Source organism: Porphyrobacter sp. SLTP, from assembly GCF_009905735.1.
Lineage (GTDB): Bacteria > Pseudomonadota > Alphaproteobacteria > Sphingomonadales > Sphingomonadaceae > Erythrobacter.
In genome coordinates this window covers 1-111,901 of record NZ_JAAALE010000004.1, presented here as the reverse complement: position 1 = coordinate 111,901, position 111,901 = coordinate 1, and the positions used below count along the sequence as shown (strand labels likewise).

105 protein-coding genes, 2 tRNA genes and 1 other RNA gene (1 of these 108 cut by a window edge) are annotated in these 111,901 nt (G+C 64.7%); 56 read left to right on the top strand and 52 right to left on the bottom strand.

The annotated features are described in order from the left end of the window. Together GVM20_RS04765 and GVM20_RS04760 are read right to left on the bottom strand one after the other, a co-directional pair. A protein-coding gene (locus GVM20_RS04765) for a chemotaxis protein CheA (RefSeq protein WP_166546158.1) crosses the window boundary here: on the bottom strand, positions 1-1,868 show its 5' portion. The gene continues 571 nt to the left of window position 1, outside the view; 1,868 of the gene's 2,439 nt are visible here — the first part of the coding sequence; its start codon is at positions 1,866-1,868; the stop codon falls past the left edge of the window. A 62-nt stretch (positions 1,869-1,930) separates the two neighbouring features. Continuing rightward, positions 1,931-3,298: an MATE family efflux transporter gene (locus tag GVM20_RS04760; RefSeq protein WP_166546157.1), complete on the bottom strand. Its 1,368-nt coding sequence runs from the start codon at positions 3,296-3,298 to the stop codon at positions 1,931-1,933. A 93-nt stretch (positions 3,299-3,391) separates the two neighbouring features. Here GVM20_RS04760 and GVM20_RS04755 point away from each other — a divergent pair, with 93 nt between their 5' ends. After that, entirely contained in the window at positions 3,392-4,156 is a 765-nt protein-coding gene (locus tag GVM20_RS04755) for a class II aldolase/adducin family protein (RefSeq protein ID WP_166546156.1), read from the top strand. Between the two features lie 20 nt (positions 4,157-4,176). After that, positions 4,177-4,725 carry a (2Fe-2S)-binding protein gene (locus GVM20_RS04750; RefSeq protein WP_166546155.1) on the top strand — a complete coding sequence of 183 codons (549 nt, stop codon included), beginning with the start codon at positions 4,177-4,179 and terminating at the stop codon, positions 4,723-4,725. A gap of 4 nt (positions 4,726-4,729) precedes the next feature. Here the strand turns inward: GVM20_RS04750 and GVM20_RS04745 are convergent, their stop codons facing one another. Then, entirely contained in the window at positions 4,730-6,898 is a 2,169-nt protein-coding gene (locus GVM20_RS04745; protein ID WP_166546154.1) for a TonB-dependent receptor, read from the bottom strand. Between the two features lie 154 nt (positions 6,899-7,052). Here GVM20_RS04745 and GVM20_RS04740 point away from each other — a divergent pair, with 154 nt between their 5' ends. Further along, positions 7,053-7,397: an arsenate reductase family protein gene (locus GVM20_RS04740; RefSeq protein ID WP_166546153.1), complete on the top strand. Its 345-nt coding sequence runs from the start codon at positions 7,053-7,055 to the stop codon at positions 7,395-7,397. A 75-nt stretch (positions 7,398-7,472) separates the two neighbouring features. Here the strand turns inward: GVM20_RS04740 and GVM20_RS04735 are convergent, their stop codons facing one another. Both GVM20_RS04735 and GVM20_RS04730 read right to left on the bottom strand, forming a co-directional pair. Continuing rightward, complete coding sequence (locus GVM20_RS04735; protein WP_166546152.1) at positions 7,473-8,819, bottom strand: MFS transporter; 1,347 nt, start codon at positions 8,817-8,819, stop codon at positions 7,473-7,475. Positions 8,820-8,837: 18 nt separating this feature from the next. After that, a complete protein-coding gene (locus GVM20_RS04730; protein ID WP_166546151.1) occupies positions 8,838-9,692 on the bottom strand; it encodes a DUF7847 domain-containing protein in 855 nt (284 codons plus the stop codon). 89 nt (positions 9,693-9,781) lie between these two features. Between GVM20_RS04730 and lipB the strand changes: the two genes are divergently transcribed. Together lipB and GVM20_RS04720 are read left to right on the top strand one after the other, a co-directional pair. Beyond that, complete coding sequence (gene lipB / locus GVM20_RS04725) at positions 9,782-10,471, top strand: lipoyl(octanoyl) transferase LipB (protein WP_166546150.1); 690 nt, start codon at positions 9,782-9,784, stop codon at positions 10,469-10,471. Further along, the gene (locus GVM20_RS04720) at positions 10,468-10,776 is read left to right on the top strand and encodes a hypothetical protein (RefSeq protein ID WP_166546149.1); all 309 of its coding nucleotides are present in this window, start codon (positions 10,468-10,470) and stop codon (positions 10,774-10,776) included. Before lipB ends, GVM20_RS04720 begins: the two co-directional genes overlap by 4 nt. 218 nt (positions 10,777-10,994) lie before the next feature. Here the strand turns inward: GVM20_RS04720 and GVM20_RS04715 are convergent, their stop codons facing one another. Further along, positions 10,995-12,107 carry an alkene reductase gene (locus GVM20_RS04715; protein ID WP_166546148.1) on the bottom strand — a complete coding sequence of 371 codons (1,113 nt, stop codon included), beginning with the start codon at positions 12,105-12,107 and terminating at the stop codon, positions 10,995-10,997. 70 nt (positions 12,108-12,177) lie between these two features. Here GVM20_RS04715 and GVM20_RS04710 point away from each other — a divergent pair, with 70 nt between their 5' ends. Continuing rightward, on the top strand, positions 12,178-13,080 hold the full coding sequence (locus GVM20_RS04710) for a DMT family transporter (RefSeq protein ID WP_234031854.1): 903 nt from the start codon (positions 12,178-12,180) through the stop codon (positions 13,078-13,080). Positions 13,081-13,120: 40 nt separating this feature from the next. On the opposite strand, the gene GVM20_RS04705 is transcribed toward GVM20_RS04710, so the two are convergent. The 4 genes from GVM20_RS04705 to GVM20_RS04690 all read right to left on the bottom strand — a co-directional run bounded on the left by GVM20_RS04705 (position 13,121) and on the right by GVM20_RS04690 (position 16,507). Then, positions 13,121-13,414: a GIY-YIG nuclease family protein gene (locus GVM20_RS04705; protein WP_166546147.1), complete on the bottom strand. Its 294-nt coding sequence runs from the start codon at positions 13,412-13,414 to the stop codon at positions 13,121-13,123. A 294-nt stretch (positions 13,415-13,708) separates the two neighbouring features. After that, on the bottom strand, positions 13,709-14,710 hold the full coding sequence (gene nadA, locus GVM20_RS04700) for a quinolinate synthase NadA (RefSeq protein ID WP_166546146.1): 1,002 nt from the start codon (positions 14,708-14,710) through the stop codon (positions 13,709-13,711). A gap of 81 nt (positions 14,711-14,791) precedes the next feature. Continuing rightward, positions 14,792-15,562, bottom strand: a complete 771-nt coding sequence (locus GVM20_RS04695) for a hypothetical protein (protein ID WP_234031852.1) — start codon at positions 15,560-15,562, stop codon at positions 14,792-14,794. A gap of 66 nt (positions 15,563-15,628) precedes the next feature. Next, a complete protein-coding gene (locus GVM20_RS04690) occupies positions 15,629-16,507 on the bottom strand; it encodes an MBL fold metallo-hydrolase (protein ID WP_166546145.1) in 879 nt (292 codons plus the stop codon). A 56-nt stretch (positions 16,508-16,563) separates the two neighbouring features. Between GVM20_RS04690 and glpK the strand changes: the two genes are divergently transcribed. Continuing rightward, the gene (gene glpK / locus GVM20_RS04685) at positions 16,564-18,036 is read left to right on the top strand and encodes a glycerol kinase GlpK (RefSeq protein ID WP_166546144.1); all 1,473 of its coding nucleotides are present in this window, start codon (positions 16,564-16,566) and stop codon (positions 18,034-18,036) included. 151 nt (positions 18,037-18,187) lie between these two features. On the opposite strand, the gene GVM20_RS04680 is transcribed toward glpK, so the two are convergent. Next, positions 18,188-18,649: a DUF1465 family protein gene (locus GVM20_RS04680; RefSeq protein WP_166546143.1), complete on the bottom strand. Its 462-nt coding sequence runs from the start codon at positions 18,647-18,649 to the stop codon at positions 18,188-18,190. Between the two features lie 173 nt (positions 18,650-18,822). After that, entirely contained in the window at positions 18,823-19,032 is a 210-nt protein-coding gene (locus GVM20_RS04675) for a DUF465 domain-containing protein (RefSeq protein WP_160759234.1), read from the bottom strand. A 294-nt stretch (positions 19,033-19,326) separates the two neighbouring features. Here GVM20_RS04675 and GVM20_RS04670 point away from each other — a divergent pair, with 294 nt between their 5' ends. From GVM20_RS04670 to tilS, 5 genes are all read left to right on the top strand, one after another. After that, positions 19,327-19,494 carry a YdcH family protein gene (locus GVM20_RS04670; protein WP_160759233.1) on the top strand — a complete coding sequence of 56 codons (168 nt, stop codon included), beginning with the start codon at positions 19,327-19,329 and terminating at the stop codon, positions 19,492-19,494. 95 nt (positions 19,495-19,589) lie between these two features. Continuing rightward, a complete protein-coding gene (gene ptsP / locus GVM20_RS04665; protein WP_166546142.1) occupies positions 19,590-21,860 on the top strand; it encodes a phosphoenolpyruvate--protein phosphotransferase in 2,271 nt (756 codons plus the stop codon). A gap of 150 nt (positions 21,861-22,010) precedes the next feature. Next, on the top strand, positions 22,011-22,997 hold the full coding sequence (locus GVM20_RS04660) for a helix-turn-helix domain-containing protein (protein WP_166546141.1): 987 nt from the start codon (positions 22,011-22,013) through the stop codon (positions 22,995-22,997). 126 nt (positions 22,998-23,123) lie between these two features. Further along, the gene (locus GVM20_RS04655; RefSeq protein WP_166546140.1) at positions 23,124-24,137 is read left to right on the top strand and encodes a tetratricopeptide repeat protein; all 1,014 of its coding nucleotides are present in this window, start codon (positions 23,124-23,126) and stop codon (positions 24,135-24,137) included. Further along, complete coding sequence (tilS, locus tag GVM20_RS04650; RefSeq protein ID WP_166546139.1) at positions 24,128-25,132, top strand: tRNA lysidine(34) synthetase TilS; 1,005 nt, start codon at positions 24,128-24,130, stop codon at positions 25,130-25,132. Before GVM20_RS04655 ends, tilS begins: the two co-directional genes overlap by 10 nt. Positions 25,133-25,280: 148 nt before the next feature. Here tilS and GVM20_RS04645 read toward each other — a convergent pair whose 3' ends face one another. Together GVM20_RS04645 and rimO are read right to left on the bottom strand one after the other, a co-directional pair. Next, complete coding sequence (locus GVM20_RS04645; protein WP_166546138.1) at positions 25,281-26,114, bottom strand: L,D-transpeptidase family protein; 834 nt, start codon at positions 26,112-26,114, stop codon at positions 25,281-25,283. An 86-nt stretch (positions 26,115-26,200) separates the two neighbouring features. Further along, positions 26,201-27,589 carry a 30S ribosomal protein S12 methylthiotransferase RimO gene (rimO, locus tag GVM20_RS04640; RefSeq protein ID WP_166546137.1) on the bottom strand — a complete coding sequence of 463 codons (1,389 nt, stop codon included), beginning with the start codon at positions 27,587-27,589 and terminating at the stop codon, positions 26,201-26,203. 78 nt (positions 27,590-27,667) lie between these two features. Between rimO and GVM20_RS04635 the strand changes: the two genes are divergently transcribed. The 3 genes from GVM20_RS04635 to GVM20_RS04625 are packed head-to-tail and all read left to right on the top strand — an operon-like array spanning position 27,668 to position 28,875. Beyond that, on the top strand, positions 27,668-27,907 hold the full coding sequence (locus GVM20_RS04635) for a DUF6356 family protein (RefSeq protein WP_166546136.1): 240 nt from the start codon (positions 27,668-27,670) through the stop codon (positions 27,905-27,907). A 48-nt stretch (positions 27,908-27,955) separates the two neighbouring features. Then, positions 27,956-28,477: a hypothetical protein gene (locus tag GVM20_RS04630; protein WP_166546135.1), complete on the top strand. Its 522-nt coding sequence runs from the start codon at positions 27,956-27,958 to the stop codon at positions 28,475-28,477. Next, positions 28,474-28,875 carry a DUF1761 domain-containing protein gene (locus tag GVM20_RS04625; protein ID WP_166546134.1) on the top strand — a complete coding sequence of 134 codons (402 nt, stop codon included), beginning with the start codon at positions 28,474-28,476 and terminating at the stop codon, positions 28,873-28,875. The genes GVM20_RS04630 and GVM20_RS04625 overlap by 4 nt, the downstream gene beginning before the upstream one ends. A gap of 83 nt (positions 28,876-28,958) precedes the next feature. On the opposite strand, the gene GVM20_RS04620 is transcribed toward GVM20_RS04625, so the two are convergent. Next, positions 28,959-29,708 (bottom strand): hypothetical protein, encoded by a 750-nt coding sequence (locus GVM20_RS04620; RefSeq protein ID WP_166546133.1) that lies wholly within the window; start codon positions 29,706-29,708, stop codon positions 28,959-28,961. Positions 29,709-29,778: 70 nt separating this feature from the next. Here GVM20_RS04620 and GVM20_RS04615 point away from each other — a divergent pair, with 70 nt between their 5' ends. Further along, a complete protein-coding gene (locus GVM20_RS04615) occupies positions 29,779-30,507 on the top strand; it encodes a hypothetical protein (protein WP_166546132.1) in 729 nt (242 codons plus the stop codon). A gap of 93 nt (positions 30,508-30,600) precedes the next feature. Here GVM20_RS04615 and GVM20_RS04610 read toward each other — a convergent pair whose 3' ends face one another. From GVM20_RS04610 to serS, 3 genes are read right to left on the bottom strand one after another with little or no spacing between them, the layout of a single operon-like run. Then, positions 30,601-31,671 (bottom strand): potassium channel family protein, encoded by a 1,071-nt coding sequence (locus tag GVM20_RS04610; RefSeq protein WP_166546131.1) that lies wholly within the window; start codon positions 31,669-31,671, stop codon positions 30,601-30,603. After that, entirely contained in the window at positions 31,671-32,435 is a 765-nt protein-coding gene (gene surE / locus GVM20_RS04605) for a 5'/3'-nucleotidase SurE (protein ID WP_166546130.1), read from the bottom strand. Before surE ends, GVM20_RS04610 begins: the two co-directional genes overlap by 1 nt. Then, positions 32,435-33,715: a serine--tRNA ligase gene (serS, locus tag GVM20_RS04600; RefSeq protein WP_166546129.1), complete on the bottom strand. Its 1,281-nt coding sequence runs from the start codon at positions 33,713-33,715 to the stop codon at positions 32,435-32,437. The genes surE and serS overlap by 1 nt, the downstream gene beginning before the upstream one ends. Before the next feature lie 100 nt (positions 33,716-33,815). On the opposite strand from serS, the gene GVM20_RS04595 reads away from it, so the two are divergent. Further along, entirely contained in the window at positions 33,816-34,055 is a 240-nt protein-coding gene (locus tag GVM20_RS04595; RefSeq protein ID WP_166546128.1) for a hypothetical protein, read from the top strand. Positions 34,056-34,120: 65 nt separating this feature from the next. Here GVM20_RS04595 and GVM20_RS04590 read toward each other — a convergent pair whose 3' ends face one another. Beyond that, positions 34,121-36,451 (bottom strand): TonB-dependent receptor, encoded by a 2,331-nt coding sequence (locus tag GVM20_RS04590; RefSeq protein ID WP_166546127.1) that lies wholly within the window; start codon positions 36,449-36,451, stop codon positions 34,121-34,123. 122 nt (positions 36,452-36,573) lie between these two features. Between GVM20_RS04590 and GVM20_RS04585 the strand changes: the two genes are divergently transcribed. The 4 genes from GVM20_RS04585 to GVM20_RS04570 all read left to right on the top strand — a co-directional run bounded on the left by GVM20_RS04585 (position 36,574) and on the right by GVM20_RS04570 (position 41,413). Next, a complete protein-coding gene (locus tag GVM20_RS04585) occupies positions 36,574-37,227 on the top strand; it encodes a TetR/AcrR family transcriptional regulator (protein WP_166546126.1) in 654 nt (217 codons plus the stop codon). Between the two features lie 135 nt (positions 37,228-37,362). Then, positions 37,363-39,615 carry a TonB-dependent hemoglobin/transferrin/lactoferrin family receptor gene (locus tag GVM20_RS04580; RefSeq protein ID WP_166546125.1) on the top strand — a complete coding sequence of 751 codons (2,253 nt, stop codon included), beginning with the start codon at positions 37,363-37,365 and terminating at the stop codon, positions 39,613-39,615. 18 nt (positions 39,616-39,633) lie between these two features. Continuing rightward, the gene (locus tag GVM20_RS04575) at positions 39,634-40,635 is read left to right on the top strand and encodes a DUF6607 family protein (RefSeq protein ID WP_166546124.1); all 1,002 of its coding nucleotides are present in this window, start codon (positions 39,634-39,636) and stop codon (positions 40,633-40,635) included. A gap of 100 nt (positions 40,636-40,735) precedes the next feature. Then, positions 40,736-41,413, top strand: coding sequence for a Fe2+-dependent dioxygenase (locus GVM20_RS04570; RefSeq protein WP_166546123.1), 678 nt, complete (start codon positions 40,736-40,738; stop codon positions 41,411-41,413). On the opposite strand, the gene GVM20_RS04565 is transcribed toward GVM20_RS04570, so the two are convergent. Together GVM20_RS04565 and GVM20_RS04560 are read right to left on the bottom strand one after the other, a co-directional pair. Then, positions 41,387-42,121 carry a hypothetical protein gene (locus tag GVM20_RS04565; RefSeq protein ID WP_166546122.1) on the bottom strand — a complete coding sequence of 245 codons (735 nt, stop codon included), beginning with the start codon at positions 42,119-42,121 and terminating at the stop codon, positions 41,387-41,389. The two genes, GVM20_RS04570 and GVM20_RS04565, sit on opposite strands and share 27 nt — an antisense overlap. A gap of 46 nt (positions 42,122-42,167) precedes the next feature. Next, a complete protein-coding gene (locus GVM20_RS04560; RefSeq protein ID WP_234031851.1) occupies positions 42,168-44,756 on the bottom strand; it encodes a M14 family metallopeptidase in 2,589 nt (862 codons plus the stop codon). A 368-nt stretch (positions 44,757-45,124) separates the two neighbouring features. On the opposite strand from GVM20_RS04560, the gene GVM20_RS04555 reads away from it, so the two are divergent. Further along, positions 45,125-46,297, top strand: a complete 1,173-nt coding sequence (locus tag GVM20_RS04555) for a tyrosine-type recombinase/integrase (protein ID WP_166546120.1) — start codon at positions 45,125-45,127, stop codon at positions 46,295-46,297. A gap of 42 nt (positions 46,298-46,339) precedes the next feature. Here the strand turns inward: GVM20_RS04555 and GVM20_RS04550 are convergent, their stop codons facing one another. The 5 genes from GVM20_RS04550 to GVM20_RS04530 all read right to left on the bottom strand — a co-directional run bounded on the left by GVM20_RS04550 (position 46,340) and on the right by GVM20_RS04530 (position 51,938). Next, positions 46,340-46,762: a hypothetical protein gene (locus GVM20_RS04550; RefSeq protein WP_166546119.1), complete on the bottom strand. Its 423-nt coding sequence runs from the start codon at positions 46,760-46,762 to the stop codon at positions 46,340-46,342. Continuing rightward, positions 46,728-47,390, bottom strand: coding sequence for an HD domain-containing protein (locus GVM20_RS04545; RefSeq protein ID WP_199799463.1), 663 nt, complete (start codon positions 47,388-47,390; stop codon positions 46,728-46,730). Before GVM20_RS04545 ends, GVM20_RS04550 begins: the two co-directional genes overlap by 35 nt. Before the next feature lie 759 nt (positions 47,391-48,149). Further along, positions 48,150-49,601, bottom strand: a complete 1,452-nt coding sequence (locus tag GVM20_RS04540) for an amidohydrolase family protein (RefSeq protein ID WP_166546118.1) — start codon at positions 49,599-49,601, stop codon at positions 48,150-48,152. A gap of 316 nt (positions 49,602-49,917) precedes the next feature. Next, positions 49,918-50,562: an imm11 family protein gene (locus GVM20_RS04535; RefSeq protein ID WP_166546117.1), complete on the bottom strand. Its 645-nt coding sequence runs from the start codon at positions 50,560-50,562 to the stop codon at positions 49,918-49,920. Positions 50,563-50,930: 368 nt separating this feature from the next. Then, complete coding sequence (locus tag GVM20_RS04530) at positions 50,931-51,938, bottom strand: alpha/beta fold hydrolase (protein ID WP_166546116.1); 1,008 nt, start codon at positions 51,936-51,938, stop codon at positions 50,931-50,933. Positions 51,939-51,988: 50 nt separating this feature from the next. On the opposite strand from GVM20_RS04530, the gene GVM20_RS04525 reads away from it, so the two are divergent. Genes GVM20_RS04525 through GVM20_RS04515 form a run of 3 tightly spaced genes read left to right on the top strand, consistent with a single transcriptional unit; the run spans position 51,989 to position 55,591 of the window. Beyond that, the gene (locus GVM20_RS04525; protein WP_166546115.1) at positions 51,989-53,815 is read left to right on the top strand and encodes an outer membrane protein assembly factor BamB family protein; all 1,827 of its coding nucleotides are present in this window, start codon (positions 51,989-51,991) and stop codon (positions 53,813-53,815) included. Beyond that, on the top strand, positions 53,812-54,903 hold the full coding sequence (locus tag GVM20_RS04520; protein WP_166546114.1) for a VOC family protein: 1,092 nt from the start codon (positions 53,812-53,814) through the stop codon (positions 54,901-54,903). Before GVM20_RS04525 ends, GVM20_RS04520 begins: the two co-directional genes overlap by 4 nt. 43 nt (positions 54,904-54,946) lie before the next feature. Continuing rightward, positions 54,947-55,591, top strand: coding sequence for a TetR/AcrR family transcriptional regulator (locus GVM20_RS04515; RefSeq protein ID WP_166546113.1), 645 nt, complete (start codon positions 54,947-54,949; stop codon positions 55,589-55,591). Positions 55,592-55,604: 13 nt separating this feature from the next. On the opposite strand, the gene GVM20_RS04510 is transcribed toward GVM20_RS04515, so the two are convergent. The 3 genes from GVM20_RS04510 to GVM20_RS04500 all read right to left on the bottom strand — a co-directional run bounded on the left by GVM20_RS04510 (position 55,605) and on the right by GVM20_RS04500 (position 59,791). Beyond that, complete coding sequence (locus GVM20_RS04510) at positions 55,605-56,402, bottom strand: SDR family NAD(P)-dependent oxidoreductase (RefSeq protein WP_199799462.1); 798 nt, start codon at positions 56,400-56,402, stop codon at positions 55,605-55,607. After that, complete coding sequence (locus GVM20_RS04505) at positions 56,402-58,717, bottom strand: TonB-dependent receptor (protein ID WP_166546112.1); 2,316 nt, start codon at positions 58,715-58,717, stop codon at positions 56,402-56,404. Before GVM20_RS04505 ends, GVM20_RS04510 begins: the two co-directional genes overlap by 1 nt. Before the next feature lie 189 nt (positions 58,718-58,906). Then, positions 58,907-59,791, bottom strand: a complete 885-nt coding sequence (locus tag GVM20_RS04500) for a LysR family transcriptional regulator (protein WP_166546111.1) — start codon at positions 59,789-59,791, stop codon at positions 58,907-58,909. Between the two features lie 217 nt (positions 59,792-60,008). Here GVM20_RS04500 and GVM20_RS04495 point away from each other — a divergent pair, with 217 nt between their 5' ends. The 5 genes from GVM20_RS04495 (at position 60,009) to GVM20_RS04475 (ending at position 64,035) form a co-directional block, all read left to right on the top strand. Continuing rightward, the gene (locus GVM20_RS04495; protein ID WP_166546110.1) at positions 60,009-60,704 is read left to right on the top strand and encodes a type 1 glutamine amidotransferase domain-containing protein; all 696 of its coding nucleotides are present in this window, start codon (positions 60,009-60,011) and stop codon (positions 60,702-60,704) included. Between the two features lie 2 nt (positions 60,705-60,706). Continuing rightward, complete coding sequence (locus GVM20_RS04490) at positions 60,707-61,162, top strand: VOC family protein (protein WP_199799461.1); 456 nt, start codon at positions 60,707-60,709, stop codon at positions 61,160-61,162. Next, positions 61,156-62,268: an NADH:flavin oxidoreductase/NADH oxidase gene (locus tag GVM20_RS04485; protein WP_502706185.1), complete on the top strand. Its 1,113-nt coding sequence runs from the start codon at positions 61,156-61,158 to the stop codon at positions 62,266-62,268. The genes GVM20_RS04490 and GVM20_RS04485 overlap by 7 nt, the downstream gene beginning before the upstream one ends. Continuing rightward, complete coding sequence (locus GVM20_RS04480; protein ID WP_166546108.1) at positions 62,265-63,416, top strand: L-dopachrome tautomerase-related protein; 1,152 nt, start codon at positions 62,265-62,267, stop codon at positions 63,414-63,416. The genes GVM20_RS04485 and GVM20_RS04480 overlap by 4 nt, the downstream gene beginning before the upstream one ends. A 61-nt stretch (positions 63,417-63,477) precedes the next feature. Continuing rightward, the gene (locus GVM20_RS04475; RefSeq protein WP_166546107.1) at positions 63,478-64,035 is read left to right on the top strand and encodes a phosphohydrolase; all 558 of its coding nucleotides are present in this window, start codon (positions 63,478-63,480) and stop codon (positions 64,033-64,035) included. A gap of 407 nt (positions 64,036-64,442) precedes the next feature. Here GVM20_RS04475 and GVM20_RS04470 read toward each other — a convergent pair whose 3' ends face one another. Further along, positions 64,443-65,627 carry a winged helix-turn-helix domain-containing protein gene (locus GVM20_RS04470; protein WP_166546106.1) on the bottom strand — a complete coding sequence of 395 codons (1,185 nt, stop codon included), beginning with the start codon at positions 65,625-65,627 and terminating at the stop codon, positions 64,443-64,445. 47 nt (positions 65,628-65,674) lie between these two features. On the opposite strand from GVM20_RS04470, the gene GVM20_RS04465 reads away from it, so the two are divergent. The 3 genes from GVM20_RS04465 to GVM20_RS04455 are packed head-to-tail and all read left to right on the top strand — an operon-like array spanning position 65,675 to position 68,533. Continuing rightward, positions 65,675-67,114, top strand: coding sequence for a serine hydrolase domain-containing protein (locus GVM20_RS04465; RefSeq protein ID WP_166546105.1), 1,440 nt, complete (start codon positions 65,675-65,677; stop codon positions 67,112-67,114). A 27-nt stretch (positions 67,115-67,141) separates the two neighbouring features. Beyond that, positions 67,142-67,969 (top strand): hypothetical protein, encoded by an 828-nt coding sequence (locus tag GVM20_RS04460; RefSeq protein ID WP_166546104.1) that lies wholly within the window; start codon positions 67,142-67,144, stop codon positions 67,967-67,969. Between the two features lie 48 nt (positions 67,970-68,017). Next, the gene (locus GVM20_RS04455) at positions 68,018-68,533 is read left to right on the top strand and encodes a Cif family virulence factor (protein WP_166546103.1); all 516 of its coding nucleotides are present in this window, start codon (positions 68,018-68,020) and stop codon (positions 68,531-68,533) included. A 4-nt stretch (positions 68,534-68,537) separates the two neighbouring features. Here GVM20_RS04455 and GVM20_RS16510 read toward each other — a convergent pair whose 3' ends face one another. The 3 genes from GVM20_RS16510 to sppA form a co-directional block, all read right to left on the bottom strand. Beyond that, positions 68,538-68,681: a CPBP family glutamic-type intramembrane protease gene (locus GVM20_RS16510; RefSeq protein WP_166546102.1), complete on the bottom strand. Its 144-nt coding sequence runs from the start codon at positions 68,679-68,681 to the stop codon at positions 68,538-68,540. 22 nt (positions 68,682-68,703) lie between these two features. Then, positions 68,704-68,778 (bottom strand) — tRNA-Val (locus GVM20_RS04445). Between the two features lie 100 nt (positions 68,779-68,878). Next, positions 68,879-70,771: a signal peptide peptidase SppA gene (gene sppA / locus GVM20_RS04440; RefSeq protein ID WP_166546101.1), complete on the bottom strand. Its 1,893-nt coding sequence runs from the start codon at positions 70,769-70,771 to the stop codon at positions 68,879-68,881. 116 nt (positions 70,772-70,887) lie between these two features. Here sppA and GVM20_RS04435 point away from each other — a divergent pair, with 116 nt between their 5' ends. Both GVM20_RS04435 and GVM20_RS04430 read left to right on the top strand, forming a co-directional pair. Beyond that, positions 70,888-71,907 carry an aspartate carbamoyltransferase catalytic subunit gene (locus GVM20_RS04435; protein ID WP_166546248.1) on the top strand — a complete coding sequence of 340 codons (1,020 nt, stop codon included), beginning with the start codon at positions 70,888-70,890 and terminating at the stop codon, positions 71,905-71,907. Continuing rightward, complete coding sequence (locus GVM20_RS04430) at positions 71,904-73,139, top strand: dihydroorotase (RefSeq protein WP_166546100.1); 1,236 nt, start codon at positions 71,904-71,906, stop codon at positions 73,137-73,139. The genes GVM20_RS04435 and GVM20_RS04430 overlap by 4 nt, the downstream gene beginning before the upstream one ends. Positions 73,140-73,208: 69 nt before the next feature. Here the strand turns inward: GVM20_RS04430 and GVM20_RS04425 are convergent, their stop codons facing one another. The 3 genes from GVM20_RS04425 to GVM20_RS04415 are packed head-to-tail and all read right to left on the bottom strand — an operon-like array spanning position 73,209 to position 76,078. Further along, on the bottom strand, positions 73,209-74,576 hold the full coding sequence (locus tag GVM20_RS04425) for an SPOR domain-containing protein (RefSeq protein WP_166546099.1): 1,368 nt from the start codon (positions 74,574-74,576) through the stop codon (positions 73,209-73,211). A gap of 53 nt (positions 74,577-74,629) precedes the next feature. Then, positions 74,630-75,334, bottom strand: a complete 705-nt coding sequence (locus GVM20_RS16265; RefSeq protein WP_234031850.1) for a type II toxin-antitoxin system HicB family antitoxin — start codon at positions 75,332-75,334, stop codon at positions 74,630-74,632. A gap of 21 nt (positions 75,335-75,355) precedes the next feature. Next, positions 75,356-76,078: an AAA family ATPase gene (locus tag GVM20_RS04415; RefSeq protein ID WP_166546098.1), complete on the bottom strand. Its 723-nt coding sequence runs from the start codon at positions 76,076-76,078 to the stop codon at positions 75,356-75,358. A gap of 267 nt (positions 76,079-76,345) precedes the next feature. Here GVM20_RS04415 and GVM20_RS04410 point away from each other — a divergent pair, with 267 nt between their 5' ends. The 4 genes from GVM20_RS04410 to bfr all read left to right on the top strand — a co-directional run bounded on the left by GVM20_RS04410 (position 76,346) and on the right by bfr (position 79,720). Next, positions 76,346-77,356, top strand: coding sequence for an SPOR domain-containing protein (locus tag GVM20_RS04410; RefSeq protein WP_234031849.1), 1,011 nt, complete (start codon positions 76,346-76,348; stop codon positions 77,354-77,356). Between the two features lie 97 nt (positions 77,357-77,453). Next, positions 77,454-78,752 (top strand): DUF418 domain-containing protein, encoded by a 1,299-nt coding sequence (locus GVM20_RS04405; protein WP_166546097.1) that lies wholly within the window; start codon positions 77,454-77,456, stop codon positions 78,750-78,752. Positions 78,753-78,899: 147 nt separating this feature from the next. Continuing rightward, entirely contained in the window at positions 78,900-79,100 is a 201-nt protein-coding gene (locus GVM20_RS16260; RefSeq protein ID WP_234031848.1) for a (2Fe-2S)-binding protein, read from the top strand. 137 nt (positions 79,101-79,237) lie between these two features. Further along, positions 79,238-79,720 carry a bacterioferritin gene (gene bfr / locus GVM20_RS04400; protein WP_160759206.1) on the top strand — a complete coding sequence of 161 codons (483 nt, stop codon included), beginning with the start codon at positions 79,238-79,240 and terminating at the stop codon, positions 79,718-79,720. 67 nt (positions 79,721-79,787) lie between these two features. Here bfr and GVM20_RS04395 read toward each other — a convergent pair whose 3' ends face one another. From GVM20_RS04395 to GVM20_RS04385, 3 genes are all read right to left on the bottom strand, one after another. Beyond that, a complete protein-coding gene (locus GVM20_RS04395) occupies positions 79,788-80,291 on the bottom strand; it encodes a DUF2721 domain-containing protein (protein ID WP_166546096.1) in 504 nt (167 codons plus the stop codon). Positions 80,292-80,296: 5 nt separating this feature from the next. Beyond that, entirely contained in the window at positions 80,297-81,709 is a 1,413-nt protein-coding gene (gene der / locus GVM20_RS04390) for a ribosome biogenesis GTPase Der (protein WP_166546095.1), read from the bottom strand. Positions 81,710-81,773: 64 nt separating this feature from the next. Then, complete coding sequence (locus tag GVM20_RS04385) at positions 81,774-82,085, bottom strand: DUF3297 family protein (protein WP_166546094.1); 312 nt, start codon at positions 82,083-82,085, stop codon at positions 81,774-81,776. A 136-nt stretch (positions 82,086-82,221) separates the two neighbouring features. Between GVM20_RS04385 and GVM20_RS04380 the strand changes: the two genes are divergently transcribed. Both GVM20_RS04380 and tig read left to right on the top strand, forming a co-directional pair. Then, positions 82,222-82,306, top strand: a tRNA-Leu gene (locus tag GVM20_RS04380). 61 nt (positions 82,307-82,367) lie between these two features. Continuing rightward, positions 82,368-83,978 carry a trigger factor gene (gene tig, locus GVM20_RS04375; RefSeq protein WP_166546246.1) on the top strand — a complete coding sequence of 537 codons (1,611 nt, stop codon included), beginning with the start codon at positions 82,368-82,370 and terminating at the stop codon, positions 83,976-83,978. An 86-nt stretch (positions 83,979-84,064) separates the two neighbouring features. Here tig and GVM20_RS04370 read toward each other — a convergent pair whose 3' ends face one another. Beyond that, the gene (locus GVM20_RS04370) at positions 84,065-85,603 is read right to left on the bottom strand and encodes an amidase (protein WP_166546093.1); all 1,539 of its coding nucleotides are present in this window, start codon (positions 85,601-85,603) and stop codon (positions 84,065-84,067) included. 174 nt (positions 85,604-85,777) lie between these two features. Here GVM20_RS04370 and clpP point away from each other — a divergent pair, with 174 nt between their 5' ends. Together clpP and clpX are read left to right on the top strand one after the other, a co-directional pair. After that, positions 85,778-86,482, top strand: coding sequence for an ATP-dependent Clp endopeptidase proteolytic subunit ClpP (clpP, locus tag GVM20_RS04365; protein WP_166546245.1), 705 nt, complete (start codon positions 85,778-85,780; stop codon positions 86,480-86,482). Between the two features lie 209 nt (positions 86,483-86,691). Then, a complete protein-coding gene (clpX, locus tag GVM20_RS04360) occupies positions 86,692-87,957 on the top strand; it encodes an ATP-dependent Clp protease ATP-binding subunit ClpX (protein ID WP_166546092.1) in 1,266 nt (421 codons plus the stop codon). 163 nt (positions 87,958-88,120) lie between these two features. On the opposite strand, the gene GVM20_RS04355 is transcribed toward clpX, so the two are convergent. The 6 genes from GVM20_RS04355 to mtgA all read right to left on the bottom strand — a co-directional run bounded on the left by GVM20_RS04355 (position 88,121) and on the right by mtgA (position 92,441). Continuing rightward, entirely contained in the window at positions 88,121-88,486 is a 366-nt protein-coding gene (locus tag GVM20_RS04355; RefSeq protein WP_166546091.1) for an endonuclease domain-containing protein, read from the bottom strand. Between the two features lie 282 nt (positions 88,487-88,768). Then, positions 88,769-89,326 (bottom strand): fasciclin domain-containing protein, encoded by a 558-nt coding sequence (locus GVM20_RS04350; RefSeq protein ID WP_166546090.1) that lies wholly within the window; start codon positions 89,324-89,326, stop codon positions 88,769-88,771. 141 nt (positions 89,327-89,467) lie between these two features. After that, positions 89,468-90,247, bottom strand: a complete 780-nt coding sequence (locus tag GVM20_RS04345; protein ID WP_166546089.1) for an anti-sigma factor — start codon at positions 90,245-90,247, stop codon at positions 89,468-89,470. Beyond that, on the bottom strand, positions 90,244-90,831 hold the full coding sequence (locus GVM20_RS04340; RefSeq protein ID WP_160759197.1) for a sigma-70 family RNA polymerase sigma factor: 588 nt from the start codon (positions 90,829-90,831) through the stop codon (positions 90,244-90,246). The genes GVM20_RS04345 and GVM20_RS04340 overlap by 4 nt, the downstream gene beginning before the upstream one ends. Continuing rightward, positions 90,831-91,775 (bottom strand): cation diffusion facilitator family transporter, encoded by a 945-nt coding sequence (locus tag GVM20_RS04335; protein WP_166546088.1) that lies wholly within the window; start codon positions 91,773-91,775, stop codon positions 90,831-90,833. The genes GVM20_RS04340 and GVM20_RS04335 overlap by 1 nt, the downstream gene beginning before the upstream one ends. A 6-nt stretch (positions 91,776-91,781) precedes the next feature. Beyond that, the gene (gene mtgA, locus GVM20_RS04330; protein WP_166546244.1) at positions 91,782-92,441 is read right to left on the bottom strand and encodes a monofunctional biosynthetic peptidoglycan transglycosylase; all 660 of its coding nucleotides are present in this window, start codon (positions 92,439-92,441) and stop codon (positions 91,782-91,784) included. 109 nt (positions 92,442-92,550) lie between these two features. Between mtgA and GVM20_RS04325 the strand changes: the two genes are divergently transcribed. Beyond that, complete coding sequence (locus tag GVM20_RS04325; protein WP_166546087.1) at positions 92,551-93,882, top strand: amidohydrolase; 1,332 nt, start codon at positions 92,551-92,553, stop codon at positions 93,880-93,882. A gap of 150 nt (positions 93,883-94,032) precedes the next feature. Here GVM20_RS04325 and rpoH read toward each other — a convergent pair whose 3' ends face one another. Both rpoH and GVM20_RS04315 read right to left on the bottom strand, forming a co-directional pair. Next, entirely contained in the window at positions 94,033-94,953 is a 921-nt protein-coding gene (rpoH, locus tag GVM20_RS04320; RefSeq protein WP_166546086.1) for an RNA polymerase sigma factor RpoH, read from the bottom strand. 114 nt (positions 94,954-95,067) lie between these two features. Then, positions 95,068-96,021 carry an RluA family pseudouridine synthase gene (locus GVM20_RS04315; protein WP_166546085.1) on the bottom strand — a complete coding sequence of 318 codons (954 nt, stop codon included), beginning with the start codon at positions 96,019-96,021 and terminating at the stop codon, positions 95,068-95,070. A gap of 16 nt (positions 96,022-96,037) precedes the next feature. Between GVM20_RS04315 and GVM20_RS04310 the strand changes: the two genes are divergently transcribed. From GVM20_RS04310 to GVM20_RS04285, 6 genes are all read left to right on the top strand, one after another. Next, positions 96,038-96,436 (top strand): M67 family metallopeptidase, encoded by a 399-nt coding sequence (locus GVM20_RS04310; RefSeq protein WP_166546243.1) that lies wholly within the window; start codon positions 96,038-96,040, stop codon positions 96,434-96,436. A gap of 9 nt (positions 96,437-96,445) precedes the next feature. After that, entirely contained in the window at positions 96,446-97,099 is a 654-nt protein-coding gene (locus tag GVM20_RS04305) for a histidine phosphotransferase family protein (RefSeq protein ID WP_166546084.1), read from the top strand. Between the two features lie 10 nt (positions 97,100-97,109). Then, positions 97,110-97,823, top strand: coding sequence for an N-acetylmuramoyl-L-alanine amidase (locus tag GVM20_RS04300; RefSeq protein ID WP_166546083.1), 714 nt, complete (start codon positions 97,110-97,112; stop codon positions 97,821-97,823). A 61-nt stretch (positions 97,824-97,884) separates the two neighbouring features. Further along, positions 97,885-98,616 (top strand): aquaporin Z, encoded by a 732-nt coding sequence (gene aqpZ, locus GVM20_RS04295; RefSeq protein WP_166546082.1) that lies wholly within the window; start codon positions 97,885-97,887, stop codon positions 98,614-98,616. A gap of 63 nt (positions 98,617-98,679) precedes the next feature. Then, an RNA gene (gene rnpB, locus GVM20_RS04290) (RNase P RNA component class A) lies at positions 98,680-99,102 on the top strand. A 273-nt stretch (positions 99,103-99,375) separates the two neighbouring features. After that, positions 99,376-100,902, top strand: coding sequence for a pentapeptide repeat-containing protein (locus tag GVM20_RS04285; protein WP_166546081.1), 1,527 nt, complete (start codon positions 99,376-99,378; stop codon positions 100,900-100,902). 125 nt (positions 100,903-101,027) lie between these two features. On the opposite strand, the gene GVM20_RS04280 is transcribed toward GVM20_RS04285, so the two are convergent. The 3 genes from GVM20_RS04280 to GVM20_RS04270 all read right to left on the bottom strand — a co-directional run bounded on the left by GVM20_RS04280 (position 101,028) and on the right by GVM20_RS04270 (position 104,079). Continuing rightward, positions 101,028-102,338, bottom strand: a complete 1,311-nt coding sequence (locus tag GVM20_RS04280) for a UDP-glucose dehydrogenase family protein (protein ID WP_166546080.1) — start codon at positions 102,336-102,338, stop codon at positions 101,028-101,030. Between the two features lie 40 nt (positions 102,339-102,378). Then, a complete protein-coding gene (locus tag GVM20_RS04275) occupies positions 102,379-103,173 on the bottom strand; it encodes a metallophosphoesterase (RefSeq protein WP_353653100.1) in 795 nt (264 codons plus the stop codon). Positions 103,174-103,371: 198 nt separating this feature from the next. Continuing rightward, the gene (locus tag GVM20_RS04270; RefSeq protein ID WP_234031861.1) at positions 103,372-104,079 is read right to left on the bottom strand and encodes an SIMPL domain-containing protein; all 708 of its coding nucleotides are present in this window, start codon (positions 104,077-104,079) and stop codon (positions 103,372-103,374) included. A 122-nt stretch (positions 104,080-104,201) separates the two neighbouring features. Between GVM20_RS04270 and GVM20_RS04265 the strand changes: the two genes are divergently transcribed. The 6 genes from GVM20_RS04265 (at position 104,202) to GVM20_RS04240 (ending at position 110,905) form a co-directional block, all read left to right on the top strand. Continuing rightward, positions 104,202-104,639 (top strand): VOC family protein, encoded by a 438-nt coding sequence (locus GVM20_RS04265; RefSeq protein ID WP_166546077.1) that lies wholly within the window; start codon positions 104,202-104,204, stop codon positions 104,637-104,639. 154 nt (positions 104,640-104,793) lie between these two features. Next, positions 104,794-106,191: a glycosyl transferase family protein gene (locus tag GVM20_RS04260; RefSeq protein ID WP_166546076.1), complete on the top strand. Its 1,398-nt coding sequence runs from the start codon at positions 104,794-104,796 to the stop codon at positions 106,189-106,191. Between the two features lie 17 nt (positions 106,192-106,208). Continuing rightward, the gene (locus tag GVM20_RS04255; RefSeq protein WP_166546075.1) at positions 106,209-107,306 is read left to right on the top strand and encodes a hypothetical protein; all 1,098 of its coding nucleotides are present in this window, start codon (positions 106,209-106,211) and stop codon (positions 107,304-107,306) included. A gap of 109 nt (positions 107,307-107,415) precedes the next feature. After that, positions 107,416-108,333, top strand: coding sequence for a sulfite exporter TauE/SafE family protein (locus GVM20_RS04250; protein ID WP_166546074.1), 918 nt, complete (start codon positions 107,416-107,418; stop codon positions 108,331-108,333). Between the two features lie 10 nt (positions 108,334-108,343). After that, positions 108,344-109,108, top strand: coding sequence for a TIGR02186 family protein (locus tag GVM20_RS04245; RefSeq protein WP_166546073.1), 765 nt, complete (start codon positions 108,344-108,346; stop codon positions 109,106-109,108). 102 nt (positions 109,109-109,210) lie between these two features. After that, a complete protein-coding gene (locus GVM20_RS04240; protein ID WP_166546072.1) occupies positions 109,211-110,905 on the top strand; it encodes an ATP-binding protein in 1,695 nt (564 codons plus the stop codon). A 117-nt stretch (positions 110,906-111,022) separates the two neighbouring features. On the opposite strand, the gene GVM20_RS04235 is transcribed toward GVM20_RS04240, so the two are convergent. Then, positions 111,023-111,757, bottom strand: coding sequence for a 7-carboxy-7-deazaguanine synthase QueE (locus GVM20_RS04235; RefSeq protein ID WP_166546071.1), 735 nt, complete (start codon positions 111,755-111,757; stop codon positions 111,023-111,025). Between the last annotated feature and the right edge of the window lie 144 nt (positions 111,758-111,901).

The following is a 111,901-nucleotide window of genomic DNA, read 5'->3' as shown; positions in this document are numbered from 1 at the left end:
CCGTCGATCACCACCCGCGGACGGGCGGCGGACCGATCGATGGCAGAGGCTGGCGCCGTCTCGATCCGCTGCACCAGTTCAAGGCGAACGGCGGAGCGGCGGCCGGCAAAATCGGTGAACAGCATCGCGCGCGGCGCGTCGGCGGTGACAGCCGCCTCGCCCTCCAGCGACCCAATCGCCCGCACCCGGGTGTCAGACATCAGGTTGTGCTGGCTGGCGATGTTGGCGACATCGAGCAGCAGCACCGGCTGGCCATCATCGAGCAGGGTCGATCCGGCGTAGAGGCCCGAGCGCATCACCGCAGGTGCGAGCGGCTTGACCACCAGATCGCCGTGATTGTGGATGCCTTCCACCGCCAGCGCGAACAGATCGCCGCTGGCGAGCCGCAGCATCACCAGCGTCGGCTCCCGCGCCGCAATCTCGCAGGTGTCGAGGCCCAGCACCTCGCCCAGCATCAGGCAGGGCACCCGGTTGCCCCGGAAGGTGACCAACGCGGTCTCGCCCATCCGGGTGAAATCGAGCGCACGGGCCGAGGCCTGGACGATCTCCTCGACATAGCTTTGCGGGATGGCGAAGCGATGCCCGCCGACGTCGACCGTCAATCCGGCGATGATGCTGAGGGTGAGGGGGATTTGCAGGCTGAACAACGTGCCCTGGCCTGGAACGCTCGTGACCTTGATGCTGCCGCCGACCTTTTCGAGGTTCTGGCGCACCACATCGAGGCCCACGCCGCGGCCTGAGACATTGCTGACCGTCTCGGCGGTGGAGAAGCCGGGTTCAAAGATCAGGTTGAGGATCTTGTCCCGGCTCATCGTCTGCCGCTCTGACGCGGTGATGAGGCCGGTGGCGATCGCCTTGGCGGCGATGCGGTCCTCGTCCAGCCCGCGCCCGTCGTCGGAGATCGCGATGCTGATGGTGTTGCCCGATTGCCGCGCGGCAATGGCGAGCAGGCCGATCTCGCGCTTGCCATGGGCGAGGCGGGCAGACGGCTGCTCGATCCCGTGGTCGACCGCGTTACGGATCAGGTGGGTGAGCGGATCGCGGATGGTCTCGATCATCTCACGGTCGAGTTCGACATCCCCGCCGTCGAGATCGACCATGACCTGCTTGCCGAGTTCGGCGCTGAGATCGCGCACCAGCCGGGGCAGAGCGCCGAACAGCGTCTCGATCCGCTGCATCCGCATCCGGGTGATCGCATCGCGCACATCGGAGAGGATGGTGGTGAGACGCTCGAACGGGCCATCAATCGTCGGCTGGTTGCCCGCCTGCCGCAGCCGGTGGGCCAGATCATTGCGCGCCAGCACCATGTCGGACACACCGCTCATCACCCGGTCGAGCAGTTCGACGGGCAAGCGGATGGTGCGCTGGGCGGCGGCATCTGCGCGGCGATAGGGTGCGGCGTGCTCCTCACCAGTGCCGAGCAGCGCGTCAGCCGGTGCGTGCAGCGGTGGGTTGGCCCCTTCCTTGTCCTCTGTCAGGCTCGCGCTGGGAGCGGTTTCATGGGACGCATCGACCGCAGCGATCAGGCTTTCATCGCCGCCTTCGGGAAATTCGTCGCCCGCTTCGATCGCGTCGATCATCAGGGCAATCCGGTCGATGATGGCGAGGACAGCGGTGACCAGTTGCTGATCCGGCTCACGCCGTCCGGCGCGGCAATCGGCCAGCGCATCTTCGGCGGCATGGCTGAGGCTGGCGAGGCGCGGGAAGTCGAAGAAGCCGCAATTGCCCTTCACGGTATGGACGAAGCGGAAGATGGTATCGAGCCGCGCGCGGTCAGCCGGATCCGCCTCCCACGCGACGAGTTCGCCGCCGGAAGCCTCCAACATTTCGCGAGTCTCGGCGATGAAATCCGCCAGCAGATCGTCCATCAGTTGCGCAACCTCTTAGCCCTTACGGGCAGGGCTATGCGGCAAGGTTGGTTAACAAGCGCCTAGCGCCGCACCCAAGCTGCGGAATGTCTGACAAAGATATGCCGCACCAGCACCACGGCGGACACCGCGCCGAACAGATTGGCGGCGAGCTCTGCGGTGTAGATCGCTGCGCTGCCCATCGCAGGCTGCAAGACCAGCGCCACTGGCAGCATCACCAGAAACACCCGCGCGACCGACTGCGCCAGCGCATAGCCCGCCTTGTCGACCGCGTTCATGATCCCGTTGCCGACGATCAGCAGCCCGAACCCGGCATAGCCCCAGGCGGCGATTTTGAGGTAGAGCGCGAATTCGGCGATCACGGCGGGATCATCGGTGAAGACCTTGGCGAAGCTTTCGCCTGCGGCCACCATCCCCACCGCGATCAGCAGCCCCCACACGACGCAGAAGCCTGCGGCATAGAGCGCCGCCTCGCGCGCCCGGTCATGGCGGCCCGCGCCCCAGTTCTGTCCGACAATCGCGCCAATCGCGCCCGACAGGCCGAGCAGCGGGACGATCACAAAGCTCTGCAAGCGCCCGGCCGCGCCGAAGCCCGCCACCGCCGCTTCGCTTTCCAGCGCCACCAGCGATGTCAGAATGGCAAGGCCCAGCGGGTTGATCGCATTGGAGAATGCCGCTGGCAGCCCGACGCGGATGATCGCTTTGGCCGGGTCGATCAGGCTGCAATCGCGCAGCAAGGCGAGATTCAAAGGCAAGGGCGTTCCGCGCAGCAGCACGAGCGCGGTCAACACACCGATGCCCCAGCCGATCACCGTCGCATAGGCCGAGCCGGCAATGCCGAACCCCTCAAAGCCAAACCCGCCCATGATCAGGATCGGGTTGAGCACCCAGTTGGCGGCGGCATAGGTGATACTGACGGTGCTCGTCCGCTTGGCCTCTCCCTGTCCGCGCAGGACGCCGTTGAAGCCCATGATCGCCAGGCTCAGCGGGAAGCCGCAGGCATAGGGGGTCATATAGGCGCGGATCAGCGGCATTAGCGCGGGCGGCGCGTTCATCGCGGTGAAGATCGGATCGATCAGCAGCCACAGGGCGAGGCCCATCACCAGCCCGCACAGGACGGCGAACACGATCCCGAAATTGGCCCGCCGCGCCGCACGCTCGAAATCGCCTTCGCCCAGCGCACGGGCGACGACCGAATTGATCCCGACCATCACGCCGACGCCCAGCGAGGTGCTGGCTACGGCCACCGGGAAGATGAAGCTGATCGCGGCCAGCGGCGCGCTGCCCAATTGGCCGATGAAATAGGCATCGACGATCCCGATCGACATGATCGCGGCCACGCCGATGACGGCGGGCAATGTCTGACTGACCAGATGTCCGGGAATGCTGCCGCTGACCAGTTTCGCAGAAGATAGAGCGGGCGCATTCATCGTCGCCAAGGCCTAGCGGCAGCCCTCGCAGCTTGCAAAGCATTCCCTCAGCGTGCGATAGCTTGTGCCAAGGACAGACGGAGAGGATCAGCCATGGCAACCCAGCTCAAACCGACAATTGAATGCAGCAAGGAAGAGTGGCAGGCGCGGCTTGACCTCGCGGCGTGCTACCGCATCTTCGATCACCTCGGCTGGTCGGAATCGATCTACAATCACATTTCGCTGAAGGTTCCGGGAGAGGCCGATACCTTCCTCATCAACCCCTTCGGCCTGCTGTATTCGGAAGTCACCGCCAGCAACCTCGTCAAGATTGATGTCGAGGGCAACAATGTCGGCGGTTCGCCCTATATGGTGAACAAGGCGGGCTTCACCCAGCACGGCTATTTCCACAAGCATCTGGGCGCGCGCGCCGATGCGATCTGCCACGTCCATACGACGGCGACGATGGCGGTGGCGAGCCACAAGGACGGGCTGCTGCCGACCAATTTCTATGCCTGCAATTTCCAGGGCCAGATCGGCTATCACGATTTCGAGGGTATCACCGTGCGCGCCGAAGAAGGCGAGCGGCTGGTGCAGAACCTCGGCAATCATTCGATCCTGATGCTGCGCAACCACGGCCCGGTAGTGATGGACCGCACGATCCAGGGGATGTTCGTGAAGATGTGGGCGCTGCAGCGCGCTTGTGAGATTCAGGTGGCGACGCTCAGCATGGGCAACCCCGTGCTCGTCCCGCAAGAGGTGGTCGATGTTCACCAACGCGATCTGTCCGTGATGAGCGGGCAGGGCGGTGCGGGCCTGTTCGATTTCGAGGCCTGGAAGCGCCGGGTCGACAAGATCGACGATAGCTGGCGGCAGTAAGCCCGCTTTAGGCCCACCCCATGTCCCGCATGACCGTCAACGAGCGGCCGGTCGAGTTTGACCTCGATCCCCGCATGCCGCTGCTCTACGCGCTACGGGAGGCGATGAACCTCACCGGCACCAAGGCGTGTGGCGGCGGGCCGGAATGTTCCGGCGCGTGCATGGTGCTGGTCGATGGGGTGGCGCTGCGGTCTTGCGCGATCACGCTCGCCGAGGCTGAGGGGCGTTTGATCACGACCATCGAGGGGTTGTCGCGCGATCGTGCGCACCCCGTACAGCAGGCGTTGGCGGCGCAGCAGGCGATCCAGTGCGGGTATTGCACCCCCGGCATCGTCATCGCGATTGCCGCGCTGCTCCAGCGCAACCCGGCGCCGACCCGCGAGGATATTGACGCCGCGGTCCCCAATATCTGCCGCTGCGGGGTCTATCCGCGGCTGATCAAGGCGGTCGAGCAGGCGGGCCGCGTGGCGCAGCGGCAGGAGCGGATCAGCGCCGCGCCTGCCCCCGGCATAAGCCCCGAAGACGCCGCCAAGGCTGTCCCGGCGCTGCGGGTGCCCGCACCGGAATAGCCCTTCAGAACCGTGCCGACACCGTCAGCCGCGCGTTGATCGGCGGGGCGACGGTCAACTCGTCAGCCGAGTGGGCTGTGGGGAAATAGAGCTCGTCCAGCAGGTTCTCGACGTTGAGCTGCACCCGCAGGTTCGGGTTCACATCATAGAACACCGCCATATCGACCCGCGCATAGGCGGGCAGGGTGGCGGTGTTGCCATTGTCCGCGAACGTCTCGTCCTGCGCGGTCAGGCCCAACCCGAAGCCGAGCTGGTCGGTCGCCTGCACATTGTTCCAGATCGAGAACATATGCTCAGGCAATTCGCGCACTCGCCGCCCGGTCGGGCCCGTGCGGCTTTGCTGTTCGCCATCGAGATAGGAATAGCCCGCGGTCAGGAACCAGCCAGGGGTGACCTGCCCCTGGAACTGCGCCTCGAACCCGCGAATTTTGCTGTCGATCACGTCGAGCGTATCGGGATTGCTGTCCGCCACCTGCGGCGAGGATTGCTCGATCTGGAACACCGCCGCCGTCAGCGACAGGCCCGCGCGGATGTCCCACTTCACCCCCGCTTCAAGGTTCGAGAAGGTATCGGGGTCAAGCGCATCATTGGGCGGATTGATATCGGCAAACTGATCCCCCGAGCGCGGCAGGAAGGTCTCCGAATAGCTCCCGTAAAGCGAGAGGTTGTCCTGCGGCTTGAGGATCACCCCGACCCGCGGGGTCACTTCCTCGTCCTTGCGGGTGCGCACTGCGCCGGTGCGGTTGTCGAGCACGGTGATCTCGAAGCTGTCGAACCGCGCGCCCAGCACGACCCGCAGCCAATCGGCAATCTTCACCTCGTCCTGAATATAGGCCGAGAAGACGGTCAGATCCGCTTCGGTATCATCATTGAGTGCGGTGAACCCGACCCGCGTCGTGCGTCCGCTTGCCAGCGTGCCGACTCCGCCGCGCAGGGGGAAGGGACGGATCGCCGAGAAGAACTCGACATCAGCGCGGCGGCCATCGGCGACCGCTGTGTCGAACACCGCGTTGAAGCGATCGTTGTTGTTGCTGGTATCGATATATTCGCCGCCGACGATCAGCGTGTGGCCGATCCCGCCCGTGGCAAACTCGCCGATCAGGTTGCCCGACAGCACCAGATTCTGGCGCTGGTTGGTGTCGATATAGCCGTCCATCGCGACGATGTTGGTCGCAGGCGTGTAGCCGATGGGGAAGTAGTTGGCGTAGACCTTGGAATAGTCACCCCACGAAGCGGAGAAGTTGCCCTTCAGATTGTCCGAGAAGCTGTGCTGCACCGCGCCGCGCAGCACGTGCGCCTTGAAGGTCGCGTAGTTGTTGTCGGCATCGCCGAAGGTGATGCGCTTCAGTGCGAGCACCGGATCGCCATTGTCGTCCGTCGGGATGCCGCGATCGATGAAGCGTTCGTGATCGAGATATTCGTAGCTGAGGTCGATCGTCGTCGCGCTGCCGAGTTCGGCGCGGAAGGTCGGATTGAAGCTGATCTGCTCGCCGTCATACAGGTCGCGGTGATTATCGAGATGCTCATAGGCGGCGTTGATCCGCAGCGCCGAGGTGTCGCTGGTGGCTAGGTTGAGATCAGCCCAGATGTCATAGGCGCCGAAGGTATCGACCGAGGCGCGCACACCGCCGAACGTCTCCCCCACCGCGCCTTTCTTGGTCACGCGGTTGAGGATGCCGCCGGTTCCGCCACGGCCGAACAGCAGCGCATTGGGGCCGCGCAGGATTTCGACCTGTTCGAGATTGTAGAGCCCGCGGAAGTATTCGACATCGTCACGCACCCCGTCGACAAAGAAGTCGGCGGTGGAGCGGACGCCGCGGAACACCACGGAATCGCGGTGCCCTTCGCCCTGCGAATTGGTGACCCCGGGGGTGTAGTTGACGATGTCGCCGATGCTGTCGAAACCCTGGCGCACGATCTGATCGGCGGTCGTGATCGAAAGCGATTGCGGCACGTCGATGATCGGGGTGGGGGTGCGCAGTGCGTTGATCTGGTCGGCATAGAGCACATTGCCGGTGACGATGATATTGGGGCCGCGCTCTCCCGCGTCGTCGGCCTCGGCACTGTCCGCCGCAGCGGCTTCGCTGACGCCCGGAGCCGTATCGGCCAGTGCCGGGAAGGCGATGCTGGCGCAGCCGAGGAACAGGACACAGCGCGCGGCGCGGAGAATCATGGGGTACCTTTCAGACGATCTGGCAGGCCAGCTATTGCAACTTACTCGCATCTGCAAGGCCTCGCAGTTTGCGAGAGTGATTATCAACAAGCTGTGGCATTCGTGTCGCGGCTCGCTTAGGAATGCGGGCGGTTCAATCGCAGGGATAGCGGCAATGAAGGCGACGATCTGGCACAATCCGGCTTGCGGCACGTCGAGGAAGACCTTGGCGATCCTCGAAAACCTCAGCCGGGTCGATGTGACGGTGGTGGAATATCTGAAGACCCCGCCCTCAGTCGAAAAGCTCGCTCAGCTCTATCGCGATGCCGGGATTACGCCGCAGCAAGGCCTGCGCCTGCGCGGCACCGATGCGGTGGAGCGCGGGTTGCCCGAGGCCGATGACGCCACGGTTCTGGCGGCGATGGTTGCCGACCCGATCCTGATCGAACGGCCCTTGGTCGAGACCGAGAAGGGCGTAAGGCTCTGTCGGCCGCAGGATGTGGTGCTGGAGATTCTCTAAACGCCGTTCGTGTCGAGCGTAGTGGAGATACCGCGCTCAGGGCCTCTCGACTGCGCTCGAGGCGAACGGAGGGAGTTAGGTTCGGTCCCTGGTCAATTCCCGGTCCGCCTGAAGAGCGAACCAGCCGTGCACCAGCACAATGGCGCATAGGGCGACGATGAGCCCGAAGCCCAGCCAGTCGGAATGGCCATAGAGCCACACGCCCAAGGCCGGCGCGTAGATATAGCTCGCCCCCGCCAATGACGCGACGATGCCGCTCGCCTGCCCCTGCTCCGCGCGGGTGACGGCGAGCGAGGTTCCCGCTGTGGTGCCGGGGCGGAACAGGCCAAAGCCGAGCGAGGCGATGGCATAGCCCAGCGCGATCAGGTGCAAGTCCCCCGCAATCGCCAGAATGACCGTGCCCAACGCCGCCGTCGCAATCCCCCACAAAGTCGCTGCGCGCGGGCCGAGGTCGAAGCGCGGAATCAGCCCCCATTGCGCGAGCAGCGTGGCAATTGCGCCGCTCATCAGCACCAGCCCCACCGGCCCCGCGCCATCGGCTGGCGTATCGCGCAGGCCCAGCCGGTCGAGCACCAGAAAGCCCGAAATCCCCAGCACCATCGCCTGTGCGTGCCCGCCAATCAGCCCAGCGAAGACCCACGGCCTAAGGCGCGGATCGCGCCAGCTGAGGCGCGGCGGCTCTGCGGCGGCGTCTTCCTGCTCGGTCGTCTCCTGCGGATCGACCGGCGCGCCCGATCCGCTCGAATAGGCGACCGCCTGCCCGCGCGCGGCATATTGCGGCTCGTCATTGGGCAGGCGCAGCCGCAGCAGCACCAGCGCGACAACGCCGATCGCGGCAAAGGCGAGGAACGGCCCGGTCAGCCCGAGACCGAGGAACGGCACCACCATCAGCGGCGCCAGCGCCGGGCCGATCACCGTGCCAAGGCCAAAGCTCGATGCGATAAGCGACAGCGCCTGCGTGCGCTCCGCGCGCGGGGTGCGTGAGGCGACATAGGCCTGCACCGCGGGCGGCGCAGCGCTGCCGAACCCGCCATACAGGCTCCGCGCCGCCGCAAAGGCGATCAGGGTCCAGACCGCCGACAACACGCCCGAAAGCCCGGCCCACAAGGCCGCGCCGCACAGCACGAAGGACACGATAAAGCCGGTCAGTCCCAGCGCCATCATCGCCTTGCGCCCGCGCTGATCCGACCGCCGCGCCCAGAACGGCGCACACACCACCCACAGCAGCGCCGACCAGCTATAGGCAAGGCTGATCCACACGTCGTCGACCTGCAACGCCGTGCCGATCGAGGGCATCACCGATTGCATCGCGGTGTTGCCGGCCGCAGTCACCAGCATCACCATGAACAGCAGCGCCATGCGCGATGGCGGGATCGCGCCCGTGGGGGCGGCTGAGGTCAGCTTGGGGTCAGTGTCGGCCATCGGCTTGGCAGAGCGGCGCTATTCGAAGACATCGGCGGCGCGCTGGGGCAAATCGTCGCTCAGCTGGCGGTAGATCGCCACCGTCACCACCACGAACAGCGCAGTCAGCAGCGCATTGACCAGCGCGTTGAGCGCGGCCCCGCCGATTGTGGCCACTCCGCCACCCACCGCCGCCAGGATCAGAGTGATGATCCCGGAAACAAGCGTCGAAATGATCCCGATCACCACCACCAGCAGCGCAATGAAGACGGCAATCCGCACGCTGTTGCCCTTGGTCAGCTGCCACGACCGGACCAGCGCGGTGAAGGGATTGCGCTGGCCTTCGATGGCGATCACCGGGGCCGCGAGCGAAACCTTCACCATGAGATAGATGATCGCCACCAGCGCGGCCAACACCGCGAGCACCGCCACCGCCTCACCGCCCAGCGCCGACACCAGGCCGAGCGGCAGGCCAATAGCCAGCGAGGCGCCGATCACCGTGATCAATTGCGCCGCGATATAGCTAGGAAGGCCCTTGATCCCGGTCGCCAGCGCTTCGCCCACGGTCGGATTGCCGCGGTCGGTCAGCAGGGCAAACAGGCTCATCGAACCGATGAACTGCATGGCGAAGACAGCGAGCAGGATCGGCCAGTTATCGGCGTAGAGTGCCGTCATCTGATCGACCGCGGCTTGCATCACCACTGCCGGGTCCTCGCCGCCCGATCCTGCCGCAGGACCGGGAGTGATCGCGGTGACAGGCACGAACAGCGCGCTGGCCATCGAGGGCAGGAAGAAAAACAGCCCCGCAATCGCGCCGATGGTGTCACGGTTGAGGCCCATGAGCGCTGTCGCCTGCGTCCAGGCCCTCCCCATATCGAGTTTGCCGTGTGCCATCTGCGCTGTTCCGATCCCAAGAAGTGCCAAGGCCCGCGCATGCGCAATCGCCTCTTGATCTCGCCGCTCAATGCCCCCACCGATGCGCCATGGCAAGCACTGCTCCTGTCCCCGGCGTTGCATATCCGATTGAATGGCGCCGTGAGAGCGCGCCGGTCGCCTACGCGGCTGCGCTGGCGGCGATGGAGGCGCGCAATGCGGCTGTGTTCGCCGGCGAGGCAGCGGAGCTGGTGTGGCTGCTCGAACACCCCCCGGTCTACACCGCCGGCACCAGCGCCGATCCGGCCGAGCTGGTCGATCCGCGTTTCGAAGTGGTCGCGGCCGGGCGGGGCGGGCGCTATACCTACCATGGGCCGGGTCAACGGGTGGGCTATCTGGTGCTGGACCTCGCCAAGCGCGGCAAGGACGTGCGCTGCTTCGTCCATGCGATCGAAGGTTGGGTCATCGCAACCTTGGGCGGCTTCGGCGTGGACAGCTGGCGGGCCGAAGGCCGGGTCGGCATCTGGACCAAGGATATCGACGGGCGCGAGGCCAAGATCGGCGCAATTGGCGTCCGCGTGCGACGTTGGGTGACGATGCACGGGTTCTCGGTCAATCTCGACCCTGACCTGTCGCACTTCGGCGGGATCGTGCCTTGCGGGATCGCCGAATATGGCGTGACCAGTCTGGCGAAGCTGGGTTTGCAGGTGTCGGCGCAGGAATGGGATGCAGCCCTGATCGCCAGCAGCGATGATTTCCTTGACGCATTGGACGCCGCGGCGAAAAGAACGTGCCGATGACCCGCGCCGCGATCCTTGTCCTTGCTCTCCTCGCTTCGGCCTGCACCGAGGATGCAACCACGTCTGCCCAGCAGCGCGGCGAGGCTTCGGGCGAGGTGCTCGCCGGGTCGATCAGCGATGCGATGATCCCCTTGGAACAGCTCGAATCGCAGGCGCCTCTCGCACCGCAACAGGCCATCCCGACCGGCGATATTGACGCCGAACAACCCGACGTGACCCCGGTGCCGGGGATCGACGGTGCTCCGCCAAGCGAAGGGGCCGAAGCAGCCCCTGCTGCTCCGGCGCCGGATCAGCCGCAAGAATAGCGCGACCATTCGGCAATCCGATCAGCCGTCATCCCAGCGAAAGCTGGGACCTAGAGCCGCAAGTGCTGCACCATGTAGCCCTAGGCCCCAGCTTCCGCTGGGGTGACGGTAAGGGTTGTCGCGGGGCGTCTGGAATCCGCCGATGTCCGCAATCGAGGGCTTCCGGCACCACAGCCTTGCTCCCGGCAGCGCCCAAGCGGACGCTGCCGGGCATCGTGTCATTCCGCCGCTTCGGCCTGTTCCTCGGCCAGCGTCGGATAGTCGACGTAGCCTTCGGGAATCGGGAAGTACCAGCTCTTGGGCACATCCTTGTTCGGGTTCCAGTGCGCGCCGACCGCGATCCGCTTTTCGAGATCGGGATTGGAGATGTAAGGGCGGCCGAAGCTCACCGCATCGCACTTGCCGCTGGTCACGTCGGCTTCCGCTTCCTCGGCGGTGTAGTCGCTGTTGAGGATCAGCTTGCCGGTGTAGATCTGGCGGATCAGCGGGCTTTGCTTGGGCACATCGGTCTGGCCGAAGGTGCCGTCCGGCCCGGGCTCACGCAGTTCGACGAAGGCGAGGCCGAGTTCCTCGCAGACCTTGGCTGCCGCGCCGAAGGTGGCTGCCGGGTTGCTGTCATCGGTCCCTTGCGAATCGCCATTGGGCGAGAGTCGGATGCCGACACGATCCGCGCCCCACACGTCGATCAGGGCTTCCAGCACTTCGCGCATGAAGCGGGTGCGGTTTTCCGGGCTGCCGCCATATTCGTCGGTGCGCAGGTTGGTCTTGTCGCGCAGGAACTGGTCGACAAGGTAGCCATTGGCGCTGTGGAGCTGCACCCCATCAAAGCCCGCCTTTTTGGCGTTCTCCGCAGCGCGGCGGTAATCGCCAATCGTGCGCTTGATGTCCTCATGCGTCATTTCGCGCGCCTGCGCATAGGGCTGCTTGCCGGTCGGCGTGTGCGCCTCCCCCGGCGCGGTGGTGGCGCTGGCCGAGAAGGGCGGCTGGCCATCGAGGAACACCGGGTGGACGATCCGGCCCATATGCCAAAGCTGCATGACGATCAGGCCGCCTTCTTCGTGCACGGCCTTGGTGGTCGCCTTCCACGCTTCGGTCTGCTCGTCGCTCCAGATGCCAGGTGCCGACGGCCAGCCTAGGCCTTCACGGCTGATACCGGTCGCTTCGGTCAGGATCATGCCCGCGCCCGCACGCTGGCGGTAATAGGTCGCCATCAATTCGTTCGGCGTGAACATCGGATCGGCGGCGCGCCCGCGGGTGAGGGGGGCCATGTGGATGCGGTTCTTGGCATGGAGTGCGCCCATCTGGAGCGGCTGGAACAGTGCGTCGTGCATATGTGGGTAATCCTTGTGAGCCAGTTTTGATTGGCTATCCAATTGGGGGGCGCAGGGCTAGGGCGCAAGCATGGAAAATGAGGAGCGCCCCCAAGTAGAACTTGTCGGTGAACCGACGCGGCCGGCGGCATGGCTGCTGCTGCTGGCGCTGTTCGGCGGGAATGTCGCGCTGGCGATCGGGCCGTGGTTCGTGCGCCTGGCGGATACCGGGCCGGTGGCCGCGGGGTTCTGGCGGCTGTTTCTGGCGCTGCCGTTTCTGGTGCTGCTGGCCCGGGCAAACGGCCAGCGGCTGACGGGGATGCCTGCGACAACGCTGGCGCTGGTGGCGCTGGGAGCGGTGACCTTCGCGCTCGATCTCGCCAGCTGGCACATCGGGATCGGCATGACACGGCTGGGCAATGCGACGCTGTTCGGCAATGCCGGGTCGATTGTCCTGCTGTTCTGGGGCTTCCTCGTCGCGCGCACGCTGCCGGGGCGGCTGGAGTGGCTGGCGATCATCTTTGCGCTGGCAGGCGCGGCGATCCTCATGGGGCGCAGTCTCGAGATTTCGAACGAAACCCTGATCGGCGACCTGTTCAGCGTCGCCGCCGGACTGCTGTACGCGGTGTACCTGCTGACCCTGCAAGGCGCGCGCGGGCAGTTCGGATCGTGGAGCCTGCTGGTGTGGGTGAGCCTGTTCGGCTGCCCGGTGCTGCTGGCCATAGCCGTGGCGCTGGGCGAGCCGGTGTGGCCGCAGGCGTGGGGGCCGATTGTGGGCCTGTTCGTCCTCAGCCAGCTGGTCGGGCAGGGGCTGATGGTGTTCGCGTTGAAATACTTCCCGCCGCTGGTGGTGGGCCTCGCCCTGCTGACTCAGCCCGCGGTCGCCTCGATCTACGGCTGGCTGGCGTTCGGCGAGGTGCTGTCGCCGCTGGATATTGTCGGGATGGTGCTGGTGGGGGCGGCGCTGGCGGTGAGCCGGGCGAGGGCTACCTAGCCTCCCGCGTCACCCCAGCGGAAGCTGGGGCCTAGGGCAATCAAGCGTTGAGCGTGAGGAAGAGGTCATCCCACGATGGGTTCTGCTTCTCGATCGCCTCGATCTTCCACATCCGCTTCCAAGACTTGATCGCCTTTTCGCGGGCGATGGCGTCTTCGATGGTCGGGTAGTGTTCCACATAGACGAGCCGCGTGCATTTGTAGCGGGATGTGAACGCGCCGCCCTTGCCTTCGCGGTGTTGCGTGATGCGGGCGGGTAGGTCGCTGGTTACGCCGGTGTAGAGCACGCCATATCGCCTGTTCGTCATTATATAGACGTAGCCAACGCGTTCCATTTCAGAGACTTAGCATAATTCCGCCCTAGGCCCCAGCTTTCGCTGGGGTGACGAAGTTAGGTGAGCAAGCGCCACACCCATCCCCCGTCATGCCAGCGAAAGCTGGCACCAAGGGCGGCCACAGAGAAGAGGCCGATGACGGATCTCCATGGCAGCTTCACGATCAAGGCGAAGAGTATCGTCAGCCATGGGTGGTTTGTTCTGACGAGAGCGAGTCCGATTGAGGCTTCGTGCTTGTTCATTCCGCCACTTTACGGCCTGTCAACAGTCCGCGCTATTTGGCGTCCCTAAGCGTCAGTCGCCTGAAAACGTAACCTTGCCCAAATCCCCCATTCCCACAGTCCCGCTCGCCATGTCCAGCATCCGGTCGAGGCTCCGTTTCGCCTTCAACCGAATACCTTCCTCGATCTCGATCTGCGGCGAGAGGTCGCGCAGGGCCACGTACAGCTTCTCCATCGTGTTCAGCGCCATGTAGGGGCAGATGTTGCACGAGCAGTTCCCGTCCGCGCCGGGCGCGCCGATGAAGTGCTTGTTCGGCAGCGCTTTTTCCATCTGGTGGATGATGTGCGGCTCGGTCGCGACGATCAGGGTGTCGCCGGGGAAGGTCTTGGCGAAGCTCAGGATGCCGCTGGTCGAGCCGACATAGTCCGCATGGTCGATGATCGTCGGCGGGCATTCGGGGTGCGCGGCGATGGGCGCGCCCGGGTATTGCTCTTTCAGCTTGAGCAATTCCGTCTCGCTGAACGCCTCGTGGACGATGCAGACGCCGGGCCACAGCAGCATCTCGCGGTTGAATTTGCGGCTGAGATAGCCGCCAAGGTGCCGGTCCGGGCCGAAGATGATTTTCTGCTCGGGCGGGATCTGGGCAAGGATCGTCTCGGCGCTGGACGAGGTCACGATCACATCCGACAGCGCTTTCACCTCGGTCGAACAATTGATGTAGGTCAGCGCGATGTGATCGGGGTGAGCTTCGCGGAACGCGCGGAATTTCTCCGGCGGGCACGAGTCCTCAAGGCTGCATCCGGCGTCCATGTCGGGCAGGATTACGGTCTTTTGAGGCGAGAGGATCTTGGCGGTGTCGGCCATGAACTTGACCCCGCAGAAGGCGATCACATCCGCATCGGTTGCCGCCGCCTTGCGCGACAATTCGAGGCTATCGCCCACGAAGTCGGCAATGTCCTGAATGTCCGGCGTCTGGTAATAATGCGCTAGGATCACCGCGTTCTTCTCCTTGCGGAGGCGGTCGATCTCGGCCAACAGGTCGGTGCCGGTGGGGTTGCGGGTTAGCAGGCTCATCACTCGTATCCCCGTTATCTCAGGAACCGCCGATATAGGGGCTCGCCCCCGATTTTCGAGCGAAAAGCTTGGGCACCCGCCCTACATCGTGAAGCCCGGCGGCAGGAAGGGGCCCATGGGTCGCTCGGCCCCCGGCGTGCCGGCAATCACCGCTTCGGTGATCGCATAGCCGATCGGCGAATAGGCCAGCGCCATCGAGGTGAGGAAGCCGCCGACATTGATCCCCATGCCCCACCAATAGGCCGGATGCACCCGGCCATTGGTCCGCCAATCGACCAGCATCGCGACCGCGCCGAATACAAAGCTCGCCGAAACCGCGATCGGCCAGGCATAGGGGATCAGCAACGGCATCGGCAGCAACCGGCCGAGTCCCGGCCCGGTCAGCGCGCTCATCGCCACCAGCATCAGCCGCCGGTGCCAGCCGGTGTGCCGCCGCACCCGCAGCGCCCACCACGCAAGGCCGCCGAACACCAGCAGCCCCGCCAGATTGCTGATGAAAAACTCGTTCTGCGCAAAGAAGAACGGCCCGCCCGTCCCGCGGATCGAAACGACGATGATCATTGCCCCTGCCGCCACCATCGCCGGGATGAAGACATAGGCGAGCTTGCCCAGCTGCCGGTGCAAGGCGCGGTTGCCGCTTGCGATGGTCACTACCTGCGCGAGATAGAGCCCGAGCCAGCCCATGAAGATCACGCCGTGGACATGGAACGCGGCTGGCAGCGCAAAGCTCGACCGCCCCATCGCCAGATTGAGCGAGAAGCCCGCCACGATCACCAGCGCCATGACGAATGCCATGATGGTATAAAAGCGCGTGCCTTCTGCCGCCGCGCCGCGTTGTGCCAAAGTGGCCATCCCGCCCCCCAATTGTCGCGCCCCGGCTTAGAGGAACACCAAAATCGCCGAGGGTGCAAGCGCGCTTTATGCGAGCCGCCAGACCTCGCTGTCGCGCCGCGCCGCGCCGCGCTTTTCGAGATCGATCAGATGCGCGGTCACGCTCATCTCGGCGGCTCCGATCAGGCGCGGGTCGAGGCCCTTGTACATGTCCGGAATAAAGCCGCTGACCGGCCGCGCGGCCTCGCCCAGCAGGCGGAGGATCTGGTTCTCACGCTGGCGGCGGTGGCCGATCATGCCGCGCACCAGCTGCTTCGGCTTCTCGATCGCCGCGCCGTGGGCCGAGTGATAGCGCACGTCATCGCGCGCCATCAGCTTTTCGAGGCTCGCCATGTAATCGCCCATGTCGCCATCGGGCGGGATGACGACGCTGGTTGACCAGCCCATCACGTGATCGCCCGTGAACAGCGCGCCGCTCTCCTCCAGCGCGAAGCACTGGTGGTTCGAGGTATGGCCGGGCGTCGCGACGGCGGTGAGCGTCCAGCCGGTGCCGCGCATCCCTTCGCCGTCCACCAGCACGCGGTCGGGCGCATAGGTCGGATCGAAGGCTTCGTCCGAGCGCGGGCCGTCCACTTGGAGCACCAGCGGTGCGCAGCCGACAATCGGCGCGCCGGTCAGCTCAGCCAGCGGCGCGGCGGCGGGCGAGTGGTCGCGGTGGGTGTGGGTGCACATGATCGCGACGATAGTTCGCCCCGCGACAGCCGCGATGATCGCGGCGATGTGGTCAGGCTCGTTCGGGCCGGGATCGATCACCGCGCAATCCGGCCCCCGCGGGTCGCCGACGACATAGGTCTGCGTTCCGGTGAAGGTGTAGGGCGAGGGATTGGGCGCCAGCACGCGCAGCACCAGCGGCTCGACAGCTTCGGCAAGCCCGGTGGGCCAGGGCTGGGGAGGGATCGTGACCATGGCCTTGCATATGGCGAGCGCCGTGGCAGATGTCACGCCGGAGAGAGGAATACCCCATGGCAGATTACATCCTCGTCCTTGACGAAGGCACCACGTCCACCCGCGCGATCCTGTTTGCGAGCGACGGCGTGCTGGTCGCCTCGGCGCAGGCGCCGCTGGAGCAGCATTACCCGCAATCGGGCTGGGTCGAGCATGATCCGCGCGAGATCTGGGACAAGACGCTGGCCTGCGCGCTGGAAGTCATCCCCAAGGCGGGCGGCGCGGCGAGTATTGCCGCCATCGGCATCACCAACCAGCGCGAAACCGTGGTGGCGTGGGACCGCAGCACCGGAGAGCCGCTCACCAACGCCATCGTCTGGCAGGACCGCCGTACCGAGCCCTTCTGCGCTGAGCTGCGCGCGGCGGGCCATGAAGCGGGCGTGCAGGAGCGCACCGGCCTGCTGCTCGATCCCTATTTCTCCGGCACCAAGATGCGCTGGATGCTCGACAATGTGCCGGACGTGCGCGCGGCGGCGGACACAGGCACGCTGGCCTTCGGCACGGTCGAAAGCTGGTTGGTGTTCAAGCTGACCCGCGGGGCGGCGCATATCACCGATGCCTCCAACGCGAGCCGCACGCTGCTCATGGGGCTTGAAGATGCGCAGTTCGATGACAGTCTTTGCGATCTCATCGGCGTGCCGTTGTCGGCGCTTCCCGGGGTGGTTGACTGCTCCGGGCCGCTGGCGATGACGGCGCCTGACCTGTTTGGGCGGAGCATTCCGATCACGGGCCTCGCGGGCGATCAGCAGGCGGCGACCATCGGGCAGGCCTGCCTTACACCCGGACAGACCAAGGCGACCTATGGCACCGGCGCTTTCGTGCTGACCTGTCAGGGGCGCAAAATTCCGCGCTCGACCAACCGGCTGCTCGGAACCGTGCTGACCCAGCTTGAAGGGCAGCGCACCTATGCCATCGAAGGCTCGGTGTTCGTGGCGGGGAGTCTGGTGCAATGGCTGCGGGATTCGCTCGGCATTGTGCAGGTGGCGGAGGAGACCGAGGCGCTCGCCCGCTCGATCCCGGATAGCGGCGGGGTGGTGATTGTGCCTGCGCTGTCAGGCCTTGGCGCGCCGCACTGGCAGGCTGACGCACGCGGGGTGATCGCGGGGCTCAGTTTCTCCAGCGGCAAGGCCGAGCTGGCGCGCGCCGCGCTGGAGGCGATGGCGCATCAGACGCATGATCTGTGCGCGGCCTTCACCAAGGATGGCGCCCCGTGGCATACGCTGCGGATCGATGGCGGCATGGCGGCAAATGACTGGATGGCGCAGGACTTGGCCGACATGCTCGGCATCACGGTCGAGCGGCCCGGCTTTGTCGAAACGACCGCCTTGGGGGCAGCGATGCTGGCGGCGTGCGGCGTGGGGATGTACCCCGATCTGGGCGCAGCGGCGCAGGCGATGCGCGGGCGACTGGTGACGTTCGAGCCGCAGATGGACGCCGAGGTGCGCGATGCGCGGCTGGGGAGGTGGCGGAAGGCGCTGGCGGCGGCGTGATCGCTTGCCAAACTCCTCCCTGTTGCGCAGCAATGGGGAGGTGGGCGAGGCCGTCGGGCCTCGGTCGGAGGGGTAGGTTGGTGCGAGGTGACCCCTCCGTCACCGTGTCGCGGTGCCACCTCCCCATTCCTGCGGAACGGGGAGGAACCCTCTAGCCGAACCTTCCCAGTTCCCGCCCGATCCGGTCCTGAAAGGCCCGCACCGGCGAGGCCATTTCGAAATGCTGGCGCCACGCCTCGTCCAGCCGCGCGATGCGCTGGTGCAGCTTTTCGGTGTCGGCGATCAGCTCGCGCGTTTGCGGTTCGAGAAGCGCCAACTGCTTTTCGTCCGAGCCGCGATCCGGCGGCAGCGCACCGTGCAGGCGCACCTGATTTTCGCTGAGCTCCCCCTGAAACAGCGCGCGCTGGTTCAGCAGCCACGCGAGAACATGCATCATCCGGGTGGTGGTCTTCAGGCCTTCGGTCGAAAGCGCGAGCCGCACAAAGGCGTCCTCGCCTGCCACCGGTTCACGCGTGCCAGCGGCAAACACCGCCCGCACGTCATCCGCCAGCACGAGCGCCTCGGTGTAGAGCGCCTCGACAATCGGGCGCGAAAGATTGGTGGTACGAGCCATATTGCGCCGCAAGCTACGTCGCCGCGCGCTTCACCGCCATATCGCTATGGTTACTTTCCAAGCAATTTTTGGCTCCGTCCCGGCCAGGCACAGAATTGATGTCTTGGTAACCATGATCGGGGCGGAAGCGGCTCTCCCCATTCGTTCCTAACGGGGCGGGACTTGTTGTCACATCACGCGATAATATCCGGCAGCAGCGTGTCTTCGATGATGGCGATCTGGTCCCTCAGCCGCAGCTTGCGCTTCTTGAGGCGGGCGATCTGGAGCATGTCGGCCGATGCGCTGACCCGTGCCGCCTCGGTCAAGGCGGCAATCGCGGCGTCGAGGTCGCGATGCTCGGTCTTGAGCAACTCAAGATTTTTCCTGAGCTCCTGCTCGGTCATATTCGCCCCTGATCCTTCCACTTCGCCGCCAGCCTGTTGGCCTGCGACCAATGCACGGCGTGCGCTACGCGTTCCTGCGGCGATTTGGTAGATGGCAGGTGCAGATTTCACCCCGCTTTGGCGCGATCCGCCTGCGCGGTTCATCGCGCGCAGGGGCAGTTGCGCCGATTTACGATGTGTGGGGGCTTTGCAAGCTAGGCTGCCTGTGGTTTCAATGAAACCTGCGGCTCGGCCGCTTCGTTTGCCGAGTCGCCTTTCCGGGGGCATCCCCCCGCTTGGATAGGAGAACGCATAATGGCATCGACCGCAGTGTTGTCACACCTCCACGCCCTTCAGAGCAAGCATGCCGGCCTTGAAGCCCGGTTGCGCGACGAAATGGCCCGGCCCGTGCCCGACACCGCGATGATCCAGGCCCTCAAGAAGCAGAAACTGCGACTGAAGGAAGAGATCGCCGCCTGCTGAGCGGCACGGATTATCCACCTGACGCCCCTGACGGGCAGTGTGCTGCGATCAGGCCTTTTGCAATTGTCGTGCGGAATGAATAGACCTGCACGGTGATGACCGCCGCAGCCGCCGCTCGCCAGATTCTGACCCGCCTGACCGAGGTGATGGCCTCGCGCATGCACGCGCAGGCCAAGCTTGATCAGGTGGTCGAGATCATCGGCGAATGCCTGTCGAGCGAGGTTTGCTCGATTTACCTCTTGCGCGAAGGCATGCTGGAACTGTTCGCGACCCGCGGCCTCAACCAGAGCGCGGTCCATGTTACCCGCATGGCGATTGGCGAAGGGCTGACCGGCGCGATTGCGCAGAAGGTCGAGACGCTCAACCTCGCCGAGGCCAAGGCCCATCCCGACTTCCAGTACCGGCCCGAAACGGGCGAGGAAAAGTTCCACTCCTTTGCCGGTGTCCCCATCGTCTACCGCGCCCGCGCGGTGGGCGTCTTGTGCGTCCAGCATGTCGAACCGCGCCGCTACGAAGAGGTCGAGATCGAAGCGCTCCAGACCACCGCGATGGTCTTAAGCGAGCTGATCGCAAATGCCGAACTGGTCGACGAGGAAGAAGCGCGCGGGCTGACACAGGAGCAGACCGGGCCGCAGACCCTGACGGGCCTCACGCTGGTGAAAGGCTTGGGCGCAGGCCATGCGGTCTATCACCAGCCGCGCGTCGAAATCACGCAGGTCATGGCCGAAGACACCGAGGCCGAGCGCCAGCGGGTATACCGCGCCTTCGACAAGATGCGCGAGCAGATCGACACGCTCGCCAGCCAGGCCGAATTCGGCGCGGGCGGCGAGCATGAGGAGGTGCTCGAAACCTACAAGATGTTCGCCTACGACGAAGGCTGGTCGCGGCGTATCAACGAGGCGATTGATAGCGGCCTCACCGCCGAAGCCGCGATCGAGCGTGTCCAGCAGCACACCAGGATGCGGATGCGCGAGATTGACGATCCGCTGCTCGCCGACCGGATGCACGATCTGGAGGATCTGGCGAACCGGCTGGTGCGGATTGTCGCCGGGCAGGTCGGCACCGCCGCCTCGCAAGGACTACGGCGCGACACCATCCTGATCGCGCGTAATCTCGGCCCGGCTGAACTGCTTGAATATGACAAGCGGCGGCTGAAGGGTGTGATCCTTGAGGAAGGCTCGCTCACCGCGCACGTGGTAATTGTGGCGCGAGCGATGAACGTGCCGGTGATCGGACGGGCCAAGGGCGTGCGCACCACGATCCGTGAGGGCGACGAAATCCTGCTCGACGCGACGGCGGGCAACGCCATTGTTCGCCCGCTGCCACAGGTTGCCGACGCGTTTCAGGCGCGGTTCGCCAAGAGCCGCGAAAAGCAGGCGGCCTATGCCTCGCTGCGGGATGTCGAGCCCTTCACCCGCTGCGGCACCCGCATACAGGTGATGATGAACGCCGGTCTGCGCGATGATATGAGCGCGCTGGCAATGACCGGCGCGGACGGCGTCGGCCTGTTCCGCACCGAATTCCAGTTCCTCGTCTCCGCCACCCTGCCGCAGCGCGAGCGCCAGTTGCGGCTCTACCGCGATGTGCTGGATGCGGCGGGCGACAAGCCGGTGATCTTCCGCACCGTCGATATCGGCGGTGACAAGTCGGTGCCCTATCTCGCATCCGAGATTGCTGCGCAGGATGAAAACCCCGCGATGGGCTGGCGCGCGCTGCGCCTTGCGCTCGAACGCGAAGGCCTGATGAAGATCCAGGCGCGCGCGCTGCTCGAAGCGGCGGGCGGACGCTCGCTCTATGTGATGTTCCCGATGGTGAGCGAACCGTGGGAGTTCGATGCGGCCAAGGCCGTATTCGATGAACAGCTGAACTACCTGCGCGCCCAGAAGAAGCTGCTGCCCGAGCGGATCCTGTTCGGCGCGATGCTCGAAGTGCCCGCGCTTGCCGAAGTGCTCGATCTGCTGCTGCCCAAACTGAGCTTCCTGTCGATCGGCACCAACGACCTCACCCAGTTCCTGTTCGCCGCCGACCGGGCCAATCCCAAGTTGGCCGAGCGATATGACTGGCTCAGCACCTCTATCCTCCGGTTCCTGCGGCGGGTGATGCAGAACGCTGTCGGCAGCGGGGTTGATATCGGCGTGTGCGGGGAAATGGGCGGGCGCAGGCTGGAGGCGCTGGCCTTGATGGGCATCGGCTATCGCCGCCTCTCGATTACCCCTGCGGCCGTCGGCCCGATCAAGGAATTGGTGCGCAAGGTTGATCTCGCTGAACTGACAGCGGCGATGACCGGATGGCTGGCCGATCCGGCGCTGAACCTGCGCGAAGAATTGTCGGCCTGGGCAGATGCGCGCGACATTGAGTACGATTGACACCCGCCTTGCGGAGAAGCGTGCGCCATGCGCGCTGGCGTGTTATGGCGATGCTTGACAGAACTGCCCTGAGCGGGTGAGTCCCGTTCAAGGACAATTCACCAACACTCTTACACTCAACGCCTCGAGAAGAAGGCGCGGACCCGGGTCATGGACAGCGAAAACCACACCAGCGCCGGTAATGCGCCGGAATTGCCCCTTCACGGGCCGGGCGCGACCTTGCGCGCGGCGCGGGAGGCCTTGCGGCTCGACCTTTCGCAGGTCGCTGCCGAAACCCGCATCCCGCTGCGCCACCTCGAAGCGATCGAAGACGAAAACTTCGAAGGCCTGCCCAGCCGCGCCTATGCCATCGGCTTTTCGCGCACGTTCGCCAAGGCGGTCGGGCTGGACCCTGCGGTCATCACCGATGCCGTGCGCGCAGAGCTCGCCGATGGATCGATGCGGCGCTCGGTGCCTTCGTCCGACATGGAACCGGGCGATCCGGCGCGCTTGCCCTCGGCCGGGCTCGCATGGGCTGCGGCGGCTGCGGTGCTGATGCTGGCCATTGGCGCTTTCGCTTTCTTCAACACCTATTTCGCCGCCGGGACCGAGCCGGGCTCGCTGCTGTCGCCCGAACCGGCGGCCAGCGGCGCGGCGGTTGCCGCCAAGCCTGCCGCATCCCCAACCCCCGCGGCCAGCGGCCCGGTCGTGCTGACCGCGCTGGAGGATGGCGTCTGGGTGCGACTGTATGAAGAGGGCGGGGAGCGGCTGCTCGAACGCACACTCAAGCTGGGCGAAGCGGTCACTGTTCCGGCAGCGGCGACCGATCCCCGTATCAACACCGGACGGCCCGATGCGCTGTCGGTGACAGTCGGCGGGCAGGCGGTTGCCAAGATTTCCGAGCGGCCCGAGACGATCTCGGGCGTTCCAGTTTCCGCCGCCGCGTTGCTGGCGCGCGTGGCGGTTCCGGTGGATCAGACCGCGGCCTTGCCGCAAACGGTCACGCCTGCGCCGCCCCAGCGCACCACCCCGCAGCGCTCCGCGACAGCGAGCCCGTCAGCGGCGACGGCAGAAGTCGCGGCAATGCGGCAAAGCGCGCCTTCCGCGGCCAGCAACACCGGGCAAGCGGGCGAAACGGCGCCTTCACCGCGCGGTTAACCCTTTTCCCGTTGATTAGGTCCTGTGCCGCTCTCGACTTGAGAGCCCGCACAAGGCAGGGATTCGGAACACGTTCATGTGCGCCGCGTCACGTTGCGCGGCCATAGACAGGGAGCCTGACGCGCCATGACCCCCCTCCTGCGAACCCCCGCTCTGCGCCTTGCCGGTGCGATGCTGATCGCCGCTGGTACCGCCACGGTGGTGACCGCGCCTGCGCCTGCCTTCGCGCAGGACAGCACGGCGGACGCCCGTATCCGCAAGATCGAGGCCGAAGTGCGTGCGTTGCAGCGCAAGGTCTTCCCCGGCGGCGATGGTCGCTTCTTTGAACCGCAGATCGGCCCAAATAGCGATCCTGCTGCACCGTCGACGACCTCTTCCCCCACCGCCCCGTCCAGCACGGCGGTGACCGATATCCTGGTGCGGCTCGACACGCTGGAGATGCAGCTGCGCGGGCTGACCGCCCGTTCCGAGGAGCAGGCCAACGCGCTCTCGCAGATGGAACTGCGGCTCGCCGCGCTGGAGACGGCGGCCAACATGCCGATCACCACGACGCCGCCGTCTGGTTCGAGCCTGCCGGCGTTTCAGCCTGCCCCAACCAGTACGCCTACCACCGCCGTCACCACGGTCCCCATTGTGCGTCCGCCGGTGCAGACCGCTCCCGCGCCCACGCCTGCGCCCGCAGCCAGCCTCGCTACGCCAAGCGCTTCGCGCCTTGCCGCCGTGCAGGCGATCACCAAGCCGCAAACGGCAGATGCCGGGGATGACGAATATTCCTACGGCTTCCGCCTGTGGAGCGCCGGTTTCTTCCCCGAAGCACGCCAGCAGCTCACCAAGTTTGTCGAGCAATATCCCAACCATCCGCGCATCAGCTTTGGTCGCAACCTGCTGGGCCGCGCGTTCCTCGACGACAATCTGCCAGATGAAGCCGCGCGCTGGTTCCTCAGGAACTATCAGGCCAACAAGGCGGGTGACCGCGCACCTGACAGCCTGCTCTACCTCGGCAAGGCGATGATCGCGAAGAATGACACCCGCAAGGCCTGCATCGCGCTCGCTGAATTCGGTGAGACCTATCCGCTGGTCGCGACTGGTCGATTGGCTGACGAATACAGGAACAGCCTCGCCAAGGTGAAGTGCAGCTAAGCGCCCAGGCGCCGCGGCGCTTCGCTGCCGATCTGGCGGCGCTGTGGCCCGAGGATGCGCGCACGGGCCCGCTTGGCCTCGCGGTTTCGGGCGGGCCGGACAGTCTGGCACTGCTGCTGCTCGCCCACGCAGCCCTGCCGGGCGAGATCGCGGTGTGCAGCATCGATCACGGCCTGCGGCCCGAGGCGGCGGGCGAGGTCGCGCTCGTCGAGCGGATCGCGGGGGAGCGCGGCATTACCTTCACGCAGCTGGCCGTGACGCTCGCCCCTGGTAACCTTCAGGCGCAGGCCCGCTCGGCGCGCTATGCGGCTTTGGCGAAGTGGGCTGAGGACAAGGGGCTGGGCGCGGTCGCCACGGCGCATCACGCCGATGATCAGGCCGAGACCTTGCTGATGCGCCTCAACCGGGGCAGCGGGCTGGCAGGGCTGGCAGGGGTGCGCGCCCGGTCAACCATCGCGGAGAGCGAGATCACGCTGCTGCGCCCGCTGCTGAGCTGGCGCAAGGCAGAGCTGGCAGCGGTGGTTGCCGCCGCCGGGATCACGCCTGCCGCGGACCCCTCCAACACCAACCTTGCCTTTGATCGCGCCCGGCTGCGCGCACAACTGGCCGAGGCTGATTGGCTCGATCCGGTCGCGCTGGCGACCAGCGCCGCCCATCTGGCCGAAGGCTGGCAGGCGCTCGAATGGTATGCGGAGCTCGACTGGCACGAAATGGTGATGCGCGACGATGCCGCGCCGGGGGGGCTGGGCTACACCTATTGCGCCAATGTCCCTCGCGTCATCGCCATCGAGACGATCTGCAAGATCATCAGCGCGCTGGGTGGACACGCGACACGGGCCGAAGCCGCCCGAGCGTGGGATCGGCTCTGGGCGGGAGAGAACGCCTCGCTTGGCGGGGTGCTGGCGCAGGCCGGGGTGGAGCGGGTCGAGAAAGTCGGCGTGATGATGCGCGTCTGGCGCTTCCGGCCGGAGCCTGCGCGGGGAAGTGTGAATTGAAAGTCCCTCCCCGTTCGCTTGCGAATGGGGAGGTGGGCGCGCTTTAGCGCGGTCGGAGGGGTGAAGCGGCACGGGAATGACCCCTCCGTCAGCCGCCTGCGGCGACTGCCACCTCCCCATTGCCACGCAACGGGGAGGGACGGGAGCCTCACATCACCTTGTCGCCAATCCCGATCATCTTGCCGCGGGTGATGATCACCTTGTCCCCGCGCTTGGCAGCGGCGAACAGCTTGGCGGCGAATTCATCCGGCACGCCGATGCAACCGTGGCTGGCATAGCCGTTCATCACCGGCGAGCCGTGGATCGCGATCCCGTCCCATGTCAGGCGCAGCGTGTGCGGCATGGGGGCGTTGTTGTATTTCTCCGAGACATTGTCCTTCTCCTTGGTCAGGATCGGGAAACTGCCGAGCGGGGTGGGGTGGGCCTGCGTGCCGACCAGCACGACGGCGGTGCCGATTTCGTGCCCGTCACGAAAGGCGCTGATGACCCGCGCTTCGAGATCGACGGTGATGACCAGCTTGCCGGTGCGCGGCGCTGCGCTTTCGTCCCAGAACCAGTCGCCATAGCGGATGCTGCCTTCGATCGGCAGGATCGACTTGATGACGAAGGGATCATTGCGCGTGAGAGCCGCCGGCGTGAGCGCAGGCGCAGGCGCAGGCGCGGGCTCTGCTGCGGGGAGCGGCTGTGCGACCTCATTGGCGATCATCCGCACGGCCGGGCCGCGAGGAGGCTCAGGCTTGAGTGCGGGCGCGGCCACCATCTCGGGCGCTTCGTCAGCCGTAAGCGGCGGAAGGCCCGCATAGGCTGCCGCCGCATCGTCAGCCGAAGGCAGGTCGCTATCGGGATCGACCTGCTCGAAAGTGCCGGCTGCCTCGGCCGCAACCGCTTCGGCGGCATCGCCGGTCTGACCTGCGGTGGTTTGCGCCGCAGCGGCAAAAGGAAGCGCGGCAAGCGCGAGGGCGAGAGCAAGGTTCCGGATCATGAGGCCGATTATGCCGCGTTAGCCCGATCCGCGCCAGCGGTTAACCAAACCGCGTCCCTCGTGGGGACGGGGCGGGGGGAGAGGTGTTAACGCGCAATCACCCCGAACAGGTCATGCGCGTCGGCATCCTCGATAGTGGCTTCGACAATATCGCCCGGGGCAAGGCTTTCCGGCACGTTGCGCAGATAGACCGCGCCGTCGATCTCCGGGGCATCGGCCTGGCTGCGACCGGTCGCGCCGATATCGCCGTCCTCGTCCGGCTCACCGATCTCGTCGATGATGACGGGAAGCGTGCGGCCGATCTTGGCGGTGAGCTTGGCGGCGCTGATCCGCTCGGTCACTTCCATGATCCGGGCGTAGCGTTCTTCCTTCACCGCTTCGGGCACCTGATCGGGCAGGGCATTGGCCGCCGCGCCCTCGACCGGCTCGAACCGGAACGCGCCGACGCGGTCGAGCTGCGCTTCCTCCAGCCAGTCGAGCAGGTACTGGAAGTCCTCCTCGGTCTCGCCGGGGAAACCGACCACGAAGGAGGAGCGGATGGCGATATCGGGGCAGATTTCCCGCCACGACTTCAGCCGCTCAAGCACCTTGGCCTCGTTGGCCGGGCGGCGCATCAGCTTCAGCACCTTGGGGCTGGCGTGCTGGAAGGGGATGTCGAGGTAGGGCGTCAGCAACCCTTCGGCCATCAGCGGGATGACCTGATCGACATGAGGGTAGGGGTAGACATAGTGGAGCCGCACCCACGGCGCGTGGCCTTCGGGGGTGCGCAAGGCCCCGAGCTCGCGCGCCAGATCGGTCATGTGCGCGCGGACATCACGCCCTTTCCACGGGCGGGTCTCGTGGCGGATATCGACCCCGTAGGCGCTGGTGTCCTGCGAGATGATGAGGAGTTCCTTGGTCCCCGCGGCGACCAGCTTCTCCGCCTCGCGCAGGCAGGCATCGATCCGGCGGCTCGCCAGCTTGCCGCGGAGGTCCGGGATGATGCAGAAGGCGCAGGAGTGATTGCAGCCCTCGGAAATCTTGAGGTAGCTGTAATGGCGCGGGGTGAGCTTGATGTCCGGCTGCGGGATCAGGTCGATGAACGGGCCCTGCGACGGCGGCGCATGGGTGTGGACGGCCTCGACCACCTGCTCGTATTGATGCGCCCCGGTGATCGCGAGCACCTGCGGATGGGCGGCGCGGATCGCGTCGGCTTCCTCGCCCATGCAGCCGGTCACGATCACGCGGCCGTTTTCGGCAATCGCCTCACCAATCGCGGCCAGGCTCTCTTCCTTGGCGCTGTCGAGGAAGCCGCAGGTATTGACCAGCACGACGTCGGCGCCGGCATAATCTTCGGCGAAGGCATAGCCATCGGCGCGCAGGCGGGTGAGGATCCGCTCGGAATCGACGAGCGCCTTGGGGCAGCCGAGGCTGACCATGCCGATCTTCTTCTGCTCGGCCAGAACGGTGGGGGCTATTGTCGTGGACGTGTTCATTGCGGCGCGCCCCTACACTGTGTGGGGGCCCAGCGCTAGGGTTGACGGAGGCAGGCTCAGCGGGGCATCTGGGGCGTCATGATCGTCAAGCTCTTCACCGACCATCCGCGCGCCATCGGCGAAACCTATGGCCAGCATGCCCGCACGGCGCTCAGCTTCGGCTGGCGCATGGTGGTTGGCGGGCTCGCTTGCATGGTCCACGCCATCGTCCCCGGCCTGTTCGTCAAGACCGCGAGCCGCACCGTGGTGCAACTCGACGCCGAGATGCGCGGCCGCAAGCCGACGCCCGAGGCCGAGGAATTCGCTTACGTGATCTAGCGCGCGAGCGCCCTACACGCGGGGCGTTAACTAGGTTACAGGCCCCCTATGCGTATCGCGATCACCAAAGGGACGGCGCAGGATCATGTCGCGGTGACGCGGACCGATGGTTCGCGCACGAACTTCACCTTCGCTAAGAAGGGCCCTTATCCGCACGACGCCTTCCACTTCTTCATCGAGCGCGGTCTCGGGATGCAGGTCGGGTTCTGGGGTCTGGTTGCGCGCGGGATGGAACCGGAAGCGGTGCAGGCGATGGCGCTTGCGGGCGGTCATGCCAGCGCCAAGCGCGCCGCCGCGCCCGATCCGGGCATTGTCGAACTCCTCCAGGCCGAGCGGCTGGTCGAATGTTTCGAGGCCGCCAGTTGGAGCGGCGGGGCGGATGATGCGGCAATCATGGCCATGGCCGAGCCGGCCTGGGCGACCTCGCTCGTCCCGCCACCCGCCGGTGTGCCTGCCAAGCTGGGCGACATCCGCGCCGCCCTCGATGCCTTTCTGGGCGAATGGCGGGACGCTGCCGTCAATGCCACGCTCGAACTCGAATGGCCTGAGGGCGAAGGAGATCAAGGATGAGTGACTTTGCCCTGTGGCCGGTGCTGGCCGGGTCGGCGGCGTGTTTTGCCGTGGGCGCGCTGTGGTACGGCGTGATCTTCGCCAAGCCGTGGCAGCGCGCAGCGGGGCTTTCGAACACGCAGCTGCGCAGCGGCAATATGGGCGTGATCTTCGCGCTGACCTTCGCCTTCGAGATGCTGATCGCGATGGTGCTGTGGCACCTGCTGGTCCGCACCGATCCCTCCGCCTTTGTGGTGATGATGATGGCGGTCGGCTTTGCGGTCGGGGTGATGATCCCGGCGATCGGGATCAACTACCTGCATCAGCGCAAGCCCTTGGCGCTGTTCCTGATTGATGCGGGGCATTTCCTCACCGGCATGGCGGCGATGGGCGGTGTGTTCGTGTGGTTCAGGGGATGAGGTCAGTGAGGCCGTGGATGGCCGCTAATGATGGCGGGTCTTGACCTTCAAATGAGCCAGAATCGCCCGCACTTCTTGACGGCCTACACAAACACGAGCGTCACAGTCACGACGAGCGTTCCCGCCAGCAACACTCCGCAAAGCGCGAGGGCGCACGCGGAGATCCAGCCGAGACCTTGCTCCGCCCGCATCCAACGGGCCTCCACCATGACGAGCCACAGCATGGCCGCAATTGTTGCGATTCCCGAGGCGCCGGACGGACCGATGCCCAGCAACGCAATTTCCGCCGCGACCGCCATTGCCGCCGCGAAGACTGCCGCCGGATAGCACTGAGCATAGAACGGCAGGCGGAGGCTGATCCGATCAATCTTGCGTTGGCGCACGAGCAGCAAAAGGACGGAGAAAATCAGGGGAAAGGCGGAAAACAGCGCCAACCGCACAGCGAGGGCCGTCGTGTCGTCCGATACCAACGCACCAAGTCCCTTGCGGCTTTCGATGATCTCGTCTGGCTGGCCCAAAGCAACGGAAACGAGATGCGAAACCAGCAAGGTCGCTACCAGAAAAACGGGTGGGCTCAGGGCTTCGGAATACTGCTCCTCCTCCGGTAGGGCGAGCTGCGCGTCCGCATAACGCATCATCTTGAGCGGTCCGATCAGCGTCCGCAGCAGGGTGAGCGGCCAGAACACAAGCCAGCTCATCAGCTCGAACAAAAGGTCGTCGAGCGACTTGATCCACTTCAATAGGTCCATGTCTGCTCCTGTCTGAGCAATTTGCAATGGCGCGGCAACAGCCTTTCTTTGCAGAGACCATTGCGACGACATGATGAAGATCAATGTTGAAGATCGACTGTAATCGTGAGATTTTGTGCAACCGTGATGAGGGGATTGAGGCATGGCACGCAAAGTGATGTTCTTCGCCGCGACCGGGGCCATGGCCTTGTCGCTTCCTGCATTGGCACAAAGCGCACCCGATCTTGCCGACTTGGTCGGAGCCCGCGCGGCTGGCGCCGAAACCCAGATGGAAGCGAGAGGCTATCGTATCGCTGGCGCATCGACCGTCCGCGACATCAAGTTCACCTTCTGGTGGAACGAACGCAAACAAAGCTGCGTCTCCGTATCGACGGTCGAGGGGCGCTATGCCGCAGTCGACGCAGTTCCAGCCGGAAATTGCGATGCGGGCAGCGCGGCACCGCCGCCCTCGCAGAATGCGGCAACCACTGGGTCGCTTGTCCTCGTTTGCTATGGCGGAGGATCGAAGCCGACTGCCACCACCCGCCCGAACTACACCTGGAACTCCGACAAGCATAAGTGGGAATGGGGCACGACTCTTCAAAGCACGCAGCAAGGCTTTTCGTCAGACGTCCAGATCGAGATCTATGGGGACCACGGCCGAATCCACTTGGGCCCCGATTTGGTGCCACCGATCCACTCGGGAGGTAGCAATGGGTGGTGGGACCTGACCAATCTCGTTGTTACCCCGACGCTGATAACCGCGTCCTACCGCTTGAACGGAATGAATAAGCCGAAGGTGACAATTGATCGTCGGACCGGACGGATTGAGATCCGCGAAATGACCAGCTTCAACGGTCAGTGCGACATCGGGGATTGGTCGCAGGGGCAACGTCGATTCTGAGTTGACCGGGGCGTTTGGCTCAAGTCTGCTCCGGAGTCGCTAGCAGATCAGCAGCATCTCCCTCAAACATGGGCGAAGCTGCCCATCTGGCAATCAACCGCCCTCGCTTGGTGCGGTCGGGACGATTTCCACCACCACGTCGCCGGGCTGGAGCATCTGGCATTCGTCTTCCCAGAACCCGATCGCGCGGCCGTTGCGGTAGACGCGCAGGCCTGTGCCGCCGCTTTCCAATTCCCTGATCGATTTGCCGCATTCCGCTTCGGTCACCTCGCGTTCGACCAGCTGCACCCGCCCGCCGACGCTGGCGAGGTCGGCGAGGTAATCAGCGATATGCGCGCCCTTGACGCTGCCGGCCAGCAGCAGGCCGGTAAAGCGCACCGGGTTGATGACATTGTTCGCCCCCGCCTGCCGCGCCAGCAGTTCATTGTCCTCCGCGCGCACTACCACGCTGATCGGCACTTTGGGGGCGAGGTGGCGCACGGTCAGTACCATCAGGATCGAGGTATCGTCACGCCCGGCGCTGACCAGCACGCTCTGCGCTTCGGCAATGCGGACCGCCTTCAGCGTTTCGTCGCGCGTCGCATCGGCGGCCATGACGTTGACGCCGAGCTTCTCCGCTTCGGTCAGGCGCTCTTCGGACGGGTCGATCACCACGATGCAGCGCGGATCGACCCCTCGCGCGATCAACTCGCCGACGCTCTGCGAGCCGGAGACGCCGAAGCCCAGCACCACCACGTGGCCGGTGAGCTGTTCCTGGATGCGGGCCATGCGAAACTTCTCCCAGCTGCGCTTGATGACGAAATCGTAGGCGGCGCCCACGAAGATGAACAGGACCGCGATGCGGACAGGGGTGACGATCACCGCCTCGATCAGCCGCGCCCGGTCGGAAATCGGGGCGATGTCGCCGAAGCCCGTGGTGGTGATGCTGATCATCGTGAAATAGACAACGTCGAGGAAACTGATGACGTTGTCGTGATTGTCCTTGAGCCCCGCGCGGTCGAACCAGTGGATCGCCACCACCAGCGCAATCAGCCCGAAGGCCAGACCGGTGCGGATGCCGAGATCGCCCCAGACCGGGATCCGTACCTGACGGCGCAGCGGCCGGAACTGATCGGCCAGCAGCGCCTTGCGCTTGAACGGATTGCGGCTGGGCGCCTCAGCCATCAGCCGCCGAACCGCTCGGCCAGAATGCCGATGGTCGAATAATGCGTCAGGTCGAGCTGCAAGGGCGTGACCGCGATGTAGCCATCCTCGATCGCCTCAAGGTCGGTGCCGTGATCCATGGTATGCTCGATCTGGTCGAGCCCGAACCAGAAATAGCGATAGCCGCGCGGATCGCGCCCTTCGACGATGGTGCCGCGCGAATAGTCGTGGAAGCCCTGGCGCACGACGCGGATGCCCTTGACGTCCTCGGGCGCGCGGGCCGGGAAGTTGACATTGATCAGCGTGCGGTCGGCCATCGGTGCGTCGATCAGGGGCCTGAGCACCTTGGCGCCCCACGCGCGCGCGGCGCCGAAGGGCACGTCATCGCCCATGCCTTCCCGGGCATAGACCTGGCTGAAGGCGATGGAACGGATGCCCGCCAACGCGCCCTCGATCGCGGCGGAGACGGTGCCGGAATAGGTGATGTCGTCCGCCAGATTGGCACCGCGGTTGACGCCCGACAGGATGATATCGGGGGCATCGGGCATGACGGTGCGCAGCGCCATCATCACGGAGTCGGTCGGGGTGCCGGTCACCGAAAAGCGTCGTTCGTCCAGCTTGTTCAGCCGCACGGGCCGGGTCAGCGTGAGCGAATGGCCCGCGCCGGACTGTTCCTCGGACGGGGCGCAGATCCAGATATCGTCGGAGAACTGGCGCGCGATTTCTTCCAGCACCTTGAGGCCGGGGGCGTGGATGCCGTCGTCATTGGTGAGGAGGATGCGCATTACGAGGCGGGTTCCAATCGGGTTACTCCGCACATGTAAGGCAGCAATGCGTCCGGCACCGTCACGCTCCCATCGGCGTTCTGGTAATTCTCGATCACCGCCACCAGCGTGCGTCCGACGGCGAGGCCGGAGCCGTTGAGGGTGTGGACGAACTCGGTGCGCTTCTCGCCCGCGACGCGGTAGCGGGTGTTCATGCGGCGCGCCTGGAAGTCCCCGGTGTTCGAGCAGGAGCTGATCTCGCGGAACGCGCCTTGACCGGGCAACCAGACTTCGAGGTCATAGGTCTTGCGCGCGCCGAAGCCCATGTCGCCGGTGCAGAGCAGCAGCTTGCGATAGGGCAGGTTGAGGCGTTCGAGGATGGTCTCGGCAGCGCGGGTCATGCGCTGATGTTCTTCGTCGGAGTCTTCAGGCCGCACGATGCTGACGAGTTCGCACTTTTCGAACTGGTGCTGGCGGATGAACCCGCGCGTGTCCCGCCCCGCCGCACCCGCTTCGGAGCGGAAGCACAGTGTGAGCGCGGTGAGGCGCATGGGGAGGACGCTCTCGTCGAGCAGTTCGCCCATGACGCTGGCGGTGAGGCTGACTTCGCTGGTGGGGATGAGCCAGCGGCCATTGGTGGTGTTGAAGCTATCCTCGGCAAACTTCGGCAGCTTGTCGGTGCCATACATGGCGTCGTCGCCCACCAGCACCGGCGGGTTGCACTCTGCATAGCCATGCTCGCCGGTCTGCACGTCGAGCATAAACTGGCCGAGAGCGCGGTGCAGCCTTGCCATGCCGCCGCGCAGGAAGGTGAAGCGCGCGCCGGAGAGCCGGGTGCCGGTTTCGAAATCCATGCCGAGCGCAGGCGCAATGTCGGCGTGTTCGCGCGGCGTGAAGTCGAAGCTGCGGGGCGTGCCCCATTCGCTCTCGACCCGGTTATCCTCCTCACCCCCGCCGTCAGGCACGTCCGCGCCGGGGAGGTTGGGGATGATCTCCAGCGCCTCTTTCAGCTTGGTCGCCAATTCGTCGGCGCGGGCTTCCAGCGCGGGCATCTGATCCTTGAGCGCCGCAACCTCGGCCTTGATCGCTTCGGCGGCGTCCTTGTCGCCCTTCGCCATCGCCGCGCCGATCAGCTTCGAGGCCTCATTGCGACGCGATTGCGCGACTTGGACCGACGTGGTCGCCGCGCGGCGTTCTTCGTCCAGCGCAATCAGCTGCGCGGCCAGCGGGGCCAACCCGCGCCGGGCGAGGCCTGCGTCGAAGGCTTCGGGATTGTCTCGGATGTAGCGAATATCGTGCATGGGCCGCGCTATGCCCGCTCACGCTGGGCAAGAAAAGCCGCAATCGCCATGGAACATCCCGGCGCTTCGGAGGGTTGATTGCGCAGGAGGTATCGCAACAATGATTCGTAAATTGATTGGCGCCGCGATCGGCGCGCGTGTGGCAAAGCAGCATCCGGCCGTGGGCGGGGCGACCGGCGTCGTGCTGGCGACCGCCGTTCCCTTCATCATCTCGCGCGTCAGCCTGCCCGCGATGGTGGCGCTGGGTGTCGGCGGCTATGTCGCCAAGCGTGTCATGGACAAGAATGCGGCGGAGCAGGCCACCAAGCCCACCCCGCCGCCTGCTCCCGTCCAGCAGTAACCCGATAATGGAGACAGGGGCGGCGGTGGCAATTCAGAGGCCGCCGCCCCCGGGGGAAAGAGCCTTCAGAAATTGATCTGCGCCGTGACGAACACGCGGCGCGGATCGCCGTAGAAGCCGGTCAGCGTGCCTTCACGGCCCAGCGTAGGCACGAACGGCGCACCGCCAACCCCACCAGCCACGAAGTTGTAACCGGCAACGATATACTCCTTGTCGAACAGGTTCTTGCCGTGGACCCCGATGGAATAGAGCCCGCTGTCCGAGGTGTAGATGATGCTCGCATCGACCAGCACGAAACCGTCCTGATCGAGGAACGGGTTGGGCACTTCAAACTGGCTCGCATCCGACCGCAGTGAGGCGAGCCCGATGAAATCCATCATCCCGCCAGCCAGCGGAACGCCCATGTTGAAGCCCATGTGGGCTGTGATGTCCGGCGTGTTCTGGAACACGCGCTGATCCGCCACATCGCGGCCGAAGGCGTCGATGAAGGTGTTGAACTTGGCATCGAGCACGCCGAGCGACCAGTTGACGCTGAAGCGGCTGCCTTCGCCCGCGAAGTCTTCCCCGACCAGCGCGTTGCCTTCAAACTCGATCCCGTTGACGTCGGCGCTCGCCGCGTTGGACGTGATGCCGATGAAGCTCTCGTTCACCCCGTCGCCATTGCCATCGAAGCCGACCGAGCCGGGGATCTGGACGTCCTTGTACTGCGCCAGAAAGCCCGCGAGGCTGATGTTCAGGCGGTTGTCGAGCAGCGAGGCCTTCCAGCCCAGTTCGAAGCTGTCGACTGTCTCGGGATCGAAGGCGAGGAAATCGAACACCTCGTCCGCGGTGCAGGCTCCGCCGCGCGCGTTGCGGCAGGCGGTCGTCTGGCCGCGCGGGTCGAAGCCGCCGCCCTTGAAGCCCTGCGAGTAGGTGAAATAGAGGTTGTGATCGGCATTCGGCTGCCAGCTGATCGAGGCGCGCGGATTGAAGTCCTTGAAGGTCGCGCTGCCGTTGAAGTTGCTGGTGACCGCAAAGGCGGTGCCGGTGCCGCCAAACAGGTTCGAGAACCCGCCAAGGAAGCTGGTGCGCAGCACCGTGCTGGTGCGCTTGTCATTGGTGTAACGCCCGCCGACCGAGACGCTGATCGTGTCCGAAAGGTCATAGGTGAAATCGCCGAAGACCGACCAGGTCTTGGTGTTCACATCGCCGAGCGTCTGCGCGGTCAAGCCGTTCAGGGTGGTGAACAGCGCCACATCGAACGCGGTGAACGCGTTGGCATCCAGGTAGTAGAAGCCCACGACACCTGACAGACTGTCGCTTTCATAGAGCAGCTGGAATTCCTGGCTCAGCTGATCATTGTTGTAGATCGCCGGCACGTCGAGATCGACGGCGGCAAGGCTGTCGAAATCGATCGGGGTGGTCGATTTGTCCTCACGGTAGCCGGTGATCGACTTGAAGGTCAGCGTGTCGCTGAGTTCGATTGCGACGTTCAGCGCGCCACCCCAGGCTTCGACTTCCTGATCGACGATGTTGAGCCCGGCGCGGGTGTCGAACACATTGTCGAGCACAGGCTGTCTGCTCAGCAGGCTGGGGATGAAGCGGTGGCCCTGACGCGCTTCGGAGGTGTCCTTGACGTAATCGCCCGACAGGCGAACGAACACCGGCCCGTTGTCGAATTCGATGGTGCCGCGTGCGGCCCAGACGTCCTTGTTGTAGTTCTCGGTCCCCAGCGTCAGGTTGTCGCCAAAGCCGCCGCGCGAAAGCCGCGCGCCGCTGGCGCCGATCTTGAGGTCGCTGGTGATCGGGGTCGAGGCTGTGACGATCAGATCGGCCTGATCATAGGAACCATAGGTGCCGCGGATCTTCACGCTGGTCTCATCCGGCAGTTCCGCCGTCACATACTTGATCGCGCCACCGATAGTGTTGCGACCATAGAGCGTGCCCTGCGGCCCGCGCAGCACTTCGATCCGCTCGACGTCATAGATATCGAGCACGGCGGCCTGCGGGCGGTTGAGGTAAACGTCATCGACATAGAGACCGACGCCCGCTTCGAACCCGGCGACCGGGTCTTGCTGGCCGACGCCGCGGATGAAGGCGGTGAGGGTGGTGTTGGTGCCGCGACTGACTTCGAGGGTGATGTTGGGCACCTGCTGGGCAATCTGCGTGAGATCCTGCACGCCCTGCTTGACCAGATCATCGCCAGACAGCGCGGTGACGGACAGCGGCACGTCGATCAGGCGTTCTTCGCGGCGACGGGCCGTGACGTAGATCGTGTTGTCTTCTTCGGCCGCTGCGGCTTCGGCTTCGGCGGCAAGATCCGCAGCGCTGTCCTGCGCGGCGAGCGGCGCGGCGAAAGTGGCAAGTCCGGCAGTCCCGGCGAGCAGCAGCGCGCGCGTGTAAAGCGTAATGGTCATGGGGTGTTTCCTCTCCTGGCCCTCTTGTGGCTGCAACCAATATTGAAAGTTGAACCACCTTTCAAGTTTAGACTTGTGCACGAGTCTTGTGCCGCCTACCGAAAGCGTGGAGGGAGTAGCTGATGAGCAACACTCAGAGCAGCGCGACCAAAGTCGCATCGGGGGTGGCTGATGCCGCGTGCGGTGACGCCAAGACGCCGCGCACCGAGCGCGGGCGGCGGACCTTGCGCAAGCTGCTGGATGCTGCGGCGGAGGAGTTTGGCGAGAAGGGCTTTCACGAAGCCTCGGTCAGCTCGATCACCCGGCGGGCGGGTGTGGCGCTGGGGAGCTTCTACACATATTTCGACAGTAAGGACGGATTGTTCCGCGCCCTGGTCGCCGATATGAGCGAGAAGGTGCGCACGAGCGCGCGCTCGGCCTTGCATGAAGGCATGGGGCCGCTGGAGATCGAACGCGCGGCGCTGGCGGCGTTCCTGCGCTTCGCGGCCGAGCATAAGGAGGTCTATCGGATCATCGACGAAGCGGAATTCGTCGATCCTGCCAGCTACCGACAGCACTACGAAACCATCGCAGCCCGCATCGCCGACCGTTTGCGGGCGGGTGCTGCCGACGGCGAGTTCCGCGACGGGCTGGGCGAGCTGGAGGCCTGGGCGATGATGGGGATGAACGTGTTTGTCGGCCTGCGCTACGTGGTTTGGGGCGGGGCGGAAATGTCGCCGGACGAGGTCGCGGCCGGAGTGAACCGGCTGCTTTCTGAGGGGGTGTTGCGGCGGTAAAGGCGGGGCATGCGGCGGCCGTGGAGCCATGCATATATATTGCGAACGATTCTTATTCGCATTCCTTATTGACTCTCATTCGCAATAAGAACATCAGGCTGGGGTTCGTTCACTCCCCAGCAGGATGCCCTTCGCGTGTACCTTTTCAACAAACTTGCCCTGTCTGCCGCCCCCCTCGCTCTGCTCGCCGTTCCCGCTGCGGCGGAGGATCTCTCAGCGGAAGCCGAGGCCGAAGCGCAGCAGCAAACCGGGCGGATCACGGTTACCGCGACCCGCACGCCGGTGTTGCAGGAGGAAGCGCCTGCCACCGTCACGATTATCACCGATCAGGAAATCGCCGACCAGCTGGCGACCGACATCAAGGATCTGGTCCGGTTCGAACCTGGCGTCTCGGTCCGCCGTGCGCCCGCCCGCTTCGGCGCGGCGATCGGGGCGACGGGGCGCGCGCGCAACGAGGGTTTCACTGTCCGCGGCATTGGCGGCAACCGGGTGCTGGTCCAGGTCGACGGCATCCGCACACCGCAGGGCTTCAGCTTCGGCCCGCAGGATGCCGGACGCGGCGGGTCGGCCGATGTCAGCCTCGTCAAGCAGGTCGAAATCCTGCGCGGCCCGGCCTCGGCGCTCTATGGTTCGGACGGGCTGGCGGGCGCGATCAGCTTTGTGACCTCCGACCCGGTCGACATCATCGCCGGCGCCAGCATCGGCGGCTTCGTCACCTCGCAATATTCCAGCGACGACAGTGAATTCGCTCAGACTGCGACGCTGGCCGGGCAGACCGGCAATTGGTCGGCGATGGTGGCCTATACCCGCCGCGATTTCAGTGAACTCGACAATCAGGGCACGACCCTCGGCACAGGCCCCACCCGCACTGCGCCCAACCCGCAGGACGGGCGCAGTGACGCGGTGCTCGCCAAGCTGGTGTGGGACAATGGCCCGCATCGCATCCGCCTGACGGGCGAATATCTTGACAGCGCGGTGGCAACGCAGGTGCTCTCCGGCGTCGGCCCGGCTTTCACCTTTGGCCCCAATCCGGTGTGGACCGTGGACGCCCTTAACGCCCGCGACACGACCGAGCGGCTGCGCGCCTCGCTTGACTGGACCTTTGACGGTTCGCCCGAGGACGCGATCGAATACGCCTTCCTCTCGGCCTATTGGCAGGACGCCGAAGACCGGCAATTCGCGTTTGAGGAGCGGACCACGCTCACCGCGACACCCGCCCCGGATCGTGAGCGGCTCAACACCTTCGAGAACCGCGTCTACGGTGCGGCGGGTGAGGTGCGCTCAGGCTTCGACCTCGGCGGCATGGCGCACCGGATTGCGATCGGCGGCGATGTCAGCTGGACCCGGCAGGAGGGACTGCGCAGCGGCACGGTTCCGGGGCGGGGTGAGACATTCCCGACCCGCGCCTTCCCGGCGACCGATTTCACGCTGGGCGGGTTGTTCGTCGCCGACGAGATCAGTGTGCTGGACGGCGCGGTGACGCTGTTCCCGGCGCTGCGGTTCGACTTCTACGATCTCAACCCGACCGACGATCCGCTGCTCCCGACCTTCACCGCTTCGGGCCAGAGCGACAGCCGCCTCTCCCCCAAGCTGGGCGTCACCGTCAAACTCGCACCAGAGGTGATCCTGTTCGGCAATTACGCCCAAGGCTTCCTCGCGCCGACACCAAGCCAGGTGAACAACTTCTTCGAATTCATCGCAGGCGGTTACACCTCGATCCCCAACCCCGATCTGCGACCCGAGACCAGCAAAAGCTGGGAGGTCGGCGCGCGTTATGTGGGCGAGGTGTTTTCGCTCCAGCTGACCGGCTTCAAGGGCGATTACGACAACTTCATCAGCCAGCAGGTGGTAAGCGGCAGCTTCACCCCGCAGGATCCGGCGATTTACCAGTTCGTCAATTTCGACGCCGTGGAAATCGAAGGGCTGGAAGCGCGCGGCGAGGTGAAGCTGGACAGCGGCTGGAACGCGCGGGTCGCGCTGGCCTATGCCAATGGCGATGTGATGGCGCCCGATGGCAGCCGCACGCCGCTCGACACGATTGACCCGTTCAACATGGTCGCAGGCGTGGGCTACCGCGCGCCTTCGGGCCGGTTCGGGGGCGAGTTGATCCTCACCCACAATGCCCGCAAGGGTGCCAATGAGCTGGAGCGCGCGGCCAATGGCGACGATCTGTTCGTGCGGCCCGCTGCGTCGACCATCCTCGATCTCACCGCCTTCTACGCCGTGACCGAGCGGCTGAAGCTGCGCGCGGGCCTCTTCAATCTGACCGACGAGACTTACGCCCTGTGGTCCGATGTGCGCGGCCTCAGCGTCGCGGACGCCCGCATTGCCGATGCTTTCACCCGCCCGGGCCGCAACCTCAGCCTTTCGGCCAGCTACCGCTTCTGAACCTGAATGGAGGACCCCATGAACCGACTGACCAAAACCCTGTTCGCATCCGGGCTCGCCGCGCTCGCGCTGGCTGCTGCCCCAGCCCCGGCGCTCGCCGATGGCCCGATTGTCCAGACCGCCGAGGCCGCCAAAGCCGCCTTCGAGGAAGATCGCAAGACCATCCTTGCGATGGCGGGGGACTTCAAGGTGACTTTCGACATGCAGGAATCGACCCCGTGGATGGCAGGCTACACCCCCTTGGAGCGCAAGATTTCAGGCGGCTACGAAAGCGTTCGCGTGATCGAGGACACGGGCACCCGCATCGTGCTCCAGCACCTGCTAGTGACGGGGGACGACGCCAATCCCTATGTCGTCAAACACTGGCGGCAGGACTGGCAATATCAGCCCGAAACTATCCTCGCCTTCACGGGCGGTGACACTTGGGAATTGACCGCCGTGCCGGAAAAGATGCGCGCCGGGCGCTGGTCGCAGACGGTGTATCAGGTCGATGACAGTCCGCGCTATGCCGGGTGGGGCGAGTGGGAGACGACGCAGGGCATCCGCCGCTGGCGTTCCAACTGGACTTCCCGCCCGCTCGCCCGGCGCGATGCGATCCGCAATCCGGTCTACGACCATTACATGGGCATCAACCGCCACCAGCTGACCCCGACCGGCTGGATCCACTGGCAGGACAACACCAAGATGGCGACCCCCAAGGACGGGGGCGAGGCCGCCCCGGTGGTGCAGGAATATGTCCTCAACACCTATGAGCGCTTCAATGGCTACAACGTCGCCGCGGCCGAGAACTATTGGGCCAAGACCAAGGGATATTGGGACGCCGTGCGGAAGAAGTGGGATGCGGTGGCCGAGGCCAATGGCGGCATCCGCATCGCGCAGGAAGCCAGTGCCGGCACCACCATCGCCAATGAACTGATGCTGCTCGCCGACGCGATCAAGGATGGCAAGCAGACCCCTGAAGCCGCGAGCGCCAAGGCGCTGGCGCTGATCGAGGAAGGCACGTCCCGCAAGGGCGGCTAAGCGTCCCCCCATCCTCGATGCCCCTGCCGGCGGGAAGCTGTGTCCTCGCTTCCCGCCGGCCTTCTTGCTGGGTGGCGGCCCAGTCGTTAGAGCGTGACCCATGATCCTTGTCATCAACGCGCTCGAAGATGCCGACCACCGCGCCGCCATTGCCGAGCGGATCGCGATGCTGGAATGGCGCGACGGGCGCGAGACCGCCGGATCGGTCGCGCGGCAGGTGAAGCGTAACGAGCAGGCGGCGATGAACTCGCCAGCGGGCCGCGCCTTGCAGGACGAGCTGTCTCAGGTGGTTTCCGACAATATCGTGGTGAAGGCCGCCGCGCAGCCGCGCCGGTTCTCGCCGGTGATCATCAGCCGGACCGGCGTGGGCGGCAAGTATGGCGCCCATGTCGACAACGCGCTGATGGGCCGCGGTGCGCAGCGGCTGCGCACCGATCTTTCCTTCACCCTGTTCCTGACGCCACCCAGCGAATACGAAGGCGGCGAGCTGGTGATCCACGCCGCCGGTATGACGCAGGAGCTGAAAGGCGAGGCGGGCAATCTGGTGCTCTATCCCTCGGGTAGCATCCACGAGGTCAAGCCGGTGACGAAGGGCACGCGGATCGTTTGCATCGGCTGGATTGAAAGCACGGTCGCCGATCCGGCGCAGCGCGAGATGCTGTTCGATCTCGAAAACCTGCGCACCGCGCTCCGCCAGCAATTGCCCGCTCAGTCGGCCGAGTTGCTGACGCTGGACAAGACCATCGCCAATCTACTGCGGATGTGGGCGCGGTCCTGAGCTCTTGGCGGTAGCCGTGCGTTTGCCCTTCACGGTGAAGTAGAGGATCAGGCTCACCCCGATGATGCTCGGCCCGGCCCAGATCAGCGGGTTGAACACCTGTTCGGGGATCAGCCGGATCAGCCCGACCGAAAGGAAGGCGGTATAGGCCGAAATGCCCATGCCGATCAGCGCGCGGAAATGCTCGCCGATATATGTCGTGCGCGGCGGGTCATCCTTGCGCCAGATGTAGCGCTGCTGGATCAGCATCGCGACAATGCCGATGAAAGCGACCAGCATCATCAGCGGATGCCCGACCCGGTAGCCATAAATCCCGCACCACGCCCCCGATATCACGACAGCGGCGATCATCGCCTGATACCGGGACAAACGCAGCGCCCGCCGGTCGCGGCTGTGGCGCACCACTGCGAGGCCATAATCGACAAAGCCGATGGTGAGCACGCCGAGATACAGCATCATCCACCCGAACAGGCCTTCATAGAGCGCGCGGTCGGTGACTTCGGGGTGGCGATGGTCGGGCCCGTAGAGCGATAGCAGCGCCATCGCGATGGCAAGTGCGCCCGCACCCAGAAATCCGTAACACGCCGCGCGGCCCCACTTGCGGTGTTTGGCGGCACCCTTGCGCGTGACGATCGGCCCCCAGAACGCCGTGAGCCCCAGCGCCCCGGTGGCGACATGAAGGACGACTAGGGCTTCAAACAACGCCATCGCGGTCAGGATGACACATTCGCTGTGCCGCGCCTAGAGCCGCCTGTCACCGCACCCGTGACGGCGCCACCATCACCGCATTGGCGATCATCAGGTCGAGCCCTTCGAGATAGGCACGGGCCGACGGATCATGGGCAAAGCCAATCACCAATCCGCGTCCTTGCGGCTGCGCCATCAGGTAGGGCTTGTACGCCAACTGCCGCCGGTTCTCGTCCCACACATAGCCGCTGGCGATCAGATTGCCTGCTGCCGCGAAGCGCAGGACGTTGATCCCATTGGCGCGGTCGAGTGGGGTGAAGATCTGCGTGCCCGTCGCCAGCACCACCGCGCCATTGTCGTATCCGGCGGAGAGGAAGTGGTCAGGCTCACCCACCACATTGAGCAGCGCCCCCGGCAGCGTGTCGGGGAGCGCCTGCTGGTCCTTGATCGCCTCGCGATATTCGGCGTCATTGCCGATCGCGACCGCTTCGGCCAGCGCGGCCTTGTCGTCATCGCCGCCGGCGGGCTCACGCCCCAGCGCCGCTTCACGCTTGACCGCCAGCAGAGGATTGTCGCCGCTGCTGAAGGTTTCGAGGCTCTCACCGATTGCGACCAGCACGCCGCCGCGCTGCACGTAGCTGCGGATCGCGCGCAGTCCGCCATCGCCGAGCACGCTCGATGGATCTCCCTCGGGCACCAGCACCACGTCATAATCCGACAGGTCAGCACGGCCCAAGCGGCTGGTGCGGATCGGGGTCACCGGCAGGCCGAGCCGCTGTTCGAGCACATAGCGCAGGGCGCCTGCGCTTAATTGCGAGACACCATCGTCCCACGCCACGGCGACGCGCGGCATTGTCAGCCGCACGAAATGCTCGCTGCCAAGGTTCGGCCCATTGTCGACCCAGCCATTTTCGAGCGCCACCGTATGCGCGCCGACATCGCGGGCGAGTTCGGCGAGACGGGCCATCTTGTCGGGGCTATTGGAGCCTGACGGGAATACCACTGTCCCGCGCGGAAAGTCGCGGCCTGCGGTGGTGAAGGCGCGGTCGGTCACACGCCCGTCAATCCCTTCGCGCAGCGCCAAGGCGACCAGCCGCGCCTGGCCGCTGTCGGTCCACGGCACGGCGATGCCAAAGCTGCCAGCGCCTTCAGCCTTGGCTGCAATCGGCGCATCGGCACTCATCGCATCGCCGCTGACGGCCGCATTGCACAGAGCCACATCCACGCCCGCCATCGGCCCGACCGACCATGCGGTCACGTCATACAGCTCGTGCGGCAGATCGACCGAGCGGCGGCGCTCCTGTTCGGCGAGGAAATCGGGCGGCAAGGGGGTGTCGCGGTCGAGCAGGCTCTTGACCAGCCGCGCGGCGGGCTGGGCCTGCGGCACGGCGAGGTAGCCTGCGGGATAGGCCTTGCCGCAAACACTCGCACTGCCTTCGCGCCGCAGCACGGTGATGCCCTGTTCGGCCAACCGCCGTCCGAGCCGCTCGGCATTCCAGCGCCGCTTCGACAGGTCGATCACATAGGTCCCGCGTCCGGCAGAGCCACTGGCATTGCCGCTGCGATAGGCGGCAAAGTCGCTGAGGAACCGGGCAGGATTGTCGGCCACAGCGGCAGCGGTGGCGAGACTGGCGGTGAAGTGGTTGGTGATGCCGTCAGCATAGGTCAGCTCCGTCCCGTCGCGCCGCGCAAACACCAGTCCTCGCGCCGAACCCTGTTCGTAGGTGCTGCCGATCGCGCCCTGATGCGCGTTCCAGGTGTCGCCGTAGCCGGGGTAGAACAGGTCATAGACCTCGCGGGTGAAATAGGGCTCGCCGCGCGCATCGAAGGCGGCGGCGTTGTAGCGCCCGATCAGCTCGTAACTGCGGATTTGCGCGGCCGAGAGATTGGGATTGAAGGGCTGCGCGGCGGGAGAGAAGAAGTAGGTCTCGTCCCCGCCCATTTCGTGAAGGTCAACCACGACCACCGGGTTCCACTGCCGGATCGCGGCAACCTTGCCCCGGGTCTCGGGCTGGCTGAGCGTGAACCAGTCGCGGTTGAGATCGAACATGTAGTGATTGACCCGCCCCGAAGGCCACGGCTCGTCATGCTCGGCCGCCTGCCGGTCGGCCGCTGGTGTGATGCCGGTCGACGCGAGGAAATTGTTCACGAACCGCGCGCGCCCATCGGGGTTCTGCATCGGGTCAACCACCACGATGGTGTTGGCCATGATTTTGGCCGCACGCGCGTCATCTGTAGCGGCGAGCAGGTGATAGGCGGTCATCAAAGCCGCATCGGTCGAGGAAATCTCGTTGCCGTGCACGCCGTAGGCCAGCCATGTCACGGGCATCGCCGTGCCGTTGCCGGGTCGTCCCGCAGCGATTGTCGCCATATCGGCCCGAATTGCGTCGAGTTTCGCCATGTTCGCAGGCGCGGACAGCACGAGGTAATAGAGCGGCCGACCCTCCCAGCTCACCGCATATTGCACCAACCGCGCCCGATCCGGCGCCGCCTCGGCGAGCGCCTTCAGATAGGCATAGGTCTGGTCCGGTGAGGTGATGCGGGCGCCCGGCGCATGGCCGACCGTGGCGGTCAGCGTGGGGATCGCTGGATCAAAGCTGCCCTCAATGAACGACTGCGCCGCAGCAGGCTGGCCCGCACCTATCAGAGCCGCCATTATGACAAGGCACTGGCTCCAGAATCTATTGCGCATGAAGTTCCTCGCATGATTGCCCATCGGCGTGAGCGATAAGCCTTGCCGCGAACACAGCGGCCCGGTCAAGGCAGGAGGGGAGAATGACGCAAGCAGGCGGTTCAGGGGGCCATGACCCGCCACTATCATTCCATTTCCGCTCGGCCGCAAAGGGGAGGAAATGGTGGGCGCGACAGGGATTAAACCTGTTACCCCACCCGTGTGAAGGGTGGGAAAACGGGCAAATTCGGCTTTCCTCGGACAATGAAATCCTGTAAAATCAATCTATGGTGTTCGATGCTGTTCACCCATGTTTTTCATAATTTTTTCATAAGTTTTGGAGGGTGCCGAAAATGGCCGATCTCAGCCGCATCGGGGAGCGCGACAAACTGAAGCCGAGGAGCGGCAATGAACCGCACTGGCACCGCCTGCGCCAAGGAGTCTATCTCGGCTACCGACCCTCGCGGAAGAAGGTGGGCGGCATATGGTTTGCCCGCTTCTATGACGCTGAGGCTAACCGCAACGCTCGCAAGCGGCTGGGCGATTATGGCACCCTGTCTGGCCATGATGTGTTCAAGCAGGCCAAGGCCGATGCTGAGGCGTGGGCGGAAACGGTTGAAACCGGCGGCGAGCGGGCCCGCGAAATGGAAACCGTCAAGGATGCGTGCGAGGCCTACCTCGAGCAAAAGCCGGGATCGATTGCCGAAGGGGTTTTTCGGCGGCACGTCTATTCCGATCCCATCGCCAAGGTGAAGCTCGACAAGCTCCGGCGGCATCACCTGAAGGCGTGGCGCAAACGGCTGGAGCAAGCCCCAGCGCTGGTGACGCGCACCAAGGAAGCCGAAAGGAAGCGGATGAAGGAACGCTCCAAGTCGACCGTCAACCGCGATATGGTGCCCCTACGTGCTGCACTGGGCATGGTGCTTAAGCCGGGTGCGCCCAACACGGACGCGGCATGGCAAGAGGCACTGCGCCCGTTCAAGGGAGCCGACAAGCGTCGTGAATTGTATCTAGACCGCGATGAGCGCAAGAAGATGATCGATGCCTCCTGCGATGAGGCAAAGCCCTTCGTGAAGGCCTTGTGCGTCTTGCCGCTGCGCCCCGGCGCGCTTGCTGGACTAAAGGTGCGTGACTTCGACAAGCGCACCCGCGCGCTTACGGTTGGCAAGGACAAGAACGGCAACCCGCGCCAGCTCACGATGCCGCAGATGATTGCCGAATTTTTCGAAACGCAGGTGACGGACAAACTGCCAACCGCATCGCTTTTCGCCCGCACGAGCGGTGAGGCGTGGAACAAAGACGCTTGGAAGCATCCGATCAAGGATGCGGTGGAAGCGGCTGGCTTGCCCCGCGCCGCATCCGCATACACCCTTCGCCATAGCGTCATCACCGACCTGATCCGAGCCCGCCTGCCGATCCTGACCGTAGCGCAGTTATCGGGCACAAGCGTTGCGATGATCGAAAAGCACTATGGCCATTTGGTGCGCGATGATGCCGAAGAGGCGCTGGCGAGCATTGCAATCTAATCCGCCGCGTGTGCTGGTGCACGCTCACCGATCATCCTGCGCTTAGAGCCTGGGAGGCATCTTTACCTCGACGGCGGGCAGCAGCGACAGATCTGCGCCGGGGAACCTGGCAGCGAACTCATCGCGCGACATTAAGATGCTCTCCTTGTCCAACAGCTCTGGGCTTTTGCTCCAAGCGCCATCACGCGGTGGATATCCGGCCTCACATGCGATCCAAACGAACGCCAACCCTTTGGCAAAATCCACAACAGGCAGGCCTTCGACGGAGCGGAACACTGGCTCTGCCGTCAACCAAGGATAGAGGGGGGATCTATGAGATGCCGCAGCAATAGCAAGTTCGCTGAAATACTGTCTTTCCTCGGCGTCCGAGGCCGTTTCAGCCACTCGTGAGAATACGCTCGAGAACACCAGTATCACCGGGTCGATTTTCTCAGGGTAGGAAGATCTCTTTGAATAGTCTTTCATAACGCAACTCCTCCGTGGGTTCGTCAGAATCAAAATCGGCGTGATTTGCTCGCGGCTGGCGGATCGCCTCCACCGCTTCGGCAAACATCGCATCGAGCCTTTCATTGACCCCAGCACAGCCACGAGCCACCATCTCGGCGAACTGGATATAGGCCCCTACTCGCGCATCGCTCCAACCGAGGGGCGGCGTCTGCATGTCGCGCAGGTTGGCGATTTTGTCGGCCAGCTTGATCAGCTTGGCCTCGTCGGAGGCGACGGGCGCCTTGAGCACCTGCAGCCGCTTGCGCTCCAGCTTGTCGAGGCTCTTGTCGTCCGTGACCTCGAGCACCAGACTGCAGACCCGCTCTCCAAAGCGCTCACGAAGCTCTTCGGGCGTGGTCTTGGTGTCCTCGATCGTATCGTGCAGGGTCGCCGCTGCGAGGATATCCGCGTCTTCAACCCTAGCCTCGATTAAGATGTTTGCCACATCGAGCGGGTGGTTGATGTAAGGCGTCGCATCGACGTCCTTGCGCCGCTGTTCGCGGTGCTTTTCAGCAGCGAAGCTTGCGGCCGAGATGATCGTGGCAACATTGGACAAAGGTCGGTTTAGAACTTGCATGTCTGTTCTCCAGGTTTTGAGTGGGTTCATCGATGAGATCGTCGATGGGCGATGCGACGAAATGGTGCTTGCTCAGCCAGGGTGTCGGCTGTTGGCCAACCGACGGGAAAACCCAGCTATCGGGGAGATACCGCTGTCTGCGGGCAGGAATGCTTGCCAGAACGACTGACCAGGCCATGAATTGCAGTTGGGCAAGTAGGTCCATCGGCTATCTCTAGGAGACACCGAGCCTTTGCGCCGCAGGTCGTAAACCCAGCAGAGCCATTGGCTCGGGTCTACAGTCTGCGTTTCGATTGTCAGGAAGTATCGAGGCTTGCTCGACGACCTATACGCTACATAAAACCCAAGCAGATGCAAGCGCTGTTTTTCCTTGCGCGAGTACGAACGGCTCTTCGCCATCGATATGCGCACTCATGAAATCCTATCGGCAATGTCGAACCAGGGCTCCGCGGAAGCGATGGACTTAACGCCGGATGGATCGCTGCGCGTAGTCTACTGACTGGAATTGGGCCTCTTGGTAAACGGCAGGCTGCAGCCTGCAAGAGGCGGAAAGCGGCCGCCCAATCAGTCAATCCCGCAACGGCAGCTGTCGACCCACACCCGGTCGTTCACGGCAGCCGAGTTGAATGTCTGGTTCCGCCAAAAGCCGCCACGCTGCTTTCGGGTCCGCGCATCTGCCCGGCTCATGGCAACTCGTGGGTGGATGACGGAATGGCGGCTTTTTGCTGCCACCCGGGGGCTTCGCCTCCGCAGTCTGAGCTTCGATAAAGCCTGCTTCAGTCCACCGGACTAATGGCTCTCGTTGCGGCTGAAGCTGGAAGCCAGAATGCCGACAAGCCCGTTCATCACGCTCTCGTAGTATGCCCCGCGGAAATGCGCGTCGTAACTTTTGACCTCCGCTTCGATCTGTCCGCGCTCATACATCCTTCCGCCGACCATCAGGAACGACCAATCCTTCACCGCCGCCAGATCGGAGCGCGGGTCCTTCCGCAGGATCAGCATGTCCGCGAAGTTGCCAACCGCGATCCGGCCAATCCTTCCCCGGTCAACATGGCGGCCGTTGACCTGTGTCGCAGCGGCGAGCGCAGCTTCGGTGCTGCTAAAGGCGTCGGTCAACATCGCGAGCTGGAGATGCAGGGACTCGCCCGGCACGACATAGGGCATGACCACATCCGTCCCCGCCAGTACATCGACCCCGGCGCGGCGAGCCTTGCCCACAAAGGCCAGTTCTGCCGCAATGCCATTAAGATCATTCGCGATGGCTTCGTCGGTTTCAGGGTGCGCGACAATCATCGGCCAGGCCTGCTCCCAGAACTCCGGGAGATGCCCGAGGCCCTTGGTCGGGGGGAAGCGTTGCCGGTCGGAGGCCGTCAGCCGCGCCTTCTGATTTGCCTGTGTCGGCAGAATAGAAATGCGGCGCGCCTTCATCAGCGCGATCACCTCGGTGATGTCGGCCTCGGTCATCGCCGACACATCCTGACTGCGATAATCGAAGCCCTTGGGCGGCGGCTTGCGGAGATAGGGAAGGCCGGTGAAGTGCTGGACCTCGAAATCGGACACATCGCGCAGGTTCACCGCATGCGGCGTGTGGCCGACCAGCGGCAGGCCCTGGCGTTGCGCTTCGGCGGCAGCCGCATCGAATGCGGCTTTGGGCAGGCCAGTGTAGGTCTTGATGCAATTGGCCCCTTCCGCCTTGAGTCGCTTGACCGTGCTGACCGCCTGCGCGGTGTCGAACACCGATAAGGCGCTGGGCCAGCCCGGGTTTTCGCCATCCAGCACCGGGCCGCAGCGATACATCCTCGGGCCGGCGATCTGTCCTTCCGCAAGATCGGCTTGCAGACCGGCAATGCTGTCGTCGGTCTGGCCGAGGTCGCGGACGCTCGTCACCCCGTATTTCAGGTAGAGCAGCGAAAACAGACGCTGGTTGCCGAGCGCAAGCCGCGGCGGCGTGTGGACGTGGGCGTCGATTAGACCCGGCATGGCGATGCAGCCCGGGCAGATCGGCGGATCGTCATCGGGCCGACTTGGCCTGATTTCGGCGATGCGCCCGTCTTTGATGAAGATGGTCTGATTGGGCTGCAAGGGCTCGCCGGGGTTCCAGATTGCGACCCCGGAAATCATCCGGTCGGAGCGCTGCGGAACCGAAATCTCGGGCGGCAGCAGCATCCAGACGCTCGACAACGAGGCAAGAACCAGCACCCCCAGAATGCCCAGCGACCAGAAGCCAATTCGTCGAACCATATAGCTCCGCAGCGGACAATGGCGACTAATCGGCTGCCGCTATGGTTTTATCGCAGCAACAGCGACTTGAACGCAAGAGCTATAGCGAAGACGATCTCGTGTGGCCAATAACAGGGGGTTCGGAACGACGTTTGCAATGTCCATTTCGGGGTCGCTTCCTGAAAGGCAGGAATTTTTCATAAGCGAGGCAAAGCCGCCATCCCGCTTTCGGGATCGGTGATCAGCCCCGCTTATGGCCGAAACTGGGTGGATAGCGGAAGGGCAGCTTTCACCGTCACGATAAGCATCGCCGGGTCTTTCTCCGGCGCTCACGCATTCAGACAACTTCGATCTCTTGGCCGGAGTAGTAGCCCGTCAATCCGGCATCCGTGATGGCTTGATGCATCCTGTCGGATATGAGCGGCAAGCCTTCGGCCCGGACCTCTCGCCACAAGTGAACACCCGCGATTTTCGCCCCATCCACAACAAACTTGGGAGGTGCGTTAACGTCCACGTGATCGGGGATTTCCCAACCCTTGCGAACACCATCCGACGGAGGGCAATACTCGCCGAACTTGTTCAAGATCATGTTGCTGCGTGTCGGGTGAATGGCATCGCGGCGGTTGCAGATGTAGAGCCAGTAGCGCGTCCCGATCGCCTCCCCCTTCCGAGTGAAATAGTCGACGGGAAAGAATTGATGCACGCCCGGTTCGACGGTTTCGATGACGGCCCTTGCCCGCTCAGACACGTTAAATTGCCCGCATTTGTCGAAGTCGGCCGGCGGATAGGCAGGCTTGTCGATCCATGTGATCTTCTTGGGCAGGTCTGACCCATCCACCGGAACACCCGCTTTGGCAGGACCGATCTTGGGCAAGCCATCGGAGGGGGCTTCGATGAACTTCGATGAGGGGAAATTGCCGCTTCCCCAATCGACCCTCGGGTCTGATCCGGGGAGGAGCTTTGCATCCAGAACGTAGGCCATTCGATACTCCGTGCTTGCCCTCGGCGGTGCAGCTTTATCGTTCCGAGTCAGAGACAAGCATTATCTTGTCCATTGAATGAGGCAAGGCACCGGGAATGACCGCTACGGGGTCGGTAGCTGAGTGGCAGAAATTTTCCGGAAGGTTGGCAAAGCCGACATGCCGTTTTCGGGATCGCGCCTCAGCCCCGCTCATGACCGATGCTGGGTGGAAAGCTGCCTGACCTCTTTCGGGTGACATTACGCAATAGCTGCCGTTTATCGCCGCCAAGCAATGCGTCCCCCGCCGACCACCTACGGTCGTTCACGATCGCCAGGGCGAACTTCCCGTTCTGACATCAGCTGCCAAGCGCTGGGCATTCACCGCCTGATTAGCTCCCAGGGCAGCGCCCGCCCGGCAAGCCAAGGAACGCGCCGAGCAGGGCGTTGGCAGCTTGCGGATCCTCGAAAGGGGTCCAGTGGCCCACGCCCGGGAGCATTGCTGCGGCGAGGTTTTCTGCCTTGGCGCGGGCCCGCTTGGCGAGGGTAGGAGCGAAAGTCTTGTCCTCACTACCCTCGATCAACAGCACCGGCATGGTGATCGGGCCAGAGCGCCTTGGCCAGCCACTGCCGGGAGCCATCTTATCAAAGGGCGGGATATTGGCGCGATACCACGCGATGCCGGCGTCGATCGCTGCCGGGTCGGACAGTGCGCCGCGGAACAATCCGCCTTCCTCGGCGGTCAATATGCCTTCCGAAATTGCGCGGCCATAGGCGGTCTCGAACAAGGTGGACGGCACGTTCTGCCGCTCGATGCTCTCACGGTTGAGTGCCTGGAGGCGCGGCACGTAAGCCGAGGCTGCCCGCTGCGCTGGATCGTCGGACAGCATGTCGAGAAACAGGTCATAAGGTGGCGCGCTGAAAACGGCGAGCCGGGCAAGCCGCTGCGGTTTCCACTGTGCATAGGACCACGCCAGTGCGCCGCCCCAGTCATGGCCCACCAGCGTGACTTTTTCATCCGGTGCCAGCGCCGCAATCGTGCGGTCAAGCTGCCGCGCGAGGCGTGCCACCCGGTAGTTAGCATCGCGCGCCGGACGGCCCGAAAAGCCTGCCCCTGGCGCGTCGATCGCGATCATTCTCCGGCAGGGGCTGAAGGCCTCCATCTGGTCGAACCACACATACCAGAAGCTTGGAAAGCCGTGGACGAGGATTACCGGAGGGCCCTCGCCGGTCGCGACATAGTGGATGCGGTCATCGCCCTTCCCGATGAAACCTTCGGTATAGGGGCGGCTGCCGACGCGGTTGGCATGAATGACTGCGAGATCTGTGGCAGCCGCCACTGTTGACAGTCCGGCGACCAAGGCAGCAATCAAGTGCCGCGCCAGCTCAATGATCCGCATTGACACCCCCTTTTTATTGCAATATTCGTCAATAACAGAGGGAGAGCTCAATGTCACTAAGGTTTGCAGGGGCTTTGGCTGCAAGTCTCCTGATCGTCGGCTGCGCGCCGTCGGAAAGCGAAACCAAGCCCGATGCCGCATCCTCACTCAGCGGGCAGGCCGAGCTCGGCGAAAGCCTTTATCTCACCCATTGCAGCAGCTGTCATGACAATGCCACGGGCGGCGCCCCTGTTCGGGCAGCCATCGAGAAACGCAGTGCGGCCTATATCAAACAGGCTCTCACGACCGGGGTGATGAAGGCGCAGGGCTCTGCACTCAATCCCTATGAAATCGCGATCCTCGCGGATCATCTCGGGACCGATGCCCCGCCGCAAGTGGTGGCGGGAAAACGCTGCGAGGGTCGTCTGGCGGTGTCTGGCGCGCCGCTCTGGAACCGCTGGGGCAACGGCCTGTCCAACGCGCGTTATCAGCGCCAGACTGTGATCACGCCCGCCAATGTCGGGCGACTTGAGCTTGCCTGGGCCTTCGGCTTTCCTGAAGCGCAGCGCGCCCGTTCGCAACCTGCGGTAACCGAAAAGGCGGTGTTCACCGGCAGCCAATCGGGCCGGGTCTATGCGCTTGACCGGATGACGGGGTGCATCTGGTGGACGTTCGATGCCAAGGCCGAAGTGCGCAATGCGCCCGTCCTCGACGTCGATGCCGCCGCCGGCCCGACGCTGTATTTCGGGGACTTCGACGCGCGTGTTTATGCGGTTGATGCCGAAACCGGCAAACTGCGCTGGACCACAACGGTGCGCGACCATCCTGACGGCACGATCACGGGCAGCCTCGCACTGCATGGCGGTCGATTGTTCGTGCCGATGTCCTCGACCGAAGTTCTCAGCGCCTTCAATGAGGATTACGAGTGCTGCACGTTCCGCGGCGGTGTGACGGCGCTCGATGCGTCTAATGGCAGCCGAGTTTGGCGCTGGTATTCGGTCGACAAGCCCGTCAGGCACAAGGGCGGCGAGAACGCGCCGAGCGGCGCGCCGGTTTGGGGCACCCCCACAGTCGATCCGGCGCGCGGGCTTTTGTATGTCGGCACGGGCGAAAACTACTCCTCCCCCGCCAATGACCAAAGCGATGCGATCATCGCGATCGAACTTGCCACCGGCCGGCGCAAGTGGGTGATGCAGGCCACCGCGGGGGATGCGTGGAACGCGGCGTGCGGCACAAAGCAAAGCGCCAATTGCCCGGCCGAGGATGGGCCAGACTTCGATTTCGGTGCGCCCCCTATGCTGGTGAAGGCCGGCGCTCGCGACATCCTGCTTGCCGGACAGAAATCCGGTGAGATCTTCGCGATCGATCCGGACCGGGGAAGCGTGCTGTGGCGCCAGCGGGTCGGGCGCGGCGGGTTCAATGGCGGTATTCACTGGGGCATGGCAAGCGATGGCACAACGCTGTTTGTGCCGATTGCCGACACGCCCGGCAGCCGTTTCGCCAAGGGCGATCCGCGCCCCGGCATCCATGCGTTCGACGTTGCGACGGGCCGCCCGCTGTGGTCGCGGATCGAAAAGCTGCGCTGCCCTGAATTCTCCTTTGCCTGCATCACTGCCCTATCCGCTCCGGTCACACTGATCCCCGGGGTGGTGTTCGGCGGAGGGCATGACGGGCGGTTGGTCGCCTACGCCGCCAAGGATGGCGCAGTGCTGTGGAAGACAGACACCAACCGCGCCTTTGCGACCGTCAACGGGGTTGAGGCCAAGGGCGGCACGATCGACGGTCAAGGCCCGGTGGTGGCAGGAGACATGGTGATTGTGAACTCGGGATACGACAAGTTCGGCGAGATCGCGGGCAATGTGCTGCTGGTCTATCGCCTCAAGGGAGCCGACCGATGATAAGACCTGCCTTCACCGCACTCGCCTGCGTATTGCTTGCAAGCTGCGCAGCGACCACCGGCACGGCTGCGCCGGGTGCCGCTGCCGCCGCACCTGTCCCGGTGATCGCAGGGCCGATCAAGGGCGTCCATCATATCGGCATCACCGTCAGCGACATCGACGACACGCTCGCCTTCTACAGCCGGTCTGTGCCTTACGAGCTGGTCGAGCGGCGGATGGTCGAAGCTGCCGCGTTTCCGTCCGAAGTGCTGACCAGGCGCAAAGGCAAGATCGAGATCGCGCTGGTGCGCACGCCCACCGTCTTCCTGCAGCTGATCGATATCGATCCCGATGCCAAGTCCCCGCCCGAGCGCCGCCCGGTGATCGGGCCGGGCTATACCCATATCTGCTTCCAGTCGCCTTCGACTGCGCCGAAATACGACGTGTTCAAGGCCAATGGCCTCGCCATGCTGTCGCGCGGAGACGGGCCTGTCGATCTGGGCGGATACGGGGTAACCTATGCCTATGGCTTCGATCCTGACGGCATCATGATCGAGATGGAGCAGCTGACGCCCGAGGTGATTGCTGCACATGGCGAGCTTGGCACCAAGCGGATGCGCTTTCCTGCCTGGGCCACGCATATCGGCAATGTCACCGGCGACAAGGAGCAGATGGTTACGTTCTACTCCAAGGTCCTCGGCCACGGCCCGCGCCGTGAACTACCGCCGACCCGGCGCCAGACCTTCGACGAGATTGCCGATATCGACGGCATTGTTGCCGCAGCGAGCTGGTTCGACGTCGGCAATTTCGAGCTGGAGTTCTGGCACTACATCGAACCGCGCACGCCCAAGGGCACAGCTGCGCAGATGATCGACGCGATCGGTTACAATGCCATCGTTTTCGAGACCGACGATCTTGCCGCTACGCTTACCCGGCTGGAACGCGAGGGCGTGCGCTTTGCCGGCAAGACATTCGAACTGGGCGGCTGGCGGGTGCGCTATGCTCGCGATCCAGAAGGCAATCTCATCGCTTTCCAGCAGAACATCGGCGCCGGCGCAGCACGTTCGATTGACGACATGCTGTGGCTGAAGGACCGGGCGCCGCAGTAAGTTGCCATCTGGATTGGTGCGGCCAGTCTGCTAGGCTTGGCCCATGACTGTTGTCGCCACCAAGCGCAGGACCCGGCTCGCCCCGGAGGAACGGCGTTCGCTGATCCTAGATCACGCGGCAGACATGATTGCGCGCGAGGGGATCGCCGAGCTGTCGATGGAGGCCGTCGGGCGCGCGGCGGGGGTGAGCAAATCGCTGGTCTACAACTACTTCCCCAACCTCCAGATGTTACTGAGCGAGCTGCTCGAACGTGAACTGAAGCGGCTGCGGCGGCTCCAGAGCGAGGCGGTCAATGGCGCAGAGACATTCGAGGGCATGGTGCGCGCTACCACCCATGTCTACCTCACCTATATCGAGGAGAGAGGGCTGATCATCGAGCGGCTCCAGCAGGAACCCTCGATCAGCGATTTTCACGATCCGACCGAATATGGCCGGGACACGGCGGTCGAATTTCTCGCCGCTATCATCGAGCGCCATTTCGACCTGCCGCCCGACGTTGCCCGGGCGGCGACCGACATCAGCTTCGGCCTTCCGGCTTCGGCTGGAGCCTACCTGCTGCGCACCGGGATGGACCGGCAGCAGCTTGAGGACATCACCGTTTCCATGATTTTGGGATCGGTGACGTCGCTCAAGACCGATTTTGCCGCGCGCCGAAAACCGCTTTGGGACGGAAAACCAGCAGGTTAGCCAACTCCGCGGCCTACATCGGGAAGATCGACTGTCCCCCGTCGATCACCAGCGAATGACCGGTCATATAGCGGCTCGCCGGGCCAGCCAGAAACACCGCAGCCCCGGCCATGTCGTCGACAGTGCCAAGCTTGCCAGAGGGGGTCCGCCGCAAGCACGCATCCTGGAACGCCTTGGGTGTGTTGAGGCTCATTTCGGTTGCAATGAACCCTGGCAGGATCGAATTGGCGCGAATACCGACAGGGGCGAGCTCCACCGCAAGCGAGCGCACCAGGCCCGAGACGGCAGCCTTCGTCGCGGAATAGCCGCCCCCCGGCACGCCCAGCAGCGCCGCGACCGAAGATGTGACGACAAGACTTCCGCCGCTCCCTTGCTCGATGAACTGCCGGGACGCTGCCTGAAAGGTGTAGACCACACTGTTGACGTTGAGATCGAGCGTGCTTTGCCAGTCCCCGGGAGAGAGTTGGGTGAAAGGCTTTCGCACGCCCGACCCGCCGGCATTGGCAAAACAGCTGTCAAGCCGGCCAAAGCGAGCGATCGTCAATTCCATCGCTCCTGAGACCTGTTCCGGGTCGGTAACGTCACAGGCGAAGTCTGCCACGTCTGCCCCATTGGCCTTGAGCGCCTCGCTCGCGGCCCGGTTGCGCTCGGCATTTCGTCCCCAGATCGCCACGCTGGCCCCGGCGCTCGCGAGCCCTCGCGCCATTCCGATGCCGAGGCCCCCATTGCCTCCGGTCACAAGTGCGACATGGCCGGTCAGATCGAACAGCTGCGGCATGGCGGCGGCTGTGTTGTTGTTGGTTGTGTCCATCAGAAGCCCGCCCGCAGGTTGACGCCATACACGCGAGGATCGAGCAGGAAGGCGCTGCGGAAGCTGCCGACGAGGTTGGAGTTCACTTCGAGGAACGTGATGTCGTCGTTGTTCTGGACGTTCTTCACAAAGAAGATCAGCGCCAAATCGCGGTCGTCATGGGCAACCTGCAGCTGCAGATCGAACTGTTCCCAGCTGCCCACACGGTCCGCTGCGACATTGAATTCCCGCGCCCAGAAGCCGGTCTGCGAGTAGTAATCGACACGCGGTTTGAGAGACCAGCTTCCCGCAACCGGAATGTTGTATTCCGCGGCCAGCTTGAGGGTGCGGCTAGGCGCGTTGGGCAATTCGTTGCCTTGGATCTGGAAGAACGCCCCCCCGCGCGACGGATCGGACGACCGGAAATCGCTGCGGATATCGGTCTTGAGCAGGCCCAGCGCCCCTTCCAGTCGCAGCCCTTCAAGCGGCGTGAAGACCGTCTCGAGCTCGAAACCTCGCACGCGTGTTTCGGGAATGTTGACGTTCGTGGCAAGGGTGCCAACGATGTTGCCGACGATCAGATTGCTGTAATCGTATTGGAACAGAGCCCCGTTGAGGGTCAGCTTGGAATCAAGCAGCGTGTTTTTCGAACCGAGTTCCCACGAGTTGATGAATTCGGAATCAAAGGTTGGCGTGCCGACATTGCCCGGATTGAAACCGCCCGATTTGAACCCGCGCGAGAAGGTCAGATAGAGATTGTTGTCCGGCGACGGCTGCCAGGTGACACTGCCGCGTCCAGTCCAGGCATCGAATGAAGCCTCGCCTTCGAAGAACGGGCCCAGCGCGAAGGTGCCGCTGGCGGTGCGGATGGACTTGTCATCCTTGGTGTAGCGGATGCCGCCCAGCACGCTCAGTTCAGGCGTGATGTCGATGTAGACCTCACCGAACACCGCGTGCGAGGTAACACTCGCATCGGTGGTTACGCCCGCCGCGACAAAGCCGGCGGTCCGGTTGGCGGGCATATAGGTGATGACATCGCCTGCGCTGTTGGCCTTCAGATAATATCCGCCCAGCAGGAAGTTGAACGGCCCCGAAAAGTCCGATGCAAGGCGCAGTTCCTGGCTGACCTGATCGCGCTCTCCCGAACCATACTGGGCTGAACGCCAATCGGGCGATGAAATCACCTGACCCGGACCAAGCAAGTAGGTCAGAACACCATTGCCCGCGCCATTTGCGGGCGAAATCGCGGTGGGATTGAAAGCATTGGGCCGCGTGCCCTGATCGAAGTCACGGACGGAATCATTGCTGCCGTCCCGAAATCCGGTGACCGAAGTCAGGCGCAGCCAGTCACCGATGTCCTGATTGATCTCGAAGGTGGCGAGCAGGTCCTTGGCTCTCTGTTCAGGCAGAACATCGATGCGAACTTCACGCAGATCGGCCGGATTTGCGCTGAATGTATCGGCGCGCACAACTCCGGGAATCAGGAAGCGGTCGATCGTGAAGTTGACGGCGGGGAAATCATTGGTGACCGAGTCAGGCGAGCAGCCCAAAGTCGGATCGGGTGTGCACAGCGTCTTCACCGCGTTGCCGCGGTTGCTGTCTTCTTCGAAGTACGTGACCACGAAGTCGACCGTCGTGCCGGAGCCGGTGTCGAGCCGTGCGCTGCCGCGCAGCGTGAACTGGTCACGGCCGTCGATGCGCGAGCCATCCTCGAGGTTGCGGGTATAGCCGTCGCGCTTCAGGTAATGCCCAGCAAACCGCAAGCCGAAGCCTTCGGTAACCGGCACGTTCACCGCACCTTCGATGCGACGCCCGTCAAAGTTCTCGACCTGCGCGCTCACATAGCCTTCGAAGGCATCTGTCGGCTTGCGGGTGACGAAATTGATCAGGCCGCCGGTGGTGTTACGACCGAACAGGGTGCCCTGCGGGCCGCGCAGCACTTCGACCCGTTCAAGGTCGAAGAATTCGCCAAATGTGCTGCCCTGCTGCAGGAATACGCCGTTGATGAGGACGCCGATGTTGGTGTCGTTGGAACCACCGAAGGACTGCGACCCGACCCCGCGGATCGTGAGGTTGCGGTTGGCTGAAAGGATGACGTTCGGTGCGTTGAACTGAAGGTCCAGCGCGTCTTCGATACGGGCATTGCGGATGTTCTCGCCAGTCAGGGCTGTGATCGCGATGGGCACTTCTTGCACGTTTTCCTCGCGCAGCTGCGCGGTCACGATGATGACGTTTTCGCTTTGCTCAGTGGCTTCGTCAGCCTCCTGTGCGAACACAGGTTGGCTGGACAGCGCAGCAAGCGGCAGGGCCGAGATGGCCGGGAACAGCTTTTTCATTGGTATCCTCCCCTCGTTATGGGAAGGGAGATGGCACTTAATGGACAAATGGTCAATAGCAAGCCATCTTACCGTTGGATTGTGGCTCACTTTCGATTGTTTATCCTCAAATATAGGACGCTTGGTCATTACCGCAAGCCAGCTCGCCTCACGAGCATCAGGATTGGAAGCACAAATCAGGTTCGGGGTCTAAATCTTGTCGTGCAGGGCGGTGATCAGCGCATCGCGTGCCAAGGCAACGCGTGGATGGCGCAAGGACGATTTTGCCCAGACGAGATAGAATGCGTTGGTCGGCACGCTTACCGGCGCCGCAATTTCGAGAAGGGTGCAAGCAGCGCGCTGGGCATCGGTGAGATAGCCCGGCAGCACCGTCCAACCCAGCCCCGCGCACATGGCTGAACGCAGGACCCGAAGGTCGGGAGCGGTCAGTGCAGGCGGGCGCTTCACTTCGATGTTGTTGGCCTCCAGCCAGTTGCGCACCAGCGGCCGGTCAAGATCATAGGCTAGATGTGGCACCGTATTGAGCGCGTCCGCCAGAGGGCTACGCCCGATCTGCTCGACAACAGAGGGTGCCGCCACGGCCCGCAGATCTTCGGTGCCGACTTTCTGGTAGGCGAGCCGCGCATCGTCGGGCTGCGAAGCTGTGAACCCGAGGTGCACCTTGTCGTCGAGCAGCATGGCGTAAAGCGCATCACGCCCGCCGATATGCAGCCGCAAATCAAGCCCCGCAGCGAGCAAGGGTCCAAGCCTTGGCGCGATCATTTCGCCCAGCATATCGGACGGTGCGGCAATGTGCACTGTTCCCGAAACTCTGATCGACCGGGCGCGTGCCGCCGAGAGCGCGGCCTCGGCTGCATCGAGACTGCCGCCGATCGAGAGTGCCAGATCGTCGGCGATGGCCGTGGGGCGCACCCCCCGCGAATGACGGTCGAACAGGGGATGGCCGAGTTGCGTTTCAAGCGAGGCGATATGCTGAGAGGCGGCCGGTTGGGTAATTCCCAAGGCCCGTGCTGCATCGCTCAACGAGCGTCGGCGGTAGACTTCGACAAAGGTGCGCAGCTGTTGGAGCGACATTTTTGTTCCATAATGCAATTTATGGCTGATCGCCATTCCTCTTGGATTTCATGATGAAACTTGCAGCCTATCTGCTCGGTATCGAAGGAGCCAAGCGATGCACGACCGACGCAATTTTCTGACAGGCATGACCACGCTCGCCTTGGCGGCGGCGGCATTGCCGCTTGCATCCGCATCTGCTCGCCCGATCCATCAACATCGCCAGGGAGCCAAAGCAATGACCCGCATTCTGATGATCGCCACCTCCGCAGACCGCATGACCCCCGGTACCGAACCGACCGGCGTGTGGCTCGAAGAGCTTACCACACCCTACTACGCCTTCCGCGACGCCGGCGCCGAGGTCACGCTCGCCTCGATCAAGGGCGGCGCGATCCCGGTCGACCAGCGCAGCGTCAACGCCGATGGCGAGAACGACGCCTCGGTCGAACGCTATCTCAAGGACGAGGCCTTCAAGGCCGAGGTTGCGAGCACGCCCGCATTCACCGCAATCGATCCCGAAGGATATGACGCGGTGTTCCTGCCCGGCGGACACGGCACGATGTTCGACTATCCCGGCAGCGAGGAACTCGCGCGCCTGATCGAGCGGTTCGACCGCGAAGGCAAGATCGTTGCCGCGGTCTGTCATGGACCTGCGGGGCTGGTTTCCGCGAAGAAGGTCGACGGCACCCCGCTGGTCGCCGGTCGGCGGGTGGCAGCTTTCACCGACAGCGAGGAGCGCGCGGTCGGGCTCGACGAAGCGGTGCCCTTCCTGCTCGAAACGCGCATGAAGGAACTGGGCGCAAAGCACGAAGGCGGGCCCGACTTCCAGCCCTTTGCCCTGCGCGATGGAAATCTGGTGACGGGGCAGAATCCTGCGTCGGCCGTCCGCACTGCGGAACTTGTCATGGAAGCGCTCAAGGAAAAGGTGGCCTGATCATGCACTACCTTCACACCATGCTGCGCGTCAGCGATCCCGAGGCCTCGGTGCGGTTCTTCGAACTGCTGGGCCTGAAAGAGACCCGGCGGATGGAGAGCGAACGCGGGCGCTATACCCTCATCTTCCTCGCCGCCGACGAAGACCACCGCGGGGAGGGAGAGCGCGGCACCGCCGAGGTTGAGCTGACCTATAACTGGCCACCCGAAGATGGCAGCGCGCCCGAGGTGTACACTGGCGGCCGCAACTTCGGTCACCTCGCCTACCGCGTCGACGACATCTACGAAACCTGCGCTCGGCTGCAGGCGGGCGGGGTCACGATCAACAGGCCGCCGCGCGACGGGCACATGGCCTTCGTGCGCTCGCCCGACGGCATCTCGATCGAATTGCTGCAAAAGGGCGAACACAAGGCGCCCGCCGAACCCTGGGCCTCGATGCCCAACACGGGTGAATGGTGATGCCGAAATTGTTCGAACCGATTGAGGTTGGCGGGCTGCGGCTCGCCAACCGGATCGTCATCGCGCCAATGTGCCAGTATTCGGCCGAAGACGGCGCGATGAACGACTGGCATCAGATGCATCTGGGCCAGCTGGCGATGTCGGGCGCAGGCGCGCTGACGATCGAAGCCACCGCGGTGAGCCCGGAAGGGCGGATCACCTATGGCGATGTCGGCCTTTACGACGACCATACCGAACACGCGATGCGGCAGGTGCTGCAAAGCGTGCGCCGCTGGTCTGACATGCCGCTGGTGATTCAGCTTGCCCACGCGGGGCGCAAGGCAAGCTGCGCCAAGCCTTGGGATGGCGGAGCGCAGCTTGCGCCCGACGATGCCAATGGCTGGCAGACGCTCGCCCCCAGCGCCCTTGCCTTCGAGGAAGGCGAGAACCCGCCAACCGCGCTCGATCGTGCGGGGATGGAGCGCATCATCGCCGCCTTTGCCGATGCGGCGCAGCGATCGGGCCGGTTGGGCCTCGACGCGATCCAGATCCATGCCGCGCACGGCTATCTGCTCCACGAATTCCTCTCGCCGCTGTCGAACACGCGCACGGATGAATATGGCGGCAGTCTCGAAAACCGGATGCGCTTCCCGCTCGAAGTGTTCGATGCGGTGCGCGCGGCCTTGCCGGCCGAAAAGCCCGTGACGGTCCGCGTGTCGGGCACCGACTGGGTGGAGGGCGGCTGGACGGTGCAGGAAACCGCAGCCTTCGCCCGCGAACTCGAAGCCCGCGGGTGCGCCGCGATCCACGTGTCGAGCGGCGGGCTCGATCCGCGGCAGGATATTCCGGTGGGGCCGGGCTATCAGGTGCCGCTCGCATCAACTGTGAAGGATGCGGTGACGATGCCGGTCATCGCGGTCGGCCTCATCACCGATCCGCAGCAGGCCGAGGACATCCTGGCGCGCGGCGATGCCGATATGATTGCGATCGCACGCACGGTGCTGTGGGATCCCCGCTGGCCGTGGCACGCTGCCGCGATGTTGGGCGCTTCGGTCAAGGCACCGCCGCAATATCTGCGCTCCGAACCGCGCGAAGCCGGGCGCATCCTGAAGGAAATGAAGCCATGAACCGCTCGATCAAACTTATGCTCGCAACGGCTGCCGTGCTGTCGCTCGCGGCCTGCGCGACCACACCGCAGGCCACCTCGGCACTGAAAATCGAACAGGTCGCCACTTTCGACGGCGCGATGCCAACCGGCGTGACCGTTGCCCCCAATGGCCGCATCTTCGTCAACTTCCCGCAATGGGGCGACAATGCGCCGTTCACGGTGGCCGAACTGGTCGATGGCAAGGCGGTGCCTTACCCCGACGCAGCAACCAATCGCCCCGACCCGGCTGACCCGGCAGGGCATTTCATCTCGGTGCAGAGCGTGGTCGCAGACGGGGCCAACCGGCTCTGGGTGCTCGATACCGCGGCACCCAACTTCGCGCCCCCCCAGGCTGGCGGCGCGAAGCTGGTCGCGATCGATCTTGCCACCAACCGCGTCGTCAAGACCATCGTGCTCCCCCCCAGGGTGGTGCTGCCGACGACCTACCTCAACGACGTGCGGCTGGATCTGCGGCAGGGCGCGGAAGGCGTGGCCTATATCACCGACAGCAGCAATGCGGGCATCGGCGGGATCATCGTGGTCGATATCGCCAGCGGGCGGGCGATCCGCCGTCTTTCGGGCCACGCGACGACCAATCCCGAACCCGGCTTCACCCCGGTTGTCGATGGCGCGGTGTTGATGAACCGCCCCGCGCAAGGGCCGGCAACACCGATTGCGATCGCGAGCGACGCGATCGGGCTGAGCGCAGATGGCAGCATGCTTTACTACGGGCCTCTTTCGGGCCGTACTTTGCATGAGGTGCCAACCGCCATGCTGCGCGATCCTGCGGTATCGGAGCAGGAGCTCGTCCGCGCGATCCGCAGCATGGGACGCAAGGGTGCCTCGGACGGGATCGCCGAAGACGATACTGGCCGCGTGTTCGCCGGCGATTACGAGAACAACGCGATCCGCGTGCTCGATCGGGGCAACTGGACGACGCTGGTCAGCGACCCGCGCATCAGCTGGCCCGACACACTGTCGATCGGGACCGACGGCTACCTCTACTTCACCGCCAACCAACTGCACCGCCAGCCCGGCTTCCACGGCGGGCAGGATCTGCGCCGCAAGCCTTATGAACTGCTGCGCATCAAGGTCGGCAGCGGACCTGTTCTGTTGCACCCGAATTGACGGCACCAGACCGGGCGGGCTCGGCAACGTGATTGTCCGGCACCGCCGTAGGATTCCTTGAATGATTCAGCCAATTTTCTCCGATCCGACAGTCGAGCGGCATTTGCCATTGATTGCGGAGGCAGTCGGACGCGACTTCGCCGCCTATCGCAACCACATATACCGAGTGTTGAGCTACGCGTCGCACTTCCTCGGCGAAGATCCGCGAGGACGCGAACACATCGCCTTCGCGCTTGTCTTCCACGATGTGGGCCTGTGGACCGACCACGAATTGGCTTATCTGGAGCCGTCGGAGGTCGTGGCCGAACGCGTCCGAGCGCAGCACGCAACGCATCTTGACCCTAGGCTCGTTGCCAACATCATCCACTGGCATCACAAGCTACGATCTTTCGCGGGACCGGATGCCGACATCGTGAACGCCGCGCGCATAGCCGATTGGGTCGACGCAAGCATGGGGATGGTGCGGCATGGTGTATCGCGACGAGAGGTAACAGCAATCGAAGCAGCTATCCCCGTGTTGGGTTTCCCGGAGACTCTAATGCGCCTCGCCAAGGAGTTGCGTCATAGCAACCGGCTCGCCGGACTGTGGCGTGTTCTCGCACGTGTTTACAAGATCTGACCTTTGGCAGCGCAACGGCTGAGAATATCGCGAGCTGGCGAATTGCCGACAGCCAGCTGACGGCCCTGTTATCGGTGAAGTTCTTGTCCAGCGGACCATTCGATGAGCGTCATTTTGGCGATTGACCTGCCGTTGGACCGGTCTTGGGGAACGGCAGGATCGACCCATTTTCAGCTGCCCCGCGCCCCGTGAACAAGTGGCCGCTATCAGGAAGGCGCGGGTCGCAACCGAACATCCGTTCCGGGGTCGCTTGCTGAACGGCAGGATTTTTTCAGAAGCGGGGCAAAGCCGCCACTCGCGACCCGATCTCAGCCGTGACGGCCCCCGACCCAGAGTAGGTCATTCGACTTTGTCAGATGGACTGTCCGCTTCGGCAATAAGCGGACCTTACCTTTACGCTACCTCGGTCACTCGTTCGATGTAGCGCTTCGCGGATTGAACTCACCTTCGATCGCCATGATCTCGCGGTCGAGGAAGGGCATTGTCCGCTGCGCGATGCGCAATTCGGCGATGGCCTCTTCGCGCTTGCCTTGGGCCAGCAGGGCCCGCGCCAGCGAGTAGCGCAGGTCTCCCACGCCAGGCTGTCGTCCAACAAGGGCGCGCAGGTCCTGCTCGGCCTGCCGTGCCAAAGCCGCAGGTTCCCCGTGGCGCATCACCATATCCGCGTTCACCCGGGCGAGCAGCGACCGCGCAATCACAGCTGTCTCGGGTTCCATCGCTAAGGCATCGAGGGACCTGCGCGCGCCGAAGAGGCTTTGCTTGTCCCCAAGCCGCCAGAGCCGGTAGGCTTCAGCGTAGCGGGTGCGTCCCTCATCGGAAATCTCGCCCCCGGTGGCCGCAAACGCACTCAGGTGGCCGTGGACGTTGTTCGCGAAATGCATCACCGCCCGGCCCGAATCCGCAGGCGAAACCGCGTATTCTTCAGCGAACAACACAGCCCCGGTGGCACTATCGACGAGTTCCGCCGCCAGCTTGCGATCCTGCCCGGAACTGCCCAGCGATAGCCGTACAAGGTAGTCAGGCTCCCCACTTTGGGTCGGTACGCGGTCGATGACACGAACACCTTCGAACTTGGAAATGGTGCGCACCATGTCGCGGCGCAGGGTCTCGCTTTCGCCGGGATCGACACCTGCCGCAGGCGCGGCTGCGAGCACCGCCAGTACAGGCTTCGCAGGCTTGCCCACATCGGCGATCTGCCACGCCAGCATCAGCGCCGCTGCGATCAGCAGGACGATGCCGGCTGCCCAGCCAGCCCTGCCGCGTAACGGTGAGGCGCGCGCCGGCTCTGCGGCACTCTTCGGCAAGATGGTGCGGTAGCCATGATTGCGGACCGCCTCGATGACGGTGCCGTCGATGCCGATCTGTTCGAGGCTCTCGCGCAGTAATGTCACCCGCTGCTTGATCGTTTCCCGGGTAACCTGCGCGTTCCAGACCGCTTCTTCGATCTGGGAAAAGGACACCGGATCGGGGCTCTGCTCAAGCAGCAGGTCGAACAGGCGAAACGACAGATCAGGCAGCCGGTGTGCCTCGCCCTCGACGACGATTGCGCGGCGCACCTTGCAGAGCTCGACCTTCATTTCACCAATCTTCACCGTTCTTTTCTTGTCCTGTCGCCGGTGCGGATTGCAGCCTTCGGGGCATGACACAGCACCGCACACACCTCGCCCTCATCGCCCTCGCCGCAGCAGGATGCAACAGCCCCGTTTCAGCGGATACCCCAAGCACCGCGCCTGCCGCACAGCAACAAATCGCCGATGCCATCCTCGCCGCTCAGGTAGAAGCCAACGGCGTTCCCGGCATGGCTGCCGCCGTGACCCGGGACGGCGAGGTCATCTGGTCCGGCGGCGCCGGATATCGCGATCTTGACCGGAAGCTGCCGGTCGATACCGACACCAGCTTCCGCCTCGCCAGCGTTTCCAAACTGCTGACCGCCACCGCAGCGATGGTGCTGCAGGATCGCCACCTGCTGGATATCGATGCGCCCGTTCAGCGCTACCTGCCCGGCCGCCGCCTCAGCTGGCCGTCGCAAATCAATCTGCGGCAGCTTGCGGCGCACACGTCAGGCATCCCGCATTATCAGGATGTCGATGTCGCGCGGGGCGGTGTCCATTTCGATACTGTGGACGAGGCTGTCGCGATCTTCGCCGACCGTTCGCTGCTGTTCGCGCCAGGGACCGATTATCAATACAGCTCCTATGGCTACACCCTTCTGAGCGCCGCGATCGAAGGCGCTGCCCGCACCCCGTTTCTGTCGTTCGTCTCGCGCACGATCACCTATGATCTGCCGCTGCGCCCCGACCTTGAGCCCGACCCGGCACACGACACCGTCGCGTACGAATTCGAGGACGGCGCAATCCGCGCGGCGGACCCGCATGATTACAGCTATTCCTGGGGCGGGGCCGGCTTTCGCGGCACGGCGCCGGGCGTCGCGCTGTTCGGGGCAAGAGTGATGCGCGACAGCTTCCTCTCGCCCGAAGCGCGGGCGGTAATGTGGACGCCTGCCAGCATGAACGACGGTTCTCCGGTGACTGAAGGCGAGGACCGGATCGCTTTCGGTTGGCGCATCGGCACGGACAGCGACGGGCACAATATAGCGCATCACGCCGGTGTCGCCATCGGCGCGCGCAGTGCTCTGTTGGTCTATCCGGAAAGCGGCGAGAGTGTCAGCGTTCTGTCGAATGCGGTCTGGGTTTCGGATATCAAGGAGACCGCGACGATGCTGGCCGCGCCCTTCCGGGTCGATCAGGGTGGGCCGCAAACACCGTGCCCTGCATGGGCGAGCCGCTACTCCGGCAGCTTCGGCGACAAGCCGGTGACCGGAACCGCAAGCTTTGCCGTGTCCGACGGGATTTGCCGCGGGACGCTGGGGCTCGACAATGCGGCGGGCGACTGGTTCGATGCGATGCCGCAGGCGAACGCTAACCATCTCACGATCATCTCGGTCCTGCCAGGCGACCGGCTCGATCGCGGCGCGCTTGTGACGCCGAGCGGCACCTACGACCTGCGTCGACAGGCCGACGGCCGCTTCGTCGCGGTGTTGAGCCCGACCCGCAAGTTCATCGTGCACTTGCAGCGCTGAAAACCCTTTCAAACTTGGAGACACGCGATGTTGCTTACTTCTGCGCTGGCGGCTGCCAGCATGATGGCGCTTGCCCAAACCCAGCCGACCGGGTGTGTAGAGACGTTCCGCAAGGGCGGCAATCCGGTCACAGGACTGCGCTTCGTCGCCGAGCGCTCGGTCGCCGATCTCTCCTCTGCGAGTGCGATTGGCCAGCTGCGCGGCATCGTGATCGCCAAGGGCTATATCGTGATGGCCGCAGAACCCGAAGCGGGGACGATACTGATCGAGCAGCCGACTACCGGCAAGGCGAGGGGCTTCCCGATCGAGATCAGCGTGAGCGAGGCCAACGGGCAGGGCACGGTGCGCATGGAAGCCCGCCTGCGCGCGGCGATGGCAGTCAAGGAAGCTGCGGCGCGCGCCGAAATGTGCGGAATCCTTGCGCAGCTGCAAGGAGGCAAGGCGGGTCTCGCTCTGGCGAAGAAGGGCAATGCCGCCGAAGCCGCGAGTGCCGCTCCGCTCAGGATGAGTGTGTTGCGGTTCTCGTCGCAGATCGGCGGAGAAGCGCGGAAGAGCTCGGTTTCCATCGAGCCGCGCTACAAGGAAAGGGTCTTCACCCTATACGGCCCGGTCGCATCGGTAAGCCGCGTCGGCGACGGCTACCGCGTCGACTTCAAGCTGGTCGACAATATGCTCGCCAGTCTGGCGCCTGGCACCGGTTACCGGGCCGAAGTCAGCTGTCGGCTGGCCCCCGGACAGTCGGCGTTCGCCCTGACGCTGAAGCCTGACAGCCACGTCGAGCTGACCGGAACATTCGATACCTTTGATGAGAGCCAGTCGCGGGTCTGGCTGCGTGATTGCGCACCAAACAAATAGAAGACCGCAGTGCCCCGACCCTACCCTTGCCTCCACTGGAGATAGATCATGATCCTCTATGCACTCGCGGCTGCGATGGCATCGCCGTTCCTCGCCCCAGCCCATGCTATAGCCCAAGCCGAACCCCAATCCGCCTACACCCACGCCCAGGCGGAGAAGGATTTGCGGACCACAATCGCAACCTTCGGCGAGGCGATCATCCGCAAGGACGCGAGGGGCTTTCTGGCGCTGTTCGCCGAAGGCCCTGTGACATGGCGACGCGTCAACAGCGATGCGCGCCTTGCGCGGTTGGGCGAGCAGGCCACCAAGGCCGCCTTCGATCCGGCAAACACACCCCGCGACTTCATCGAACGGATCGTCAGCAGCCCCCATCGCCACGAGGAAATCTTCAGCAACATCAGCATCGCACACGACGAGGATGTGGCCGCGATTACCTTCGACTTTACGTACCTGCTGAACGGGCGGGCTATCAACCAAGGCAAGGAATCCTGGCATCTAGTCCGCACGGCGCAGGGCTGGCGGATCGTATCGGTGATCTACTCGAACAACGATCCGGCGGGCTGAAGCGCTAAACAAGAAACGAGAAGGAGTTGACGAAGTTGTGCAGCAGGACGGGGAGCAGGAGGCTTCCCGTCCGCAACCGGATCCACACGCCCATGAATGACGGAACCGCAGTCAGCACCATGACGTAGGGGTCGAAAGAGAAAACCATCTTTTCTAACTCTTTGAAAAGATGGTGGGCGCGACAGGGATTGAACCTGTGACCCCACCCGTGTGAAGGGTGTGCTCTACCGCTGAGCTACGCGCCCGTCCGGTGGGCCATACGACCCGGACAGGGGGGCGCCTTTAATCGGGCCTTGCGCGCTTGGCAAGCGCTCGCGGCGAGGTGACGTGCGATTTCGTTGATGCTTAGCTGCCGGTCAGCCACGCCAGCAGCGCCAGCATCCCCTCAGGCCGCTTGGAGGGGGAGGGCGGGGGCGCAGCGCTTGGCGGACACTCGGCACAGAACGCCTGAACGCCGCGCGTTCCCAGCAGGCGCTCGGCATCGCGGGCCAGCCGGACGCCGAGGTTCTCGCTGCGCGCCGCTGCCATCGCGAACAGATCGCCATTGTTCACAGCAGGTGCGCGCGCGGTCTGGCTGGAAACCAGCCGCCGGATCAGCGAATCGTAATTTGCGTCCTGCTCGCCAAGATAGACCGCGTGCCATCCGCCGTCTTTCAAACCAGCCTTGGCCGCGGCCCAGCCGAGCGCGGCGTCCAAGCCGCCGAATTCGTCGACGAGGCCCTTCTGGCGCGCGGTTCCGCCGTCCCACACCTGACCTTGCGCGACGCTATCGACCCGGTCGACCGGCATGCGCCGCGCCTTGGAGACGAGGGTGATGAAGTCCTTGTACGTGCCGCTGATCGAGGTCTGGAACAGCGTGTCCATTTCTGGGCTGAAGCCGCCGATAAAGTCGGGCTGGCCCGAAAGCGGCGTGGTGCGATAGCCATCGGCGTTGACCCCAAGCCGGGCGGCGGCCTGTTCGAAGGTCGGCACCACGGCGAAGACGCCGATCGAGCCGGTGATGGTATCGGGCTCGGCAAAGATCCGGTCGCTCGACGTGGCGACCCAGTAGCCGCCGCTCGCCGCGACATTGCCGAAGGATACGGCGACCGGAATCTTGCGGTCGCGGTGGCGCTGGATCGCGCGGCGGATTTCCTCCGCCGCGGTGGCCGATCCACCCGGCGAATCGACCCGCACCACCAGCGCGGCGAAATCATCGTCGAGCGCCTCGTCAAGCAGGTCGGCGATCCGCCTGCCCCCTGCGATCCCCGGCCCGGCTTCGCCATCGACAATCTCGCCCGCGATAGTGATCACGCCAATGGCCTTGCCGGAGCGATCTTTTCCGACATCGGCGAGGAAGGCGCCAAGCTCGCTTGAGGCATAGGTGCCGGGCAGGTCGCTCCACGGGTCCTTGCCCGCCAGTTCCGCCACCCGCGCGCCGAACTGGACGCGGTCGCCAAGCTTGTCGACCAGCCCTGCGGAAACAGCCGCCTGCGCCAGATCGCCGCCCGAGCTCTGAATCCAGGCGAGCGGATCGCTTGTCACCCGCGCCAGTGCGAGCTTGGGGCGGGCCTTGCTGACATTTGCCTGCCACTCCTCCCACATCGCGCCGTACAGGCCGCCAAGGTTCTGGCGCGCTTCGTCCGACATCGAACTGCGCGAATAGGGCTCCACCGCCGATTTGAACGCGCCTACGCGATACACCCGCGCGTTGACGCTCAGCTTTTCGAGCAGGCCCGCGTAATAAAGCCGATTGCCGCCCGGCCCGGAGATAACGGCCAGACCCTGCGGATCGAGCCAGACCTCGCTCGCATGGGCAGCCAGCAGCATATGATCATCGGCATAGCCAACCGCATAGGTCAGCACCGGCTTCTCCGCCTTGCGCACCCGGTCCATCGCTTCACCGATGTCCTTGAGGTGCACCTGCCCGCCGCCGAGGAAGGTGGTAAGATCGAACACCACGGCCTTGATGCGGTCATCGCTCGCCGCAGCGTCCAGCGCGCGGACAATGTCGCGGGCGCGGTATTCGCCCACCGGGGCGGTGCCCGACAGCAGGGTCTCGATCGGATCGAGCACTGATTTTTCCTCGACCAGAATGCCGTCCAGATCGATCAGGAGTGCCCCTTCGCGCACCTGACCGGGGTTGGGACGGGCCGAGAGGATGGCAAACAGCGCCACAAAGAACAGCAGCATGAACAGGAGCACCAGCCCGTCCTTGATCCCCACGAGGATCTTCCAGACCTTGCCGACAAAATTCATGCATTCGTTCCTTCAGCTTGTTCCGCCGATCTAGGGGCTTTGCACGGTAACTGCTATCGGAAACCTTACGCGATGGGTTGAGCAGCGGATGAGGCTCGACTAGGGGCATGGACTTGATGGATGCACGCGAGACTTCACCGGCACAGGGCCGCTTTCCGGCCGGGCGGTTGGCGTTTCCGCATCGCGACCTCACCGGCATCGGCCAGTTGCAGCGGCACGAGATCCTTTATCTGCTCGATCAGGCCGAACAGTGGGTCGCGCTCAACCGTCAGCGGACCAAGCATACCGATCTGCTCGCAGGCCTGACGATCATCAACGCCTTCTTCGAAAACTCGACCCGCACGCTGCTCAGCTTCGAGATCGCGGGCAAGCGGCTGGGGGCGGACGTGGTCAACATGCATGCGGCCACCAGCAGCGTGAAGAAGGGCGAGACGCTGATCGACACCGCGATCACGCTGAACGCGATGCGCGCCGATGCGATCGTGATCCGGCATGGTTCGTCCGGCGCGACCGGGTTGATCGCGGACAAGGTCGATTGTCCGGTGCTCAACGCGGGCGACGGCAGCCATGAACACCCGACACAAGGCCTGCTCGACGCCCTGACCCTGCGCCATGCGCTGGCCGAGCGGGGCGAGGGGGCCGAGGATTTTACCGGGCTCAATATCGTGATCTGCGGTGACATCCTGCACAGCCGCGTCGCGCGCTCGAACATCCTGTGCCTCACCGCGATGGGCGCGAATGTTCGCGTCTGTGCGCCGCCTGCCTTGATGCCGACCGGGATCGAGGCGATGGGCGTGGAAGTGTTCCACCGGTTCGACGATGCGCTGGACGGCGCGGAAGTCGTGATGATGCTGCGGCTCCAGTCCGAACGGATGAGCGGTCAGTTCATTCCCAGCCCGCGCGAATATCGCCATCTTTACGGGCTGACCGCCAAGCGGCTGGCGCTCGCCGCACCGGGCGCGCTGGTGATGCACCCTGGCCCGATGAACCGCGGGGTCGAGATCGACAGCGAGGTCGCCGATCTGGAGGGCCGCTCGCTGATCACCCGGCAGGTCGAGATGGGTGTGGCCATCCGCATGGCATGCCTGGATATTCTGACGCGCGAGACGCGCGGCGTTGCGGGTTGGGCAGGATGAAGCAGGCGCGCCCGCTCACCATCACCAATGCGCAATTGGTGACCCCCGGCGGGGTTGTTGCGGGTGCGCTGCGCTGCGCAGACGGGCTGATCGCCGCAGTCGGAGCGGATGTCGTGGCCGAGGAGGGCGATGAGGTTGTCAACGCGCGCGGCAAGCTGCTTGCGCCCGGCATCATCGACTTGGGCGTGTTTGCGGTCGACAAGCCAGCGTTCCATTTCGGCGGGATCACGCGCGCGGCGCTGATGCCCGATCAATCCCCGCCGCTCGATCTGCCGAGCCGGGTCAATTTCATCGCCAAGAGCGGCAAGCCCGATCTCTGGGTTCACCCGCTCGCCGCCGCCACGCGCGGACTTGAGGGGCGGGAGCTCGCCGAAATCGCGCTGATGCAGGACGCTGGCGCGCGCGGGATTGCGACCGGGCGGCGCTGGATCGCTGACAGCGGCGTGATGCTGCGGCTGCTGCAATATGCCGCGATGCTGGATCTGGTGGTCGTCACCCATGCCGAGGATGGCGGACTGACCGGGGAGGCTGCCGCGACCGCGGGCGAGATCGCCACGCGGCTGGGCCTGCCCGCTGCGCCTGCCGAGGCCGAGGCGCTCGCCATTGCCCGCGATATTGCGCTGGCTGAGCTGGCGGGTGCGCGGATCCACATCCGGCAAGTCACCACCGCACGCGGACTCGATCTGGTGCGCGAGGCCAAGGCGCGCGGGCTGCCCGTCACCTGCGGGATTACGCCCGCGCATTTCATGCTGTCGGACCTTGCGACCGCCGATTTCCGCACCTTCACCCGCATCTCGCCTCCCTTGCGCGCCGAGGCGGATCGGCAGGCGGCACTGGCAGCGATGGGTGACGGCACCGTGGACGTGATCGCCAGCGGCCATGATCCGCGCGGGCCGGAGGACAAGCGCCTGCCCTTCGCCGATGCCGCGCCAGGCATGGCCGGAGCCGAGACGCTGCTCGCGATGGTGCTGGGGCTGGTGCGTGACGCGGTGATTGATACGGCCCGCGCTTTTGATTGCCTCGCCCGCAATCCGGCAGGATTGCTCGGTGTTCCGGCCGGTGCGCTTACGGCAGGTCTGGAAGCCGACCTTGCCTTGATCGACCCCGACGCGCCGTGGATCATCGACCGCCGCAAGATGGAGGCGACGGCCGATAACACTCCGTTCGACCGGCAAGGCGCGCAGGGGCGGGTGCTGGGTCTGTGGAAGGGCGGAGTCAGCCTGTCCGCATAAGAAAACTCCCGGACAGCGCGGACGCTATCCGGGAGCGAGGCTTGCTCATTCCTGCCGAGGCAGGGAATTTCAGCGGCTGCGCGAGGCCATCTGCACGTCGCGCTTTACCCCGCCGGCGGGCGGTGCCGAGGCGGCATAGGCAAAGCAGCCGCGACCGGATGACTTGACCGTGCCGCACATCGATTGCGCGCTTTTCGGGCCGAAGCCAGCGGCAGCAACGCGCCAGAAATTGCGACCATTGACCACGGCTTCGGTGATGACCGGCTTGTGATCCTTGAGCTGCGGGAACTTCGCCTTCAGCACGTTCCAGCCGCGCTCGGCCTCGAGCTTGCTGCTGTAGGACCCGAGCTGGACGAGGTGCGTGCCTGCGGCCTTGTCGCTGGCGACAGGTGCCGGTGTGGCCGCCGGCGCCATGCGGCGCTGCGGCGACGCAGCGGCAACGCGCGATGCGGCAGGTGCTGCGCGCATCGGCAGTTCCTGCACCACCGGGTTCGACACGTAGCGGATGCCCGAGCCCGAAGGTTCGGGTGCGGCAAAGGCCTGCGCGAAGGTGGTGCCCGGTGCCGGCTGCGCGACGGGGGGCGGCGTCGGTGCGACGTAGGCAATTGTCATCGGCGCAGGTTCCGCCATCGCAAGGTCTGTCGCGGCTTCCTCTGCCGATGCGGCGGCCAGCATTTGCTGGCTCGGGAAGTTGGCGAGAGCCAATTGCTGCGGCTGACCACTGTCGGCGCGCGGGGTCACATCGAGCAGGGCAGCGATGCGCTGCTGGAACATCTCGGGTGCGGACATCGATGCCCATTGCGACAGGCGCGCTTCGAGCTGATCGGCTGGCACGTCTTCGGCCGCCATTACCCGCGCTGCGCGCCAATTGCCCGCCAGCGCGTAAGTATAAGCGAGGTTCTGGCGCAGCTTGGGCGTGGTCTGCTCGGCCGAGCGCACTGCGTTCACCAGCACATGCATGCCGCGTTCCGGCTGTCCGGCCAGCGCCAGTGCCAGGCCAAGGTCGGTCGGATCGATCGCCTGCGCATATTCGTCAAGCACGCTGACGGCTGCGCCCGAATCGCCCATAGCGATCTTGGCGAGCGCAAAGCTCAGGACCGTTCGCGGGTTCTCGTCACCGAGGTCGAGCGCGTCGCCGAAGCTGGTGGCAGCCGATTGGAATCGGCCCGCTTCAAGATAGGCGGCGCCCAGCAGCGCACGATAGCCCGGATTGCGCGGATCGGCACTGACTGCAGCTTCGGCGTAGGTGATCGCCTTGTTGACCTGGCCCTTGCTCAGCGCGGTCTGCGCCTTGCTGAAGGAAACCTGCGCGCCCGGAGCGGCATTGGCGGTCATGCTAGCCAGCGTCAGGCCTGCGATAGCGGTGGTGATGGCGAGCGCGAGGCGCGGCGCCCGATACGGCTTGGCGCGGCTGCCGGTCTTGAAGCTGCGGTCCATTGTCATTTCCCCCGTAAATCCGGTTGGTTCAGGTCAAGTTGATAAGTTGACGATCAGTGGCGTTTCATATGGTTGGCGATGACATCGAGCTCGTCATATTCGGCTAGCAGCCGGTCGAGCGCTTCGGTCACGAGCGCCTGTGCGCTGACACCTTGCATGGTGGCAGCAAGACGCAGTTTGAGGTGACGATCGGCATCAAGCCGGAGCGTGAAGGCAGCCCGGCGGCCAGCCTGCGCGGCTGGCACGCGGGCAGCGCGCACAGCGCGCGGCCGAGGGGCCGGTGCAACAATGACAGGCTCAGACTGCGGCGCGGGGGCAAGGGGCGCGTAATCGGCACCTTCGTCTTCGTCCGCGTATTCGCCCTCATCTTCGAAGGCCTCACCGTAAACCGGCTCGTCGTCTTCGTCATATTCGGGATCGGCATCTTCCGGGCCGGTCATCACTGCATCGGCGAGCACGCGCTCTTCGAGGCGGCGCTGCTGACGGCGCACGATCGGGCCACCGCCCGAAAAGGCGCCGGACACGAAATCATCGGCAGAAACATCGGCGTTGATCGGCACGATATCCGCACCTGCGCCTTGGCTGTCCGAATCGCCCATGTCGTTCCAGCCCAAGTCTTCAAGCTGGTCTTCGGCGAGCGCGGCAATCGCCGTCTCGTCAGCCACCAGCGGCGCGACCTGCGGACGCATCGCGGGCTTCGCGCCGCCCTTGCGGGCCAGCAGCGACGGGCCAAGCGAGGCAAAACCGGGTTCGGACATGGCCTGTTGCCTCCGCTGCGCTTACTGTGCGACCCGGCGACCGAAGCCGCCAGACGGACGCGGCAGGCCGCCGAGTTGCTGCGCCTGGCCATTGGGGGCCGGAGCAAACACGGTGCGGCGGAAGTTCTTTTCGAGCCGGTCAGCGATGTAGCGCCACAGCGCCGCGATCTCGGCAGCCGAGCGGCTTTCGGGATCGACTTCCATCACGGTGCGGCCATCGATCATCGAAGCGGCAAAGTCCGTGCGGTGGTGGAGCGTGATCGGCGCAACCGTGCCGTGCTGCGATAGCGCGACGGCGGCTTCCGAGGTGATCTTGGCCTTCGGGGTCGCGCCATTGACGACAAACACCAGCGGCTTGCCCGCACGCTCACACAGATCGACCGTTGCGCCGACAGCGCGCAGATCATGCGGGCTGGGCCGGGTCGGTACGACGATGAGTTCGGCGACCGAAATCACCGACTGGATCGCCATGGTGATAGCGGGCGGGGTGTCGATCACCGCCAGCTTGAAGCCCTGCTGGCGCAAGACCGCAAGGTCATTGGCGAGCCGCGCCACGGTGGTCTGGGCGAAAGCGGGATATTCCGCCTCACGCTCGTTCCACCAGTCGGCCAGCGAGCCCTGCGGGTCGATGTCGATCAATACGACCGGGCCAGCGCCAGCGCGCTGAGCCTGGACGGCAAGATGTCCGGACAGGGTGGTCTTGCCCGATCCACCTTTCTGCGATGCCAAAGCGAGTACACGCACGCCTGGGTCCCCCTGGATTGAACCGTCCAGGCCCGCCCTATTGCGACACCTGATAACGGCTGGATGGACACGGGATCGCAGGATACCCCTAATTTAGGGTTAACATCGCCGACCTTCCTGAAAGGCGGCAATCGCTTTGGCGCAAGGACTTGCACCCTGCGGCAGCCCGAGGGAGGGGCGGGCAACCATTTGCTAACCTTGTTTCGGCTACATTGTGCGCGACGGAATTTTTCTCATACCCGACGAGGCATGACAGCAATGGTAAGGATGATCGCAGCACAGTTTTCGCGCAAGGCGGCGACCGGGCTTGGCGTAGCGGTGCTGGCGCTGCTGGCCGCGCCCGCCGTGGCCGACGTCAAGGCCGGGGTCGATGCGTGGAGCGCGGGCGATTTCTCGCGCGCCGTGGTCGAATGGCAGGGTCCGGCAGCGGCGGGCGATCCCGATGCGCTGTTCAACCTCGCGCAGGCCTATCGTCTGGGCCGCGGGGTCGAGATCGACAATGCGCGCGCACGGAAGCTCTATGAACAGGCCGCCAGTCTTGGCCATGTGAAGGCGGCGGACAATTACGGACTGATGCTGTTCCAGGAAGGCGAGCAGGAAAAGGCGATGCCGCTGATCAAAGCAGCGGCTGAACGCGGCGATCCGCGCGCGCAATATGTGCTGGGCCTGTCACACTTCAACGCCGATTACGCCCCGCGCGACTGGGTGCGCGCCTATGCTTTGATGACGCTGGCGAATGGCTCAGGCCTGCCGCAGGCGCGTGACGCATTGGCGCAGATGGACAAGTATATTCCGCAAGGCCAGCGCAGCCAGGCCCAGTCGCTCGCGCGGGACATCGAGGCCGGGGCCAAGGCGCAGCGTTCGGCCGAACTGGCTGCTGCCGACCTGGGAACGCGCCCCGCCGCTCCGGCTCCCGTAGTTGCTGCCGTCACGCAGCCGACGCCCAAGCCTGTGACGCCTGTTCCGGTTGCTTTCACCATGACACCCAAGCCTGCTCCCGCGTCCAACCCGCCCGCCGCGGCAGCGCCCGCGCCCGCGCGCAAGCAGGGCAAGTGGCGCGTCCAGCTGGGGGCCTTCGGGGTCGCGGCCAATGCCGACCGGCTGTGGAGCCAGCTTGGCAAGCACGCGGCCCTCGCAGGCACGAAGAAGACACTGCTGCCCAGCGGCAATCTCACGCGCCTGCTCGCCACCGGCTTTGCCAGCGAGGCTGAGGCCACCCGCGCCTGCGCCGCGCTCAAGCGTGACGGGAAAGCCTGCGTCGTCGCCGGTCAGGGTTAAGCGTCCGACTGGCCGCCATAAGGCTCCGACAAGCAGCGCTTCCCAAGTGCTGCGGAGGTGATACTATCCCCCTTGTTTTTGGGCCGGGGGATCAGCCATGAATGAGACGCTTTCGCCGCAAGCGGCAGGGGAAATTTTCGGCACGCAGGAGCGCTCGGTCGCCCCTGTCAGCGCTGCCGAACGCATTGATACGCTCGATTTTATCCGCGGTCTTGCGGTGATGGGCATCCTTGCCGCCAATATCGTCGCCTTCGGCCAGCCGTTTGAAGCCTACATGTACCCAGCTGCGTTCCTGACCGATGCGGGCGATCCGGGCGGGTGGATGTGGATCACGCAGTTCATCCTGATCGACGGCAAGATGCGCGGGCTGTTCACGCTGCTGTTCGGCGCGGGGATGTATCTCTTCATGGAGAAAGCCTGGGCGCGCGGCGCGACGCGCAAGCTTCAGGCGTGGCGGCTGGTGATCTTGATGGCCTTCGGGATGATCCACTTCTTCTTTATCTGGCCGGGCGACATCCTGTTCTATTACGGCTTGTTTGGCCTCGTCGTGCTGGCCTGCCTCCGGTGGAACGTGAAAACCCAGTTGGGGGTAGGGCTGGGAGGCTACATGGTCGGCGTGGTGTTCTATGCCGCGGCGATGAGCTTTCCTTGGGCAGTGGTCGACACGCCCTTCGGCGCAAGCTCGCCCGAGATGCTGGACACGCGCGCCGAGATGATTGCCGGGATCGATGAGGCGGTGGCGCATGGCGCGGTGGCCAATGATGCGATCATCGCGGGGGATTATCCCGCTCTGGTTGCCCACCGTTTGGCCGAACAGTGGATGGAGCCGTGGAGCAATGCCCTGTTCTTCTGCCTTGAGACCATTCCGCTGATGCTGATCGGGATCGCGCTTTACCGGATGGGGTTCTTTTCAGGCGGGTTTGACCGGGGGAAGATGATTCGGTGGGGCTGGATCGGGCTGATCGCCGGGGTGGCGGCGCATCTGGCGCTCGGCTTGGTGGTGCAGGCCGGCGGTTTCACATTCTACGGGACGCTCGCCGCCTTCATGGGCTGGAGCCCGCTGCCACGTCTGTGGATGGTGCTGAGCATCGCCGCGCTGCTGGTGGCCTATGCGCCGTCGGCGACGGGCTGGGTGGGTGAACGGGTGCGGGCGGCGGGACGGGCGGCCTTCACCAATTACCTTGGCACGTCGATTGTGATGATGTTCGTCTTCCACGGCTGGGCGCTGGGGCTGTTCGGGCAATTGAACCGCCCGCAGCTTTACATCGTGGTGGCGCTGACCTGCGTCCTGATGCTGGCGTGGTCGAAGCCCTGGCTTGATCGCTACCGCTACGGCCCGCTCGAATGGCTGTGGCGGTGCCTGACCTACAGGACTGTGTTCCCGTTGCGGAAGTGACCAACGCTCCTTTTTGACTCTGATTCGGCCTGTCGAAAGGCAGGCCGACCAGCCGCCCTCAGCGACACTGAAAAAATTCCTTGTTATTGAGAATAACTCGCATAGATTCCTTCCTGCAAACGCTTCGCAGGAAAGATTCGCACGCTCATGTACATCTGCATTTGCAATGCCATTCGTGAAACCGATCTGCGCAAGGCCGCGCTTTCTTGCGAAGGCGACGCTGAAGCGACTTATGCCTGCCTCGGCAAGCGACCCAATTGCGGCCAGTGCCTTGAAGAAGCGCAGGAAATTATCGACGCTGAACGCGCAGCGGCATCATGCGAGGTATTCGCAGTAGAGGCGGCCTGAACCGCGATTGCGAACGTCTCGCAAGCGACTGATTCGCAAAGATATTTCCTGACGCCCCCTTGCGGACAAGTCCCGGCAGCGTGTATCTTGCGCGCAACGCCGCAACCCGGCTTTGATATTTCGCAAAGGACATCCCCATGAAGGGCGACCCCAAGGTCATCGACTATCTCAATCAGGCGCTCACGAATGAGCTGACCGCGATCAACCAGTATTGGCTGCATTACCGCGTGCTCGACAACTGGGGCATGAAGAAGCTCGCCGCTTACGAACGCCATGAATCGATCGAGGAAATGGAGCACGCCGATAAGCTCGCCGAACGCATCCTGTTCCTTGAAGCGCTGCCCAATTTTCAGGCAATTCACAAGCTGAAGGTCGGTGAGACGGTCGAGGAAGTCCTCAAGGCCGATCTCGCGCTCGAACACGAAGCGATCCCGCTGCTTAAGGATGCGGCGGAATATGCCCGCAGCGTGAAGGATCATACCTCGGCCGGATTGTTCGAGGACATCCTCAAGAACGAGGAAGAGCATGTCGACTTCCTCGAAACCCAGTTCGAGATGATCGAGCGGATGGGGCTGCACAATTATTGTCAGCTGCAAAGCGCGCCCGCCGGCGACAGCTAAGGGCTAACCGCAAGGGTGCTGAAAAAAGGGGCAGGGCCGGATGCGGCTCTGTCCCTTTTGCTTTTGGTCAGTCTTTCGGCACCTGCGCCCCGATGGCGGCCAAGCGCGTTTCCAGCAGGAAGAACCCCAGCCCCGTCACCAGCAGGGCCATTGTCAGCACCCACATAAAGGCAATCACAGTGCCGATCTGGGAGGTGATGTAGGCCGAGATGAACAGCAGCATGATCACTGCGCTGATCATCACCGCCGCTGCGGTGGAGAACAGGATTGCGCCCTGCATCAGCTTGCGCCGCCGCATCAGCCAGCCGAATTCGCGCATCTGTCGCGGCGTGCGGTGTTCTTCCATCTTGTCCTCGATGGTCTCGATCCGCTTGGCGATCCAGATCATCCGGCTCATGATGACATTCATCACGGCGCCGATCCCGGACAGCAGGAACGCTGGCGCGAGGCTCAATTGCACCACCTGCTGCACCCGCGGGGTGGAGGCGGTGCGCTCGAAAATCTCCAGCGCGAAGGGCAGGCGGGCCTCGGCGGCGATGGCAGCGACTGGGGCGAGCAGGTCGAGCACCATCCCGGCTAGTCCTTGGCGTAGGGGTTCTTGTTGGTCTTCAGCGTGACGCGCACCGGCACGGCATCAAAGCCGAGCTTGGCGCGGATACCGTTCACCAGATAGCGTTCATAGCTGGTCGGCAGGAGGTCGAGCCGCGAGCCGAAAATCACGAAGCGCGGCGGGCGGGTGCCAGCCTGCGTGATATAACGCAGCTTGATCCGCTTGCCGCCGGGTGCCGGGGGCGGGTTGGCCTCCAGCGCATCGTCAAACCAGCGGTTGAGCGCTGCGGTCGAAACGCGCTTGGACCATGCCTCACGCAGTTCGAACGCGCCGCCGAGCATCTGGTCGAGGCCCTTGCCGGTCTTGGCCGAGACAGCGAACAAGGGAAGCCCGCGCACCTGCGCAAGGCCATCGTCCAGGGCAGCGCGGATGCCGTTGAACAGTTTGCTTGCGTCCTCGGCCACGTCCCACTTGTTGATCGCGATCATCAGCGCGCGGCCTTCTTCGAGCACGTGGCTGGCGATCTTCAGGTCCTGATGCTCAAGGCCCTGCGTCGCATCAAGCAGCAGCACCACGACCTCGGCAAAATCTACCGCCCGGCGCGCGTCCGCGACCGAGAGCTTTTCGAGCTTTTCGGTGACGTTCTTCTTTTTGCGCATCCCGGCGGTGTCGATCAGCCGGATCTCGCGCGTCTCGCCGGTCTTGGGGTCGGTCCAATCCCAGTCGATCGCAATCGAATCACGGGTGATCCCGGCTTCCGGGCCGGTCAGCAGGCGGTCTTCGCCGAGCAGGCGGTTGATGAGCGTGGATTTGCCCGCATTGGGGCGACCCACGATGGCAAGCTTCAGCGGCCCGGTCGGGCGATCATCTTCGTCCATCGCCGCGATTTCGGCGCGGGTGATGTCGTTGAATTCTTCCCATTCCTCGGATGCGGCGCCAATGATCGGCCAAAGACCGCCGAACAGATCGGCGATGCCTTCGCCATGCTCTGCCGACATGGCAAGCGGCTCGCCCAGGCCGAGCGCATAGGCTTCCATCGCGCCGCTTTCACCGCTCTTGCCTTCGGCCTTGTTGGCAACGACCACCACCGGCACTTCCTGCTCGCGCAGGTAGCGGGCGATTTCCTCGTCGAGCGGAGTCAGGCCCGCGCGCGCATCGACCACGAACACCGCGGCGTCCGCGCCTTCGAGGCTGGCTTCGGTCTGGATCCGCATCCGACCGGGCAAGGTGTGCGCGTCCTCGTCCTCCCACCCGGCGGTGTCGACGATGGTGAACTTCAGCCCTGCGATCTCCGCATCGCCCATCCGCCGGTCGCGCGTGACGCCGGGCTGATCGTCGACGAGGGCGAGTTTCTTGCCCACCAGCCGGTTAAACAGCGTGGACTTGCCCACATTGGGGCGACCGATGATGACGACTTCAGGCTTTTTGGGGAGGGGCATAACCCCGCCCAAGTGGGCGCAAACGCCCGTTTTGGCAAGCCGGAGGGAGAATCGCCCTTGCGCGTCAGCCCTTGCGGGCGACCGGGGGGTTCTCGCCGAGGTCTTCAAACCAGGCTTCGACCGGGCCGGTGAGCTTCAGCGTCAGCGGCTGGCCCTTGCGGTCCATCGCCTTACCGGCCTGCACCCGCACCCAGCCTTCGGAGATCGAGTATTCCTCGATATCCGTGCGCACGCGGTCCTTGAACCGGATGCCGACGCCGCGCTGGAGCTTTTCCGCATCGAAGAACGGGCTGCGCGGATTGACCGACAGGTGATCGGGCGGAACGTCTGCACCAGCGGTGGCTGCGGGGACGATTTCAGGGGTTTCTTCGGTCATGCGCGCGCCCTTAATCGCCAATGCCGCTCCCTTCAAGCGTGTTGCGCTTGCCCTTTTCGGCGGAGCGGGATAGAGGCGCTCGCTAATACGCGCGGGGTGCCTTAGTCGGTTTCCCCGCGCGGCTTCGTTCGGGCATGCGGGCGTGGCGAAATTGGTAGACGCACCAGATTTAGGTTCTGGCATCGCAAGATGTGGGGGTTCGAGTCCCTTCGCCCGCACCAAATTCGCCCCGAACCAGCCCGGCTCACCGGATTTATGGCAAGAAGGCTTCAATCAGTCACCATGCAGACCAAGCAGACCGTCAACGAAGGGCTCAAGCGCGCCTATCTCATCACGATCCCCGCCGCCGATCTCACCGCGAAGATCGACGCCGAGATCAAGAAGGTTGCGCCGCAGGTGCGGATGCCCGGCTTCCGTCCGGGCAAGGTGCCCGCCAACCTCGTCAAGAAGATGCATGGCGAAGCCCTGCACGGCCAGGTGGTGAACGACACGATCCGCGAATCGGTCGACAAGCTGCTGCGCGACGAAGCGCTGCGTCCGGCGATGCAGCCCGAAATCGGCCTCAATGACGATTACGAGCAGGGCAAGGACGCCCAGATCACCGTCAGCCTCGAAGTGCTGCCCGCGATCGAAGCGCCGAGCCTTGACGGGCTGAAGCTCGAAAAGCTGGTCGTGCCGGTGACGGACGCACAGATCGACGAAGCGCTTGGCAACATTGCCTCGCAGAACAAGAGCTACAAGGACGCGCCCAAGACCAAGAAGGCGGCCGATGGCGACCAGCTGATCATCGACTTCGTCGGCAAGCTCGATGGCGTTGAGTTCGATGGCGGCAAGGCTGAAGACGCGGCACTGGTGCTCGGTTCGGGCACCTTCATCCCCGGCTTCGAAGACCAGCTGGTCGGCGTGAAGACCGGCGCGGAAAAGACGATCACCGTTACCTTCCCCGCCGATTATCAGGCCGCGCACCTCGCGGGCAAGGACGCCACCTTCGACATTACTGTGAAGGCGGTGAAGGTCGAAACCGAAACCACGCTGGACGAAGAATTCGCCAAGAGCCTCGGTCTCGACAGCTTGGACAAGCTGCGCGAGATCATGAAGGCGCAGCTGGAGCAGCAGACCGCTGGCCTGACCCGCACCCAGATGAAGCGCGCGCTGCTCGATCAGCTGGCCGCTGGCCACAGCTTTGAAGTCCCCGGCACCATGGTCGAAGCGGAATTCCAGCAGATCTGGGCCCAGCTCCAGCAGGAAGCCGCGCGTGACGAGGATCCCGCTGGCGCGCTCAAGCAGATCGAAGACGAGAAGGACGAATACCGTTCGATCGCCGAACGCCGCGTGCGTCTGGGCTTGCTGCTCTCGGAAATCGGCCAGGCCAATGGCGTGGAAGTGACCCAGCAGGAAATGTCCATGCTGATCCAGCAGGCCGCGATGCAGTACCGCAACGAGGACCGTGAGCGCTTCGTGCAGTACATCCAGTCCGAGCCGATGGCCGCTGCCCAGCTGCGCGCGCCGTTGTATGAGGACAAGGTCGTCGACTTCCTGTTCGACAAGGCCGACGTCACCGAGCGTGAAGTGACCGTCGAGGAACTTCAGGCGGCGATCGAAGCCGAAGACGGCGCGGAAGCCGCACCGGCTCCGAAGAAGGCCGCGGCGAAGAAGAAGCCTGCTTCGAGCAAGGCCGAGAAGGCTCCGGCCAAGAAGGCGGAAGCTGCGGCTGAAGAAGCTCCGGCCGCTGAAGACAAGCCCGCCAAGAAGGCGCCTGCCAAGAAGAAGGCCGACGACGCGGAAGCCAAGCCTGCCGCCAAGAAAGCCCCGGCGAAGAAGGCCGAAGCTGCGGCTGAGGAAAAGCCTGCTGCGAAGAAGGCCCCGGCCAAGAAGGCTGCTGCCAAGAAGTAATCTACCAGTGCGCCCCCGCGAAGGCGGGGGCCTCAGGCGTCATAGCGCGAAGCCGACCGAGGTCCCCGCCTGCGCGGGGACTCACCCTAATCTTCGAGCGGTCGCCATGGACGGAATGTGGGCGCGGGCAGTTTGGCTGTCCGCGCTTTTTCGTAGGCCGCGCCGGCTTTCAGCACCGCATGGTCCTGCCACTGGCCGCCCATGATGCTGATCCCCACCGGCAGGCCCTCGACCCCGCCCATCGGCACCGTGAGGTGCGGATAGCCGGCAATCGCGGCGAGATAGCCTGCGCCGATTCCCCCGCCGAAATTGTCGCCATTGACGAGGTCGGTGGTCCATGCCGGGCCGGTGGTCGGCGCGACGAGGAAGCTGACGCTGTTATCTGCCAGCAGCTTGTCGATCCCCTCGGCGCGCGTCAGGCGGCGCAGCGTGGCGAGGTTTGTGGCATAGGCTTCCGCGTCAGTCGTTTCGAGCGCCTGTTCGAACAGCTCCTGCCCGAACCAGCGCATCTCTGCCCCTGGGTTGGCGCGATTGAAGGCGACCACATCGGCGAGACTGCGCGGGCCTTCAGCAACGGGGCGACCGCTCAGATATTTGTCCATCTCGACCCGCAGTTCATAGAGAAGCACCGGGAGCGAGGCCGCCCACAGCTCACCCGGCGGGGCATATTCGACATCGACCAGCACGGCGCCTGCACGGGTGAGATCGGCCAGCGCCGCTTCGAACAGCGCCTTCACATCCCCGCGGCTTCCCACGGCGCTGCGCAGCACACCGATCCGCACGCCTTGCAGCGAGGCGGTCTCCAGCCCGGCGGTGTAGTCCTTCACCCGCTTGGCTTCGCGCGTCACCGGATCGGCCTTGTCCTCGCCCGCAATCGCGGTCAGCAGCAATGCGGCATCCAGCACCGTGCGGGTCATTGGCCCGGCGGTGTCCTGCGTGCTCGAAATCGGCACCACATGGGTGCGGCTGACGATCCCGACACTGGGCTTGAACCCGACGAGGCCGTTGATCGCCGCAGGGCACGTGATCGAGCCATTGGTCTCGGTCCCGATTGCGCCCCATGCAAAGCCCGCCGCAATCGCCGCGCCGCTGCCGCTGGAGGAACCGCAGGTGTTGCGGTCGATGGCATAGGGGTTGCGCGTCAGCCCGCCGACCGCGCTCCACCCGCTGGTCGAACCGTCGGAGCGGATATTGGCCCATTCGGACAGGTTGGTCTTGCCCAGCACCACGCCGCCATTCTTGCGCAGCAGGGCGATGAGCGGTGCATCGCGGCCCGTGGCATTGTCCTTCAAGGCGAGGCTGCCCGCGGTCGTCGGCCATTCGGCGGTCTCGACATTGTCCTTCACCAGCACGGTGCGCCCGCGCAAGGGGCCGGTGCCGAGCATTTGCCGCGCCTTGACCGAAGCGGCGGGATCATAGTCGATCACGGCATTGATGCGCGGGCCGTTATCATCGAGCGCCTGGATGCGCAGAATGTACTCATCGGCCGCCAGCAGTTCGTTCATGGCCGCCCGGTCTTGCGGGCTGTTGGCCGGGGCCGGGCTTGCGGTTTGGGCTAAAGCTGCGGTGGCCGAGGTGGCGAGCAGCAGGGCGAGGGCCGGGCGGACGAGGTGGGCTGTTTTCATTGCTCAGGGGTTTGCCACGGTTATGCGCAACAGCAAGGGGCAAAACGCCCCGGATGGCGGTGCTTATACGCCGCCAATGCACACCAATTCACAGGGACAAGGTAAACGCCCTTGAAATTGCCCCCCAGCGTCCGACATAGCCGTATCGACACCTACGAAGGACACGGCACTGACATGATCGATCTGTTCGGCAATTCCGGCGAAACCCACGGCACCCAGGGACAGTTCACGCGCGATCCCGTTACGGGCGCGCTGGTGCCGATGGTCGTCGAGCAGACGAGCCGCGGTGAACGCAGCTTTGATATCTTCTCGCGCCTGCTGCGCGAACGCATCGTGTTCGTCACCGGTCAGGTCGAAGACGGCATGGCCTCGCTGATCGTGGCGCAGCTGCTGTTCCTCGAAAGCGAAAACCCTTCGAAGCCGATCAGCATGTACATCAACTCGCCGGGCGGCGTGGTGACGGCCGGCCTCGCGATCTTCGACACCATGCAGTACATCAAGCCGCGCGTATCGACCGTGTGCATCGGCCAGGCCGCCAGCATGGGCAGCTTCCTGCTGGCCGCGGGCGAGCCGGGTATGCGCGTGGCGCTCCCCAATGCGCGGATCATGATCCACCAGCCTTCGGGCGGCGCGCGCGGGATGGCTTCGGACATCGAGATTCAGGCGCGCGAAATCCTGCGCATCCGCAGCCGCATGAACGACCTCTATGTGAAGTTCACCGGCCGCAGCCTTGAGGAAATCGAAAAGGCGATGGACCGCGACACTTTCCTCGAAGCCGAAGAAGCCAAGGCCTTTGGTCTGGTCGACAAGGTGTTCGAGACCCGGCCCGAAAACGACGAAACCAGCGATGAGCTCGGTTCGGGCGGCGCGCCTGAGTAAGGCCAGCATCAAGGCTTTGCCTGCCACCTGCACCGGGGCGGGACAGTGGCCTTACAAGGCCGCTTTTCCCATTCATCCGGCAGCAGTGCCGCTATGGTAACAACACGAAATATCGCGCCATGTGTTGATTCATCTGGTGCCATGGATACACTTGACGAATCCGCCATCCGCGTAGCGCAGCGTGCAGGGCTGGATTCGAGGACACAGGAATGACCAAATTGAGCGGATCCGATAGCAAGAGCACCCTCTACTGCAGCTTCTGCGGGAAGTCGCAGCACGAGGTGCGCAAGCTTATCGCCGGCCCGACCGTGTTCATCTGCGATGAATGCGTGGAGCTGTGCAACGACATCATCCGCGAGGAAACCAAGGCAGGGATCGCCGGCAAGAAAGACGGCGAGATCCCCACGCCGATGGATATCTTCACCCAGCTCAATGATTACGTGATCGGGCAGGACCGCGCGAAGCGCGTGCTCTCGGTCGCGGTGCACAACCACTACAAGCGGCTGAAGCACTCCGGCAAGTCGGGCGATGTCGAGCTGGCGAAGTCGAACATCCTGCTGGTCGGACCGACCGGTTCGGGCAAGACGCTGCTGGCGCAAACGCTGGCACGCACCTTCGACGTGCCCTTCACGATGGCCGATGCGACCACGCTGACCGAAGCGGGCTATGTCGGCGAAGATGTCGAGAACATCATCCTGAAGCTGCTGCAATCCTCCGACTACAATGTCGAAAAGGCGCAGCACGGGATCGTCTACATCGACGAGATCGACAAGATCACGCGCAAGGCCGAAAACCCCTCGATCACCCGCGATGTTTCGGGCGAAGGCGTGCAGCAAGCGCTACTCAAGCTGATGGAAGGCACCACCGCCAGCGTTCCGCCGCAAGGCGGGCGCAAGCATCCGCAGCAGGAATTCTTGCAGGTCGACACCACGAACATCCTGTTCATCTGCGGCGGGGCCTTTGCCGGTCTGGACAAGATCATTGCGGATCGCTTGCAGAAGCGCAGCATCGGTTTCGGCGCGCATGTTGCCGATCCTGACAAGCGCCGCGTGGGCGAGCTGCTCGAAAAGTCCGAGCCTGAGGATCTCCTCAAGTTCGGTCTGATCCCCGAATTCGTCGGCCGTCTGCCGGTGATCGCCACGCTGCACGATCTCGACGTGCCGGCGCTGGTGACGATCCTCAACGAGCCCAAGAACGCGCTGGTGAAGCAGTACCGCAAGCTGTTCGAGCTTGAGGATGTCGAACTGACCTTCACGCCCGACGCGCTTCAGGCGATTGCCGAGCGTGCGATCAAGCGCAAGACCGGCGCGCGCGGCCTGCGCTCGATTGTCGAAGGCCTGCTGCTCGACACGATGTTCGACCTGCCGGATATGGAAGGCGTGACCGAGATCGTGATCGACGCCGATGTGGTCGCGAGCAAGAAGGAACCGATCCGCGTGATCGGCCTGGAAAAGAAGAAAGAAGAAGCGGCGTAATCTGTCGCGCTGACGGGGTTCACCCCTCCGTCGCGCGCCTGACAACGCGCACCACCTCCCCATCCTTGCAGGACGGGGAGGAACAGCGGATCATCAAGCCTCTCCCCGTTGCGCAGCAATGGGGAGGTGGCAGCGGCCTCAGCCGCTGACGGAGGGTTTGTTTTCAAGCCTCCCCGTCGATGACCGCCTGACACATTAGCGCCATCGCCTCAGCCACCTGAGCCGGATCTTTGAGCACATCGCGCGCCGGGATCCGCACGACCCTGATGCCCTGTGCCGACAGCCAAGCGTCCCGCGCCGCATCTCGCTCAGGCCGGTCTCCCAAGTCATGTGCGACCCCGTCGATCTCGAACGCGCACTTGGCAGCCGGGCAATAGAAATCGAGCACGTAGCGCCCGACCGGGTGCTGGCGGCGGAACTTCACACCTCCCATCTTGCCGCGCAATTCGCGCCACAGCAGGCCCTCCGGTAGGCTCGGGCTCTTTCGTTGCGCGCGGGCGAGGGAGTAGTTGTGGCCGCTCTTGCGCATTTACCCCTCCGTCAGCGGCTGCGCCGCTGCCACCTCCCCATCCTTGCAGGACGGGGAGAAACTTAACACACTGTAAGGTCAACAAAAAGTCTCTCCCCGTTGCGCAGCAATGGGGAGGTGGCAGACGCCGCAGGCGGCTGACGGAGGGGTAGAATTCGTCCATCCCCCCAAATCAAAACCCCGCCCGGCCTCGGGGGGAGGCCGGACGGGGTCGGGAGAAGCGCTGCCCCTCGGATGGAGGGGATGGGGGTTTGAGGGACAGCGCCAGCTTGTCCGTTAAAATCAGCCCGGCAGGAACACGCCGTCAGTGACGTGAACCACGCCGTTCGACGTCATGACGTCGGCCTGTGTCACGGCGGTCACGCCGCCGGCAGCATCGGTGATGACGATCTTGTCACCCGAAAGGCGCGCGGTCAGTTCGCCGCCCGCAAGCGTGTTGATGGTCGCTTCGCCGCCGTGCTGGTTGATCAGCTTGACGAGATCGGCACTGGTCACTTTGCCCGCAACCGCATGGTAGGTGAGGATGCCGGTCAGCATACCCTTGTTTTCCGGCTTCACCAGGGTGGCCACGGTGCCTTCAGGCAGCTTGGCGAAGGCGGTGTCGGTCGGGGCGAAAACCGTGAAGGGGCCGGGGCCGCTCAGCGTTTCGACGAGGCCAGCGGCCTTGACGGCGGCGACGAGGGTGTTGTGGACGCCGGTGCTCATCGCCGTCTGGACGATGTTCGGCGCGGCCTTGGCATGGTCGCTATGCTGATGGGCGACGGCGGGGAGTGCGGCAAAGCCGGTGGTGGCGGCCAGAGCGGCGGCGATCACGGCAGTCAGGGTGTTCTTGGGGGTCACAGTGGGGATCTCCGTAAAGGGAATGTCACGTCTGCAAGCCCTCCCGCTTGCCACGAAGCTACGCAGGCTTGCGGCAGGCGGATGCGATCTTATTGCTAATGAGGATGAGTTGCCGCTTGCATACGGCGAAGCGAAAACGCTTCAGACGCGGCTGAAAGCGCCCTTGGCCACCACCGGGCCGGCGTCGACGCCCTCGGGCTTGCCGCCGATCGGCTCGCGGGTGAGCACCAGGCTCGCCCCGTCGCTGAGCTTGGCCGTGACCGCGGCGGGCAACGCCATGCTGCGTACTTCGCCCGGCGCGACCACGCCCAGCGATTGCAGCGCGGAGCCATCAGCGGGCACGAGCCACAATTCGTGATCATGCACGCCGTCAGCCGTCAGGCCGATCGCGGCGACCAGCATTTTCTCGCTTTCAGGGATGTAGGTCACATCCAGCCTGAGGCCGGTCTCGCCAATCGGCACGGTCGCGACCATCGGTTCGGCGGCGGCGACCTGAACGGGCGGCGCGACGGGCGAACCCAAGGGCGAGGTGAGGAACAGCGCCAGCGCCACGGCAGCCGCCATCGACGAAATCCCCGCCACCCACTGCCAGCGCCGCACCCGCGCTTCGAGCGCGACCACGTTGACGGCAGGTGCCTCGGGCGATGCGGCTGCGGCATCGGCAGCGGCCTGCTGGGCGGCAATGCGGGCGGCGATGCCGTCCCACACCTGATCGCTCGGCTCGGCTCCGGCCATGCCATCGGTCAGCGGGGCGAACCAATCGTCCCACCATTCCTTGCGCCAGGCGAAGTGCGGATCGGTCGCGGCCTTGCCGCGCGCGGCGAGCAGTTCCTCGCCTTCGAGCAGGCCGAGCGCCCATTCGGCGGCGATCATCGGATCGTCGCGGGTCACTTCGGGGCCGGTATCTTCGGGCGCGCTCATGCTGCTTCGCTCGCTTCGAGACAGGCGCGCAGGCGTTGCAGCCCGCGGCGGATCCAGCTTTTCATAGTGCCGAGCGGAACGTCAGCGGCCTCGGCCAATTGGGCATAGGTCTGCCCGTCAAAGAACGCGGCGCGGATATGGCCCTGCGTGCGCGCATCCAGAGCGCCCAGGCACTTGTGAATCTGCGCAGCCTGTTCAGCATCGACCATCAGCATATCGGCGAGCGGCGTCTCATCGGCGAGCGGCGCCGCTTCCTCAACCGGCACAGCGCCGCCGCGCACCTTGCCAGTGCGCAGCCGGTCAATCGCCCGGTTGCGGGCAAACGCCGCCAGCCACGCGATCGGGCTCGCGCGGGTCGGGTCATAGCGGTCGGCCCGCTGCCACAGATTGACATAGACGTCTTGCAAGGCGTCCTCGGCTTCCTTTCGATCACCCAAGATACGCAGGCAGATGCCGAACAGCTTCACTCGGGTGGCGCGATAGATTTCTTCCAGCGCCGCCTGATCGCCGGTCGCCAGCCGCGCCATGGCATCGCGCAGCGCTTCGCGCGCTTCGTCCGAGGCGGGACGGGGACGGGCGGCCATCAGCAGCAGCCTCCACAGGGGTTCTCACCGCTTTCAACCTGAAGCGTCGCATGGCCCACGCCAAAGCGCGTTTCGAGCGAGGCGGCGATATCGCGAAGGAAAGAATCGGCTGCCGGGCGGCCGGGCATCACCAGATGCGCGGTCAGCGCGACTTCGGTGGTCGACATCGGCCAGACGTGGAGGTCATGCACCGCGCTCACCCCGTCAAAGCTGGCGAGGTGCTGCTTGACCTCGGCCAGATCGATCCGGGCAGGGGCGGCGAGCAGGCCCATGGTCAGACTGTCACGCGCAAGGCCCCACGTGCCCCATGCGATCACCGCGATGATCACAAGGCTCACCATCGGATCGATCCACCACAGCCCGGTGATGACAATCGCCAGCCCCGCCACGACCACGCCGAGCGACACCAGCGCATCGGCGGCCATGTGGAGATAGGCTCCGCGGATATTGATGTCCTCTTGCCCCTTCAGAAACAGCATGGCCGTCAACGCATTGATCGCGATCCCGATCCCGGCGACGATCATCATCGCCATGCCCTGCGGCTCTTGCGGGGTCATGATCCGGTGGAGGGTTTCGAACAGGATCGCCCCGATTGCCACCGCCAGCAGCAGCGCATTGCCAAGCGCGGCGAGGATGGTGGAGCTTTTGAAGCCATAGGTGAAGCGGCCCGAGGGCGGCCGGCGCGCGGCGATGCTCGCGACCCAGGCCAGCACCAGTGCCAGCACGTCGGACAGATTGTGTCCAGCATCCGCCACCAGCGCCATCGAACCATAGATCAGGCCTGCCGCACCTTCGATCACGACAAAGACGATGTTGAGCCCGATGCCGATCAGGAACGCATTGCCGAAATCGGCCGGCGCATGGTGGTGGCCGTGCGAATCATGCAGCCCGTGGCAGTCCGACGCCCCGCTGCTGTGCTGGTGATGATGGGCGTGCGCGTGCATGTCGGGTCAGTTATAGACGCAGGCGTCGAGCCCGTCACGCCTGACGATCCCGATCCGGCGTTCGATCCGGTTACCGTGGCGCGCAAGCCACCCTCCCGGGCTTTTGACCGAGCGCTTCTTGGGGCTGGGGAGGGCCGCGGCCATCCGGCTCGCCTCGTCCGGTGAAAGGCGTGCGGCGGAATGGCCGAAATAGCGCTGCGTCCCCGCTTCGGCGCCATAGGTGCCGATCCCGGTCTCGGCGACGTTGAGATAGACCTCCATGATCCGCCGCTTGCCCCAGATCGTTTCGATCCAGAAGGTGAACCACGCCTCCAACCCCTTGCGGAAGAACCCGCCGCCCTGCCACAGAAAGACGTTCTTGGCGGTCTGCTGGCTGATGGTCGATCCGCCGCGGATGCGCCCGCCTTCCATGTTCTCCTTCATCGCCTGCTCGATCGCCTCGGCATCGAAGCCGTAATGCTCGCAGAAGCGCGAATCCTCGGCTGCGATCACTGCGCTCACCAGATTGCGGTCGATATTGTCGAGGCTTTCCCAGTCCTTGGTGATGCCGTTCTCGTCCATCAGCATGGTCGCGGTGACGGGAACCGGAATCCACTTGAACGCCACCACCAGCACCAGCGTAAGACCGATAAAGGCGCCAAAGGCCTTGGCGATGAGGCGCAGGATCGTGATCACGGCGCAGGCTCTAGCGCAGCAATCCGGCGCAGGGAAGCATCGGCGCTTGCAGGCGGGGCCGCGCCGTGGCTACCTGTGTCCACACCTAGGGGAGAATTCCATGCGCCTGTTCCACGCCGCCGCCGCCAGCGCCATCGCGCTCGTCCTTGCCGCCGGGCCCGCGCTCGCCGAAGCGCCCGCGACCAAGGCGGCGATTGAGGCGGAGTACGACAATTACCTCGCCCCGCTGTTCCTTGATTTCCACCAGAATCCCGAGATGGGTTTCCTTGAAAATCGCACGGCGGCCAAAATGGCGGCGGAACTGAAAGCGGCCGGGCTGGAGGTGACGACAGGCGTCGGCAAGACCGGCGTGGTCGGCATCCTGAAGAACGGCGATGGCCCGCTGATCCTGCTGCGCGCGGATATGGACGGGCTGCCGGTCGAGGAGAAAACCGGCCTCCGCTATGCCTCCAAGGCGATGCAGGTCGGCGAGGATGGCAAGGAATATCCGGTGATGCACGCCTGCGGGCATGATGTGCACATCACCTCGCTGGTGGGCACCGCGCGGCGGCTGGTGGCCATGAAGAGCCAGTGGAAGGGCACGCTGATGTTCATCGTCCAGCCCGCCGAGGAAGTCGTGCGCGGGGCCAAGGCGATGATGGACGACGGGCTGTACAAGCGCTTCGGCAAGCCTGACTATGCGCTGGCCTTCCATGTCGCCGCCGAACTGGAGACGGGCAAGGTCTCCGCTTCCGAAGGCATCCAGTACTCATCCTCGGATTCGCTCGACATCCGCGTACCGGGGATCGGCACCCACGGCGCAGCGCCGCATCTAGGGCGCGATCCGGTCTATATCGCCTCGCAGGTCGTCACCGCGCTGCAATCGATCGACAGCCGCGAAATCTCGCCGACCAAGCCGGTGGTGGTGACCGTCGGCTCGTTCCATGCCGGGTCCAAGCACAACATCATCTCGGATGAGGCGAAGCTGCAAGTGACGGTGCGCGCCAATGACGAAGAGACCCGCGAACAGGTGATCGCCACGGTTGAACGGATCGCGGTGAATATCGGCAAGGCGCATGGCTTGCCCGACAATATGCCGGTTACCGTGACGCGCCTGCCTGGCACGCCGACCACCATCAACGACGCCGTGCTTGCGCGCCGCCTCAATGCGGTGATGCAGCGCGAATTGGGAGCTTCGGCCTTCGTCCCGTTCGAGCAGAAGAACATGGGGGCCGAGGATTTCTCCTATTTCGTTGCGGCCGATACCGGCGTGCCGGGTTACTACTTCGCGGTCGGCGGGACGACGCCGGAGCGGATCGCCGCGGCCAAGGCCGGTGGTCCGCCGATTGCCGGCCACCATTCCCCGCTGTTCCAGGTCGCCCCGCGCGAAAGTGTGGTGCTGGGGACGCGGGCGATGGTCGCTGCAGTGCTCGATCTGGCCCCGGCGAAGTAATCGTTCTGCCAATGTTCCACGTTAAACATTGGCGGGCCTGACAGCGAAAAGGGCGCTGCGATTCCTCGCAGCGCCCCTTCAAGACCGCGCAATGACTGCGCGATGATCATGCAATGACTGGCCTACTACGTCGCCACGACGTGTGGGCAGTTACGCCACGCCGGGCAGCAACCGCTCGCCAGCGATCCGCTGCATGGCCTTTTGCAGCTTTTCGAACGCGCGCACTTCGATCTGACGGATGCGTTCGCGGCTGACGTCATAGGCCTGGCTCAGCTCTTCCAGCGTCTGCGGCTTTTCGGTCAAGCGGCGCTCGGTCAGAATGTGACGCTCACGCTCGTTGAGGCTTTCCATCGCTTCGGACAGCATCGCCATGCGCATCTGCGATTCTTCGGCATCGGCGACGGTTTCGTCCTGCAAGGGGCGATCATCCGCCAGCCAATCCTGCCACTGGCCCGAGCCTTCCTCATCCCCGCGCAAGCTGACGTTGAGCGACGCATCGCCGCCCATCATCATCCGGCGGTTCATGTTGATGACTTCCTGCTCCGGCACGCCGAGATCGGTCGCGATCTTGGTCACGTCCTCGGGGGACAGGTCGGAATCCTCGTAGGCTTCGAGCTGCTTCTTCATCCGGCGCAGGTTGAAGAACAGCTTCTTCTGCGCCGCGGTGGTCCCCATCTTGACGAGGCTCCACGAGCGCAGGATGAATTCCTGCATCGACGCCTTGATCCACCACATCGCGTAGGTCGCGAGGCGGAAACCGCGATCGGGTTCGAACTTCTTGACGCCCTGCATCAGGCCCACATTGCCTTCCGAAATCAAATCGGACACGGGCAGGCCATAGCCGCGGTACCCCATCGCGATCTTCGCGACGAGCCGCAGGTGGCTGGAAACAAGCTGGGCGGCCGCTTCGGGGTCCTCATGCTCCTGATAGCGCTTGGCGAGCATATATTCCTGCTCGGCGGTCAGGATCGGGAACTTGCGGATTTCCGAAAGATAGCGGTTGAGGCTCTGCTCACCGCTGAGGGCCGGGACCGAAGACGACTTCGATCGGACACTTTGGGACTTGGTCACGTTTTACCTAACCTTTCTAGCGTCGACCGCTTGCACGGGACCCCTGATGGGCATCCCGCGAACTGGGCCACGGGTTCTATATATACGCGAAAACGCCTCAGATGTATGCGGGTTTCATCGATTACTATGTCGCAGTTGGTCGATAAGTTCCGACATGTCTTGCGGAAGATCGCTGCTGAAACGGATCGATTCGCCCGTCACCGGATGGACAAAGCCAAGCTCGGCGGCGTGCAGGGCCTGCCGGGCAAAGCCGAGTCGCTCCAGATCGGCGCGAAGGGATTTGGGGGTACGGCCATAGGCAGGGTCTCCCAGTAGCGGATGGCCGATTGACGCAAAGTGAACACGCACCTGATGGGTGCGCCCGGTTTCCAACCGGCATTCGATCACCGCGGCGTCATCCAGCCGTTCGATCACGGTATAATGGGTGATCGCCGTTTTCCCGCGTGAGGAATTGTTGGGCAGCACCGTCATTTTCTTTCTGTCGCCATCCGACCGTCCGACGCGGGCGTTGATCGTGCCTTCGGACGGCGAGGGGTGCCCGGCGCAGACCGCGATATAGCGGCGGTGGACGGTGTGCGCGGCGAACTGGATGGCGAGCCCTTCATGCGCCGCGTCCGACTTGGCGACCACCAGTAGCCCCGAGGTGTCCTTGTCGATCCGGTGAACAATGCCGGGCCGGGCGACGCCGTTGATGCCGGACAGGTTGCCCCGGCAATGGTGCAGCAGCGCGTTGACCAGCGTGCCGGTGATATTGCCGACCGCCGGGTGGACGACCATGCCCGCAGGCTTGTCGACCACGATCAGGTGCGCGTCCTCATAAGCGATGACGAGCGGAATATCCTCGGGCTGCGCTTCGGCCGGCATCGCGGCGGCAATGATGATGCGGAACGGCGTATCGGCGGCGACTTTCGTCGAGGCAGAGGTCGCTGTCTTGCCCGCGACATCGACCCGGCCCTGCTCGATCAACCCCTGCACCCGCGCACGGGACAAGCCTGTGGCGTCGGCCAGCGCTTTATCGAGGCGGGCGGGGGCGGAGATGGTGCCATTGATGATTTCGGGTCCGGACATGGTATGGCCATGCGTGATGCAAGTCGAAGTGACAAGCCAAGCCCTCGCCACCATGCGCGCCGCCGCTGCCGCCGCTCACCCCTTGGAGGCGTGCGGGTTGTTGCTGGGGGAGGGCACCCGCATCACCGAGGCGCGCGAAACCCGAAATGTCCATCCTGCCCCGCAGACCCATTTCGAAATCGACCCGCAGGCGCTGATCGATGCGCATCGCGCCGCGCGCGGTGGAACCGGGCCGCGGGTGCTTGGCTATTTCCACTCGCATCCCGCAGGGCCGCCCGCGCCCTCCGCCACAGACCGCGCCTCGGCCTCGGGCGATGGCCGTGTGTGGGCAATCATCGCCGGACGCGACGTGAAGTTCTGGATGGACGGGGAACAAGGGTTTGTCGCCCTTCCCTTTGCCATGATCGATGGCTAGGAAAGCGCCATGATTTCCCAGACTGATCTTGCCGCGATGCTGTGCTCGCGTCTGTGCCACGATATGCTCTCTCCGGTCGGCGCGCTCGCCAATGGGCTGGAGCTGCTCGCCGACGAGCAGGACCCCCAGATGCGCGCGCGCTGCATGGAGCTGCTGGAACAATCCGCCCGGATCAGCACCGACAAGCTCAAGTTCTTCAGGCTGGCCTTCGGCGCGGCAGGCGGCTTTGGTGAGGCGATCCCGGTGGATGAGGCCAAGGCGGTGATCGACGCGCTGGCGTCCGATGCCAAGCGGGTCGATGTGAATTGGGCAATCGCGGAACCCAGCCTGCCCAAGCCGGCGGTGAAGGTGCTGCTGAACCTCGCGCAGATCGGATTGGACGCGCTGGTGCGCGGCGGGACGCTCGATATCGGAGCGGAACGGCGCGACGGCGCGGTCGAGATCGTGGCGCGGGCGCGCGGCGAGCGGATCGCGTTCGACGAAACCATCGGCCGCGCGCTGCAAGGCGACCTTGCCGAGAGCGAAATCACCAGCCGCACTGCTGCTGCACACATGATCGCGGTGCTGGCCGAGGAGATGGAGGGCGGCCTCCAGTACAAGCTGGGCGACGGAGCGCTGGTCCTGGGCGCGGTGCTGCCCGAGCCTGACGGCATGATCGGCTGAGGGGACGATAATGGAGGGGGAGGACGAACTGGTTCACGAGGAACGCCTCTCGCCCAACTTTGACGAACGCAGCCTGCCGGTCAGCATGGTGGTGCTGCACTATACCGAGATGAAGCCGGTCGGCGCCGCGCTTGAGCGGCTGACGGACCCCGAGGCCAAGGTCAGCGCCCACTACCTCATCACCGAGGAAGGCGGCGTGATCCGTCTGGTGCCGGAGGACAAGCGCGCCTGGCACGCGGGCGCGAGCTTCTGGCGCGGCATTCCCGACGTGAATTCGGCGAGTATCGGGATCGAACTGGATCACCCCGGGCATGGTCTTGGCTACCGCGGGTTTACCGATGCGCAGATCGAGGCGCTGATCCCGCTGCTCAGCCGGATCGTCAAACAGTACGACATCCCCCGCGCCAACGTGGTCGGTCATTCCTGCGTCGCGCCGATGCGCAAGGTCGATCCGGGCGAGCTGTTTCCGTGGGACCGGCTGGCGCAATACAAGCTGTGCCTGCCGCGCCCGCAAAGCCTGGCAGCGGGCAATCCGTTCCACAACGAAGGCTCGTTCTTCCTCGCACTGGAGCGCTTCGGCTACGACATCACCGACCAGACCAAAGCGGTCGAGGCGTTCGAACGGCGCTGGCGGCCCGAACACATCACCGGCATCCCCGATGGCGAGATCGCCGCGATCCTGTGGCAATTGCTGCTCGACCGCGATCAGGGGCGGACCCGGTAGCTCACGGATTTTCAACGTCTGGCCGGATTGGGATCCGGCGGGCCATACGGGGGAGAGTGGGATGACAAGGAAGTTGGCAGCCGAGTTTTTCGGCACGTTCTGGCTGGTGTTCGGCGGCTGCGGGTCGGCGGTGCTGGCGGCGGGCTTTCCCGAACTGGGGATCGGCTTTGCGGGGGTATCGCTCGCCTTCGGCTTGACGGTGTTGACGATGGCCTATGCGGTCGGCGGCATTTCGGGTGGCCATTTCAATCCGGCGGTCAGCTTGGGCCTCGCGATTGGCGGACGCTTTTCGTGGAGTGAACTGGCGCCCTACTGGGCGGCGCAGGTGATCGGTTCGTTCTGCGCGGCGGGGATGCTCTACGTAATCGCCAGCGGCGCGCCGGGCTTTGCAGCGGGCGGCTTTGCCTCCAATGGTTATGGGGAGCTTTCGCCCGGCGGATATTCGATGCTGGCTGCCTTGGTGACCGAGGTGGTGCTGACGGCAGGGTTCCTGGTCGTGATCCTCGGTTCGACCTCGTCCAAGGTGCCGGGCGGCTTCGCACCGATTTCGATCGGGCTGGCGCTGACGCTGATCCACCTCATTTCCATTCCGGTCACCAACACCTCGGTCAATCCGGCGCGTTCGACCAGCGTGGCGTTCTACGCCGATACGGCGGCGGTCGGGCAGTTGTGGCTGTTCTGGGTCGCCCCGCTGGCGGGCGCAGCGATTGGCGCGCTGGTGTGGAAGCTGTTGCTGGCGCCGGACGAAAGCCTCGCCAATATCGGTGGGCGTGACAGCGATCCCGCCGCGTGAACTCGGGCGAGCGGCGGGGCAGCTTTGCAAATCCCGCCGCTCCCGCCTATAGCGCGCACCGTCAGGGGGCCTGAGGCAGCCGCGTGTCCTTTCGGGGACGCGAGGAAAGTCCGGGCTCCACGAAACAAGGGTGGCGGGTAACGCCCGCCGGCGCGCCTTCGGGGGCGCAAGGGAAAGTGCCACAGAGAGCAAACCGCCGATGGCCCCGGGTTCGTCCCGGGGGACAGGCAAGGGTGAAAGGGTGCGGTAAAAGCGCACCGGGGGGCTGGCAACAGCAACCGCATGGCAAACCCCACCCGGAGCAAGGCCGAATAGGGGTCTCGCGCCTTTCGCAAGAAGGGTAGGCGTGTTTCGCGCCGAGAGACCCGGGTTGGCTGCTAGAGCGCCGGAGCAATCCGGCGAGCAGATGAATGGCTGCCACCTGAGGCCCGTCCGCAAGGATACCGCCTTAGGCAACAGAACCCGGCTTATGATGGCCCCCTGATATGGATTTGTTGCCCTACCGCTTCGCTACTTGAGGGCGTGTTTGTTTTTCGCTCGCCCGTCCGGGCGAACGTCCTCGGTGCGGTTTCCTTCGCTTTGCTACGGAGCACCTGCGGGCGGCCGGTCGGCCTTGCGGTCGCTGCGCGACCGATGGGTGCGCGCCCTAAAGTCCCTCCCCATTCCTGCGGAACGGGGAGGGAAGGTCGCCCCATGACGACGGGATTTGTCTATCCGCGCCCCTTTGCGTAACCTGTCCTTCGGAAGGATTTGCCGCCAATGTTCACGCTTGCCGCCGCGCTTTCGCTTGCTGTTCAGGCGCCTGATCCGGAAGACGCGGCCGAGCTTGAAGCCATTGAGTCCTGCGCGCTCCCCGGCGAGGCACCCGGTGCCCGCGCGACATGGGCGATCATCGATGCGCGCGCGATGACCTCCCCTGCCGACCTAGCCCAAGCGCTGCGCGCTGCGCCTGCGGGCCACCGCCGGATCGTGCGGGGCGGCAATTTCAGAGGCGCCGACATGCGCGAACCCGCCGCGCTACTCGCCAATGCGTGCCTGGTCTCGACCGATCTCGATGGCACCAATTGGGAGAATACCATCGTCCCGGGGCTGAGACTGGTGCGGGTCGCCCTGACCAACGCCAAGGCCAGCGGCGCGCACTGGTCGTGGGGTTCGATGCTCGGGACGAATTTCGCCGGGACCAATTTCACCGGCGCAGACCTGTACGGCATCCGCTTCGTCTCCGCATGGCAGGGCGCGGATTTTGGCGAGGTCCGCTTCAGAGCGGCCAACCTCACCGACGCGACCTTCGCCTGCGGGATCACAGTCGACGAATGGTGCATCAATGCCACGCCCGACCTGACCGACGCCAATCTGACCGGCGCCGACATCAGCGCGCTGGGCCTGTGGGATGCACGGATGAACCTCGGCGCTACCCTCAACAACACCACAGTCTCGCCGCGCTCGCTCGTCAATCTTGGCGGCGCGCGGATCACCGGCCCGCTGCGGCTGGCGACATATTTCACCCCGACCTATCCCGACAGGGAATACGTCCCCGTCACCGCCACGATCAGCGCCGAGGAGGCGCGCACGATCATCGATGGCACGCTTGCCGCCAGCGCCGAGGTGGATCGCCCCAGCTTCGATTGCGCCAAGGCCGCAACCCCGGTCGAGACGATGATCTGCGACGAATATGAATATGTCCTGCGCCGCTATGACCTCGAATTGGCCGAGGTGTGGCGCGAGCTGCGGGCGGCGGGGAAGGGCGATCTGGCCGAGCAGCGCCGCTGGCTCAAATCACGCTCCGCCTGCGAGGATCGCGCCTGCCTCAGCGATCTTTACGAAGCGCGCCTCGCCGTCCTGCGCGGCCAGCTGGGCCCCGGCATCACCCTCGCACCCGGCCAAAGCGTGACCTATCACGGCCGCCTGCTGCCGCTGCCTGAAGCGATGCGCAGCGGCCCCCTCTACGAACGCATCATCCCGGTGCTGATCGACGCAAGCGATCAGAGCGTCACCCTGACCGGCAATCCCGACGGCAGCATCGCCGCCAGCGGCAGCGCCATCGGCGGCAACGCGCATATGTGCGATCTGGGGGTGGAAGCGGCGCGGTTTGACCGGGCCACCGGCTGGTGGAGCGCGGTCAGCGCGGAGACGGGCGCCAAGGTTTCGCTCTTCCGAGTCGAGGGGCGACGGATCCTGTTTCGCTACAGTGGCAACCTCGGCGGCACGCCGGAGGAAGCGGGCGAGTTCATCAGCTGCGGCGCAAGAGCGGGTTTTGCCGACGGGCTGGATCTGACCCCGCGGTAGGCGGAGATTTCCCCTCCCCTTGGGGAGGGGGTAGGGGGAGGGGGTAAGGCATCCGCGGGTGTCGAACACCCATCCCCAACCCCTTCCCTCAAGGGAAGGGGCTTAAAGGCGCAATGCCTAAGCTGCTACGCCCTACCCACGCTCACATAAGTGAACCCGGCGGCGGCCATGTCATCGGGCTTGTAGATGTTGCGCAAGTCCACCAGCACCGGCGCGTTCGCCAGCTCCTTCACCCGCTTGAAATCGAGCGCGCGGAAAGCGTCCCATTCGGTCACGATCACCACCACATCCGCGCCTTCAATTGCGGCATAGGGATTGGCACACATGGCCACGCCGGGCAGCAGCGGGCGGGCCTGCTCCATGCCTTCCGGATCGTAAGCGGCGACGTCGACCCCTGCGTCCATCAGCGTCTGCGCGATCGCAATCGCCGGGCTGTCGCGCATATCATCCGTGTTCGGCTTGAAGGTCAGGCCGAGCAGCGCCGCCTTCTTGCCGCGCGCTTCGTCCAGCCCGCCGAGCGCGTCGACGACCTTGCGGCCCATCGCGCGCTTGCGGCTGTCGTTGACCTTGACCACGGCCTCGACGATCCGCACCGGGCTGTCGTAATCCTCGGCGGTCTTGAGCAGGGCGAGGGTATCCTTGGGGAAGCACGACCCGCCATAGCCGGGACCGGCGTGGAGGAACTTGGAACCGATGCGCTTGTCCATGCCGATCCCGCGGGAGACGTCCTGCACATTGGCGCCAACCTTCTCGCACAGGTCCGCCATCTCGTTGATGAAGGTGATCTTGGTCGCGAGGAAAGCGTTGGCGGCGTACTTGATCAGCTCGCTGGTGCGGCGGCTGGTGAACAGGATCGGGCTCTCGTTGAGGAACAGCGGGCGATAGACCTCGCGCATGACCTCGCGCCCGAAGTCGTCCTCGGCGCCGATCACGATCCGGTCAGGCCGCTTGAAATCGCCGATCGCCGCGCCTTCGCGCAGGAACTCGGGGTTGGAGACGACCGAGACCTTGTGAGAGGTGCCGGTCTCGTGGATGATCCGCTCGACCTCGTCCCCGGTGCCGACCGGCACGGTCGACTTGGTGACGACCACGGCGTCGTTCGCCAGCTTCTCGCCGACTTCGCGGGCGACTTCGTAAACGAAGGTCAGATCGGCATGGCCATCGCCCCGGCGGCTGGGCGTGCCGACCGCGATGAAGATCGCCGCCGCGCCCGCAATGCCCTCACCCAGATCGGTGGTGAAGCTCAGCCGACCGGCCTTCACATTGCTATCGACCAGCGCATCGAGACCCGGCTCGTAGATCGGCATGATCCCGGCGTGGAGCCGGTCGATCTTGCTCTGATCCTTGTCGATGCAGACCACGTCGTGCCCGAAATCGGCAAAGCACGCCCCTGATACGAGCCCGACATAGCCTGACCCTACCATCGCAATTTTCATGAACTCTGGCCCTTACGAGATTTCGGCACCGGTTGGCGGTCTAGCGCGCCCGGTCGCCGTGGAACACCTGCGCCGTCCCGTCGTCCGCGGTCCGGGCCTGCAAAATCCGCCGCTGATCGCCCTCAAGCACGAGCGCTGTAAGCACACCCGAGCGAAAAGCGCCAGTATCAATGCCGATGCGATTGCCGCAATCCATCACGTGGTCGAAAATGGTGTGGCCGTGCACCACCACCTTCTCGAGCGGGCCTTCGTGGCTGAGAAAACGCTCACGAATCCAGAGGAGATCGCTGCGCTTCTGTTCGCCCAGCGGTCGCTCTGGATCGATGCCGGCGTGAACGAAAGCATAGTCGCCGGCGCAGATCATCGTTTCGAACCCGGCGATGTAGTCGCGGGTGGCCTGCGGCACGAGCTTCGGCAGCCGTGCGAAGATCTCGCCCAGCTCCAGTGTGGCAAGCTGCTTGCTCGACAGGCCGTAGCTCAGCATCGTCTCGCGCCCGCCATGTTTGAGGAAGTGGCGCAGGGCCTCGGGCTTTTCAAAAGCGGCGAGGAACATCTCTTCGTGATTGCCCGCCAGCACCTGGACGTTGCGGGCCTGCTGCCACGCTTGTGTGCGGGTCACCACACCCGCGCTGTCCGGTCCGCGGTCGATCAGATCGCCGAGCAGGATGATGCGGTGGTCCAGCTTCGGGGCGGCGACGATCTCGGCCTCGATGGCGGCAATCAGCGCTTCATAGAGATCAAGCCGCCCGTGAATGTCACCAATTGCATAATAGCGCGCGCCATTCGGCACCACCGGCAGCTTGGGCGGAGAATGGGGCCTGAAGAAATCGCGCAATCGCTGAAGCATGACTGAGGTAATGTTCCGGTTTTGCCAGCCCTATAGGGCAATGCGGCGGGCGGCACCAAGGCCGCCGCCGTAGCAGGAGCGTGCGCATAAGCCCCGCAACGTGGCCGCGCAACACAACCACCGACCTGCGCGACGGACGGTGCGAATTCGTCGCCCAGCGGCGCGCGCAGGTCGTTGGTGGCCTGGTTAGTCGAGCGTGAAGCTGACCGTCGTGACGACCCGCACCTTCTTGTACGGGCTGTCGGCCGAACCCCAGCCGCCCGCCTCGCCATCGCGCGCTTCGATCTCGAAATAGCCTTGGGTCGCGTCCTTGATCTTGCCGACGCCGGAGTTGGAATCCTCGGCGAATTGCTGGGCAGATGCGCGCGCGTCCTTGGTCGCTTCGGCCACCATTTCCGGCTTGATGTCGTTCAGTTTGGTGAAGGTGTAGGCCATGCCCGAGCCTTCCTCGAGAAACACCCCGCGCCCCACGAGGTCGAACTGCCGCGCCACGGCCTTCTGCGCGCGGGTGATGTCTTCGGTGCGCAGCGCGAGCCGTTGGCGCACGGTGAAGGTCGTGCTGCCCTCATTGGTGAAGCTGGTCACGTTCGCGCCGGTCGGTTGCAGCGCGTCGGCGGGAAAGCCCAATTCCTTGAAGAACGCCTCGATCGACTGCGTATCGGCGCGCACCTTGGCCTGCGCTTCGGCAAGGCTGGTGGAGGAGGCCGAGTAGGAGATCGTCCAGGTCGCAAGGTCGGCGGTGACATTGCGTTCCGCCAGCCCGCGCACGGTCACGGCGCGTTCGGCGTCCTTGGCGCGCAGCAACCCGTCACCCAGCAGATATCCGCCCGCGATCATGCCGACCGCAAGGATCGCGGCTGTGCCGAACCAGCGCGCGGTCGCAGGCTCACGCATGACACCGCTGGCCGCGTTTGCCGGTTGCACTTCGTGATCGTCCATACCATGTTTCCCCAAGATGAGTTGATGCGACGAATTGTGCATCTGCGTCGATGAACCGTTTTTGAATGGAAGTTCCCATGGTCAAATATCTTCACAGCATGATCCGCGTCACCGATCCGGATGCCACGGTCGATTTCTTCAAGCTGATCGGGCTGGAGGAAGTGCGCCGGTTCGATGTCGAGGCGGGGCGCTTCACGCTGATTTTCCTCGCCGCGCCGGGGCAGGCGGGCGTTGCCGAGGTCGAGCTGACCTATAACTGGCCCCCCGAAGACGGCAGCGGCGGCGAGGAGTACAGCGGCGGGCGCAATTTCGGCCACCTCGCCTACCGCGTCGACAATATCTACGAGACGTGCCAGCGCCTCGCCGAAGCAGGCCACATCATCCATCGCCCCCCGCGTGACGGGCACATGGCCTTCGTCAAATCGCCCGACGGCATCTCGGTCGAATTGCTTCAGGAAGGCCATCTCGCGCCGGCTGAACCGTGGGTCAGCATGCCGAATACCGGCAGCTGGTAAGCCACTGGCATGGACGAGGGTCGAGTCTAAACCCCGAATAAACCAACAAAAATTTGCAAATCCGGTTGCGTGGCAGGGCTGCGCGGGGTAGGTTGCCTTCCTAATTGGGGAGGGGGTCGCCTTGTCCATAACCGAGCCTGGTCTGTGGCAGTGGATGGCACTGCTACAGCGAGAATTGTTGCTGTTCGCCGGGGTGTTTTTCCTGATCGGCGCGCTGGACGATCTTGCGGTTGATGGCGTGTGGCTCTCGCTCCGCCTGACCGGGAGGGGTGTGACCCGGAAACGCAGCCGGACTGCGCTCCAGCATCGCCCTCTGTCCGGGCCGGTCGCCGTGCTGATCCCCGCGTGGCAGGAAGCCGCGGTGATCGGCCAGACCGTCCGCCACCTGCTGGATACCTGGCCGCAGCCGAGCTTGCGCCTCTATGTCGGGTGTTACCGCAATGATCCGGCCACGCTGGCAGCGGCCATGGCCACGGCGCGCGGCGACCCGCGGCTGCGGCTGGTCATCGTCGAGCGCGACGGGCCGACCACCAAGGCCGATTGCCTCAACCGGCTCTACGCCGCGCTCCTGATCGATGAGGATCGCGCCGGGCAGCGCTTCACCGGGGTCGTGTTCCACGATGCCGAGGATATGGTCGATCCGGGCGCGCTGGGCCTGCTGGATGAAGCCATCGCCGAGGGGGCGGACTTCGTGCAACTGCCGGTCGAGCCGCTGGTGCCGCATCACCGCGGCTGGCTCGCGCGGCAGATCGGCAGCCATTACTGCGAGGAATTCGCCGAAGCCCATGGCAAGGCGCTGGTGGCGCGCGATGCCTTGGGAGCGGGCATTCCCGGCGCGGGCGTGGGCTGCGCCGTCTCGCGCCGCGCGCTCGACCGCTTGGTTGAGCGCCACAGTGCTGAGGACGGCGAGGGCGTGCCCTTTGCCAGCGACTCGCTGACCGAGGATTACGAGCTTGGCCTTGCCATTGCTGCGGCGGGCGGGCGCTGCCGCTTCATCCGGGCGCGCGGCGGGGACGGGCGGCTGATCGCGACCCGCGCCTTTTTCCCGCACCGCTTCGACACCGTTGTGCGGCAGAAGAGCCGCTGGGTGCTGGGTATCGCGCTGCAAGGCTGGGACCGGGTCGGCTGGGCGGGCGGGGCGAGCGAATTCTGGATGCGCGCGCGCGACCGGCGCGGGCCGCTGACGGCGCTGGTGATGCTGGTGGGCTATGTGCTGGTGCTGCTGACCGGCGCGATGGGGGTCATCGTCGTGACCGGCGTGGCAGAGCCCGCACCGCTGACCTCGCTGCTCAAGGCGGTGCTGATCGCCAATGCCGCAGCGTTCCTGTGGCGGATCGCGATGCGGTTCGCGTTCACCGCCCGCGAATATGGCATGGGCGAGGGGCTGCGGGCGGTGCTGCGCCTGCCGCTGGCCAATGTCATCACCATCATCGCCGGACGCCGCGCGGTCTTCGCCTATGCCCGCACGCTGCGCGGGCGCGCGGCGGTGTGGGACAAGACCGAGCATGATGCCCATCCGGCCGCAGTGGTGGGAATTCCGGCCAGTTCGTGATGACAGGGGGGAGCCACATGGCGCGCGCCAAGGGCGGACCGCTGGTGATGCTGGTGGTGCTGGTCAGCGGGTGGAGCGCAGCGCGGGCGGTGTGGTGGGAGAATCCGTTTCTGCCCCCTGTCGCCGTCCACGATCGGCCGCTGTTTAAAGAAAATCCGCCGACCACGCCGCTGCCCCCGCTTGCGCCAGAGCGGCTCAGAGCAGGCACGCTGGCGATCACCTCAGCCGCTTTGGGCTGGCGCCTTGGCACATCCGGGGGCGGCGGCAGCGACGGCGAGGTTGCGGCAGCATATCACTTGCCGTCGCCCGCCGCCCCGCGCGATTTGGTCGGGGGCAGCGCCGTGATCGCCGGAGCCGGAGCCGGACTCCCGACCGGCGATAGCGACTGGCCTGCTGCCCTGCCGTTCGTCCCGACACGTCCCGCTGTGCCCGCTCCCGCCCCGGACGAACGCTGGTCAGTCGATGCCTGGGCGTTTTGGCGGCAGGGCTCGACCGCCGCGCCGATTTCGCAGGGGCGGGTACCAATTTATGGCGCGAGCCAAGCGGGTGCTGTGCTGCAATATCGCCTCGCCCCCGCGTCGCCGCAGGACCCGCGGCTCTACGCCCGCGCCTATCGCGCGCTGGTGCGGAGGGGCGAAAGCGAGCTGGCGCTCGGCGCCTCGGCCCGCCCGTTAGGCCGCGTCCCGCTGCGGCTGGCGGGTGAGGTGCGCTATACGGACGGAGCGTTCAGCGACACCTTGCGCCCGGCCGCCTATGTTGTCAGCGAGCTGACGCTGGTGCCGTTGCCCTATGGCGCGCGGCTGGAAGCCTATGGGCAGGCAGGCTGGGTGGGCGGCCCGGAACCTACCGGCTTTGCCGACGGGCAAGCGAGCGTGACCGGCGAATTGCCCAAGGTGGCCGGGTTGACCGACAATGCGGTGCACCTCAGCCTTGGCGTGGCGACATGGGGCGGTGCGCAGAAGGATGCGCAGCGGATCGACATCGGCCCGACTGTGCGGCTGGACGTGATGCTGGGCGATGTGCCCGCGCGACTCTCGGTCGACTGGCGTGAGCGGGTGGGGGGCGATGCCGGGCCGGATTCCGGGCTTGCCGCGACATTATCGACCCGGTTCTGAACTCTGCTGGCCAATCAGGCCGCCGAAACATGCAAAACCGCCGTCTCACCAACAGGAACGCGCCTCGCCTGACTTTCATCGCCTTCGCCGGTGGTCTACCCTCCCGCGCATGGACGTTTACCTGCCCATCGCGAATCTTTCGGTCAACGGCCTCTATATCGTGCTGCTGGGCGGGCTGACGGGCATCCTGTCAGGCCTGTTCGGAGTCGGCGGCGGCTTTCTGACGACGCCTCTGCTGATCTTCTACGGCATCCCGCCGACGGTGGCCGCGGCTTCGGCGGCGACCCAGGTGACCGGCGCGAGCGTGTCGGGCGTGCTCGCCCATTCGCGCCGCAAGGGCGTGGATTACCGCATGGGCGGCGTGATGGTCGGCGGCGGGATTGTCGGCGCGCTGATCGGGGCAGGCCTGTTCCGGGTGCTGCAATCGCTTGGCCAGATCGATGTGGTGATCTCGATCCTCTATGTGCTGATGCTCGGCTCGATCGGGATGCTGATGATGCGCGAGGCGGTGAGTTCGCTGCGCCCCGGCCTGCTCGGCAGGGCGGGCGTGCAGGTGAAAAAGCGCCGCCACCACCCGCTGGTCGCCAGCCTGCCCTATCGCTGGCGGTTCTATGCCTCGGGGCTATATATCTCGCCACTGGCCCCGGCGATCCTCGGGATGCTGGTCGGCATCCTCACCATGCTAATGGGCGTGGGCGGCGGGTTCCTGCTGGTGCCGGCGATGCTCTACATCCTCGGCATGAGCGGCAATGTCGTGGTCGGCACCTCGCTGTTCCAGATCCTGTTCGTGACGATGGTCACGACGATGACCCACGCGCTGACGACCAAGGCGGTCGATCTCGTGCTGGCCGCGTTGCTGCTGCTGGGGTCGGTGCTGGGCGCGCAGTTCGGCACGCAGATCGCGCTGAAGGCCAAGCCCGAATACCTGCGTCTCGCACTCGCCGCGCTGGTGCTGCTGATTGCGCTCAGGATGCTCTACGGGCTCGGTGTGCAGCCGGACGAAATCTACACCGTGGTTCCGCTGTGAGGGCTGCCCCGTGAAGTTGGCAGGGCGGCTGATCCTGCTGGCGGTTGCCTGGGCGACGCTCTCAGCACAGCGCGAGCCTATTCTGGTGCCCGCTGTCAGCCAGTCGCGGATCGAAGTGCGGCAAGGCTTCACCGGTGCGCGGCTGCTGCTCTACGGCGCGGTGATCGACCCGTCGGCCACAGGGCGGGCGGGTGACTACGACATAGTCGTCGTCCTCAAGGGCCCGACCGAGCCGGTGCGCATTCGCGAAAAGGAACGCATCGTCGGCATCTGGGCCAATGCCGGGTCGAGCGACTTTCGTTCCGCCCCCGCTTTCTTCGCGGTTGCCTCGTCCCGCCCGGTGGGCGAGATCGTCGATCAACGCACGGCAGCGATTTACGAGCTTGGCACGGACTTCATCCAGCTTTCGCCGTCCGGCCAGATCGACCCGGAAGAGCAGGCCCGCTTTGCGCAAGGTCTGGTCGAACTGCGGCGGCGGCAAGGGCTGTATCAGGAGAACCCGCGAGGGGTGAGCATCGCCGAAAAGGTGCTCTATCAGGCGCGCATCGACCTGCCCTCCAACGTCACCACCGGACGCTACACCGCCGAAACCTTCGCCATCGCCCGCGGCCGGGTGCTGGCGAGCGCGACCGCGCGGATCGAGGTGGTCAAGGCGGGGCTGGAAGGCCAAGTGGTGTCGGCGGCCCAGCGCTGGTCGTTCCTTTATGGCCTTGGCGCGATTGCGCTTTCGCTGGGGATGGGCTGGCTGGCCGGACGGCTGTTCGCCCGCGCCTGACGCCGCCTGCGCTGCGGCGGGCTAACGCAATGTTGACGCGATTTTAACCTCGTCCGCCCTATTTCCTGTCTGTTCCAACGGGAGCGGCAAGGGAATGCGCGGATGACCGACCACGGCAGGCAAGATTTCGAGCGCTTCACCGGCCCCAATCCGGCGGGCACGGAAGAGGTCGCATCGGCCTACGCCACCAGCCAGGACAATGCGCGACTGCCAATCGGCGTGGTGCTCGAGATTTCGGGCTCGGGCTCGCAGATCGCGCTGGATCTTCAGCGGCTCAATGATTGCATGAAGGACGCCGATCCCTCGATCGCGCTGGCCGGGCAGGTCGGCAGCCAGATCAAGATCCGCGTCGGCGATGCCTGGCTGCTCGCCAACGTCCGCGACCAGCGCAAGGACCGCCGCACCGATGGCGGGATCATCGCCCATATCGATTTTCTCGGCGAAGGCGGCGAGGAAAAGCTGACCGGCCGCATCAACGGCTTCAAGCGCGGTGTGACCCGCTACCCGATCCCCGGCGCGATGATCTATCCCGCCACCACCCGCGATCTTGAACAGATCTACGCCAGCGATGGCCGCGCCAGCATCACCATCGGCAAGGTCTTCCCGACCAAGGATATCCGCGCCGGCCTCTATATCGACGCGATGCTCGGCAAGCACTTTGCGCTGCTCGGATCGACCGGGACCGGTAAATCGACCAGCGCCGCACTGATCCTGCACCGCATCTGCGAGGCCGCGCCCAAGGGTCACATCGTGATGATCGACCCGCACGGCGAATATGCCGCTGCGTTCCGCACGACCGGGCAGATCCTCGACGTTTCGAACTTGCAGATGCCCTACTGGCTGATGAACTTCGAAGAGCATTGCGAGGTTCTGCTGACGAGCAGTGGTAACGAACGCCAGGTCGATGCCGATATTCTTGCCAAGTGCCTGCTGGCTGCGCGGTCCAAGAACCGGCTGGCGCAGACGATGGGCAAGATCACGGTGGATTCGCCGATCCCCTATCTGCTCAGCGATTTCGGCAACATCCTGCAGGACGAGATGGGCAAGCTCGACAAGGCGACCTCGTCCGCACCCTATATGCGGATCAAGGGCAAGCTTGACGAAATCAAGGCCGATCCGCGTTACCAGTTCATGTTCTCAGGCATGCTGGTGGGCGACACGATGGTCGATTTCATCGGCAAGATCTTCCGCATGCCCGGTCACGGCCGCCCGATCTCGATCATCGACGTGTCGGGCGTGCCATCCGACATCACCTCGACCGTGGTGGCGGTGCTGTCGCGCCTGGTGTTCGACTTTGCGATCTGGAGTCGCGACGAAAAGACCCGGCCCGTGCTGCTGGTGTGCGAAGAAGCGCACCGCTATGTCCCCAACGAGAAGAACGCCGATGGATCATCCGTCGGCAAGATCCTCAGCCGGATCGCCAAGGAAGGCCGCAAATACGGCATCAGCCTCGGCCTGATCACGCAACGTCCCTCCGACCTGGCCGAAGGCGTGCTGTCGCAGTGCGGCACCATCATCTCGATGCGTCTCAACAACGACCGCGACCAGGCCTTCGTGCGCGCCGCCATGCCCGAAGGTGCGCGCGGGTTCCTCGATTCAATCCCGGCGCTGCGCAACCGCGAATGCATCATCTGCGGCGAAGGCGTGGCAATCCCGATCCGCGTGACCTTCGACAATCTCGAGGAACACAAGCGTCCGGCCTCCGAAGACCCCAGCTTCGTCGAACTGTGGAGCAAGGACGGCGGCGAAGAAGAACTGGTCGAGCGCGTGGTGATGCGCTGGAGAAGTCAGGGGTAAGGTTTCCCCTCGTCATTGCGAGCCGGAGGCGAAGCAATCCACGAACGTACGGTGCACCTCGGATCGACGGCAGATCATGGATTGCCGCGTCGCCTTCGGCTCCTCGCAATGACAAAGTTAGGTCCCCCGTGTATCCCCGTACAAGTGGATATGCAGCCGGTCGCTCATGCGGAATCCGTGCTTGAGGCAGAGGTCTGACAACCACACCTGCCGCTCGCGCTGGGTCGCGCTGTCCGTTCCCTCCGCCATCAGGAACACGCGCTCAGACCGGAAGCGGTAGCGCCGCTGGAGCGCCAGAACCTCGTCCACATTCTCAGGCGCCGCGATCACGAACTTCAGGAAGGCGCGCGGGTCCGCCGCCCAGGCATCGAGCCGCTCGGGCAGCAGCGCCAGATCCGCCGGGTTGCCGCTATGCGCCAGTTTGGGGCTGACATTGTACTGATCGACCCGCACATCCAGCCGCGCGGGCGGGGCGACGGTGCCGTTGGTTTCGATCTCGACGCTGATATCGGGCAGCAGCGCCAGCATCTCGGCCAGCGCGCCCGCCTGTAGCAGCGGCTCACCCCCGGTGATGACGAGCCGCTTCTGCCCCAGCGCGGCGATCCGCTCTGCTGTTTCCGCGGGCGAGAGCGTCACCTGATTGGCCTTGCGCTCGAAGGCGATTCCGTCGCGGTGCGGGCGGTTATCGCCCTCGAACCGCCACGTGTAGGCCGTGTCGCACCACGTGCAGGCGAGGTTGCAGCGGCTGAGGCGCACGAAGGCGACCGGCATGCCTTGGCTCGGCCCTTCGCCTTGCAGCGAGGCGAAGATTTCCGGCCCGCCGCTGTCGTCGGTGGCGAGGGTGAGGTTCATCTGATCCTGCCCGGAACGGGGAGGGGGACCATGCGAAGTATGGTGGAGGGGCGAGCGAGGGTGACCCGTGATGCCGAGCCTTGCGGAAAGGCGCGCGCGCCCCTCCACCCCGACCCTGCGGGTCGCGGTCCCCCTCCCCTGAAG

What these genes read in the sequence shown, in the direction of transcription:
- bfr (WP_160759206.1), top strand. Translation starts at nt 79,238, where the DNA reads ATGAAGGGCGACCCCAAGGTCATCGACTATCTCAATCAGGCGCTCACG.
- GVM20_RS04670 (WP_160759233.1), top strand. Translation starts at nt 19,327, where the DNA reads ATGGCATCGACCGCAGTGTTGTCACACCTCCACGCCCTTCAGAGCAAG.
- GVM20_RS04425 (WP_166546099.1), bottom strand. Translation starts at nt 74,576, where the DNA reads ATGGACCGCAGCTTCAAGACCGGCAGCCGCGCCAAGCCGTATCGGGCG.
- GVM20_RS04355 (WP_166546091.1), bottom strand. Translation starts at nt 88,486, where the DNA reads ATGCGCAAGAGCGGCCACAACTACTCCCTCGCCCGCGCGCAACGAAAG.
- GVM20_RS04385 (WP_166546094.1), bottom strand. Translation starts at nt 82,085, where the DNA reads ATGACCGAAGAAACCCCTGAAATCGTCCCCGCAGCCACCGCTGGTGCA.
- clpP (WP_166546245.1), top strand. Translation starts at nt 85,778, where the DNA reads ATGATCGATCTGTTCGGCAATTCCGGCGAAACCCACGGCACCCAGGGA.
- GVM20_RS16265 (WP_234031850.1), bottom strand. Translation starts at nt 75,334, where the DNA reads ATGTCCGAACCCGGTTTTGCCTCGCTTGGCCCGTCGCTGCTGGCCCGC.
- GVM20_RS04595 (WP_166546128.1), top strand. Translation starts at nt 33,816, where the DNA reads ATGATTCGTAAATTGATTGGCGCCGCGATCGGCGCGCGTGTGGCAAAG.
- GVM20_RS04490 (WP_199799461.1), top strand. Translation starts at nt 60,707, where the DNA reads ATGCACTACCTTCACACCATGCTGCGCGTCAGCGATCCCGAGGCCTCG.
- GVM20_RS04395 (WP_166546096.1), bottom strand. Translation starts at nt 80,291, where the DNA reads ATGGTGCTCGACCTGCTCGCCCCAGTCGCTGCCATCGCCGCCGAGGCC.
- GVM20_RS04430 (WP_166546100.1), top strand. Translation starts at nt 71,904, where the DNA reads ATGAAGCAGGCGCGCCCGCTCACCATCACCAATGCGCAATTGGTGACC.
- GVM20_RS04740 (WP_166546153.1), top strand. Translation starts at nt 7,053, where the DNA reads ATGAAGGCGACGATCTGGCACAATCCGGCTTGCGGCACGTCGAGGAAG.
- GVM20_RS04340 (WP_160759197.1), bottom strand. Translation starts at nt 90,831, where the DNA reads ATGGCCGCCCGTCCCCGTCCCGCCTCGGACGAAGCGCGCGAAGCGCTG.
- aqpZ (WP_166546082.1), top strand. Translation starts at nt 97,885, where the DNA reads ATGACAAGGAAGTTGGCAGCCGAGTTTTTCGGCACGTTCTGGCTGGTG.
- GVM20_RS04550 (WP_166546119.1), bottom strand. Translation starts at nt 46,762, where the DNA reads ATGAAAGACTATTCAAAGAGATCTTCCTACCCTGAGAAAATCGACCCG.
- GVM20_RS04710 (WP_234031854.1), top strand. Translation starts at nt 12,178, where the DNA reads ATGGAAAATGAGGAGCGCCCCCAAGTAGAACTTGTCGGTGAACCGACG.
- lipB (WP_166546150.1), top strand. Translation starts at nt 9,782, where the DNA reads ATGGCAAGCACTGCTCCTGTCCCCGGCGTTGCATATCCGATTGAATGG.
- GVM20_RS04260 (WP_166546076.1), top strand. Translation starts at nt 104,794, where the DNA reads ATGGCACTGCTACAGCGAGAATTGTTGCTGTTCGCCGGGGTGTTTTTC.
- rimO (WP_166546137.1), bottom strand. Translation starts at nt 27,589, where the DNA reads ATGAACACGTCCACGACAATAGCCCCCACCGTTCTGGCCGAGCAGAAG.
- GVM20_RS04265 (WP_166546077.1), top strand. Translation starts at nt 104,202, where the DNA reads ATGGTCAAATATCTTCACAGCATGATCCGCGTCACCGATCCGGATGCC.
- surE (WP_166546130.1), bottom strand. Translation starts at nt 32,435, where the DNA reads ATGCGCATCCTCCTCACCAATGACGACGGCATCCACGCCCCCGGCCTC.
- GVM20_RS04590 (WP_166546127.1), bottom strand. Translation starts at nt 36,451, where the DNA reads ATGACCATTACGCTTTACACGCGCGCGCTGCTGCTCGCCGGGACTGCC.
- GVM20_RS04460 (WP_166546104.1), top strand. Translation starts at nt 67,142, where the DNA reads ATGTTGCTTACTTCTGCGCTGGCGGCTGCCAGCATGATGGCGCTTGCC.
- GVM20_RS04285 (WP_166546081.1), top strand. Translation starts at nt 99,376, where the DNA reads ATGTTCACGCTTGCCGCCGCGCTTTCGCTTGCTGTTCAGGCGCCTGAT.
- GVM20_RS04730 (WP_166546151.1), bottom strand. Translation starts at nt 9,692, where the DNA reads ATGGCACACGGCAAACTCGATATGGGGAGGGCCTGGACGCAGGCGACA.
- GVM20_RS04630 (WP_166546135.1), top strand. Translation starts at nt 27,956, where the DNA reads ATGCGTATCGCGATCACCAAAGGGACGGCGCAGGATCATGTCGCGGTG.
- GVM20_RS04250 (WP_166546074.1), top strand. Translation starts at nt 107,416, where the DNA reads ATGGACGTTTACCTGCCCATCGCGAATCTTTCGGTCAACGGCCTCTAT.
- GVM20_RS04525 (WP_166546115.1), top strand. Translation starts at nt 51,989, where the DNA reads ATGTCACTAAGGTTTGCAGGGGCTTTGGCTGCAAGTCTCCTGATCGTC.
- GVM20_RS04435 (WP_166546248.1), top strand. Translation starts at nt 70,888, where the DNA reads ATGGATGCACGCGAGACTTCACCGGCACAGGGCCGCTTTCCGGCCGGG.
- GVM20_RS04310 (WP_166546243.1), top strand. Translation starts at nt 96,038, where the DNA reads ATGCAAGTCGAAGTGACAAGCCAAGCCCTCGCCACCATGCGCGCCGCC.
- glpK (WP_166546144.1), top strand. Translation starts at nt 16,564, where the DNA reads ATGGCAGATTACATCCTCGTCCTTGACGAAGGCACCACGTCCACCCGC.
- der (WP_166546095.1), bottom strand. Translation starts at nt 81,709, where the DNA reads ATGCCCCTCCCCAAAAAGCCTGAAGTCGTCATCATCGGTCGCCCCAAT.
- tig (WP_166546246.1), top strand. Translation starts at nt 82,368, where the DNA reads ATGCAGACCAAGCAGACCGTCAACGAAGGGCTCAAGCGCGCCTATCTC.
- GVM20_RS04530 (WP_166546116.1), bottom strand. Translation starts at nt 51,938, where the DNA reads ATGCGGATCATTGAGCTGGCGCGGCACTTGATTGCTGCCTTGGTCGCC.
- GVM20_RS04660 (WP_166546141.1), top strand. Translation starts at nt 22,011, where the DNA reads ATGGACAGCGAAAACCACACCAGCGCCGGTAATGCGCCGGAATTGCCC.
- GVM20_RS04680 (WP_166546143.1), bottom strand. Translation starts at nt 18,649, where the DNA reads ATGGCTCGTACCACCAATCTTTCGCGCCCGATTGTCGAGGCGCTCTAC.
- GVM20_RS04565 (WP_166546122.1), bottom strand. Translation starts at nt 42,121, where the DNA reads ATGGCGTTGTTTGAAGCCCTAGTCGTCCTTCATGTCGCCACCGGGGCG.
- GVM20_RS04570 (WP_166546123.1), top strand. Translation starts at nt 40,736, where the DNA reads ATGATCCTTGTCATCAACGCGCTCGAAGATGCCGACCACCGCGCCGCC.
- GVM20_RS04475 (WP_166546107.1), top strand. Translation starts at nt 63,478, where the DNA reads ATGATTCAGCCAATTTTCTCCGATCCGACAGTCGAGCGGCATTTGCCA.
- GVM20_RS16260 (WP_234031848.1), top strand. Translation starts at nt 78,900, where the DNA reads ATGTACATCTGCATTTGCAATGCCATTCGTGAAACCGATCTGCGCAAG.
- GVM20_RS04485 (WP_502706185.1), top strand. Translation starts at nt 61,156, where the DNA reads ATGGTGATGCCGAAATTGTTCGAACCGATTGAGGTTGGCGGGCTGCGG.
- GVM20_RS04585 (WP_166546126.1), top strand. Translation starts at nt 36,574, where the DNA reads ATGAGCAACACTCAGAGCAGCGCGACCAAAGTCGCATCGGGGGTGGCT.
- GVM20_RS04755 (WP_166546156.1), top strand. Translation starts at nt 3,392, where the DNA reads ATGGCAACCCAGCTCAAACCGACAATTGAATGCAGCAAGGAAGAGTGG.
- GVM20_RS04745 (WP_166546154.1), bottom strand. Translation starts at nt 6,898, where the DNA reads ATGATTCTCCGCGCCGCGCGCTGTGTCCTGTTCCTCGGCTGCGCCAGC.
- GVM20_RS04405 (WP_166546097.1), top strand. Translation starts at nt 77,454, where the DNA reads ATGAATGAGACGCTTTCGCCGCAAGCGGCAGGGGAAATTTTCGGCACG.
- GVM20_RS04655 (WP_166546140.1), top strand. Translation starts at nt 23,124, where the DNA reads ATGACCCCCCTCCTGCGAACCCCCGCTCTGCGCCTTGCCGGTGCGATG.
- GVM20_RS04410 (WP_234031849.1), top strand. Translation starts at nt 76,346, where the DNA reads ATGATCGCAGCACAGTTTTCGCGCAAGGCGGCGACCGGGCTTGGCGTA.
- clpX (WP_166546092.1), top strand. Translation starts at nt 86,692, where the DNA reads ATGACCAAATTGAGCGGATCCGATAGCAAGAGCACCCTCTACTGCAGC.
- GVM20_RS16510 (WP_166546102.1), bottom strand. Translation starts at nt 68,681, where the DNA reads ATGGTTTTCTCTTTCGACCCCTACGTCATGGTGCTGACTGCGGTTCCG.
- GVM20_RS04675 (WP_160759234.1), bottom strand. Translation starts at nt 19,032, where the DNA reads ATGACCGAGCAGGAGCTCAGGAAAAATCTTGAGTTGCTCAAGACCGAG.
- GVM20_RS04545 (WP_199799463.1), bottom strand. Translation starts at nt 47,390, where the DNA reads ATGAACCCACTCAAAACCTGGAGAACAGACATGCAAGTTCTAAACCGA.
- GVM20_RS04240 (WP_166546072.1), top strand. Translation starts at nt 109,211, where the DNA reads ATGACCGACCACGGCAGGCAAGATTTCGAGCGCTTCACCGGCCCCAAT.
- GVM20_RS04280 (WP_166546080.1), bottom strand. Translation starts at nt 102,338, where the DNA reads ATGAAAATTGCGATGGTAGGGTCAGGCTATGTCGGGCTCGTATCAGGG.
- GVM20_RS04690 (WP_166546145.1), bottom strand. Translation starts at nt 16,507, where the DNA reads ATGGTCACGATCCCTCCCCAGCCCTGGCCCACCGGGCTTGCCGAAGCT.
- GVM20_RS04645 (WP_166546138.1), bottom strand. Translation starts at nt 26,114, where the DNA reads ATGATCCGGAACCTTGCTCTCGCCCTCGCGCTTGCCGCGCTTCCTTTT.
- GVM20_RS04610 (WP_166546131.1), bottom strand. Translation starts at nt 31,671, where the DNA reads ATGGCTGAGGCGCCCAGCCGCAATCCGTTCAAGCGCAAGGCGCTGCTG.
- GVM20_RS04635 (WP_166546136.1), top strand. Translation starts at nt 27,668, where the DNA reads ATGATCGTCAAGCTCTTCACCGACCATCCGCGCGCCATCGGCGAAACC.
- GVM20_RS04455 (WP_166546103.1), top strand. Translation starts at nt 68,018, where the DNA reads ATGATCCTCTATGCACTCGCGGCTGCGATGGCATCGCCGTTCCTCGCC.
- GVM20_RS04560 (WP_234031851.1), bottom strand. Translation starts at nt 44,756, where the DNA reads ATGGCGGCTCTGATAGGTGCGGGCCAGCCTGCTGCGGCGCAGTCGTTC.
- nadA (WP_166546146.1), bottom strand. Translation starts at nt 14,710, where the DNA reads ATGAGCCTGCTAACCCGCAACCCCACCGGCACCGACCTGTTGGCCGAG.
- ptsP (WP_166546142.1), top strand. Translation starts at nt 19,590, where the DNA reads ATGACCGCCGCAGCCGCCGCTCGCCAGATTCTGACCCGCCTGACCGAG.
- GVM20_RS04575 (WP_166546124.1), top strand. Translation starts at nt 39,634, where the DNA reads ATGAACCGACTGACCAAAACCCTGTTCGCATCCGGGCTCGCCGCGCTC.
- GVM20_RS04255 (WP_166546075.1), top strand. Translation starts at nt 106,209, where the DNA reads ATGGCGCGCGCCAAGGGCGGACCGCTGGTGATGCTGGTGGTGCTGGTC.
- GVM20_RS04495 (WP_166546110.1), top strand. Translation starts at nt 60,009, where the DNA reads ATGACCCGCATTCTGATGATCGCCACCTCCGCAGACCGCATGACCCCC.
- GVM20_RS04720 (WP_166546149.1), top strand. Translation starts at nt 10,468, where the DNA reads ATGACCCGCGCCGCGATCCTTGTCCTTGCTCTCCTCGCTTCGGCCTGC.
- GVM20_RS04760 (WP_166546157.1), bottom strand. Translation starts at nt 3,298, where the DNA reads ATGAATGCGCCCGCTCTATCTTCTGCGAAACTGGTCAGCGGCAGCATT.
- GVM20_RS04625 (WP_166546134.1), top strand. Translation starts at nt 28,474, where the DNA reads ATGAGTGACTTTGCCCTGTGGCCGGTGCTGGCCGGGTCGGCGGCGTGT.
- GVM20_RS04325 (WP_166546087.1), top strand. Translation starts at nt 92,551, where the DNA reads ATGCGCCTGTTCCACGCCGCCGCCGCCAGCGCCATCGCGCTCGTCCTT.
- GVM20_RS04555 (WP_166546120.1), top strand. Translation starts at nt 45,125, where the DNA reads ATGGCCGATCTCAGCCGCATCGGGGAGCGCGACAAACTGAAGCCGAGG.
- sppA (WP_166546101.1), bottom strand. Translation starts at nt 70,771, where the DNA reads ATGAATTTTGTCGGCAAGGTCTGGAAGATCCTCGTGGGGATCAAGGAC.
- GVM20_RS04540 (WP_166546118.1), bottom strand. Translation starts at nt 49,601, where the DNA reads ATGGTTCGACGAATTGGCTTCTGGTCGCTGGGCATTCTGGGGGTGCTG.
- GVM20_RS04480 (WP_166546108.1), top strand. Translation starts at nt 62,265, where the DNA reads ATGAACCGCTCGATCAAACTTATGCTCGCAACGGCTGCCGTGCTGTCG.
- GVM20_RS04465 (WP_166546105.1), top strand. Translation starts at nt 65,675, where the DNA reads ATGACACAGCACCGCACACACCTCGCCCTCATCGCCCTCGCCGCAGCA.
- GVM20_RS04735 (WP_166546152.1), bottom strand. Translation starts at nt 8,819, where the DNA reads ATGGCCGACACTGACCCCAAGCTGACCTCAGCCGCCCCCACGGGCGCG.
- GVM20_RS04335 (WP_166546088.1), bottom strand. Translation starts at nt 91,775, where the DNA reads ATGCACGCGCACGCCCATCATCACCAGCACAGCAGCGGGGCGTCGGAC.
- GVM20_RS04235 (WP_166546071.1), bottom strand. Translation starts at nt 111,757, where the DNA reads ATGAACCTCACCCTCGCCACCGACGACAGCGGCGGGCCGGAAATCTTC.
- serS (WP_166546129.1), bottom strand. Translation starts at nt 33,715, where the DNA reads ATGCACGATATTCGCTACATCCGAGACAATCCCGAAGCCTTCGACGCA.
- GVM20_RS04515 (WP_166546113.1), top strand. Translation starts at nt 54,947, where the DNA reads ATGACTGTTGTCGCCACCAAGCGCAGGACCCGGCTCGCCCCGGAGGAA.
- GVM20_RS04505 (WP_166546112.1), bottom strand. Translation starts at nt 58,717, where the DNA reads ATGAAAAAGCTGTTCCCGGCCATCTCGGCCCTGCCGCTTGCTGCGCTG.
- GVM20_RS04705 (WP_166546147.1), bottom strand. Translation starts at nt 13,414, where the DNA reads ATGGAACGCGTTGGCTACGTCTATATAATGACGAACAGGCGATATGGC.
- GVM20_RS04535 (WP_166546117.1), bottom strand. Translation starts at nt 50,562, where the DNA reads ATGGCCTACGTTCTGGATGCAAAGCTCCTCCCCGGATCAGACCCGAGG.
- GVM20_RS04315 (WP_166546085.1), bottom strand. Translation starts at nt 96,021, where the DNA reads ATGTCCGGACCCGAAATCATCAATGGCACCATCTCCGCCCCCGCCCGC.
- GVM20_RS04370 (WP_166546093.1), bottom strand. Translation starts at nt 85,603, where the DNA reads ATGAAAACAGCCCACCTCGTCCGCCCGGCCCTCGCCCTGCTGCTCGCC.
- GVM20_RS04500 (WP_166546111.1), bottom strand. Translation starts at nt 59,791, where the DNA reads ATGTCGCTCCAACAGCTGCGCACCTTTGTCGAAGTCTACCGCCGACGC.
- GVM20_RS04305 (WP_166546084.1), top strand. Translation starts at nt 96,446, where the DNA reads ATGATTTCCCAGACTGATCTTGCCGCGATGCTGTGCTCGCGTCTGTGC.
- GVM20_RS04300 (WP_166546083.1), top strand. Translation starts at nt 97,110, where the DNA reads ATGGAGGGGGAGGACGAACTGGTTCACGAGGAACGCCTCTCGCCCAAC.
- GVM20_RS04715 (WP_166546148.1), bottom strand. Translation starts at nt 12,107, where the DNA reads ATGCACGACGCACTGTTCCAGCCGCTCCAGATGGGCGCACTCCATGCC.
- GVM20_RS04510 (WP_199799462.1), bottom strand. Translation starts at nt 56,402, where the DNA reads ATGGACACAACCAACAACAACACAGCCGCCGCCATGCCGCAGCTGTTC.
- GVM20_RS04520 (WP_166546114.1), top strand. Translation starts at nt 53,812, where the DNA reads ATGATAAGACCTGCCTTCACCGCACTCGCCTGCGTATTGCTTGCAAGC.
- GVM20_RS04695 (WP_234031852.1), bottom strand. Translation starts at nt 15,562, where the DNA reads ATGGCCACTTTGGCACAACGCGGCGCGGCGGCAGAAGGCACGCGCTTT.
- GVM20_RS04750 (WP_166546155.1), top strand. Translation starts at nt 4,177, where the DNA reads ATGTCCCGCATGACCGTCAACGAGCGGCCGGTCGAGTTTGACCTCGAT.
- GVM20_RS04270 (WP_234031861.1), bottom strand. Translation starts at nt 104,079, where the DNA reads ATGCGTGAGCCTGCGACCGCGCGCTGGTTCGGCACAGCCGCGATCCTT.
- GVM20_RS04345 (WP_166546089.1), bottom strand. Translation starts at nt 90,247, where the DNA reads ATGAGCGCGCCCGAAGATACCGGCCCCGAAGTGACCCGCGACGATCCG.